Source organism: Lysobacter helvus (assembly GCF_018406645.1).
GTDB lineage: Bacteria > Pseudomonadota > Gammaproteobacteria > Xanthomonadales > Xanthomonadaceae > Noviluteimonas > Noviluteimonas caseinilytica.
Genome location: NZ_AP024546.1, coordinates 500,694 through 609,728, shown reverse-complemented (window position 1 = coordinate 609,728; position 109,035 = coordinate 500,694). Strand labels below are relative to the sequence as shown.

General features: G+C 68.1%; 115 protein-coding genes and 5 tRNA genes (2 of these 120 running past the window's edge). 78 read left to right on the top strand and 42 right to left on the bottom strand.

Annotated features, from left to right (window positions below):
• The 3 genes in view from LYSHEL_RS03135 to LYSHEL_RS03125 are tightly spaced (at most 48 nt apart) and all read right to left on the bottom strand, a layout consistent with a single transcriptional unit that may run on beyond the window.
• Window positions 1-207: the start of a hypothetical protein gene (locus tag LYSHEL_RS03135; protein ID WP_213435586.1), read on the bottom strand. 300 nt of this gene lie to the left of the window's left edge; 207 of the gene's 507 nt are visible here — the first part of the coding sequence; the start codon lies at window positions 205-207; the stop codon falls past the left edge of the window.
• A gap of 48 nt (window positions 208-255) precedes the next feature.
• Window positions 256-879 carry a DUF6498-containing protein gene (locus LYSHEL_RS03130; protein ID WP_213435584.1) on the bottom strand — a complete coding sequence of 208 codons (624 nt, stop codon included), beginning with the start codon at window positions 877-879 and terminating at the stop codon, window positions 256-258.
• Window positions 876-1,391: an O-acetyl-ADP-ribose deacetylase gene (locus tag LYSHEL_RS03125; protein ID WP_213435582.1), complete on the bottom strand. Its 516-nt coding sequence runs from the start codon at window positions 1,389-1,391 to the stop codon at window positions 876-878. Before LYSHEL_RS03125 ends, LYSHEL_RS03130 begins: the two co-directional genes overlap by 4 nt.
• 187 nt (window positions 1,392-1,578) lie before the next feature.
• Between LYSHEL_RS03125 and LYSHEL_RS03120 the strand changes: the two genes are divergently transcribed.
• A complete protein-coding gene (locus LYSHEL_RS03120) occupies window positions 1,579-2,118 on the top strand; it encodes a hypothetical protein (protein ID WP_213435580.1) in 540 nt (179 codons plus the stop codon).
• A gap of 29 nt (window positions 2,119-2,147) precedes the next feature.
• Here the strand turns inward: LYSHEL_RS03120 and cysK are convergent, their stop codons facing one another.
• The gene (gene cysK, locus LYSHEL_RS03115; protein WP_213435578.1) at window positions 2,148-3,101 is read right to left on the bottom strand and encodes a cysteine synthase A; all 954 of its coding nucleotides are present in this window, start codon (window positions 3,099-3,101) and stop codon (window positions 2,148-2,150) included.
• Window positions 3,102-3,299: 198 nt separating this feature from the next.
• Here cysK and LYSHEL_RS03110 point away from each other — a divergent pair, with 198 nt between their 5' ends.
• Genes LYSHEL_RS03110 through LYSHEL_RS03090 form a run of 5 tightly spaced genes read left to right on the top strand, consistent with a single transcriptional unit; the run spans window position 3,300 to window position 9,101 of the window.
• Window positions 3,300-4,394, top strand: a complete 1,095-nt coding sequence (locus tag LYSHEL_RS03110) for an efflux RND transporter periplasmic adaptor subunit (RefSeq protein WP_213435576.1) — start codon at window positions 3,300-3,302, stop codon at window positions 4,392-4,394.
• Window position 4,395: 1 nt separating this feature from the next.
• Window positions 4,396-7,533, top strand: coding sequence for an efflux RND transporter permease subunit (locus LYSHEL_RS03105; RefSeq protein WP_213435574.1), 3,138 nt, complete (start codon window positions 4,396-4,398; stop codon window positions 7,531-7,533).
• The gene (locus tag LYSHEL_RS03100) at window positions 7,530-8,441 is read left to right on the top strand and encodes a TrmH family RNA methyltransferase (protein ID WP_213435572.1); all 912 of its coding nucleotides are present in this window, start codon (window positions 7,530-7,532) and stop codon (window positions 8,439-8,441) included. Before LYSHEL_RS03105 ends, LYSHEL_RS03100 begins: the two co-directional genes overlap by 4 nt.
• 55 nt (window positions 8,442-8,496) lie before the next feature.
• Window positions 8,497-8,721, top strand: a complete 225-nt coding sequence (locus LYSHEL_RS03095) for an AbrB/MazE/SpoVT family DNA-binding domain-containing protein (protein WP_213435570.1) — start codon at window positions 8,497-8,499, stop codon at window positions 8,719-8,721.
• Entirely contained in the window at window positions 8,718-9,101 is a 384-nt protein-coding gene (locus LYSHEL_RS03090) for a type II toxin-antitoxin system death-on-curing family toxin (protein ID WP_213435568.1), read from the top strand. The genes LYSHEL_RS03095 and LYSHEL_RS03090 overlap by 4 nt, the downstream gene beginning before the upstream one ends.
• Window positions 9,102-9,104: 3 nt before the next feature.
• Here the strand turns inward: LYSHEL_RS03090 and LYSHEL_RS03085 are convergent, their stop codons facing one another.
• Window positions 9,105-9,449 (bottom strand): DMT family protein, encoded by a 345-nt coding sequence (locus LYSHEL_RS03085; RefSeq protein WP_343225465.1) that lies wholly within the window; start codon window positions 9,447-9,449, stop codon window positions 9,105-9,107.
• 139 nt (window positions 9,450-9,588) lie between these two features.
• Here LYSHEL_RS03085 and LYSHEL_RS03080 point away from each other — a divergent pair, with 139 nt between their 5' ends.
• The 6 genes from LYSHEL_RS03080 to LYSHEL_RS03055 all read left to right on the top strand — a co-directional run bounded on the left by LYSHEL_RS03080 (window position 9,589) and on the right by LYSHEL_RS03055 (window position 16,234).
• The gene (locus tag LYSHEL_RS03080; RefSeq protein WP_036170123.1) at window positions 9,589-10,302 is read left to right on the top strand and encodes a response regulator transcription factor; all 714 of its coding nucleotides are present in this window, start codon (window positions 9,589-9,591) and stop codon (window positions 10,300-10,302) included.
• Between the two features lie 12 nt (window positions 10,303-10,314).
• Window positions 10,315-11,589, top strand: a complete 1,275-nt coding sequence (locus LYSHEL_RS03075; RefSeq protein WP_213435564.1) for a sensor histidine kinase — start codon at window positions 10,315-10,317, stop codon at window positions 11,587-11,589.
• A 98-nt stretch (window positions 11,590-11,687) separates the two neighbouring features.
• Entirely contained in the window at window positions 11,688-13,229 is a 1,542-nt protein-coding gene (locus LYSHEL_RS03070) for an efflux RND transporter periplasmic adaptor subunit (protein ID WP_213435562.1), read from the top strand.
• The gene (locus LYSHEL_RS03065; RefSeq protein ID WP_213435560.1) at window positions 13,226-13,945 is read left to right on the top strand and encodes an ABC transporter ATP-binding protein; all 720 of its coding nucleotides are present in this window, start codon (window positions 13,226-13,228) and stop codon (window positions 13,943-13,945) included. Before LYSHEL_RS03070 ends, LYSHEL_RS03065 begins: the two co-directional genes overlap by 4 nt.
• A complete protein-coding gene (locus LYSHEL_RS03060; protein ID WP_213435559.1) occupies window positions 13,942-15,177 on the top strand; it encodes an ABC transporter permease in 1,236 nt (411 codons plus the stop codon). Before LYSHEL_RS03065 ends, LYSHEL_RS03060 begins: the two co-directional genes overlap by 4 nt.
• Before the next feature lie 43 nt (window positions 15,178-15,220).
• Window positions 15,221-16,234, top strand: a complete 1,014-nt coding sequence (locus LYSHEL_RS03055) for an isoaspartyl peptidase/L-asparaginase family protein (RefSeq protein ID WP_213435557.1) — start codon at window positions 15,221-15,223, stop codon at window positions 16,232-16,234.
• Between the two features lie 13 nt (window positions 16,235-16,247).
• Here LYSHEL_RS03055 and LYSHEL_RS03050 read toward each other — a convergent pair whose 3' ends face one another.
• Entirely contained in the window at window positions 16,248-16,745 is a 498-nt protein-coding gene (locus LYSHEL_RS03050; protein ID WP_213435556.1) for a VOC family protein, read from the bottom strand.
• Between the two features lie 198 nt (window positions 16,746-16,943).
• Here LYSHEL_RS03050 and LYSHEL_RS03045 point away from each other — a divergent pair, with 198 nt between their 5' ends.
• The 10 genes from LYSHEL_RS03045 (at window position 16,944) to LYSHEL_RS03000 (ending at window position 25,348) form a co-directional block, all read left to right on the top strand.
• Window positions 16,944-17,324, top strand: a complete 381-nt coding sequence (locus tag LYSHEL_RS03045; protein ID WP_213435555.1) for a diacylglycerol kinase — start codon at window positions 16,944-16,946, stop codon at window positions 17,322-17,324.
• Window positions 17,325-17,344: 20 nt separating this feature from the next.
• Window positions 17,345-18,079, top strand: a complete 735-nt coding sequence (locus tag LYSHEL_RS03040) for a TerC family protein (RefSeq protein ID WP_213435554.1) — start codon at window positions 17,345-17,347, stop codon at window positions 18,077-18,079.
• An 89-nt stretch (window positions 18,080-18,168) separates the two neighbouring features.
• Entirely contained in the window at window positions 18,169-18,804 is a 636-nt protein-coding gene (locus tag LYSHEL_RS03035) for a LemA family protein (RefSeq protein ID WP_213435553.1), read from the top strand.
• Window positions 18,805-18,823: 19 nt separating this feature from the next.
• The gene (locus LYSHEL_RS03030) at window positions 18,824-19,714 is read left to right on the top strand and encodes a TPM domain-containing protein (protein WP_407075171.1); all 891 of its coding nucleotides are present in this window, start codon (window positions 18,824-18,826) and stop codon (window positions 19,712-19,714) included.
• A gap of 11 nt (window positions 19,715-19,725) precedes the next feature.
• Window positions 19,726-20,211: a TPM domain-containing protein gene (locus LYSHEL_RS03025; protein ID WP_213435551.1), complete on the top strand. Its 486-nt coding sequence runs from the start codon at window positions 19,726-19,728 to the stop codon at window positions 20,209-20,211.
• Window positions 20,212-20,271: 60 nt separating this feature from the next.
• Window positions 20,272-21,141, top strand: coding sequence for a prolipoprotein diacylglyceryl transferase (gene lgt, locus LYSHEL_RS03020; protein ID WP_213437539.1), 870 nt, complete (start codon window positions 20,272-20,274; stop codon window positions 21,139-21,141).
• 16 nt (window positions 21,142-21,157) lie between these two features.
• On the top strand, window positions 21,158-21,991 hold the full coding sequence (gene thyA, locus LYSHEL_RS03015; RefSeq protein ID WP_213435550.1) for a thymidylate synthase: 834 nt from the start codon (window positions 21,158-21,160) through the stop codon (window positions 21,989-21,991).
• Window positions 21,992-22,094: 103 nt separating this feature from the next.
• Window positions 22,095-22,484 (top strand): glycine zipper family protein, encoded by a 390-nt coding sequence (locus LYSHEL_RS03010; RefSeq protein WP_213435549.1) that lies wholly within the window; start codon window positions 22,095-22,097, stop codon window positions 22,482-22,484.
• Window positions 22,485-22,580: 96 nt separating this feature from the next.
• Window positions 22,581-24,827, top strand: a complete 2,247-nt coding sequence (locus tag LYSHEL_RS03005; RefSeq protein ID WP_213435548.1) for a patatin-like phospholipase family protein — start codon at window positions 22,581-22,583, stop codon at window positions 24,825-24,827.
• 29 nt (window positions 24,828-24,856) lie between these two features.
• Window positions 24,857-25,348 carry a dihydrofolate reductase gene (locus tag LYSHEL_RS03000; RefSeq protein WP_213435547.1) on the top strand — a complete coding sequence of 164 codons (492 nt, stop codon included), beginning with the start codon at window positions 24,857-24,859 and terminating at the stop codon, window positions 25,346-25,348.
• Window positions 25,349-25,350: 2 nt separating this feature from the next.
• Here LYSHEL_RS03000 and LYSHEL_RS02995 read toward each other — a convergent pair whose 3' ends face one another.
• Genes LYSHEL_RS02995 through lptD form a run of 6 tightly spaced genes read right to left on the bottom strand, consistent with a single transcriptional unit; the run spans window position 25,351 to window position 32,250 of the window.
• Window positions 25,351-26,241, bottom strand: coding sequence for a symmetrical bis(5'-nucleosyl)-tetraphosphatase (locus LYSHEL_RS02995; protein WP_213435546.1), 891 nt, complete (start codon window positions 26,239-26,241; stop codon window positions 25,351-25,353).
• A 15-nt stretch (window positions 26,242-26,256) separates the two neighbouring features.
• Complete coding sequence (gene apaG / locus LYSHEL_RS02990) at window positions 26,257-26,640, bottom strand: Co2+/Mg2+ efflux protein ApaG (protein ID WP_213435545.1); 384 nt, start codon at window positions 26,638-26,640, stop codon at window positions 26,257-26,259.
• Window positions 26,641-26,698: 58 nt separating this feature from the next.
• On the bottom strand, window positions 26,699-27,511 hold the full coding sequence (gene rsmA, locus LYSHEL_RS02985) for a 16S rRNA (adenine(1518)-N(6)/adenine(1519)-N(6))-dimethyltransferase RsmA (RefSeq protein WP_213435544.1): 813 nt from the start codon (window positions 27,509-27,511) through the stop codon (window positions 26,699-26,701).
• Entirely contained in the window at window positions 27,508-28,488 is a 981-nt protein-coding gene (gene pdxA / locus LYSHEL_RS02980) for a 4-hydroxythreonine-4-phosphate dehydrogenase PdxA (protein WP_213435543.1), read from the bottom strand. The genes rsmA and pdxA overlap by 4 nt, the downstream gene beginning before the upstream one ends.
• 1 nt (window position 28,489) lies before the next feature.
• Window positions 28,490-29,875: a peptidylprolyl isomerase gene (locus tag LYSHEL_RS02975; protein WP_213435542.1), complete on the bottom strand. Its 1,386-nt coding sequence runs from the start codon at window positions 29,873-29,875 to the stop codon at window positions 28,490-28,492.
• Window positions 29,872-32,250 (bottom strand): LPS-assembly protein LptD, encoded by a 2,379-nt coding sequence (gene lptD / locus LYSHEL_RS02970; RefSeq protein WP_213435541.1) that lies wholly within the window; start codon window positions 32,248-32,250, stop codon window positions 29,872-29,874. The genes LYSHEL_RS02975 and lptD overlap by 4 nt, the downstream gene beginning before the upstream one ends.
• Window positions 32,251-32,414: 164 nt before the next feature.
• On the opposite strand from lptD, the gene msrB reads away from it, so the two are divergent.
• Window positions 32,415-32,846 (top strand): peptide-methionine (R)-S-oxide reductase MsrB, encoded by a 432-nt coding sequence (msrB, locus tag LYSHEL_RS02965; RefSeq protein WP_213435540.1) that lies wholly within the window; start codon window positions 32,415-32,417, stop codon window positions 32,844-32,846.
• Here the strand turns inward: msrB and LYSHEL_RS02960 are convergent.
• The 3 genes from LYSHEL_RS02960 to LYSHEL_RS02950 are packed head-to-tail and all read right to left on the bottom strand — an operon-like array spanning window position 32,843 to window position 34,959.
• Window positions 32,843-33,787 (bottom strand): histone deacetylase family protein, encoded by a 945-nt coding sequence (locus LYSHEL_RS02960; protein WP_213435539.1) that lies wholly within the window; start codon window positions 33,785-33,787, stop codon window positions 32,843-32,845. The genes msrB and LYSHEL_RS02960 overlap by 4 nt on opposite strands.
• Window positions 33,784-34,350: a cob(I)yrinic acid a,c-diamide adenosyltransferase gene (locus LYSHEL_RS02955; protein ID WP_213435538.1), complete on the bottom strand. Its 567-nt coding sequence runs from the start codon at window positions 34,348-34,350 to the stop codon at window positions 33,784-33,786. Before LYSHEL_RS02955 ends, LYSHEL_RS02960 begins: the two co-directional genes overlap by 4 nt.
• A gap of 24 nt (window positions 34,351-34,374) precedes the next feature.
• Window positions 34,375-34,959 carry a DUF6580 family putative transport protein gene (locus LYSHEL_RS02950; protein ID WP_213435537.1) on the bottom strand — a complete coding sequence of 195 codons (585 nt, stop codon included), beginning with the start codon at window positions 34,957-34,959 and terminating at the stop codon, window positions 34,375-34,377.
• 72 nt (window positions 34,960-35,031) lie between these two features.
• On the opposite strand from LYSHEL_RS02950, the gene ubiH reads away from it, so the two are divergent.
• A complete protein-coding gene (ubiH, locus tag LYSHEL_RS02945; protein WP_213435536.1) occupies window positions 35,032-36,258 on the top strand; it encodes a 2-octaprenyl-6-methoxyphenyl hydroxylase in 1,227 nt (408 codons plus the stop codon).
• Window positions 36,255-37,445, top strand: a complete 1,191-nt coding sequence (locus LYSHEL_RS02940; RefSeq protein WP_213435535.1) for an FAD-dependent oxidoreductase — start codon at window positions 36,255-36,257, stop codon at window positions 37,443-37,445. The genes ubiH and LYSHEL_RS02940 overlap by 4 nt, the downstream gene beginning before the upstream one ends.
• A 60-nt stretch (window positions 37,446-37,505) precedes the next feature.
• Here the strand turns inward: LYSHEL_RS02940 and LYSHEL_RS02935 are convergent, their stop codons facing one another.
• The 5 genes from LYSHEL_RS02935 to LYSHEL_RS02915 all read right to left on the bottom strand — a co-directional run bounded on the left by LYSHEL_RS02935 (window position 37,506) and on the right by LYSHEL_RS02915 (window position 41,906).
• Window positions 37,506-38,033: an EF-hand domain-containing protein gene (locus LYSHEL_RS02935; RefSeq protein WP_213435534.1), complete on the bottom strand. Its 528-nt coding sequence runs from the start codon at window positions 38,031-38,033 to the stop codon at window positions 37,506-37,508.
• Between the two features lie 186 nt (window positions 38,034-38,219).
• Window positions 38,220-39,284 carry a 23S rRNA (cytidine(2498)-2'-O)-methyltransferase RlmM gene (gene rlmM / locus LYSHEL_RS02930; RefSeq protein WP_213435533.1) on the bottom strand — a complete coding sequence of 355 codons (1,065 nt, stop codon included), beginning with the start codon at window positions 39,282-39,284 and terminating at the stop codon, window positions 38,220-38,222.
• 8 nt (window positions 39,285-39,292) lie between these two features.
• Window positions 39,293-39,868 (bottom strand): nucleoside deaminase, encoded by a 576-nt coding sequence (locus tag LYSHEL_RS02925; protein ID WP_213435532.1) that lies wholly within the window; start codon window positions 39,866-39,868, stop codon window positions 39,293-39,295.
• Window positions 39,868-40,155 carry a hypothetical protein gene (locus LYSHEL_RS02920; protein ID WP_213435531.1) on the bottom strand — a complete coding sequence of 96 codons (288 nt, stop codon included), beginning with the start codon at window positions 40,153-40,155 and terminating at the stop codon, window positions 39,868-39,870. Before LYSHEL_RS02920 ends, LYSHEL_RS02925 begins: the two co-directional genes overlap by 1 nt.
• Window positions 40,152-41,906 (bottom strand): glutamine--tRNA ligase/YqeY domain fusion protein, encoded by a 1,755-nt coding sequence (locus LYSHEL_RS02915; protein ID WP_213437537.1) that lies wholly within the window; start codon window positions 41,904-41,906, stop codon window positions 40,152-40,154. The genes LYSHEL_RS02920 and LYSHEL_RS02915 overlap by 4 nt, the downstream gene beginning before the upstream one ends.
• Before the next feature lie 133 nt (window positions 41,907-42,039).
• Here LYSHEL_RS02915 and LYSHEL_RS02910 point away from each other — a divergent pair, with 133 nt between their 5' ends.
• Genes LYSHEL_RS02910 through LYSHEL_RS02900 form a run of 3 tightly spaced genes read left to right on the top strand, consistent with a single transcriptional unit; the run spans window position 42,040 to window position 45,783 of the window.
• Window positions 42,040-44,172, top strand: coding sequence for a diguanylate cyclase (locus tag LYSHEL_RS02910; protein WP_213435530.1), 2,133 nt, complete (start codon window positions 42,040-42,042; stop codon window positions 44,170-44,172).
• A 59-nt stretch (window positions 44,173-44,231) separates the two neighbouring features.
• Window positions 44,232-44,888, top strand: a complete 657-nt coding sequence (locus LYSHEL_RS02905; RefSeq protein ID WP_213435529.1) for a glutathione S-transferase family protein — start codon at window positions 44,232-44,234, stop codon at window positions 44,886-44,888.
• The gene (locus LYSHEL_RS02900; RefSeq protein ID WP_213435528.1) at window positions 44,881-45,783 is read left to right on the top strand and encodes a DMT family transporter; all 903 of its coding nucleotides are present in this window, start codon (window positions 44,881-44,883) and stop codon (window positions 45,781-45,783) included. The genes LYSHEL_RS02905 and LYSHEL_RS02900 overlap by 8 nt, the downstream gene beginning before the upstream one ends.
• Before the next feature lie 15 nt (window positions 45,784-45,798).
• On the opposite strand, the gene LYSHEL_RS02895 is transcribed toward LYSHEL_RS02900, so the two are convergent.
• Window positions 45,799-46,431 (bottom strand): hypothetical protein, encoded by a 633-nt coding sequence (locus tag LYSHEL_RS02895; RefSeq protein WP_213435527.1) that lies wholly within the window; start codon window positions 46,429-46,431, stop codon window positions 45,799-45,801.
• Window positions 46,428-47,393 (bottom strand): LysR substrate-binding domain-containing protein, encoded by a 966-nt coding sequence (locus LYSHEL_RS02890; protein ID WP_213435526.1) that lies wholly within the window; start codon window positions 47,391-47,393, stop codon window positions 46,428-46,430. The genes LYSHEL_RS02895 and LYSHEL_RS02890 overlap by 4 nt, the downstream gene beginning before the upstream one ends.
• A 141-nt stretch (window positions 47,394-47,534) precedes the next feature.
• On the opposite strand from LYSHEL_RS02890, the gene LYSHEL_RS02885 reads away from it, so the two are divergent.
• The 8 genes from LYSHEL_RS02885 to pip all read left to right on the top strand — a co-directional run bounded on the left by LYSHEL_RS02885 (window position 47,535) and on the right by pip (window position 57,471).
• The gene (locus tag LYSHEL_RS02885; RefSeq protein ID WP_213435525.1) at window positions 47,535-48,071 is read left to right on the top strand and encodes a peroxiredoxin; all 537 of its coding nucleotides are present in this window, start codon (window positions 47,535-47,537) and stop codon (window positions 48,069-48,071) included.
• 147 nt (window positions 48,072-48,218) lie between these two features.
• Window positions 48,219-48,752 carry an alkylhydroperoxidase, AhpD family gene (gene ahpD, locus LYSHEL_RS02880; RefSeq protein WP_213435524.1) on the top strand — a complete coding sequence of 178 codons (534 nt, stop codon included), beginning with the start codon at window positions 48,219-48,221 and terminating at the stop codon, window positions 48,750-48,752.
• A 220-nt stretch (window positions 48,753-48,972) separates the two neighbouring features.
• On the top strand, window positions 48,973-51,912 hold the full coding sequence (locus tag LYSHEL_RS02875; RefSeq protein WP_213435523.1) for a TonB-dependent receptor plug domain-containing protein: 2,940 nt from the start codon (window positions 48,973-48,975) through the stop codon (window positions 51,910-51,912).
• A gap of 127 nt (window positions 51,913-52,039) precedes the next feature.
• Entirely contained in the window at window positions 52,040-52,315 is a 276-nt protein-coding gene (locus LYSHEL_RS02870) for a type II toxin-antitoxin system TacA family antitoxin (RefSeq protein WP_213435522.1), read from the top strand.
• A gap of 3 nt (window positions 52,316-52,318) precedes the next feature.
• Window positions 52,319-52,801: a GNAT family N-acetyltransferase gene (locus LYSHEL_RS02865; protein WP_213435521.1), complete on the top strand. Its 483-nt coding sequence runs from the start codon at window positions 52,319-52,321 to the stop codon at window positions 52,799-52,801.
• Window positions 52,802-52,900: 99 nt separating this feature from the next.
• Window positions 52,901-55,585 (top strand): M1 family metallopeptidase, encoded by a 2,685-nt coding sequence (locus LYSHEL_RS02860; RefSeq protein ID WP_213435520.1) that lies wholly within the window; start codon window positions 52,901-52,903, stop codon window positions 55,583-55,585.
• Between the two features lie 19 nt (window positions 55,586-55,604).
• On the top strand, window positions 55,605-56,471 hold the full coding sequence (gene prmC / locus LYSHEL_RS02855) for a peptide chain release factor N(5)-glutamine methyltransferase (protein WP_213435519.1): 867 nt from the start codon (window positions 55,605-55,607) through the stop codon (window positions 56,469-56,471).
• A gap of 31 nt (window positions 56,472-56,502) precedes the next feature.
• Window positions 56,503-57,471 carry a prolyl aminopeptidase gene (gene pip, locus LYSHEL_RS02850; RefSeq protein ID WP_213435518.1) on the top strand — a complete coding sequence of 323 codons (969 nt, stop codon included), beginning with the start codon at window positions 56,503-56,505 and terminating at the stop codon, window positions 57,469-57,471.
• Here pip and LYSHEL_RS02845 read toward each other — a convergent pair.
• From LYSHEL_RS02845 to LYSHEL_RS02835, 3 genes are read right to left on the bottom strand one after another with little or no spacing between them, the layout of a single operon-like run.
• Window positions 57,468-58,022, bottom strand: coding sequence for an NUDIX hydrolase (locus tag LYSHEL_RS02845; RefSeq protein ID WP_213435517.1), 555 nt, complete (start codon window positions 58,020-58,022; stop codon window positions 57,468-57,470). The two genes, pip and LYSHEL_RS02845, sit on opposite strands and share 4 nt — an antisense overlap.
• A 9-nt stretch (window positions 58,023-58,031) precedes the next feature.
• Window positions 58,032-58,958 carry a 5'-3' exonuclease gene (locus tag LYSHEL_RS02840; RefSeq protein ID WP_213435516.1) on the bottom strand — a complete coding sequence of 309 codons (927 nt, stop codon included), beginning with the start codon at window positions 58,956-58,958 and terminating at the stop codon, window positions 58,032-58,034.
• Window positions 58,955-59,548, bottom strand: a complete 594-nt coding sequence (locus LYSHEL_RS02835; protein WP_213435515.1) for a nitroreductase family protein — start codon at window positions 59,546-59,548, stop codon at window positions 58,955-58,957. Before LYSHEL_RS02835 ends, LYSHEL_RS02840 begins: the two co-directional genes overlap by 4 nt.
• A gap of 100 nt (window positions 59,549-59,648) precedes the next feature.
• Between LYSHEL_RS02835 and LYSHEL_RS02830 the strand changes: the two genes are divergently transcribed.
• Together LYSHEL_RS02830 and LYSHEL_RS02825 are read left to right on the top strand one after the other, a co-directional pair.
• Entirely contained in the window at window positions 59,649-61,814 is a 2,166-nt protein-coding gene (locus LYSHEL_RS02830) for a DUF1631 family protein (RefSeq protein ID WP_213435514.1), read from the top strand.
• Window positions 61,815-61,898: 84 nt separating this feature from the next.
• Window positions 61,899-62,996 (top strand): NAD(P) transhydrogenase subunit alpha, encoded by a 1,098-nt coding sequence (locus LYSHEL_RS02825; protein WP_213435513.1) that lies wholly within the window; start codon window positions 61,899-61,901, stop codon window positions 62,994-62,996.
• 3 nt (window positions 62,997-62,999) lie between these two features.
• On the opposite strand, the gene LYSHEL_RS02820 is transcribed toward LYSHEL_RS02825, so the two are convergent.
• The 4 genes from LYSHEL_RS02820 to LYSHEL_RS02805 form a co-directional block, all read right to left on the bottom strand.
• Window positions 63,000-63,473, bottom strand: coding sequence for a DUF3106 domain-containing protein (locus LYSHEL_RS02820; protein WP_407075153.1), 474 nt, complete (start codon window positions 63,471-63,473; stop codon window positions 63,000-63,002).
• The gene (locus tag LYSHEL_RS02815; RefSeq protein WP_244858640.1) at window positions 63,473-63,844 is read right to left on the bottom strand and encodes a hypothetical protein; all 372 of its coding nucleotides are present in this window, start codon (window positions 63,842-63,844) and stop codon (window positions 63,473-63,475) included. The genes LYSHEL_RS02820 and LYSHEL_RS02815 overlap by 1 nt, the downstream gene beginning before the upstream one ends.
• Window positions 63,841-64,389 carry an RNA polymerase sigma factor gene (locus LYSHEL_RS02810; protein WP_244858714.1) on the bottom strand — a complete coding sequence of 183 codons (549 nt, stop codon included), beginning with the start codon at window positions 64,387-64,389 and terminating at the stop codon, window positions 63,841-63,843. The genes LYSHEL_RS02815 and LYSHEL_RS02810 overlap by 4 nt, the downstream gene beginning before the upstream one ends.
• Before the next feature lie 72 nt (window positions 64,390-64,461).
• A complete protein-coding gene (locus LYSHEL_RS02805; protein ID WP_213435511.1) occupies window positions 64,462-64,806 on the bottom strand; it encodes a hypothetical protein in 345 nt (114 codons plus the stop codon).
• 130 nt (window positions 64,807-64,936) lie between these two features.
• Between LYSHEL_RS02805 and LYSHEL_RS02800 the strand changes: the two genes are divergently transcribed.
• Both LYSHEL_RS02800 and LYSHEL_RS02795 read left to right on the top strand, forming a co-directional pair.
• Window positions 64,937-65,236, top strand: a complete 300-nt coding sequence (locus LYSHEL_RS02800; protein WP_213435510.1) for an NAD(P) transhydrogenase subunit alpha part 2 — start codon at window positions 64,937-64,939, stop codon at window positions 65,234-65,236.
• Window positions 65,233-66,633, top strand: a complete 1,401-nt coding sequence (locus tag LYSHEL_RS02795) for an NAD(P)(+) transhydrogenase (Re/Si-specific) subunit beta (protein ID WP_213435509.1) — start codon at window positions 65,233-65,235, stop codon at window positions 66,631-66,633. The genes LYSHEL_RS02800 and LYSHEL_RS02795 overlap by 4 nt, the downstream gene beginning before the upstream one ends.
• Before the next feature lie 6 nt (window positions 66,634-66,639).
• Here LYSHEL_RS02795 and LYSHEL_RS02790 read toward each other — a convergent pair whose 3' ends face one another.
• The 3 genes from LYSHEL_RS02790 to LYSHEL_RS02780 form a co-directional block, all read right to left on the bottom strand.
• A complete protein-coding gene (locus LYSHEL_RS02790; RefSeq protein ID WP_213435508.1) occupies window positions 66,640-67,122 on the bottom strand; it encodes a hypothetical protein in 483 nt (160 codons plus the stop codon).
• A gap of 82 nt (window positions 67,123-67,204) precedes the next feature.
• Complete coding sequence (locus tag LYSHEL_RS02785) at window positions 67,205-67,675, bottom strand: hypothetical protein (protein WP_213435507.1); 471 nt, start codon at window positions 67,673-67,675, stop codon at window positions 67,205-67,207.
• A 104-nt stretch (window positions 67,676-67,779) separates the two neighbouring features.
• Window positions 67,780-68,286, bottom strand: a complete 507-nt coding sequence (locus LYSHEL_RS02780) for a hypothetical protein (RefSeq protein ID WP_213435506.1) — start codon at window positions 68,284-68,286, stop codon at window positions 67,780-67,782.
• Window positions 68,287-68,390: 104 nt separating this feature from the next.
• On the opposite strand from LYSHEL_RS02780, the gene pdxR reads away from it, so the two are divergent.
• Window positions 68,391-69,833, top strand: coding sequence for a MocR-like pyridoxine biosynthesis transcription factor PdxR (gene pdxR / locus LYSHEL_RS02775; RefSeq protein WP_213435505.1), 1,443 nt, complete (start codon window positions 68,391-68,393; stop codon window positions 69,831-69,833).
• 4 nt (window positions 69,834-69,837) lie between these two features.
• Here the strand turns inward: pdxR and LYSHEL_RS02770 are convergent, their stop codons facing one another.
• Window positions 69,838-70,260, bottom strand: a complete 423-nt coding sequence (locus LYSHEL_RS02770) for a hypothetical protein (RefSeq protein ID WP_213435504.1) — start codon at window positions 70,258-70,260, stop codon at window positions 69,838-69,840.
• A 111-nt stretch (window positions 70,261-70,371) separates the two neighbouring features.
• Between LYSHEL_RS02770 and sufT the strand changes: the two genes are divergently transcribed.
• Window positions 70,372-70,923: a putative Fe-S cluster assembly protein SufT gene (sufT, locus tag LYSHEL_RS02765; protein WP_213435503.1), complete on the top strand. Its 552-nt coding sequence runs from the start codon at window positions 70,372-70,374 to the stop codon at window positions 70,921-70,923.
• A gap of 33 nt (window positions 70,924-70,956) precedes the next feature.
• Here sufT and LYSHEL_RS02760 read toward each other — a convergent pair whose 3' ends face one another.
• From LYSHEL_RS02760 to wrbA, 3 genes are read right to left on the bottom strand one after another with little or no spacing between them, the layout of a single operon-like run.
• Window positions 70,957-71,442, bottom strand: a complete 486-nt coding sequence (locus LYSHEL_RS02760) for an asparaginase domain-containing protein (RefSeq protein WP_213435502.1) — start codon at window positions 71,440-71,442, stop codon at window positions 70,957-70,959.
• A gap of 36 nt (window positions 71,443-71,478) precedes the next feature.
• Complete coding sequence (locus LYSHEL_RS02755) at window positions 71,479-71,799, bottom strand: DUF2069 domain-containing protein (protein ID WP_213435501.1); 321 nt, start codon at window positions 71,797-71,799, stop codon at window positions 71,479-71,481.
• Entirely contained in the window at window positions 71,796-72,386 is a 591-nt protein-coding gene (gene wrbA / locus LYSHEL_RS02750; RefSeq protein WP_213435500.1) for an NAD(P)H:quinone oxidoreductase, read from the bottom strand. Before wrbA ends, LYSHEL_RS02755 begins: the two co-directional genes overlap by 4 nt.
• Before the next feature lie 56 nt (window positions 72,387-72,442).
• Between wrbA and LYSHEL_RS02745 the strand changes: the two genes are divergently transcribed.
• From LYSHEL_RS02745 to LYSHEL_RS02735, 3 genes are read left to right on the top strand one after another with little or no spacing between them, the layout of a single operon-like run.
• Complete coding sequence (locus LYSHEL_RS02745) at window positions 72,443-73,717, top strand: YihY family inner membrane protein (protein ID WP_213435499.1); 1,275 nt, start codon at window positions 72,443-72,445, stop codon at window positions 73,715-73,717.
• A complete protein-coding gene (locus LYSHEL_RS02740) occupies window positions 73,714-74,304 on the top strand; it encodes a TlpA family protein disulfide reductase (RefSeq protein WP_213435498.1) in 591 nt (196 codons plus the stop codon). Before LYSHEL_RS02745 ends, LYSHEL_RS02740 begins: the two co-directional genes overlap by 4 nt.
• 1 nt (window position 74,305) lies before the next feature.
• Window positions 74,306-74,575, top strand: a complete 270-nt coding sequence (locus tag LYSHEL_RS02735; RefSeq protein ID WP_213435497.1) for an acylphosphatase — start codon at window positions 74,306-74,308, stop codon at window positions 74,573-74,575.
• On the opposite strand, the gene ppk2 is transcribed toward LYSHEL_RS02735, so the two are convergent.
• The 6 genes from ppk2 to hemA are packed head-to-tail and all read right to left on the bottom strand — an operon-like array spanning window position 74,572 to window position 79,081.
• Window positions 74,572-75,348, bottom strand: a complete 777-nt coding sequence (ppk2, locus tag LYSHEL_RS02730) for a polyphosphate kinase 2 (protein ID WP_213435496.1) — start codon at window positions 75,346-75,348, stop codon at window positions 74,572-74,574. The genes LYSHEL_RS02735 and ppk2 overlap by 4 nt on opposite strands.
• Window positions 75,345-75,704 (bottom strand): helix-turn-helix domain-containing protein, encoded by a 360-nt coding sequence (locus LYSHEL_RS02725; RefSeq protein WP_244858639.1) that lies wholly within the window; start codon window positions 75,702-75,704, stop codon window positions 75,345-75,347. Before LYSHEL_RS02725 ends, ppk2 begins: the two co-directional genes overlap by 4 nt.
• Window positions 75,704-76,222 carry a molybdenum cofactor biosynthesis protein B gene (gene moaB, locus LYSHEL_RS02720; protein WP_213435495.1) on the bottom strand — a complete coding sequence of 173 codons (519 nt, stop codon included), beginning with the start codon at window positions 76,220-76,222 and terminating at the stop codon, window positions 75,704-75,706. Before moaB ends, LYSHEL_RS02725 begins: the two co-directional genes overlap by 1 nt.
• Before the next feature lie 15 nt (window positions 76,223-76,237).
• A complete protein-coding gene (locus tag LYSHEL_RS02715; protein WP_213435494.1) occupies window positions 76,238-76,687 on the bottom strand; it encodes a GNAT family N-acetyltransferase in 450 nt (149 codons plus the stop codon).
• A 13-nt stretch (window positions 76,688-76,700) separates the two neighbouring features.
• Window positions 76,701-77,786, bottom strand: a complete 1,086-nt coding sequence (prfA, locus tag LYSHEL_RS02710; RefSeq protein WP_213435493.1) for a peptide chain release factor 1 — start codon at window positions 77,784-77,786, stop codon at window positions 76,701-76,703.
• The gene (gene hemA, locus LYSHEL_RS02705; RefSeq protein ID WP_213435492.1) at window positions 77,783-79,081 is read right to left on the bottom strand and encodes a glutamyl-tRNA reductase; all 1,299 of its coding nucleotides are present in this window, start codon (window positions 79,079-79,081) and stop codon (window positions 77,783-77,785) included. Before hemA ends, prfA begins: the two co-directional genes overlap by 4 nt.
• A 108-nt stretch (window positions 79,082-79,189) precedes the next feature.
• Between hemA and LYSHEL_RS02700 the strand changes: the two genes are divergently transcribed.
• From LYSHEL_RS02700 to rpsC, 33 genes are all read left to right on the top strand, one after another.
• Window positions 79,190-80,866, top strand: coding sequence for a tetratricopeptide repeat protein (locus tag LYSHEL_RS02700; protein WP_213435491.1), 1,677 nt, complete (start codon window positions 79,190-79,192; stop codon window positions 80,864-80,866).
• The gene (lolB, locus tag LYSHEL_RS02695) at window positions 80,863-81,486 is read left to right on the top strand and encodes a lipoprotein insertase outer membrane protein LolB (RefSeq protein ID WP_244858638.1); all 624 of its coding nucleotides are present in this window, start codon (window positions 80,863-80,865) and stop codon (window positions 81,484-81,486) included. The genes LYSHEL_RS02700 and lolB overlap by 4 nt, the downstream gene beginning before the upstream one ends.
• A 2-nt stretch (window positions 81,487-81,488) precedes the next feature.
• Window positions 81,489-82,349: a 4-(cytidine 5'-diphospho)-2-C-methyl-D-erythritol kinase gene (ispE, locus tag LYSHEL_RS02690; protein WP_407075170.1), complete on the top strand. Its 861-nt coding sequence runs from the start codon at window positions 81,489-81,491 to the stop codon at window positions 82,347-82,349.
• Between the two features lie 4 nt (window positions 82,350-82,353).
• Window positions 82,354-82,430 (top strand) — tRNA-Gln (locus tag LYSHEL_RS02685).
• Window positions 82,431-82,463: 33 nt separating this feature from the next.
• The gene (locus LYSHEL_RS02680) at window positions 82,464-83,423 is read left to right on the top strand and encodes a ribose-phosphate diphosphokinase (protein ID WP_213435489.1); all 960 of its coding nucleotides are present in this window, start codon (window positions 82,464-82,466) and stop codon (window positions 83,421-83,423) included.
• 98 nt (window positions 83,424-83,521) lie between these two features.
• A complete protein-coding gene (locus tag LYSHEL_RS02675) occupies window positions 83,522-84,184 on the top strand; it encodes a 50S ribosomal protein L25/general stress protein Ctc (protein ID WP_213435488.1) in 663 nt (220 codons plus the stop codon).
• A 3-nt stretch (window positions 84,185-84,187) separates the two neighbouring features.
• On the top strand, window positions 84,188-84,769 hold the full coding sequence (gene pth, locus LYSHEL_RS02670; protein WP_213435487.1) for an aminoacyl-tRNA hydrolase: 582 nt from the start codon (window positions 84,188-84,190) through the stop codon (window positions 84,767-84,769).
• Between the two features lie 72 nt (window positions 84,770-84,841).
• On the top strand, window positions 84,842-85,933 hold the full coding sequence (ychF, locus tag LYSHEL_RS02665; protein ID WP_213435486.1) for a redox-regulated ATPase YchF: 1,092 nt from the start codon (window positions 84,842-84,844) through the stop codon (window positions 85,931-85,933).
• A gap of 71 nt (window positions 85,934-86,004) precedes the next feature.
• Window positions 86,005-86,090: transfer RNA gene (locus tag LYSHEL_RS02660), tRNA-Tyr, on the top strand.
• Window positions 86,091-86,166: 76 nt separating this feature from the next.
• A tRNA-Gly gene (locus tag LYSHEL_RS02655) sits at window positions 86,167-86,240 on the top strand.
• A gap of 37 nt (window positions 86,241-86,277) precedes the next feature.
• A tRNA-Thr gene (locus tag LYSHEL_RS02650) sits at window positions 86,278-86,353 on the top strand.
• Window positions 86,354-86,410: 57 nt separating this feature from the next.
• A complete protein-coding gene (gene tuf / locus LYSHEL_RS02645) occupies window positions 86,411-87,601 on the top strand; it encodes an elongation factor Tu (RefSeq protein ID WP_213435476.1) in 1,191 nt (396 codons plus the stop codon).
• Between the two features lie 105 nt (window positions 87,602-87,706).
• Window positions 87,707-87,782 (top strand) — tRNA-Trp (locus LYSHEL_RS02640).
• A 33-nt stretch (window positions 87,783-87,815) separates the two neighbouring features.
• A complete protein-coding gene (gene secE, locus LYSHEL_RS02635; RefSeq protein ID WP_213435485.1) occupies window positions 87,816-88,193 on the top strand; it encodes a preprotein translocase subunit SecE in 378 nt (125 codons plus the stop codon).
• 8 nt (window positions 88,194-88,201) lie between these two features.
• Window positions 88,202-88,780 (top strand): transcription termination/antitermination protein NusG, encoded by a 579-nt coding sequence (gene nusG, locus LYSHEL_RS02630; RefSeq protein WP_213435484.1) that lies wholly within the window; start codon window positions 88,202-88,204, stop codon window positions 88,778-88,780.
• 100 nt (window positions 88,781-88,880) lie between these two features.
• A complete protein-coding gene (gene rplK, locus LYSHEL_RS02625) occupies window positions 88,881-89,309 on the top strand; it encodes a 50S ribosomal protein L11 (RefSeq protein WP_036167791.1) in 429 nt (142 codons plus the stop codon).
• 3 nt (window positions 89,310-89,312) lie between these two features.
• Entirely contained in the window at window positions 89,313-90,011 is a 699-nt protein-coding gene (gene rplA, locus LYSHEL_RS02620) for a 50S ribosomal protein L1 (RefSeq protein WP_213435483.1), read from the top strand.
• A gap of 334 nt (window positions 90,012-90,345) precedes the next feature.
• Window positions 90,346-90,873, top strand: a complete 528-nt coding sequence (gene rplJ / locus LYSHEL_RS02615) for a 50S ribosomal protein L10 (protein ID WP_213435482.1) — start codon at window positions 90,346-90,348, stop codon at window positions 90,871-90,873.
• 54 nt (window positions 90,874-90,927) lie between these two features.
• Window positions 90,928-91,302, top strand: a complete 375-nt coding sequence (gene rplL, locus LYSHEL_RS02610) for a 50S ribosomal protein L7/L12 (protein WP_213435481.1) — start codon at window positions 90,928-90,930, stop codon at window positions 91,300-91,302.
• Window positions 91,303-91,571: 269 nt separating this feature from the next.
• Window positions 91,572-95,750 (top strand): DNA-directed RNA polymerase subunit beta, encoded by a 4,179-nt coding sequence (gene rpoB / locus LYSHEL_RS02605; protein WP_213437522.1) that lies wholly within the window; start codon window positions 91,572-91,574, stop codon window positions 95,748-95,750.
• Between the two features lie 27 nt (window positions 95,751-95,777).
• A complete protein-coding gene (gene rpoC, locus LYSHEL_RS02600) occupies window positions 95,778-100,001 on the top strand; it encodes a DNA-directed RNA polymerase subunit beta' (RefSeq protein WP_213435480.1) in 4,224 nt (1,407 codons plus the stop codon).
• 258 nt (window positions 100,002-100,259) lie between these two features.
• Window positions 100,260-100,634 (top strand): 30S ribosomal protein S12, encoded by a 375-nt coding sequence (gene rpsL / locus LYSHEL_RS02595; RefSeq protein ID WP_213435479.1) that lies wholly within the window; start codon window positions 100,260-100,262, stop codon window positions 100,632-100,634.
• 17 nt (window positions 100,635-100,651) lie between these two features.
• Window positions 100,652-101,119: a 30S ribosomal protein S7 gene (rpsG, locus tag LYSHEL_RS02590; RefSeq protein WP_213435478.1), complete on the top strand. Its 468-nt coding sequence runs from the start codon at window positions 100,652-100,654 to the stop codon at window positions 101,117-101,119.
• A 125-nt stretch (window positions 101,120-101,244) separates the two neighbouring features.
• Window positions 101,245-103,335: an elongation factor G gene (gene fusA / locus LYSHEL_RS02585; protein ID WP_213435477.1), complete on the top strand. Its 2,091-nt coding sequence runs from the start codon at window positions 101,245-101,247 to the stop codon at window positions 103,333-103,335.
• Window positions 103,336-103,371: 36 nt separating this feature from the next.
• Window positions 103,372-104,562 (top strand): elongation factor Tu, encoded by a 1,191-nt coding sequence (tuf, locus tag LYSHEL_RS02580; RefSeq protein WP_213435476.1) that lies wholly within the window; start codon window positions 103,372-103,374, stop codon window positions 104,560-104,562.
• A gap of 397 nt (window positions 104,563-104,959) precedes the next feature.
• A complete protein-coding gene (gene rpsJ, locus LYSHEL_RS02575) occupies window positions 104,960-105,271 on the top strand; it encodes a 30S ribosomal protein S10 (protein ID WP_156641283.1) in 312 nt (103 codons plus the stop codon).
• Window positions 105,272-105,281: 10 nt separating this feature from the next.
• Window positions 105,282-105,938 (top strand): 50S ribosomal protein L3, encoded by a 657-nt coding sequence (gene rplC, locus LYSHEL_RS02570; RefSeq protein ID WP_213435475.1) that lies wholly within the window; start codon window positions 105,282-105,284, stop codon window positions 105,936-105,938.
• 2 nt (window positions 105,939-105,940) lie between these two features.
• Window positions 105,941-106,546 carry a 50S ribosomal protein L4 gene (gene rplD, locus LYSHEL_RS02565; protein WP_213435474.1) on the top strand — a complete coding sequence of 202 codons (606 nt, stop codon included), beginning with the start codon at window positions 105,941-105,943 and terminating at the stop codon, window positions 106,544-106,546.
• A complete protein-coding gene (gene rplW / locus LYSHEL_RS02560; protein ID WP_213435473.1) occupies window positions 106,543-106,857 on the top strand; it encodes a 50S ribosomal protein L23 in 315 nt (104 codons plus the stop codon). Before rplD ends, rplW begins: the two co-directional genes overlap by 4 nt.
• An 11-nt stretch (window positions 106,858-106,868) precedes the next feature.
• Window positions 106,869-107,696 (top strand): 50S ribosomal protein L2, encoded by an 828-nt coding sequence (gene rplB, locus LYSHEL_RS02555; protein WP_213435472.1) that lies wholly within the window; start codon window positions 106,869-106,871, stop codon window positions 107,694-107,696.
• Window positions 107,697-107,702: 6 nt separating this feature from the next.
• Window positions 107,703-107,972, top strand: a complete 270-nt coding sequence (gene rpsS / locus LYSHEL_RS02550) for a 30S ribosomal protein S19 (protein ID WP_213435471.1) — start codon at window positions 107,703-107,705, stop codon at window positions 107,970-107,972.
• 11 nt (window positions 107,973-107,983) lie between these two features.
• Window positions 107,984-108,319, top strand: coding sequence for a 50S ribosomal protein L22 (gene rplV, locus LYSHEL_RS02545; RefSeq protein WP_213435470.1), 336 nt, complete (start codon window positions 107,984-107,986; stop codon window positions 108,317-108,319).
• A 15-nt stretch (window positions 108,320-108,334) separates the two neighbouring features.
• Window positions 108,335-109,035, top strand: the 5' portion of a protein-coding gene (rpsC, locus tag LYSHEL_RS02540) for a 30S ribosomal protein S3 (protein ID WP_213435469.1). 43 nt of this gene lie beyond the right edge of the window; only the first 701 of its 744 coding nucleotides appear in the window; its start codon is at window positions 108,335-108,337; its stop codon lies beyond the right edge, outside the window.

Below are 109,035 nucleotides of genomic sequence, written 5' to 3'. Positions count from 1 at the left end.
TGCGTGATAGATCGCGCAAGGTTCTGCGGATTCGTTCGCCGCAGCGCGCCGCGTAAAGCAGTGCAGGCCGAACTTGACGCCGACGGTGACATCGCGCGCACGCGGTCGCGTGGCGGTGGGCGGAAGTCGGTAGGTCTGGCGGCGGCCGTGGAAATGCTGCAGCGAGTATCGCTTTCCGTGGCAACTGACATAGGCAGCCCATTGCATGCGTCGATCCGGTTCGAGGCGACTTTCGTCACTGACCGGATCGTCAACTCAGTGTTCCGGTTGGCCCTCACTCGCAAACTTTTCCGCGTGCTTCAGCGCCATATTCCTGTCGATCGCATCCAGCCCCAGGTCACTCGCCGTCTTCAACACGGTGAACAACACCAGCAAGCCGGCGCCGCCATCCAGGCCCGCGCCGACCAGGATCGCCAGGTGCATCGGGATGATGCGGAGGTAAGGCGTGAACATCAGCGTGCCGAGATTGGGCTTGCCGCGCAGGTCGGCGGCGTGTTGCGCGGCGTAGGTCTGCTGTTGCGACAACACGAACGACACGCCGCACGCAGCCAGCACCAGCAGGTCCCAGCCTGCGGTCACGCGATGCTCGGCGCACAGGAACAGGAAATAACACAGGTGGAAGAAACCGTAATGCAGCGCGAAGAAATTCGCGGTGGAGCGCTTGCCCTGTTCGTTCTCCGGCACGGGCTGGTCGTTCGACGTGAAGCCCGTCGTGCTGAAGCGCCGCAGGTTCAACATCCGCTTGCGCGCATACCAGCCGATCACCACGCTCTGGATCCAGTACGTCCACAACAACCAGCCCGCGGGCCAGTGGAAGACGAGCGCGGCCGCCAGCGTCGCGGCGTTCGACAGCAGCAGGTTGCGGGCCGACGGTGTCATAGCGCGAGCATCACCCGGTAGCGATTCGCCATGGCCGCATCGAAGCAGGCGAACACGACGCGCGCCGGCCGTCCACCGCTTGAGGCACGCACCGTGCGCACCGCGATGGGCACCGCGAGTTCGACCGGATACCCGAACACGCCGCAGCTGATCGCCGGGAACGCGATCGATTCGACACCGTGCACCGCGGCCAGGGACATCGCGTTGCGATAGCACGCGGCCAGCAGGCCGGGTTCGCCCTGGTGGCCGCCATGCCAGACCGGCCCGACGGTGTGGATCACCCAGCGCGCGGGCAGGGCATGGCCGCCGGTGAGGCGGGCCTCGCCGGTCGGGCAGCGCACGCCGGGGGCGGTTTCCGGCAGGTCCCGGCATTCCTGCAGCAGGCCGGGGCCGGCGGCGCGGTGGATGGCGCCGTCGACGCCGCCGCCGCCCAGCAGCGTGGGATTGGCGGCGTTGACGATCGCGTCGACCTGCAACTGCGTGATGTCGCCTTCGATCACTTCGATTTCCATGCGTGCCAGCCTACTGCCGCTTGCGCGCGGGTGCGCGCGCATTCACCGCGGGCGCGTGAAAGCATGGTGAAATGCGCACCCTTCGTGGCCACCCTGTGACGCGCAGCCGCGTTCCGCGCGGCGCTCGCAGGCACCATGCGTCCCGCCAACGTGCAACCGCGCGCACCCCAGATACGTCAGTCTTTCCATGAAGCCCCGCATCACCCTCGGTAACGTCGACCGCCTGCAGTCGACCGTCGATCGCGCCACCTGGCTGCACCGCCTCGGCCTGATCCTGTTCGTGCTCGCCTGCACGTGCGTCGCGCTGCCGCGCTCCGGGCTGCCCGCCTGGGTGCCGATCGCGGGCCTGGGCGCCACGCTGCTCGCCTTCGCCATCAAGGCCGCCGGCACGCTGCACGAGATCCGCCTGGCCGATTCCCTCTCGAAGGTGATGGGCCTGCCGGTGCGCCATGGCTTCCATGCGCGCGGGCTCGACCAGAACGCCTGGTCGCAGATCCGGTCCTACATCTTCGTGTCGGTCGCGCTCACCGTGGCCGCCGCGCTGGCGCCGAGCATGCTGGCCGCCAGCGGCGAGACCACGCTGGGCAACCTCACGGTCACCATCAGCATGGCGGCGCTGGCCATCCAGTCCTTCGACAATCCGCGCCGCCTGCACAACCGCGTGATGCAGATCTGCCACGGCCGGCTGGATCCGCACGCCCACGAAGACGGCACCTTCGTCGCCTGACGGCGCCGGCTGCGTGCCGGCGCGTTGCCTCACAAGCCGGCGAGCCACTCGTCGTCCGAGCCTTCGTTGACGCCTTCGAACAGGATCGTGGAGAAGTAGCGTTCGCCCGTGTCGGGCAGCATCGCCAGGATCACGTCGCCTTCCTTCGCGGTCTTCGCCACTTCCAGCGCGCCGGCCACCGTTCCGCCCGCGGAGATGCCGACGAACAGGCCTTCTTCCTGCGCAAGGCGTCGCGCGGTGTCGCGCGCCACCATCTCGTCGATCTTGAGCAGCGTGCCCGCGACGTCGCGATTGAGCACTTCCGGCACGAAGTCCGGCGTCCAGCCCTGGATCTTGTGCGGCACGAATTCCGCGCCCGACAGCAACGCCGCGCCCGCTGGTTCGCACGTGGTGATCTTCGTTTCGGGGCGCGCGACGCGCAGCACTTCGGCCACGCCGGTGAGCGTGCCGCCGGTGCCCCAGCCGGTGACGAAATGATCGAGGCGATCGCCGGCGAAGTCGCGCAGGATTTCCGCTGCGGTCGTCTGCCGGTGGTACGCGGGATTGGCGGGATTGGTGAACTGGCGCGCGAGGAACCAGCCATGCTGCTTCGCGAGTTCTTCCGCGCGGCGCACCATGCCGCTGCCGCGTTCGGCGGCGGGCGTCAGGATCACTTTCGCGCCGTACGCGCGCATCAGCTTGCGGCGTTCGATCGAGAACGAATCGGCCATCGTCGCGACGAACTTGTAACCCCGCGCCGCGCACACCATCGCCAGCGCAACGCCAGTGTTGCCCGACGTGGCTTCGATCACCGTATCGCCCGGCTTGAGCAGGCCCTTCGCTTCCGCGTCGAGGATGATCGCGATCGCGAGGCGATCCTTGACCGAGCCGCCCGGATTGAAGGATTCGACCTTCGCGTACATCGTCACGTGCGATGGCGCGATGCGGTTGAGGCGGACGACCGGCGTGCGGCCGATGGTGTCGAGGATGCTGTCGTGGCGCATGGGGCGTTCTCCGGGGGGACGAGGGGAACAACGCAGTCCGCGGAGTGTGCAGGACGCGGGCAGGACGCGCGCGCCACTGTCGTTGGTCATGGGTCCGCCGGGTCAACGCGTGCGCGGATGGGGCGTTGATGCCCTTTCGTGGCCTTCCGGCCCCGCGCCGTGACCGTACTGCCACGCCAACCGGCCTAGAATTCACGAATGACGCCTTTCCCACGCTCCAAGTTCACCAAGTCCACCTTCCTCCTCGCCTGCGCGCTGTGCGCCACCTTGTCGGCCTGCGGCCGCGACCAGGCGGCGGCCGCCAACAATCGCGACGCGCGCGGCGGCGGCAATGCACCCGTTGCGGTGACGACCACCATCGTGCGCGCCAGCGATTTCTCCGACGCACTCACGGCCATCGGCACGGCGCGCGCGCGCGAATCGGTGACCGTCACCGCGAAGGTGAGCGAGATCGTGCAGCAGGTGCATTTCGACAGCGGCGATGAAGTCGGCAAGGGCGCGGTGCTCGTCACCTTGTCGGGCCAGCAGCAGCAGGCCGCGTTGCGCCAGGCCGAAGCGGCGGCGAAGGAAGCGCAGCAGTTGCTCGATCGCCAGGACGCACTGGCGAAGCAGCAGTTGATCGCGACCTCGCAGCTCGACACGCAGCGCGCCGCGCGCGACCAGGCCAATGCCCAGGCCGCGCAAGTGCGCGCGCAGATCAGCGACCGCACGATCCGCGCGCCGTTCGGTGGGGTGCTCGGCATCCGCCAGGTGAGCCCGGGCGCGCTGGTGACGCCGGGCACCGTGATCGCCACGCTCGATGATCTGTCGCGCGTGTACGTCGACTTCCCGATGCCCGAAGGCGAACTCGCGCAGCTCGCGCAGGGCCAGCGCGTGTACGGGCGCGCGGCGGCGTATCCGGGCACGGCGTTCGATGGCGTCGTCAGCACCATCGACACGCGCATCGATCCGACCACGCGTTCGGTGAACGTGCGCGCCGACTTCCCCAATCCGGACCACCGCCTGCGCCCCGGCATGCTGATCAACGTCGACCTGCGCCACGGCGAGCGCAATGCACTGCTGCTGCCGGAGATATCGGTAGTGCAGGTGGGTGAGCGCACGTTCGTGTATCGCGTCGGCAACGACGGCACGGTGCAGCAGGTGGACGTCAAGGTCGGCACGCGCCGCGATGGCCGCGCGGAAATCCTCGACGGCGTGAAAGCCGGCGACCGCGTGATCGTCGACGGCACGGGCAAGCTGCGCCCGGGCGCGAAGATCGCCGACGCCGCAAACGCGCGCACGGCGACGCGCTGACATGCGCCTGTCCGACCTTTCGATCGAACGTCCGGTCTTCGCGACCGTCCTGAGCCTGCTGCTGATCGTACTGGGCGTGATGGCGTATTCGCGTCTCACGCTGCGCGAGCTGCCCGCGATCGATCCCCCAGTGGTGTCGGTCGAAGTCGCGTATGCCGGCGCATCGGCGTCGGTGGTCGAAAGCCGCGTGACGCAGGTGCTCGAAGACGCGTTGTCGGGCATCGAAGGCGTGGAGACGATCGAGTCGAGCAGCGTCAACGGCCAGTCGCGCATCACCCTGGAATTCAGTCTGTCGCGCGACATCGAAGGCGCCGCCAACGACGTGCGCAGCGCCGTGAGCCGCGTGTCGAACCGCCTGCCGGACGAAGCCGATCCGCCGCAGGTCAGCAAGGTCGAGAGCGATTCGGATCCGATCATCTGGCTCAACATGAGCTCGACGAAGATGTCGACGCTCGAGCTGAGCGACTACGCCGAGCGTTACATCGTCGATCGCCTGTCGAGCATCGACGGCGTTGCGCAGGTGCGCATCGGCGGCCAGCAGCGTTACGCGATGCGCGTCTGGCTGGATCGCGATGCGCTCGCCGCGCGCGGCCTCACCGCGATCGATGTCGAGAACGCCCTGCGCGCCGAAAACGTCGAGCTCCCCGCTGGCCGCATCGAATCCGAATCGCGCGACTTCACCTTGCGCGTCGCGCGCGGTTACGAAAAGCCCGAGGATTTCGCGCAGATCCCGCTGGGCAAGGGCCCGGACGGGTATGTCGTGCGGCTGGGCGACGTCGCGAAGGTGGAGCTGGCCTCCGCCGAGCGTCGTTCGTACTACCGCAGCAACGGCGAACCGAACATCGGCCTGGGCGTCGCGCGCACCTCGACGGCGAACGCGCTGGACGTGGCCAACGCCGTGCGCGCCGAAGCCGACCGCATCCGCCCGACGCTGCCGGCCGGCACGAAGATCTTCGTCGCCTTCGACACCACCACCTTCATTGATGCCTCGGTCGAACGCGTGTACCACACGCTCATCGAGGCGATCGTGCTGGTGCTGATCGTGATCTGGCTGTTCCTGGGCAGCCTGCGCGCGGCGCTGATTCCCGCGGTGACGGTGCCCGTGTGCCTGATCGCGGCCTTCGTGCCGCTGTACGTGTTCGGCTATTCGATCAACCTGCTGACCTTGCTCGCGCTGGTGCTGTGCATCGGGCTGGTGGTGGACGATGCGATCGTCGTGCTGGAGAACATCCAGCGTCGCGCGGACCTCGGCGAACCCAAGCTCGTGGCGGCCGCGCGCGGCACGCGCCAGGTGGCGTTCGCGGTGATCGCGACCACCGCGGTGCTGGTCGCCGTGTTCCTGCCGATCGGCTTCATGGAGGGCAACACGGGGCGCTTGTTCCGCGAGTTGTCCGTCGCGTTGGCGGGCGCCGTGGCGTTGTCGGCGTTCGTCGCGCTGACGCTCACGCCGATGCTGTCGTCCAAGCTCGTGCGCCCGCATCGCGAAGAGAAATCCAATCCGGTCAACCGCTGGGTCAACGCGCGCCTGGATGGCGTGACCGCGCGCTATCGCCGCTTCCTGCAGGGCAACGTCGGGCGGCCGCTGTGGTTCGGTGCGCTCATGCTCGTCGCGCTCGGCGCGAGCGCCGTGCTGTTCAAGCTCGTGCCGTCGGAACTGGCGCCGCCGGAAGATCGCGGGTCGTTCCAGGTGAGCCTGACGGGCCCGGAAGGCGCCGGCTACGACTACACCGTGCAGCAGGTGCAGCAGGCCGAGAAGATGATCGCGCCGCAGATCCAGGGCAAGGGCCCGATCGAACGCGCCAACGCGCGCGTTCCGGGCGGCTTCGGCGCCAGCGAAGAAATGCACACCGCGCGCTTCAGCGTGTTCCTGAAGGATTGGGACAAGCGCTCCGAGAACACGCTGGACGTCGCCAAGCAGCTCAAGTCCGAACTGGATGCGTTGCCCGGCATGCGCGTCTCCACGCAGGTCGGCGGCGGCCTGGTGCGCACGCGCGGCCAGCCGGTGCAGATCGTCATCGAAGGCCCCGACTACACGGAACTTGCGGCCTGGCGCGATCGCCTGCTCGCGCGCATCGAGACCAACCCGGGCCTGACCGGCGCGGATTCGGACTACAAGGAAACGCGTCCGCAGATGCGCGTGCAGATCGACCGCAAGCGTGCGTCGGACCTGGGCGTGAGCGTGGAAGACATCGGCCATGCGCTCGAGACGATGATGGGTTCGCGCCGCGTGACCACGTTCGTGCGCGGCGGCGAGGAATACGATGTCGTCGTGCAATCCACGAAGGCCGGCCGCGCGACGCCCGCGGACCTGGAAGCCATCCAGGTGCGCGCACGCGATGGCGCGCTGATCCCGTTGTCCAACCTCGTCACGCTGCACGACGTGGCCGAGGCCGGCAGCCTCAACCGCTTCAACCGCCTGCGTTCGATCACCATCAGCGCGGGCCTCTCGCCGGGCTATCGCATGGGCGATGCGATCACGTGGCTGCAGGACGCGGTGAAGGCGGAATTGCCGGAACACGCGCAGATCGACTGGAAGGGCGAATCGCGCGAATACCAGCGCGCGGGCGGCGCGGTGCTGCTCACCTTCGCGCTCGCGTTGCTCGTCGTGTACCTCGTGCTCGCCGCGCAGTTCGAAAGCTTCATCCATCCCTTCGTGATCATGCTGACGGTGCCGCTGGGCGTGCTCGGTGCGCTGCTCGGCCTGTGGGTCACGGGCGGAACGCTGAACCTCTTCAGCCAGATCGGCATCGTCATGCTGGTGGGCCTGGCGGCGAAGAACGGCATCCTGATCGTCGAGTTCGCCAACCAGCTGCGCGACGAAGGGCGCAGCGTGCGCGAGGCGATCGTCGAATCGGCCGGCGTGCGCCTGCGCCCGATCCTGATGACCTCGATCGCCACGATGGTCGGCGCGGTGCCGCTGGTGCTCGCGGGCGGGCCGGGGTCGGCGAGTCGTTCGACGATCGGTGTGGTCGTGATCTTCGGTGTCGGTTTCTCGACGTTGCTGTCGTTGTTCGTCGTGCCTGCGTTCTATGCGTTGCTGGCGCCGTACACGCGTTCGCCCGAAGCGGTGGCGCATGAACTGAAGGAACTCGAAGCCACCGTGCGTCCGGCGGGCGACCGCCTGGGAGAACATGCGTGAGCGATTCGCCGTGGAAGTCGAAAGGACCGCCGAAAGGCCCGCCCTCGCGCGGTCCGCAGGCGAATGGACCGCGCCGCCCCGACGGCCCGAAGCGCGAACATCCTTCGCGTGCGCCGTCGCCGCGCGACATCGCCACGGCCGAGCACCAGCACGTCCGCGAACATCGTGAGCTCGAGTTGCGCCTGTACGGCGTCAACGCCGTGCGCGCCGCGTTCCATCGCCGTCCCGATGCGCTGCGCAAGTTGTACCTGGTCTCCGAACGCATCCCGCAACTGCAACCGATGCTGCGCTGGTGCGTCGCGCATCGCGTCGGTTATCGCGTGGTCGAGGATGAGGCCGACCTGCAGCGCCTCGCGTCGAGCACGCACCACGAAGGCGTGGTCGCCGATTTCCAGCGCGAAACGCCGCAGACGTTGACGACGTGGTTGCAGCACGTGCCGCAGGGTCCGGTGTGCGTGCTGTGGCTCGACGGCGTGGGCAATCCGCACAACCTCGGCGCCGTCCTGCGCTCGGCCGCGCATTTCGGCGTCGCGGCGATCCTGTTGCCGAAGCATTCGACGCTGAGCCTGTCCGGCGCCGCCGCGCGCGTGGCCGAAGGCGGCGCGGAAGCGGTGCCGTTCATCCGGCTGGGCCGCGAAGACAATTCGCTGGCCCAATTGCGCGGCGCGGGATTTGCGCTCGCGGCGACCGTCGTGCGCGACGGTGCAAGCGTGTTCGATGCGCAACTGCCGCAGCGGTTGGTTTACGTGCTCGGCGCGGAAGGCGAAGGCATGTCGCAGGAACTCGCCGCCGCGTGCGACCTGCGCGTCTCGATCCCCGGCAGCGGGAAAGTCGAAAGCCTCAACGTCGCGGCCGCCACGGCGGTGTTGCTCGCCGAGTGGACGCGCAAGGCCAAGGCGGTTGCGTAGGGCGCCTGGGCGGGTGCAATATAACGTTCGTTATATACCCGCTGAGGTCCCTGCCATGGTTTCGCTCAAGGTCACCACGATCGGCTCGTCCGCCGGCGTCATCCTCACGAAGGAGGCGCAGGCGCTCCTGCGCGTGAAAAAAGGCGACACGCTCTACCTGGTCGAAACGCCGACGGGTGCGCACATCAGCGCATACAACCCCGATTTCGTTCGCCAGATGTCGCTCGCCGAAGAGATCATGCACGAGGACAAGGAGATCCTCCGGGCGCTCGCGAAATGACGGAATGGAAATGGATTTCGGCAGAGCTCGCGCATGTGGTGCACGAGCGCCAACTCGCGGAACACGGCGGTCCTGAAGGCATTCGTGATCTCGGTGTCATCGAATCCGCACTCGCGCGCCCCGAACAACTCGCGCACTACGGCGAGCCTGATGTGTTCGACCTGGCGGCCGCGTACTGCTGGGGCATCGCGCGAAACCATGGCTACGTCGATGGCAACAAGCGCACCGGATGGTTGCTTGCGCGCATCTTCCTCGCCGATCACGGCGTCCGCGTTCGTGTCGACCCCATCAGCACGGTACGCGCCGTCGAAGCCGTGGCGGCTGGAACGATGACGCAAGATGCGTTGGCAGCATGGCTACGCTCCTGCGCCGTCGCCTGACGATCACGGCTCCAGGAAAATCAGCCACGCCGCCACCGCGATCAGCGCGAAGCCGGCCCAGTGGTTCCAGCGCAGCGGCTGGCCCAGGTACCAGATCGAAAAGCCCGCGAAGACCACCAGCGTGATCACTTCCTGCAGGCCCTTGAGCTGCGGCGCGGAATAGACCGCGCTGCCCCAGCGGTTGGCCGGCACCATCAGCGTGTACTCGAACAGGGCGATGCCCCAGCTGGCGAAGATCGCCAGCGCCAGCGGCGCGGATTTGTACTTCAGGTGCCCGTACCAGGCGAAGGTCATGAAGATGTTCGAACCCAGCAGCAGGAGGATGGGGAGCAGGCGTTCCATGGGCATCCGGGTTTGGTCCTTGGGGGGAGATGGGCGGAGAAGGGCGTGATTTGACGCCATTGTTGACGCTTTCGGCGTCTTCACGGAGCCTGCACCGGTCGGTCGGCACCTTCACGAACCTGAAGCCCAGACAGGAGCCCACTCCATGCGTAGCAGTGAAGAACCCGCCGGCCTCGTCCTCATCGTGGAGGACAACCGCAACATCTCCGAAATGGTCGGCGAATACCTCGAAGGCCGGGGGTTCGAAGTCGACTACGCCTCCGATGGCCTGGACGGTTACCGCCTGGCCGCCGAGAACAGCTACGACGTGATCGTGCTCGACCTCATGCTCCCACGCCTGGATGGCCTGGAAGTGTGCAAGCGGCTGCGCGAGGAAGCGCGCAAGTCCACGCCGGTCCTGATGCTGACCGCGCGCGACACGCTGGACGAGAAGCTCACCGGCCTGGGCGCCGGCGCCGACGACTACCTCACCAAGCCGTTCGCGATCCAGGAACTGGAAGCGCGCCTGCGCGCCCTGATCCGCCGCGAGCGCCGCCAGGTGGGCGCCGAGGTGCTGAAGGTGGCCGACCTGGTGCTCGATCCCGCCTCGCTCCGCGCCACGCGCGCCGGCAGCGAACTGCAGCTCTCGCCGATCGGCCTGAAGCTGCTCACCATCCTGATGCGCGAATCGCCGCGCGTGGTGAGCCGCCAGGAAATCGAGCGCGAGATCTGGGGCAACGGCCTGCCGGACTCCGACACGCTGCGCAGCCACCTGTACAACCTGCGCAAGACCATCGACAAGCCGTTCGAAAAGCCCCTGCTGCACACCGTGCAGAGCGCGGGCTACAGGATCGCCGACATCGAACAGCCCCCGGCCTGAGACCCGACCTTCGTGCCACAGGGGTTGCCACGCAAGATCCGGGTCGCCTTCCTGCTCCAGGTGGTGATGGTCAGCCTCGCGGTGATTGCCGCGGGCTGGCTCGTCTCACTCGTGATCCAGATGGGATTCGTCCGCAAGCTTTCGGAATCGGAGGCTTCGAACTTCTTTGCCCGTCGCGCGGTGGATTCCGACTACGACGTGCCGCACGGACGCAACTTCGACGGCTGGTTCGTGCCGGCCGGGCAAGCCGCCACGGGCGTGCCGGCGTACATCGCCACGCTGTCGCCGGGCTTCCACCCGATGGACGAACGCGCGCTGCAGGTGCGCGTGGAGAAGCGGCCGTCGGGCACCTTGTACCTGGCCTACGACCAGGACCGCATCGACCGGCTGATGTTCGCCTTCGCGGTGCTGCCGATCGTGATGGGGTTGCTCGCGGTGCTGGCCGTGTCCGCGTTGAGTTACCGCGTGTCGAAGCGGCTGGTGACGCCGGTGAACTGGCTGGCGCGGCAGGTCGCAGGATGGGACCCGCGCGCGCCCGACATCGATGCATTGGCGCCGCATCGCTTGCCGCCGGACATCGGCAGCGGCGAAGCGCGACAACTGGCGCAGGCCTTGCATCGCCTCGGCGAACGCGTGGAAGCCTTCGTCACGCGCGAGCGCAACTTCACGCGCGACGCCAGCCATGAACTGCGCACGCCGCTCACCGTGATCCGCGTCGCCGCCGACCTGCTGGAAACCGAACACGGCCTCAGCAGCCGCGGCGAGCGTTCGTTGCGGCGCATCCAGAGCGCGAGCCGCGACATGGAAGCGGTGATCGATGCGTTCCTGATCCTCGCGCGCGAAGGCGACATCGAACCGCCGCGCGAACATTTCTCCGTCGCCGACATCGTGGACGAGGAAGTGGACAAGGTGCAGCCGCTGCTCGACGGCAAGCCCGTGCACCTGCACGTGGTGAAGCACGCCGAGCCGGAACTGCATGCGCCCTCGCGCGTGCTGGCGGTGATGGTGGGCAACCTGCTCAGCAACGCCTGCCAGTACACCGACAGCGGCGACATCGAAGTGCGCATCGAGAACGACCGCGTCAGCGTCCGCGACACCGGCATCGGCATGTCGCGCGAAACGCTGCAGCGCGCCTTCGATCCGTTCTACCGCGCCGACCAGGACGCCGGCGGCATGGGCCTGGGCCTGTCGGTCGTGCGCCGCCTCGGCGAACGCTTCGGCTGGCCGGTGGTCCTCGAAAGCGTGCCCGGCAGCGGCACGCTCGCCACGATCCAGTTCGTGCGCTGACATTCAAGTGCTGAACGTTGGCCGCGCTGCGCGGTCAACGTGGCGACGGTGCGCGCGTTTGCGGCATCCTCGACCCATCTTTCCCGGCATTCCCCTTCATGGCCCAGACCCGATCCGCCCCCGCTCGTTCGTCCCGTCCGCGTGTTGTCGCCATCGGCGTTGCCGTCGTCGCCCTGGCGGGGCTGGCGTGGTGGTGGACGCACCATGAAGCGAAAGCGGCCGACAGCGGGTTCCGCACGGCCGCCGTCGAAAGCGGCGACATCCGCGTGTCGATCTCCGCCACGGGCACGCTCAGCGCGATCTCGACGGTGGACGTGGGCAGCCAGATTTCCGGCCAGGTCACCGACGTGCTGGTGGACTTCAACGATCGCGTCAGGAAGGACCAGGTGATCGCGCGCATCGATCCGAGCACGTACCAGGCGCAGATCGCGCAGGGCGCGGCGCAGATCGCCAGCGCGCGCGCGTCGCTCGCCACCGCGCAGGCCACGCTGCGCAACGCGGAGATCGATTACGACCGCAAGGCCTCGCTCTCCGGCCAGCAGCTGATCGCGAAGAGCGACGTGGACCTGGCCCGCGCCGCGCGCGACCAGGCGCGCGCGCAGGTCAACGCCGCGCAGGCGCAGATCACGCAGCAGCAGGCCTCCACGCAGACCACGCGCCTCAACCTCGACCGCACGGTGATCCGCTCGCCCGTCGACGGCGTGGTGCTCACGCGCACGATCGAACCGGGCCAGACGGTGGCGGCCAGCCTGCAGGCGCCGGTGCTGTTCCAGATCGCAGAAGACCTGTCGCAGATGAAGATCGTGCTCGCCATCGACGAGGCCGACATCGGCCAGGTCAAGGCGGGGCAGTCGGTCAACTTCACAGTCGATGCGTTCCCCGAGCGCAGCTTCCGCGGCAAGGTGCAGCAGGTGCGCCTGTCGGCGACGAACACCAACAACGTGATCACGTATCCGGTGGTGGTCACCGTCGACAACCGCGACCAGGTGCTGCTGCCCGGCATGACCGTCAACGCGGAAATCGAAGTGAGCCGTCGCGACAACGTGTTGAAGGTGCCGAACGCGGCATTGCGCTTCAAGCCGGCCGACGATGCGACGGGCGGCACCGCCAATGCGCAGCCGCAGCAGCGTGGCGGCGGGATGGCGTCGGAGTTGCCGAAGCTGGCGCAGTCGCTGCACTTGAACGCGTCGCAGCAGGACGCCTTCGACACCGCGCTTGCGCAGATGAAGGAACGCATGGCCGCGCGCGCGGCGCCGGCGGCGGCGCAGCAGGGACAGGGCGGCAGCGCGCTGTTCGGGCGCGGGCCGGGGGGTGGTCCGTCGTCGGGCGGCAACGCGAATACCGGCGCCGCCAGCGGTGCGATGCGCCAGCGATTGATGGAACGTTTCAACCAGCAGTTCGCCGCGTTCCGCGCATCGCTCGACGACACGCAGCGCACGCAATGGGATGCGGGTGTCACCGCGCTCGTCAGTGCGCGTCGCGCGCCGATCTACAAGCTGGTCGACGGCCAGCCGCAGCCGGCGGTCGTGCGCATCGGCGTGTCGGACGGCACCAGCACCGAAGTGTCCGGCGACGTGCATGCGGGCGACCTCGTGATCACGGGCGCCGAACGCGCAGCGACGGCCAAGGCCACGCAATGAGCGCCGTCGCACAGGCCCAGGTCGCCGCCCGCGAGGCGGTGATCGAAACGCAGGCGCTCGACAAGGTCTACGCGCAGGGCACGGAAGCGGAGGTCGTCGCGTTGCGCGGCGTGAACCTGCGCATCCTGCAGGGCGAGTTCGTCGCGATCATGGGGCCGTCGGGCTCGGGCAAGTCGACGCTGATGAATTTGCTCGGATGCCTGGATACGCCCAGCGCCGGCGTGTACCGCTGCGACGGCGTCGATGTCGCCACGCTGGACGCGGAAGAACGCGCGCGCCTGCGCCTGGACAAGATCGGCTTCGTGTTCCAGGGGTTCAACCTGTTGCCGCGCATGTCGGCGCTCGAGAACGTCTCGATGCCGATGGGCTACGCCAACGTGCACCGCGGCGAGCGCCTCAAGCGTGCGCACGAGGCGCTCGCGTCCGTCGGCCTCGGCAATCGCGAAGGCCACAAGCCCAGCGAAATGTCCGGCGGCCAGCAGCAGCGCGTGGCAATCGCGCGCGCACTCATCAACCGCCCGCCGATCCTGCTCGCCGACGAACCCACGGGCGCGCTGGATTCCAGGACGGGCGAGGAAATCCTGGCGCTGTTCAAGCAGTTGCAACGCGACGGCCACACCGTCGTGCTGATCACGCACGATCCCGACGTCGCCCACCACTGCGACCGCATCTTCGTCATGCGCGACGGCGAACTCACCGAGGAGGCGCGCGCATGAACCCGATGGAAGTCCTGCGCACGGCGATCTACGCATTGCGCGGCAACTGGATGCGCAGCGCGCTGACCTCGCTGGGCGTGATCATCGGCATCGCGGCGGTGATCGTGATGGTTTCGGTCGGGCAGGGCACGCAGGCGGAGATCGACAAGCTCGTCTCGGGCCTGGGCTCCAACCGCCTGGACATCAGCCCCGGTTCCGGCCGCGGTTTCGGCGGCATCCGCGTCGGCGGCGCGAACAACTTCACGCTGACCGAAGACGACGCCACGGCCATCCGCACCGAGTTGCCCGACGTGCAGTACGTCGCGGGCAGCCTGCGCGGCAGCAGCCAGTTCGTGTACGCGGAAAACAATTGGTCGAGCAACTGGCAGGGCGTGCAGGCCGACTGGTTCGACATCAACGGCTGGACGCTCGCCAGCGGCGCGGGATTCGACGCGCGCGATTACGGCGGTGCGTCGAAGTCCGTGATCCTCGGCGAAACGGTGCGGCGCGAATTGTTCGGCGACGACGATCCGCTCGGCCAGGTCGTGCGCATCGGGCGCGTGCCGTTCACGGTGGTGGGCACGTTGAAGCCGAAGGGCCAGGGCGGGTTCGGGCAGGACCAGGACGACATCGTGGTGGTGCCGCTGGAAACCGCGCGCCGCCGCCTGATGGGCGCGATGGGCCTGCCGCCGGGCGCGGTGATGCAGATCGCGTTGGGCGTGGCCAACGCCGACGACCTCGACTACGTGCAGGGCGAAGTGGAAGCGTTGCTGCGCCAGCGCCACAAGATCCAGCCCGGCGCGGAAGACGATTTCAACGTGCGCAACATCGCCGAGATCATCAGCACGCGCACGGCCACGACCAACCTGATGTCCAAGTTGCTCGGCGCGGTGGCGACGATCTGCCTGATCATCGGCGGCATCGGCATCATGAACATCATGCTGGTGTCGGTGACCGAGCGCATCCGCGAAATCGGCTTGCGCATGGCGGTGGGTGCGGGGCCGCGCGACGTGCGCCGTCAGTTCCTCGCCGAAGCGATGCTGATCTCGATGATCGGCGGCGTCATCGGGATCGCGATCGGGATCGTGGGCGCGTTGCTGGTCGGCAAGTTCAGCGAATTGCCGGTGCAGGTGAACGCCAACGTCGTCGGCCTGGCCGCGGCGTTCTCGATCGCCACGGGCCTGTTCTTCGGGTATTACCCGGCGCGCAAGGCGTCCTTGCTGGATCCGATCGAAGCGTTGCGCCAGCAATAGGCGGGCGGCGGTATCCTGCGCGGCATGTCCGCCGGAGACCGCCATGCGCCCGCATCGATTGCTTGCCGCCCTGTTGTGTTGCGCGATCGCCATGCCGGCCTTCGCGGCTGATCCGCCCAGGCCGAAGACCGCGCTCGTCATCCATGGCGGCGCGGGCGTGATCGAGCGCGGGTCGATGACGCCGGAGGAAGAAAAACTGGTGCGCGCCGACCTCGACCAGGCGCTCGACGCGGGCAACGCCATCCTCGCCAAGCACGGCACCGCACTGGATGCCGTCGTCGACGCGATCCGCGTGCTGGAGGAATCACCGCGCTTCAACGCCGGCAAGGGCGCGGTGTTCAACGCCGACGGCAAGCACGAACTCGATGCGTCGATCATGGAAGGCCACACGCATCGCGCGGGCGCGGTGACCGGCGTGATGACGGTGCGCAGCCCGATCCTGCTGGCGCGCGCGGTGATGGAGCGGTCCAAGCACGTGATGCTGGCGGGGCAGGGCGCGGAGAAATTCGCCGACTCGCTGCCGGACATCGAACGCGTGCCCAACAGCTGGTTCGACACCGATCGTCGGCGCAAGCAGCTTGAAGACGCGCAGGCGAAGGAGAAGGCGAATGCCGGCCTCGACCTGCCCGGCACGTATTTCGGCACCGTCGGCGCGGTGGCGCTCGACGCCGACGGCCACATCGCCGCGGCCACCAGCACCGGCGGCATGACCAACAAGCGCTACGGGCGCGTCGGCGATTCGCCGATCATCGGCGCCGGCACGTGGGCCGACGAACGCTGCGGCGTGTCGGGCACCGGCTGGGGCGAGTTCTACATCCGCAACGCGGTGGCGCACGACATCTGTGCGCGCGTGGCGTATCGCGGCGATGCGCTCGCGGTCGCCGCGGAAGAGGTGGTCGACAAGATCGTGCCCGGGATGGGCGGCGACGGCGGCGCGATCGCGCTGGACAAGGACGGCAACATCGCGATGCCGTTCAACACCTCGGGCATGTATCGCGCTTGGCTGAAGCCCGACGGTGCGCGCGGCACGGCGATCTATCGCGACGAAGCGAAGTAACCCGTCGCGGCGCTCAGGGCACCTCGGCCTGCGAGGCCTGGCCCTTCGCCCATTGCGCCATCCGTTCGGTGAGCGCTTCGGGCGCCACGTCCTCGATGTGCGTGCCCAGCGTCCACTTGTGGCCGAAGGGATCGGTCACCGTGCCCATGCGGTCGCCCCAGAACTGGTCGGCGACCGGCTTGGTGATGGTGGCGCCGGCCTGGACGGCGCGCGCCAGCGCCGCGTCGCAGTCGGGCCCGTAGATCACGAAGCTCACGGTGCCGCCGCCGCGCTTGAGCGGGCCCAGCGCGCCCATGTCGGGCCACTCGTCCGAGAGCATCAGCTGGGTGTCGCCGATGCGGACCTCGGCGTGGCCGACGCGCTCGCGTCCGTCGGGGCCGGGGACCGGCAGGCGGAACTGTTCCTTCGCGCCGAACGCCCGGGTGTAGAAATCGATGGCGCGGGCGGCGTCCTCGACGATGAGGTAGGCGGTGACGGTGTGGTAACCCTCGGGGACGGGGCTGACGGCCATGGCGGGACGCTCGCGGGGGCGGGGGGAGCCGGAAAGCGGGACGTTGCGCCGGGATTCGTTATGCGCCGGTGACCGCGCGGCGTGTCCTCATGCACATGGGTCGGGCGCCGCGGTGTGGCAGAATCGCCGCTCCTCGGGAGCCGGTCCTCGTCCAAGCCATGCCGTCCAAGCACCTGCGCACCGATCGCGGCGGCGCCCATGGCTGACCAGTTCGGACACCTGCCCCGCCACCCCGGCCGAATCCTCAAGGCGACCGTGTGGTCGATGCAGGGGCTGCGTGCGGCGTGGTTGCACGAGTCCTCGTTCCGGCTCGAGGTGTACCTGTTCCTCGTGTTCTGCCCGCTGGGGCTGTGGCTCGGGGCGACGGGGGTGGAGCGCGCGTTGCTGGTGGGCAGTTGCCTGCTGGTAATGGCGGTCGAGCTGCTCAATTCCGCGATCGAAGCGGTGATCGAGCGCTACGGCCCCGAATTCCACGAATTGGCCGGGCGCGCCAAGGACATGGGTTCAGCCGCGGTGTTCCTGACGATGCTCAACGTATTGCTGGTGTGGGGCTGCATCTTGGTCCCGCATTTCTTCTGACCCCTTAGGATTCCCGCGCGATGCTGGATTGGTTGGCCGATCCCCAGGCCTGGCTCACCCTGGTGACCCTCAGTGCGATCGAGATCGTGCTGGGCATCGACAACCTGGTGTTCATCGCGATCGCGGTCAGCAAGCTGCCGCAGGAGAAGCGGGAGCGCGCGCGCAAGTTCGGCATCGCGGTGGCGTGCATCACGCGCATCGGGTTGCTGCTCACGCTGGCGTGGCTCGCCGGCCTCACCCAGGACCTGTTCCGCCTGTTCGGCCAGGGCATCTCGGTGCGCGACCTGGTGCTGATCCTGGGCGGCGTGTTCCTGGTGGTGAAGGGGATCATGGAGATCCGCGACCTGCTGATGGGCGAGGACGAAGCCGAGGACATCCACACCAAGCCGCTGGTCTCCTTCGGCATGGTGATCGCGCAGATCGCGATCATCGACATCGTGTTCTCGCTGGATTCGGTGATCGCCGCGGTCGGCATGGCCAACCACGTGACGATCATGGTCGGCGCGATCCTGCTGGCGGTGGGCGTGATGCTGCTGGCCGCCACGCCCCTGGGCCATTTCATCGAGCGCAACCCGACCATCAAGATGCTGGCCCTGGCCTTCATCGTGCTGGTGGGCGTGTACCTGCTCCTGGATGGCTTCGAACTGCACATCCCGAAGGGCTACCTCTACGGCGCGATGGGCTTCTCCGCCGCGGTGGAGTGCCTGAACCTCTGGGCGCGGCGCAAGGCCAGCGCGCGACAGCTCGCGCAGTAGCGCCCCGCGGGGCCCGGGACGCGCCTTCATTGCGTCCTACCCCCTTCGATGCTGGAATGCCGCGCGTCCCCCACCGCGGAGCCAACCCCATGCGTCCGAACACCTTCCTGCGCGCGCTGCTCCTCGGGCTCGCCATCGCGCTGCTGTCCGGCTGCGGCTACAACCAGATCCAGGCGAAGGACCAGGCCGTCAAGGGCGCATGGTCGGAAGTGCTCAACCAGTACAAGCGCCGCGCCGACCTCATCCCCAACCTCGTCAACACCGTGAAGGGCTACGCCGCGCAGGAACGCGACGTGCTGATCCGCGTGACCGAGGCGCGCGCCAAGGTCGGGCAGATCCAGGTCAACGCGGAAGACGCGGCTTCGCTGGCGCAGTTCCAGAAAGCGCAGGGCGACCTCTCGCAGGCGTTGTCCCGCCTGATGGTGGTGACCGAGAACTATCCGAACCTCAAGTCCGACCAGTCCTTCCGCGACCTGCAGGCGCAACTGGAAGGCACGGAGAACCGGATCACCGTCGCGCGCGGCCGTTACATCACGACCGTGCAGGACTACAACACCTACATCCGCCAGTTCCCGCAGAACTTCACCGCGAAGATGTTCGGCCACAAGGAAAAGCCGAACTTCTCCGTGGAGAACGAAGCGCAGATCTCCAACGCGCCGACCGTGGAATTCAACCCGCCGACGACGGCGCCGGCGACCACCGCCGCGCGCGCCCCGGCGTACTGACGCGCTGATGCACAACGCGCTGCCGCGTTTCGCGCGCACGGTCTGCTTCGCCTTCGCGCTGGTGATCGCCAGCGCGTCGGCGTTCGCGCAGGCCAACGCGCCGATCCCGAAACTCGATCGCCCGGTGATCGACACCACCGGCACGCTCGATGCGGCAGCCATCGCGTCGCTGGAACAACAGGCGCGCGCGCTGCAGCAGCGCAAGGGCAGCCAGCTGCAGGTGCTGATGGTGCCCACCACGCAGCCGGAAACCATCGAGCAATACACCGTGCGCGCGTTCGAGCAGTACAAGCTCGGGCGCAAGGGCGTGGACGATGGCGTGCTGGTGGTCGTGGCCAAGAACGACCGGCGCGTGCGCATCGAACCGGGCTATGGCCTGGAAGGCGCGATCCCCGATGCGATCGCCAACCGCGTGATCCAGGAATACCTGGTGCCGAAGTTCCGCGCGGGCGATTACGCGGGCGGGCTGACCGACGGCACGGCGGCGCTGGCCAAGCTGATCGACGGCGAGGAACTGCCGCCGCCGATGGCCGACAACAAGGGCAGCAGCGGCGGGCGCGATGGCGGGCAGTGGGTCTTCGCGTTGTTCCTGTCTTTCATCATCGCCACGTTCGTGCGCGGGATGTTCCGCTGGCTGCCGGCCGCCCTGCGCGGCGTGGTGGGGGCGGGCGCAGCCGGATTCGTGGCGTGGTTGGTGTCGTCGCTCGTGCTGGTCGGCGGGCTCGGCGCACTGGTCGGCCTGTTCGTCGGGCTGTCGGCGGCGCCCACCGGGCGCGCCGCGCGCCATGGCGGCTGGGGCGGGTTCGGCGGTGGCGGATTCGGGGGCGGCGGCGGGTTCGGCGGCGGCGGTGGCGGCTGGTCGGGCGGCGGCGGCATGAGCGGGGGCGGTGGCGCCTCCGGCAGTTGGTGAGGATCGCGACCATGCGCCTGTTCCGACACCTGCTCGCACGTCCTGCCCGCGCCTGGTTCCCCGAGGACGCGATGGACCGCATCACGGCCGCGATCGACGCCAGCGAACTGCGCCACAGCGGCGAGATCTGTTTCGCGGTGGAGCCTGCGCTGCACTGGCTCGACGTGCTGCGCGGCGTCGACGCGCGCACCCGTGCCGAGGACGCGTTCGCGCGGCTGCGCGTGTGGGACACCGAAGGCAACACGGGCGTGCTGGTGTACCTGTTGCTCGCCGACCATCGCCTCGAAATCGTGGCCGACCGCGGCCTGCGCAACGTGGATCCCGCGCGCTGGCGCGCAGTGTCCGATGCGATGCAGGCGCGCCTGCGCGCCGGGGAGCCGGAAGCGGCGATCGTCGAAGGCGTGGCGGCGATTTCCGACCTGCTCGCCGAGCACGCGCCGCTGGTCGCGGGCACCCCGGACCGCGACGAATTGCCGAACCGCCCGCGCCTCCTCTGACGCGCGACGCTGGGGCACAATGCCGCCACGCGCCATCGCCTGGACAACGCCTTGCACGATTTGACGTACCTGCACCAGATCGACCCGATCGCACTCGCGCTCGGCCCGCTGAAGATCCACTGGTACGGCCTGATGTACCTGCTCGGGTTCGCCGTTGCATGGTGGCTCGGCAATCGCCGCATCCGCGCAGGGCGGCTGCCCGGCGTCGACGGCCACGGCTTCGGCGACCTGATGTTCTACGCGATGGTCGGCGTGGTGCTCGGCGGGCGGCTGGGCTACATCCTGTTCTACGACCTGCACACCTACATCGCCCATCCGCTGCAGATGCTGAAACTGTGGGAAGGCGGCATGAGCTTCCACGGCGGCCTGATCGGCGTGGTGGTGGCCACGTGGTGGTGGTCGCGCAAGCACGGCCTGCACGTGATGGACACGATGGAATTCATCGCGCCGCTGGTGCCGCCGGGGCTGGGCTTCGGGCGCCTGGGCAACTTCATCAACGGCGAGCTGTGGGGCAAGCCCACCGACGCGCACTGGGGCGTGGTGTTCCCGAACGCGCTGCCGCAGCCGTACGCCAGCATGGATCCGCAGGCGTTGCGCGCGCAGTTCGAAGCCGGCGCACTGGATGTGTTCGCGCGCCATCCTTCGCAGCTGTACCAGGCGTTCCTCGAAGGCCTGGTGCTATTCCTGGTGCTGTGGCTGTATTCGCGCAAGCCGCGGCCGCGCTATTCGGTGGCGGGCCTGTTCGTGCTGTTGTACGGCGTGTTCCGCTTCCTCGTGGAGTTCGTGCGCGTGCCCGACCAGCAACTCGATTACATCGCCTTCGGCTGGCTCACGATGGGCCAGTTGCTGAGCGTGCCGCTGATCCTGCTGGGCCTGTTCTGGTTGTGGTGTTCGCGCAGCGCGCCGACGCTGCAGCCGCGCGTCGCCTGACCGCACGGAGCGTCACATGCGCCAATACCTCGACCTGATGCGCGAGATCCTGGAACACGGCACCCCCAAGGGCGACCGCACCGGCACGGGCACGCTGAGCGTGTTCGGGCGGATGATGCGGTTCGACCTGCGCGAGGGGTTCCCGCTCGTCACGACGAAGAAGCTGCACCTGAAGTCGGTGATCCACGAGCTGCTGTGGTTCCTCGCCGGCGACACCAACGTGCGCTATCTGCAGGACAACGGCGTCAGCATCTGGGACGAATGGGCGACCGAAGACGGCAGTCTCGGCCCGTTGTACGGCGCGCAGTGGCGCAGCTGGCCCACGCGCGACGGCGGCACGATCGACCAGATGTCGGGGCTGATCGCTGCATTGAAGGCGAAGCCGAATTCGCGCCGCCACATCGTCAGCGCCTGGAACGTCGAATACCTGCCGGACGAATCGCGCAGCCCGCAAAACAACGTGCGCGACGGGCGCATGGCGCTGGCCGCGTGCCACACGCTGTTCCAGTTCTATGTCGCCGACGGAAGGCTCTCGTGCATGTTGATGGCGCGCAGCCAGGATTTCCTGCTCGGCACGCCGTTCAACATCGCCAGCTACGCCTTGCTCGTGCACATGGTGGCGCAGCAATGCGACCTCGACGTGGGCGAGTTCGTGTGGGTGGGCGGCGACGTGCACCTGTACAACAACCACCTCGAACAGGCGCGCACGCAGCTTGCGCGCGAGCCGAGGCCCTTGCCGCAGCTCACGATCAAGCGCCGGCCGCCGTCGTTGTTCGACTACCGCTTCGACGACTTCGAGATCACCGGTTACACGCCGCATGCGGCCATCAAGGCGCCCATCGCCGTCTGACGCAGGTCGGGCCGCATCCGGGGCGCGTGCACGAAAGGCCGCTAGGTGACTTCCGGTCACCGGGCGTATCCTCCGATCCCAACGCGGGCCGCCGGGATCTGCCATGCGAATCCTCATCGCCGACGACCAGTCAGCCGACCAGAAGGCCAAGGACGATGGCAGTTGCCAGGCCTGGGCGAAGACCGACACGGGCATCGACCCGGCGGCCGTCGCCGCGGCCCCGACCACCACCACCGGACCGCAGGGCCAGCGCGCCCGCGGCGCGGTGCGCGGCGCGGCGGCCGGCGCGGTGATCGGCGAGGTGGCGCACGGCGATTCCTCGCAGGGCGCGAAGACCGGCGCCGCGGCGGGCGTGATCGCCGGCGGCGCGCGCTCGCGCCGCAGCCAGGCCGCGCAGGTGCAACAGCAGCAGACCGCCAAGGCGCAATCCATCGACACCTACTGGCGGGCCTGGGGCGCGTGCATGTCGGGCAAGGGCTACACGGTGCAATGACGGACTGACACCGGCCCGCGAACCGGGCCAGAATGCGCTGGCGCGCAGGGGCGCCAGCGAGGTGATTGCATGGGATGCAGGCACGCAGCGTGGTCGATGCTCCTCCTGGGCGGCCTGTTCACATCGGCCGCCTTTGCGCAGTCGACTTCCACCACGACCACCCCCGCGCCTGCGACGGCGCCGGCCACCCCCGCCTGCGGCACGCGCGCCCCCGGCGACACGCGCCCGCGCATCGGCCTGGCCCTCGGCGGCGGCGGCGCGCGCGGCATCGCGCACGTCGCGATCCTGCGCGAGATCGAAGCGCGGCACATCCCGATCGACTGCATCGCCGGCACCAGCATGGGCGCGCTGGTCGGCGGCTTGTACGCGTCGGGCATGTCGGTCGACGACATGGAACACCTCGTCACCTCGACCGACTGGAAACGCCTGTTCGACGATTCCATCGAACGCCCCGAGCGCACCTACCGGCGCAAGCAGGACGACCGCGATGCCCTCGCCACCGTCGGCGTCGGCATCGGTGGACCGCGCGGGCTGAAGCTCTCGCCCGGCGTGCTGCAGGGCGAACGCATCCTGGCGATGTTCGAACAGGCCACGCTGGGCGTGAGCCGCGTCGAACACTTCGACCAATTGCCGATCCCGTTCCGCGCGGTGGCCACCGACCTCAACACCGGCGACCCCGTGGTGCTGGACCACGGCAGCCTGGCGATGGCGATGCGCGCGAGCATGTCGCTGCCCGGCATCTTCCAGCCGGTGGAAATCGGCGGGCACGTGCTGATCGATGGTGGTGTCGCCGACCAGGTGCCGATCGATGTGTTGCGCACGATGGGCGCGGACGTGCTGATCGCGGTGGACGTGGGCACGCCGCTCGAGAAACTCGATCGCGACGCCAGCCTGCTGCAGGTCGTTTCGCAGATGACCGGCATGCTCACCACCGGCAACACGCGCCGCATGCTCGCCACGATGGGCGAAGGCGACGTGCTCATCGTGCCGGACCTCGGCACGGACGTGGCCACCAGCGATTTCGACAAGGCGAAGGAAGCGCTCGCGATCGGCGCGCGCGCCGCGGAAGCAGCGCGACCGCGCCTGGCGCGCCTGGCCGCGAAGGACGACGCGGCGTATCGCACCGCGATCGCGCAACGGCCCGTGTTCGACAACCAGCCGCCGATCATCGAGTTCGTGCGCCTGGACAACCAGACCGACTACGCCGACGCGATGCTGCTCGCGCAACTGGACATCGACATCGGCAAGCCGCTGGACGCGGCGAAGGTGGAAGAACACGTGCTGCGCGTGTACGGCTTCGGCACGATGGCCAGCGTGACGTACGAAGTGGTGGAGGAAAACGGCCGCACGGGCATCGTGGTGAGCGCGCGCCCGAAACCGCAGGGCCCGAATTACCTCCAGTTGGGCCTCACGCTGAGCAACGATTTCCAGGGCGGCTACGACAGCAACCTGCGCATGGGCCTGCTGTTCGCGCCGCTGTCGCCGTTCGGCGCCGAGGCGCGCGTCGTGTTGCAGATCGGCAGCGAACCGGGCCTGTCGGCGGAGTACTACCACCCGTTCGACATCGCCAACCGCTACCTCCTCCACGCCGAGGCCGCTTACGCCAACCCGAACATCCGCGTGTACGACAGCAATGGCCACAACACGGCCACGTACGACGTCGCCACGCTCGGCGTCGAACTGCAGGTGGCGCGCGAATTCGGCAACTACGGCACCGCCGGCTTCGGCCTGGAGCGCGGCAGCGGACACGCGAGCGTGCAGACCGGCGACCCCGCGGTACCGTTCAACTTCGACACCGGGCGCCTGTCCGCCTTCGTGTCGATCGATCGCCTCGACAGCCTGTTCTTCCCGCGCAACGGCTATGGCACCAACCTGGCGTACACGATCGCGCGCGACTGGCTCGGCAGCGACAGCGAATACGCGCAGCTGGATTTCGACGTGCTCGCCGCGAAGTCCTTCGGCCGCAGCGCCATCCAGGGCGGCGTGGGCTACCACGCCACCACGCAGGGCACGCTGCCCGTGCAGGACCGCTATCGCCTCGGCGGGCGCGGGCAACTCGTGGGGTTCCGCCAGTTCGAACTGACCGGCCAGGACTACGCGGTGGTGTACGGCGGTTACACGTGGCAGCTGGCGGAGGTGTTCGGGCGTTCGGCGCTGGTGGGCGGCACGCTGGAATACGGCAACGCGTGGGAAAAACGCAGCGACATGGACTGGGCCGACGGCATCTGGAACGCGAGCCTCTACATCGGCTTCGATTCGTGGGTGGGGCCCATGCTGTTCGGGTACGGCTGGCGCGAAGGCGGCAACGGCGTGCTATTCCTGGAGATCGGCAAACCGTTCTGATCGTGGCGCACGTAAGCGATACTCGCCGCATGCCCAAGCCGATCCTCAGCCTCGTCGCCGCGCTCGATCGCCACCGCGCGATCGGACGCGGCAATGCCTTGCCGTGGCACCTGCCCGCGGACCTGAAACGCTTCAAGGCGCTCACGCTCGGCAAGCCCGTGCTGATGGGGCGCAAGACGGCCGAATCGATCGGCCGCGCGTTGCCGGGGCGTCGCAACCTCGTGCTGACGCGCAGCGGACGCGTGCCGTTCGACGGGATGGAAGCGGTGGACTCGATCGATGCGGCGCTGGCGCTCGCCGACGACGAACTCAGCGTGATCGGCGGCGGCGAAGTCTACGCGCTGTGCCTGCCGCGCGCGGATCGGTTGCACCTCACGCACGTCGACACGATCGTGGCAGGCGCCGATGCGTTCTTCCCGGCGTTCGATGCCGCGGCGTGGCGCGTGACCCATCGCGAAGCGCACGCGGCCGACGAACGGCATGCGTTCGCGTTCGAATTCATCGACTACGACCGCGCGTAACCTCACTCGTCGCGCGCGGGCACCGCCGGGAGCGGACGGTGGTACGGCGGACGCGGCTGCGGCGGATTGGCGGGCACGTCGCGGCCCGGCACCTGGATGACGCGCAGTTCGTCAGTGTCCAGCTGCAACGCGGTGAGCTTGCCGCCCCACACCGCGCCGGTATCGATCGCATGCACGCCGTGGCCGAGGAACAGGCCCAGCGTCGACCAGTGCCCGCATACGATCTTGAGATCGCGCTCCGCACGGCCCGGCACTTCGTACCAGGGATACAGGCCCGGTTGCTGCGTGCCCGGCGCGCCTTTCTCTTCGAACGCGATGCGCCCGCGGGGCGAGCAATAGCGCAGTCGCGTGAACACATTGATGATCGCGCGCTCGCGCTCGATGCCGCCGAGGCCCGGCGACCACGCCGGCTTGTCGCCGTACATGTTCTTCAGCAGCTTGCGGTAGCCCTCGCTGCGCAGCTTGCGCTCGACTTCGCTGGCGTGTTTTTCCGCGAGCGTGGTGGTCCACTTCGGCGCGAGGCCCGCGTGCACCATCATCCAGCCGAGCGCGCGGTCGGCGTGCAGCAGCGGTTGCAGGCGCAGCCAATCGAGGAGTTCGCGCGCGTCGTCGGCGAACAGCACGCGTTGCAGGTCGGGGTTGACCTTGCGTTGTTCGTCGGGACGGCGTTCGCCGATCGCGAGCAGCGACAGGTCATGGTTGCCGAGCACCACCACGCTCTGCGCGCGCAGCGAATGCACGAGGCGCAATGTTTCGAGCGACTGGCCGCCGCGGTTCACGAGGTCGCCGCAGAACCACAGGCGATCCTGCGCGGGGTCGAAGCGCAGGCGTTCGAGCAGGCGCTGCAACGGGTCGTAGCAGCCTTGCAGGTCGCCGATCGCGTAGGTGGCCATGCGCGCGCGTGCCCGTCAGTGCAGCGTGCGCGGGGTGGTCAGCGTGAACGGCGGGATGGGCGCGGCGAAGCGCGTGCCGTCGTCCGCCAGCATGTCGTAGCTGCCGCGCATGGTGCCGAGGCTGGTTTCGAGGATGGCGCCGGAGGTGTACTGGAAATCTTCGCCGGGCCGGAGCCACGGTTGCTCGCCCACCACGCCTTCGCCCACGACTTCCTCGACCTTGCCGTTGGCGTCGGTGATCACCCAGTGGCGGCCGAGCAGGCGCGCCGGCACGGTGCCGCGGTTGCGGATGCTGATGGTGTAGGCGAAGACGTAGCGGCCTTCATCGGGCGCGGATTCTTCGTCCAGGAAGCGGGTGTCGACATCGATGTCGAACGCATAGGCAGCGGTGTCCGTCATGCGTGCAGTTTAGCCGCAAGCCGTTGGATGTCGCGCGAAGGCCCGTGCGGGCGGGCGCTCAGGGCGTGGGCAGGTTCGCCAGGCGCACGAAGCCGGCGACGTCGATCTGTTCGGCGCGCGCGTCCGGGCGCAGGCCCGCGGCTTCGATCATCGCGGTGTCGGCCACGCCCTGCAGCGCATTGCGCAAGGTCTTGCGGCGCTGGCCGAACGCGGCGCGGACCACGTGCGTGAACCGCACCGGATCCTGCACGCCCATCTCGCCGGGCGCGCGCGGCACCATCCGCACGACCGCCGAATCGACCTTCGGCGGCGGACGGAACGCCCCCGGCGGCACCTTGAACAGCGGCACGACGCGGCAGTAGGCCTGCAGCATCACGCTCAGCCGCCCGTACACCTTGCTGCCGGGTTCGGCGGCCATGCGGTCCACCACTTCCTTCTGCAGCATGAAGTGCATGTCGCGGATCGCGCCCGCATGTTCGAGGGCGTGGAAGAGGATGGGCGAGGAGAGGTTGTAGGGCAGGTTGCCGACGAGGCGGATTTGTCCGTCCGTGCCTTCGACGTCCTTGGCCAGCGCGGTGAAATCCACCTGCAGCACGTCGCGATGCACGATCGTGAGCCGGCCGTGCGCCTGCGCCGCTTCGGTGAGCGGGGCGATGAGGTCGCGGTCGAACTCGATCACCGTCAGCGCGCCGTGGCGATCGAGCAGCGGGAAGGTGATCGCGCCCTGGCCGGGGCCGATTTCCACCAGGCGATCGCCGGGCTTGGGATCCACCGCCTGCACGATCTTGTTGATGACGCCCTTCTCGTGCAGGAAGTGCTGGCCGAGGTGTTTCTTCGCTTCGCGCTGGAAGCCGGGGCGCGCCTCGCTCATGCCGCGACTGCCTTGCGCGCCATGCGCGCGCAGGTGTCGACGGCGGCGAACAGGCTCGACGGATCGGCGATGCCGCGACCGGCGATCGACAACGCGGTGCCATGGTCGACGGCCACGCGCGGGTAGGGCAGGCCGAGCGTGAGGTTCACGGCGCTTTCGAATCCGCTGTACTTGAGCACCGGCAATCCCTGGTCGTGGTACATCGCCAGCACTGCGTCGACGTCGCGGAGTTTCGCGGGCAGGAACGCGGTGTCCGCGGGCAGCGGGCCTTCGAGGTGCAGGCCTTGCGCGCGCAACGCGGCGATGACCGGCGCGATGACGTCGAGTTCTTCGCGTCCCATGTGCCCGTCTTCGCCCGCATGCGGATTGAGTCCGAGGACGGCGATGCGCGGTGCCACGATGCCGAAGCGCGTGCGCAGCGCGGCGTCGACGATGCGCAGCGTGCGCGCGAGCGAATCGGCGTTGATCGCATCCGGCACGTCGCGCAATGGCAGGTGCGTGGTGGCGAGCGCGACGCGGACGATGGCGTTGGCCAGCATCATCACCACGTCGCAGCCTGCTTGCCGCGCGAGCAGTTCGGTGGTGCCGGTGTAGGCGATGCCGCCGTCGTTGATCGCGGCCTTGTGCACCGGGCCGGTGACGAGGCCATCGAACGCGCCGTCGAGGCACGCGCGTGCGGCGGTTTCGAGCGCGGCGATGACGGCGCGTGCGTTTCGCGGATCGGCGCGGCCGAATTCGACCGCGACTGCATTCGGGATGGCGTGCAACGGCAGGTCGCCGGGACGCGTGGCAACCGCGTCGGCAGGCAGCAACTGCAGCGGTAACGACAACGCGCGGGCCGCGGCCACCAGCGTGTCGCCGTCGCCGAAGGCGACGAGCGAACAATCACCACGCGGCTGCTGCGCCAGGCGCACGCAGAGTTCGGGACCGATGCCGGCCGGTTCGCCCGGCACCAGCGCCAGCCGCGGCGGCGACATCTCAGCCGCCGCTTGCAGGCGCCTGCGGCTGCGCGGCGGGCGCTGCAGGGGCTGCAGGCGCGGCGCCGGCCATGCGCATTTCGACGTAGGCCTCGCCGCGCATTTCGCGCAGGAAGCGGTTGTATTCGTCTTCCAGCTTGCGACGGCCGATCGCTTCGCGCATCTGCGCCTTGCGCGACTTGTCCGCCGTGCCCTGGCGCGTGCCGATGCGCTGCACGATGTGCCAGCCCGCATCGCTGCGGAACGGCTTGGACACCGCGCCGTCGGCGAGCGAAGCGACCTGCGCGCCGAACGTCGTGCCGAACTGGTCGGCCGGGAACCAGCCCAGGTCGCCGCCGGAGGCCTTGGTGCCTTCGTCTTCGGAATCGGACTTGGCCAGCGCCTGGAAATCGGCGCCGCCGGCCAGGCGCGCGGCGATCGTGTCGACCTTGGCGCGCGCTTCGGCTTCCGGATGCGTGGCATCCACGCGCACGAGGATGTGGCGCGCGTTGAATTCGGTGACCGGGGCGGCGGCGTCGCCGGCGGCGTCGCGCGTTTCCACCAGCTTCAGCAGCTGGAAGCCGCTCGGGCCGCGCACGGGGCCGATGACCTGGCCGACCTGCATGGTGCGGATGACGTTGGCGAACGTGCCGGGGATTTCATCGAGGGCGCGCCAGCCCAGGTCGCCGCCTTCCAGCGCGTTCTGGCTGTCGGAATAGCGCACGGCCGCGGCCGCGAAATCCATTTCGTTCTTGTCGAGCAGCGCCTTGACGCCTTCGATCTTCTTCTGCGCGACGCCGATCTGTTCCGGCGTGGCGCCGTCCGGCAGCGCCACGAGGATGTGCGCCAGGTGGTACTGCGTGGTGTTGGCCTGCGCGGCCATCGCGGCTTCCACTTCCGAATCGCTGACCTGGATGCGGCCCTGCGCGAAGCTCTGGCGCAACTGCTGGATCAGGATTTCGTCGTGGATCGAGCGGCGGAATTCTTCCCACGTCTGCCCGCCCTGCTCGACCTGCTGGCGGATCTGCGCCGGCGTGAGGCTGTTGCCCTGGGCGATGCGGCCGATGGCGGCGTCGATGTCTTCCTCGGTCGCCTTCAGGCCGTTGGACTCGGCGCGCGCGACCTGCAGCTTGTTGAGGATCAGGCGCTCGAGCACCTGGCGCTCCAGCACGTCGGCCGGCGGGAGTTGGTCTTCCTTGCCGGCGTACTGGTTGGTGATGTTGCGCACCGCGCGGTCGAGCTCGCTGTGCAGCACGACGTCTTCGTCGACGATCGCCACCGGGTGGTCGATCGGGACGAGCGCCTGGGCGCGGGCGGGCGCGGGCACGGCAAGCAGCACGCCGGCGGGCAGCGCGATGGCGAGGGCGCCGGCGAGCGCATGGCCGGCGAAACGGGAAGCAAAGGTCATGGCGTGGGGTCCGGATCCGAATCCGTTGAGGGCTGGGCCGTGGCTGTTTCGGGCGGCACCAAGTAGAGATCGCCGCGATTGTAGCCAAGGATGGCCCGGCGCAGCGTCTTGCGGGTGTCCTGCCCGGCCGAGCCGAGGCCTTTCAGTTCGATCTCGAGCATGATGCCGCGGCTCAGCTCGCCCTCGCGATTGTGCACGTAGCGCCGGCCGACAAGCCGAACCGCGATGCAACAGCTGTCCCACTGGACGCCGAGGACCTGTTCCAGCGGCTTGCGGTCGAGGATCGAGTAATAGTCGCGCCCGACCACGCTCCAGGTGTCGTTGACGGGGTACAGGAAGGAGAAGTCCACCTGGTCCGAGACGTCGCGGCGGAAGCGGTAGGCGAGGTTGACCACGCCGTCGTCGGGCAGCAGGTAGCGGCCGCGCACGCTGACCAGGTCCTTCTGGCGCAGCTTCGGGTTGTACTGGTACGAACCGCCGAAGGTCCAGCGGTCGGTCGGCGCCCAGCCCACGTCCGCCACCCACGCCGACTTGCCCGCGAGGATGGGCTGTTCGCCGGGGAGCACGACCCGGGAATCGTCGAAGTACTTGATCTGGCCGATGCTCGCGCTGAAGCGCTCGCGGCCGTCGGATTCGCGGATCAGGCGCGAGGTCAGCGCGATCGTCAGCTGGTTCGCATCGGCCTGGCGGTCCGCGCCGGAATACCGGTTGTCGCGGAACATCTGGCCCCAGCTGAAGGTGAGCGCGCCGGTGTCGAACGCCGGCAGCGTGTCCTGGTTACGGAACGGGCTGTACAGGTAGAACATGCGCGGTTCGAGCGTCTGCAGGAACGACTGCCCGTGCAGGCGCGTGCTGCGGTCGAAATACAGGCCGGCATCGACGCTGCCGATCGGCTGGCTGCGCGAGGGCGACTTGGCTTTCACGACGGCCGCGAGCTGGTCGTCCAGCTGGTAGGCGGTGTAGCGCCACGCCAGCGTCGGGCGCACGAACCAGCTCGCGCCCTCCAGCGGCAGCGAGACGTAGGGCTTGATGTCCAGGCGCGAACCGGCGGCGCCCACGAACCGGCCCTGCGTGCCGAACGGCGCGCCCGGCGGCGGCGCCTCGAACACGGCCTCGTCCTTCTGGAAGCGCACCGCTTCGGCGTCCACGCCCGCGGACAACCACGGCCGCAGGCGCTGGTCCCACGAAAAGAACGCGCGCGGCATGCGGTTGTAGGCGAGGCTGACTTCGCTGAGCGTGTAGTCGGCGAGCTGCCAGTGGTCGGCCATGAGGCCGGCGCTCCAGTGGCGGCCGCGTCCGTACAGGCCGGCGTCGCTGTACGCCGCGTACACCGAGATGCCGTTGATGCTGCTGTTGAAATCCTCGAAGTACCGCGGATCGCTGATGTGCAGCAGGTTCACGCGCGCCTGCCAGCTGCGCGAGAGGTTCTGGAACCCGTTGAAGGCGCCGAAGTAGCGCTTGTCGTAACCCTCGTCGTCGCGCAGGTCGTCGTGCGGCATGTACGCGCCCGACACCGACGCCTGCCCCTTGGTGCCCAGGTAGCGGAATTCGCCGCCGAGCTGGATGCCGCGCGCGGTCATGATCCGCGGATACAGCGTGGCGTCGTAGTTGGGCGCCAGGTTGAGGTAGATCGGCTGCTTGTAGTCGAAGCCGTTGCGGCTGGAGTTGGACGCCGACGGGAACAGCAGGCCGGTGTGGCGGCGCTCGTCGATCGGGAACTCGAACCACGGCACGTACAGCACCGGGATGCGGCCGATCCGCAGCACCGCGTTGTGCGCGACCGCGAAGCCTTCGGCCGAATCCACGTCGATGCGCTTGGCTTTCAGTTCCCAGTGGCGATCTTCGGGATCGCACGTGGAGTACGTCGAATCGTGCAGGCTGCCCTGCGCGCCGTGCAGGTTGATGCGCGAGGACTCGCCGTTGCCGCGGCGCGAGACCAGCTGGTATTTCAGGTCGTCGATCTGGTGTTCGTCGGCCGCCTGGTTGCCCTCGGCGTGTTCCGCGGTCAGGCGCATGCTGCTGTCCTGGTAGCGGATGTTGCCGTCGGCGACGTAGTGCTCCTGCTCGCTGTCGTAGGTCAGCCGGTCGGCGCCCAGGAACTGGTCGCCGCGGCGCAGCGCGACGTTGCCCTGGAACTGCGGCGCCACGTCCGTGCCGCTGAGGGTGTCGCCTTCGATGTCGGTGGGCGACTGGGCGCGGTCCAGCGGCGTCTTGCCCAGCGTGATTCCGGTGGCCGGCACGTCCTCGAACTCGGGCACCGCCTGGGTCAGCGGGCACAGGCTGAAATCGTCCTGCATCTTCTGTGCCCGCACGTGCGCGGACAAGGAGAGGCCGATGCACAGGGCGAGGGGGGTCAGTCTGAGGCTGGCACGCACGCGAACATCCGTGGTCGGTGAAGATCGGCGGGCAGCATAACGAAATTCGTACGTTCACTTCCCCTGAACATCCCGGCCGCGGGCTTTGTCCACACTCCGCACGGCCGTGGTTTTCCCGGCCACGCCCCCATCTGGAAGGCATCCCCCGCATCACGAGGTCAACGATGGACAAGACGCCCGCCACCGCGCCCGCCACCGCGAAGAGCGATGCCGAATGGCGCGACCAGCTCACGCCGGAGCAGTACGCGATCTGCCGATGCTCGGCCACCGAGCGCGCGTTCACCGGCAAGTACTGGGACCACAAGGCCGATGGCGTGTACACGTGCGTCGCCTGCGGCACGCCGCTGTTCCTGTCGGATGCGAAGTACGACTCCGGCAGCGGCTGGCCGAGCTTCTTCGAACCGGTCTCGCCGAGCGCGGTGACCGAACACGTCGACGAAACCCACGGCATGCGCCGCGTGGAAATCCGCTGCGCCAGCTGCGAATCGCACCTGGGGCACGTGTTCCCCGACGGTCCGCCGCCCACGGGCCTGCGCTACTGCATCAATTCGGCCTCGCTGGATTTCCATCCGGTCGCCGAAGTCGGCGGCGGTTAACCCGCGGGCGCAAGTCCCGACAGCGCCGCCACGTGCGCGACGCTGGCTTCGCGCAAGGCCTGCAGGTCGTACCCGCCTTCGAGCATCGACACGACGCGCCCGTCGGCATGGCGTTGCGCGATGTCGACCAGCGCCTGCGTGAGCCAGGCGTAGTCGCCCGCCTGCAGCTGCAGTTGCGCCAGGGGATCGCGCCAGTGCGCGTCGAAGCCCGCGGAAATGAAGACGATCTGCGGGCGGAAGGTGTCCAGCGCGGGGAGCAGGTCGCGCGACCACGTCGCGCGGAAGGCGTCGCCGCCCGCGCCCGGCGGCAGCGGTGCATTGAGGATGTTGCCCGCGCCGTGTTCGTCGCGCCGGCCCGTGTCGGGATACAGCGGCATCTGGTGCGAACTCAGGTACAGCACGCGCGGATCGGTTTCGAAGATCGCCTGCGTGCCGTTGCCGTGGTGCACGTCGAAGTCGACGATCGCGATGCGTTCCAGGCCGCCGTGGTCACGCGCGTGCGCCGCGGCGACCGCGATGTTGTTGAACAGGCAGAAGCCCATCGCGACGTCGATGGTCGCGTGGTGGCCCGGCGGACGCACGGCGCAGAACGCGCGGCGTGCGTGGCCGTGCAGCACCGCATCGGTGGCGGCGATGCCCGCGCCCGCGGCGCGCAGTGCGGCTTCGGCGGAGGCGGGCGAGAGGATCGTGTCGGGATCCAGCTGCACGCGGTCCGGCGATTTCGTTTCGAGCACGGTGGCCAGCAGGCTGGCGTCGTGCACACGCAGCAGCTGGCCGCGCGACGCGCGCGGCGCGTCATGCAACGACAGCGACGGGAATGCGCCCTGCAGCGCTTCGAGCACGGCGGACAGGCGTTCGGGGCGTTCGGCGTGGCCTGGGCCGGTGTCGTGCAGCAAGCAGGCGGGATGCGTCCACAACTGGGTCGCGACGCCGCGGCTCATGTGCGGCGCTCGTGTTTCCACAGCACTTCGCCATGGCCCGAGTCGCGCGCGAGCACGCGCGCCAGCACGAACAGCAAGTCGGAGAGACGGTTGAGGTAGCGGATCGCTTCGGGCCGCACGGCATCGTGGCGCGCGAGCGTCACGGTCTCGCGCTCCGCGCGACGGACCACGGTGCGCGCGACGTGGCAGCGTGCCGCGGCTTCACCACCGCCGGGCAGGATGAAATCCTTCAGCGGCGGCAGCGGGTCGTTGTAGGCATCGAGCTGGTCTTCGAGCGCCTTGACGTCGGCTTCGTGGATCGCCGCATGGCCGGGGATGCACAACTCGCCGCCCAGGTCGAACAACTGGTGCTGGATCGTGGTGAGCAGCGCGGCGATCGCCTCGCCCTGCGGACCGGGCAAGGGCGCGCTTGCGAGCAGCAGGCCGATCGTGGAATTGGCTTCGTCGACGGTGCCGTAGGCGGCGACGCGCGCCGAATCCTTCGCCACGCGCGTGCCATCGCCGAGACCGGTCGTGCCGTCGTCGCCGGTCTTCGTGTAGATCTTGCTGAGGCGGTTACCCACGCGGTGCGGCGTGCCGGCGGACGGTCAGACCGTCTGTTCGCGCAGCGCCGGCACGTGGCGGCGCAACAGCGCGAAGCCGCCGAACAGCAGCGCCGAGTACGCCAGCGTGCCGAGCAGCGTCCACTTGAAGAAGGGGATGCCCGCGACGTACGCGGCCACCAGGCCCTGCGCGTTCTGCGGATACATCGTGCCGCCGAACCACGTGCCGAAGTTGGTCACGAGGAAGAACAGCACCGAGCCCAGCAGCGAATAGCCGAGCACGCGGCCGCCGGTGACGCGGCCGCGCAGGCCGAAGCCCAGCACCGTCGACAGCGCGATGCACGCATACACCAGCCAGAAGCCGGCGCTGGCGAAGTATTCGAAGTACACGCCGCCGTTGACCAGGCCCAGCGCTAGGTCGGACACGAACATCGCGACGAGCGGGACGACCAGCGCCCACTGGCGCGCGGCGAAGTACGCACCACCGAACAATGCGATCGCTTCCACCGGCGAGAAATTCGGCGGATGCGGCAGCAGGCGCGTCAGGGCCGCGATGAAGATCAGGCCGGCAAGCGCGACCGGACCGGGCGCGAGGGTGGGGGCGGTGGGGTTCGACGGGGCGCGGTTCATCGGGCGTGCGTCATGGGTCGGCGGGAGCGGGGCGCTAGCATACTCCACCCGTCCCCCACGCCCGGTCACGCGATGCAGCCCCCGGATCACCCCGCAGACGCCCGACACGACGTCGCCATCATCGGCGGCGGCCTCGTCGGCGCGAGCCTCGCCATCGCGCTGGACCGCATCGGCCGCCACGTCGCGCTGGTCGAAGCCGCGCCGCCCGGCGCGCTGCCCGCGGTGTTCGACGAACGCAACCTCAGCTTCGCCGAAGCGACCGTGCACGGCCTGCGCGCGCTCGGCGTCTTGCAGAAGCTGCGTGCGCCGGCCGGTGCGATCCGCCGCATCCACGTGAGCCGGCAGGGCGATTTCGGCCGCGTGGTGCTGGACGCGAAGGAGCATGGGCGCGAGGCGTTCGGCCAGGTGGTCGTCGCGCGCGACTTCGGCCAGGCCCTGGAAGCACGCTTGTCGGAATGCACGCGCGTCACGCGATACCGGCCGATGCGGTTCGAAGGCAGCGACCCGGGCGACGGCGCGCGCACCTTGCGCCTGCGCGATGCCGACGGACAGGAGAAGACGATCGCGGCGCGCCTGCTGGTCGGCGCCGACGGCACGCGCAGCGGCGTGCGCGAATCGCTCGGCATCGGCGCGGACGAACGCGATTTCGGGCAGACCCTGTTCGTGGCGCGCGTGCGTGCGGAACGTGCCCCCGACGGCACGGCATACGAACGCTTCGGCCCCGACGGCCCGACGGCGTTGTTGCCGCGCGGCGACGGCCATTTCGGTGTCGTGCATGGCGTGGCGCGCGCGGACGCGGACGCCGTGGCCGCGCTCGACGATGCCGCGTGGCTCGCGCGCATCCAGGCGGCCTTCGGCTGGCGTGTCGGGCGCCTGCTCGCCACCGGCCCGCGCAGTGCGTATCCGATCGTGCAGGTCGTGGCGCGCGCGCTTGTCGCCGATCGCGCGGCGATCGTGGGCAATGCTGCGCAGACGCTGCATCCGATCGGCGCGCAGGGCTTCAACCTCGGCTTGCGCGATGCGCTCACGTTGGCCGAACTGATCGAAGGCCACGACGATCCCGGCAACGCGACGTTGCTCGGCGAACACGCGCGTCGCCGCGAAGACGATCGCAATGCGACGCTGCAATTCTCCGGTGGCCTCGCCACACTGACCGCAGGCGACGACGCCACGTTGCGTCCGCTGCGCAGCCTCGGGTTCGCCGCCGTTGCGCGCCTGCCGGCGTTGCGCGCGCACCTCGTCGGTGGCGCACTCGGATATCGCGGCGACGTGCCGCGGCTGTGCCGGGGCGACGCATGAGCCGGCGCGGTCGGCGGGATGCGCTGGTCGTCGGTGGCGGCGTGGTCGGCTGCGCCGCGGCGTTGTCGCTCGCGCAGGCGGGGCTGGACGTTGCGCTGATCGAAGCGCAGCCGCCCGCGCCGTGGTCACCGGAAAAACGCGACCTGCGCGTGTATGCCTTCGCGCCCGACAACGCGGCGTGGCTCGATGCGCTGGGCGTGTGGCCGGCGATCCGCGACGCACGCGTTCAACCGTATCGCCGCATGCGCGTGTGGGATGCCGCGGGCGGTGAAGCGCTTGCGTTCGACGCCGATCGCCTGGCGCGCGCCGAACTCGGCTGGATCATCGAGCATTCTTTGCTCGTCGATCGGTTGTGGTCGGCCTTGCCCCGCGCCGGCGTGCACGTGGTCGCGCCTGCGCGCGCGGCTGCGCTGGAGCCGCACGACGACGGCGTGCGCGTGCGCCTGGACGACGGCACGCAGATCGATGCGCGGCTCGTGCTCGCGGCGGACGGCGCCGACTCCGCGGTGCGCGCGCTCGCGGGCATCGAGGTGGAGCGCCGCGACTACGAACAGAAGGGCGTCGTCGCGTTCATCGCGAGCGAGCAGCCGCACGAGGACACGGCGTGGCAGCGCTTCCTGCCGACGGGGCCGCTCGCGTTGCTGCCGTTCGTGGGCGATGGCAACGCGCAGGTCAGTTCGATCGTGTGGACGTTGCCGAACGACGAAGCCGATCGCGTCCTCGCCTTGCCGGACAACGGCTTCGGCGACGAACTCACACGCGCCTTCGGTCGTCGCCTCGGCGCGTTGTCCTTGCATTCGAAGCGCGCCGCGTTCCCGCTGCGACGCCAGCTCGCGTCTGCGTACGCGCAAGGCCGCGTGCTGCTGCTCGGCGATGCCGCGCACGTGGTGCATCCGCTCGCCGGGCAGGGCGTGAACCTGGGCCTGCGCGATGCGCATGCGTTCGCGCAACTGGTGGACGAAGCGCAGCAGCGGCGCGGCGATTTCGCGTCCGCCTCGCGCATCGCACGCTGGGCGCGCACGCGTCGCAGCGAGAACGCCACCTCGGCGCACGCCTTCGGCGCGATCAACGCGCTCTTCAGCAACGACGACATGGCGCCGACGCTGCTGCGCGGCCCGCTGCTCGGGCTTGCAGGCAAGATGCCGGAAGTCGCCCGCGCGTTGTGGCGCCACGCGGCGGGCGTCTGACCGAAAAGGAAACGCCGGCCCTTCGGCCGGCGTTTCGATTCACGACGTGCGCGGGTGGGATCAGTCGATCCAGCCCTTCATCTCTTCCTTCGACAGGCGCCCGTTGTGGTTGGCGTCGACGACACGGAATTCGCGCATCAGGTCGGCGTTGCCGCTGGCCTTCACTTCCGCGCGGCTGATGTTGCCGTCGCCGTTCTTGTCGAGCGCCGACCAGTCGACGTGGTAGTTCGACGAGATCGAGTCCGGCGCGTGCGAAGTGACGCTCGTCGGATTAGCGGCCGGCGGCATCGCGGTGCCGGTGGGTTCACCCGTCGGCGGCGTCGGCGGCATGGGCGGCATCGGGGCACCCGGGGGCGGGGCTTCCGGCGGCATCGGCGGCGGCGACGGGGGATTGGGCGGCATCGGGGCGCCCGGCGGCGGGGGCGGCGGAGGCGGCATGTCGGTCGGCGGCACCGGCGGGACCGGCGGGACCGGCGGGACCGGCGGCGTCGGCGGCGTCGGCGGCGTGGGGGGCGTCGGTGGCATCTGCGTCTGCGGATCGGCCGGCGGCGTGGTCTGGCTGGCGTCCTGCGCGAATGCGGACGTCATCGCCAATGCGGCGCACGCGCCGAGCAGTGCGTGGAAAAGCCTGGAACGAACGAAGGTATTGCGAACCATGGTGCGGGCACTCCCTGCGGGGGAAGCCCGGACCGTAGAAGCGATGCGATCAAACAAGCGTCAATTCACGCGACCGCCGATCGCCACCATTCAGGCGGCAAGCTCAGCCATAAGTCGTCAATGCGCCGTCGACATCGCGAGCACCGTGATCTCTTCACGGTCGTGGTACAGCTGCCGGGCGCGCACGCGCAGCGGACGCTGCGCTTGTTCCTCGAACATCGCCAGGCACTCGCGCGTCTCGTCCCAGCGCTTCTTCATCGGCAGCTTGAGGTTGAAGATCGCGTGGCGGCACCAGCCTTCGCGGAACCACTGCGCCATGCGCGCGGTGACTTTCTTCGGCGACTCGACCATGTCGCACACCATCCAGTCGAGCGGCTTCGGCGGCGACCACTGGAAGCCATCGGCACGCAGGTGTTCCACCAGCCCCGTATCGAGCACGTGCTGCCGCAGCGGGCCGTTGTCGATCGCGGTGACGCGCACGCCGTTGCGCGCGAGCACCCAGGTCCAGCCGCCCGGCGCGGCGCCGAGGTCCGCGGCGCGCATGCCGGGCTGGACCAGGCGCGCGCGTTCTTCCGGATCGAGCATCACGACGAGCGCTTCCTCGAGCTTCAGCGCGCTGCGCGACGGCGCATCCGGCGGCGTGCGCAGGCGCGGGATGCCGCTCGGCCACGGCGACGCATCGCGCGGATGGCCGCTCGCCAGCAATGCGTGGTCGCCCGAAAGGAAACACACGTGCAGGCGCGGCAGGTGCGGATCCGCGCTCGCTGTCAGCAAACCCGCCTTGCGCAACGCAGGCCGCAACGCATTGCCGAAGCTGCGCGCCAGCCCCGCGAGCGGACGCGCTTCATCCGAATCGGGATGCTCGACGATCAGGTCGCCGAACGCCGGTTGTTCGAACAACGCCGCGAGGATCGGCGTGATGCGGTCCTTCGCGTCGAGGTCGCGCAGTTCGGCGAGCAGGCGCAGTTTCTGGCGCGCGAAGATCAACGCCTGCAGCGGCAGCAGTTGCGCGAGCGCATGGCCCTGCGTGCTGAAGAATTGCACGTAGCCGGTGTTGCGTTCGGCGCGCGCCCAGCCCGCATCGCCTGCTTGCGCAGCACGTTCGCCGAGTTCCGCCGCCAGTTCGGGTTCGAAGCCGGGCCGGCAGTAGCAGAGCAGGCCGTTGGCGCGGGCATCGCTCACGCCCGTGCTCAATAGAAGGTGCCGCCGCGCTCGCCGTACGTGCGCAGGACATCGCACGCGGCGTCGCGGTGCAGGTCGCGCGTCACCGCGATGCCGCGGCGTTCCAGTTCGCCCACCCAGTCGGCGGGCAGCGGGCCTTCGTCGAATTCGGTCAGGCGCATCACGTCTTCGGCGCGCGCGCCGATCAGCAAGGCATCCACGCCCGCCCAGAACGTCGCGCCGTAGCACTGGCAGCACGGTTGCGCGGAGGTGGCCAGCACCATCGGGCCGGCGCCCTGGCCCGGTGCGGATTCGTTGAGGCGCGCGCGCTGCAGGCGTTGCTGCGCGAGCATGTACGCCATCGTTTCGGCGTGCGCGAGCGAACAGCTGTGCGGCAGCACGCGATTGACGCCGACCGCGACCACGCGATCGTCCGGCCCGAACACCGCAGCGCCGAACGGACCGCCGCTGTTCGCTTCGATGTTGCGGCGCGACAGGTCGATCGCGAGCGCCACCTTGTCTTCGTCGCGCGCATACACGCGCGTGGTGTCGACCGCGTCGTGCACCCACGCGGGCAGGGTGAGGTGGACCTGCGCATACAGCATCAGCGCACCGTCGCCGTCGGCGCGGGCGCCGGATCGATCACCGGGTCCACCGCGGCGCGCGGCGCGATGCAATGCCCGTTGGCGCAGCGGCAGCCGCCGGGGAGGGCGGTGCAGTGCGTGTCCACCGCGCAATCGGCATCCACGCGGCACGTGGGACCGGGCTGGACGGGGACGGCGGGCTGCGGCCGGGACGGCGTCTGGCTGTCGACGGGCGCGCACGCGACCAGGATCGCCGCAGTGCAACACGCGACCAGGATTCCCCGCACCTGCATGCCCGGCAGCGTCATGCCCCTGCACTCCATGTGTCGCGCAGCGTCACGCTGCGGTTGAAAACCGGCTTGTCCGCGCGGTGGTCCTTGCGGTCCGCCACGAAATACCCGATGCGCTCGAACTGGAAGCTCTGCTCCGGCGCAGCGGTCGCGGCGGCCGGTTCCACCCAGCCCTGCACGGTGGTGCGGGAGGCCGGGTTGAGGTGGTCGCGGTAGGTCTTGCCGTCGGCGTCGTCGTCGGGATCGGCCACCGAGAACAGGCGGTCGTACAGGCGCACTTCCGCCGGCACCGCGTGCTGCGCGCTGACCCAGTGGATCGTGCCCTTCACCTTGCGGTCGGCGCCGGCCATGCCGGGGCGCGACTCGGGATCGAGCGTGCCGCGCAGTTCGACGATCTCGCCGTTCGCGTCCCTGATGACTTCATCGCAGCGCACGATGCCCGCGCCGCGCAGGCGCACGTCGCCGCCGGGGACCAGGCGCTTCCAGCCCTTCGGCGGGACTTCTGCGAAGTCGTCGCGCTCGATCCACAACTCGCGCGAGAACGGGATGTCGCGCTCGCCGAAGGACGCATCCTTCGGATGGTTGGAGAAGCGCAACGATTCTTCGTGACCCTCCGGCAAATTGGTGAGCACGAACTTCAGCGGCGAGAGCACCGCCATGCGGCGCGGCGCGGCGGCGTCGAGGTCTTCGCGCAGCGTGTTCTCGAGCACCGAGAAGTCGATCATCGAGTTCTGCTTCGACAAGCCGAGGCGCGAGACGAACAACTTCAGCGCACCCGGCGTGTAGCCGCGGCGGCGGATGCCCTGCAGGCTCGGCATGCGCGGATCGTCCCAGCCATCGACCAGGTTTTCCTGCACCAGCGCCATCAGCTTGCGCTTGCTCATCACCGTGTAGTTGATGTTGAGGCGCGAGAATTCGATCTGGCGCGGCTTGCTCGCTTCGAACGGCAAACCCTTGGCCTGCAGGGGTGCAACGAGTTCCGGGTGGTGCGCCAGGTCCACCTTGTCCACGCACCAGTCGTACAGCGGGCGATGGTCTTCGAACTCCAGCGTGCACAGCGAATGCGTGATGCCTTCGACCGCGTCGCTCAGCGAATGCGCGTAGTCGTACATCGGGTAGATCGGCCAGGCATCGCCGGTGTTCTGGTGCGTGACGTGCTTGATGCGGTACAGCGCGGGGTCGCGCAGGTTGATGTTGCCGCTGCCCATGTCGATCTTGGCGCGCAGGGTGCGCGCGCCGTCCGGGAACTCGCCCGCGCGCATGCGGCGGAACAGGTCCAGGTTTTCCTCCACGCTGCGATCGCGGTACGGCGAATTGCGGCCCGGCTCGGTCAGCGTGCCGCGGTACTCGCGCACCTGTTCGGCCGTGAGGTCGCAGACGAAGGCGTCGCCCTGCTTGATCAGTTTTTCGCCGGCCAGGTACAGCACGTCGAAGTAATCGGAGGCGTGGCGCAGGTCGTGCCAGTCGTAGCCGAGCCAGCGCACGTCGTCCTGGATGGCGGCGACGTATTCGGGGTCTTCCTTCGCCGGGTTGGTGTCGTCCAGGCGCAGGTTGCACACGCCGCCGAATTCCGCGGCGATGCCGAAGTCGGTCCAGATCGCCCGGGTGTGGCCGATATGGAGGTACCCGTTGGGCTCCGGCGGGAAGCGCGTCTTGATCGCCTGCTGGCGGCCGGCGGCCAGATCGTCGCGGACGATCTGGCGGATGAAGTCCTGCCGGACGGGGGTGGCGTCGTCGGCGACGGTGTCGCCCGGAACGGAGTGCTGGATGGACACGGTGGGGGTGCGCTGCGATGGCGATTTCGGGCCGCGAGTTTAGCCGAGCGGCCTGTTGCGGCGCGGGAATGCGTTCTCTGGCACGGAAGTTGCGTGATAGTCACCACAGTAATGCGGGGAGGGTCGGATGCGGGACGGCCAGGGGGACTGGGCGGGCGCATGGCAACGGGCGACGGGGTTCTGCCTCTTCGCCGCGCTGCTGCTCTCGCCGTTGCTGGCCGCTGCCGTGGCGCAGCGGCCGGCGCCGTCCCGCATTCCGGAGGGGGAAGCCCTCCACGTCCCCGCCTCGCGGATCCCGGTGCGCATCCGCCTGGCGGTGCCGACCGCGGCCGATTCCGGCGCCTCGTTGTGGGTGCAACGCGCCCCGGTCGACGAGGTGTGGATCGAACAGGGGGCCTGGCGCTCGGCCTCGCAAGGCTTCTTCAAGCCCGAGGCCGAGGGCCCGGCGTTTCCCTCCGGCTTCGTCTTCGACCTCCCGGCCGACGCCAACAAGACCGGCATCGACCTGCTGGTGCGCTCCCGCGCCCCGGTGACCCTGCGTCCGCAGGTGCGCACCGACACCGTGGTGGCGCAGGCGCGCGAGCGCTGGGCGGTGATGTCGGGGGCGACCTACGCCGGGCTGCTGATGCTGGCGATCGTGGCGCTGTCGTTGTTCGCGGCGGTGCGCGATCGCGTGTACCTGTCGTTGCTTGCCTTCGGGGCCAGCGCGCTGGCGTGGCTCGCCGCGCTCAGCGGGCATGCGTATGCGTGGCCATGGGCGTCGTGGATCGCGTTGTGGGGCGTGCAGGGGATCTGGGCCCTGGCGATGCTGCATTGCGCAGCGGCGGCCTGGCTCGCGCAGCATTACGCGGCCCTGGCCGATACCTCGCCGAAGCTGGCGCGGCTCGGCGATTCGTTGCGCTTCGCAACCCTTGGCCTGGCCGCGGTGGCGCTGGTGCGCCTCGACGCGCTGGTGCCGATCCTCGACTGGGCGGTGCTCATCGCCGGCGCGCTGACCCTGGCCTACGGCGTGGCGGCCACGTTCATCGCGGTGCGCCATCGCATCTGGAACAGCCCGTCGGTGTTCACCATCGTGCTGGTGCTCGCCGGCGCGTGCCTGCTGCGCGCGTGGGCGCCGATGGTGCTGTCGGGGTTCTGGGTGCGCTCGGGGATGCAGCTCGCGCTGCTGGCGTGCGTGCTGCTGGTGACGATCGGGATGATCGGGCGCATCGCGCACGTGCGCGACGAACGCGACCGCGAACGCCTCGCGCGCGGCGACAGCGAACGCCGCCTGGAACGCGAAGCGGCGCGCGTGGACCTGGTGCAGCAACTCCAGCGCCGCCTGCGCGAACTGCCGCCCGGCGACCTGGAATGGGCCGCGTTCCGCAGCGTGTTCGAACGCCTGCTGCCGCTGCTGCAACTGGAATCGGCGGCGCTGGTGGCGTACGGCTTCCACGGCTTCGACCTGCTGCTCGCCGAACCGATTTCGAGCAAGCCGCATTACACGGACCTGCTGTCCTCGCGCCTGGGCATGATGAAAGGCCTGGCGCGCACGCAGGCGCCGGTGCAACTGCAACTCGGCAACGGCGATGCGCTGCACCTGTCGCACGCGGTGGTGCCGCTGCCGATCCGCGCGCCGGGCTGGGGCGTGTTGTTGCTGCGGCGCGCGGACGGCTCCAGCTTCAGCGATGAAGAACTGGCGCTGGTCACCGACTTCGGGCGCCTGGCCGTGCAGCACGCGGACGAAGCCGCCGCCGCGCTGACCCTGCGCAAGTCGGCGGAACTGGATGCGCTGACCGGCACGTTCAACCGGCGCACGATCGACCTGTGGTTGTCGCGGTGCTTCAGCGAAGCGCATCGCGAGGATGGGTTGCTGTCGGTGCTGTTCGTGGACATCGACCACTTCAAGTCGATCAACGACACGCACGGGCACGCCGCGGGCGATGCGTGCCTGCGGCAGATCTCGGAGGTGCTGCGTCGGCAGTTGCAGCCCTCGGACCTGCTGGGCCGTTACGGCGGCGAGGAATTCGTGATCGTGCTGCCCGGGCGCAACGGCGACGACGCGCGCCAGCTGGGCGAGCGCATCCGCGCGGCGGTGGAACTGGTGCGCCTGGAATACGAAGACAAGCCGATCCGCCTGACGGTGAGCGTGGGCGTGGCGACGCGGCTGGCGCGCGAAAGCGATCCGGCGGCCGCGGTGTCGCGCGCCGACCAAGCCTTGTACGCGGCCAAGCGCAGCGGCCGGAACCGGGTGAACGTGGCGCCGGCGGTGTTCACGTAGGTCGCGCGGGCGGCGTCTTCGGCTAGGCTTTGCGTCCCACGTCGACGCTTGCCTCCACCATGCTCACCCTCGTCATCGGCAACAAGAATCTCTCCTCCTGGTCGCTGCGCCCCTGGCTGCTGCTGCGGCACTTCGGCATTCCGTTCCAGGAAGTGGGCGTGCTGCTGGATACGCCGGAGTTCCTGGCGCAGATCGCGCCGTGGACGCCGAATGGCCGCGTGCCGGCACTGCGCGACGGCGACCTGATGGTGTGGGACTCGCTCGCGATCTGCGAATACATCAACGAACGCTACCTCGACGGCCGCGGCTGGCCGGCGGACATCGCGGTGCGCGCGCACGCCCGCGCAGCGGTGGCGGAGATGCATTCGGGCTTCGCCGCGCTGCGCAAGCAGTGCCCGATGAACATGCGGCGCACGCCGGACGATTACTGCTGGGACGCGGCGGCCGACGCCGACATCGCCCGCGTCCAGCAACTCTGGCGCGACCTGCGCGCGTGGCACGGGCAGGGCGGCGATTTCCTGTGCGGCGAATTCGGTATCGTCGATGCGATGTTCGCGCCGGTGGTGTCGCGCTTCCTGTCCTACGGCGTGCCGATGGACGACACCGCGCAAGCCTTCGCGAATGCAATCCAGGCACTTCCGGCGTGGCAAGCCTGGCGCGCGGATGCGGACGCCGAAGTCGAAGCCCTGGAAAACCCGGACCACGCGCGTGCCTGAAGCCGCGCGCGTCCACCACGACGCACGGGGCGCGCTCGCCACGATGCTGCTCGGCGCGGTGCTGATCAGCACCTCGGCGGTGTTCGTGAAGTGGGTGCACGTCGGGCCGACGGTGTCGGCGTTCTGGCGCATGGCGCTGGCGGCGGGGATGTTGCTGCCGTTCGCGCTGCGCGCGCGCTGGACCGGGATGTCGTCGCGCGTGGCGCTGCTGGTCGGCGTGGCGGCGGTGTTCTTCGCGCTCGACCTGTGGATGTGGCACCGGAGCATCCTGTACGTCGGCGTGGGCATGGCCACGCTGCTTGGCAACTTCCAGGTATTCGTGCTCGCGGCCTACGGCGCGCTCGTGTTGCGCGAACGCGGCGGCTGGCGGTTGTGGGTCGGGTTGCTGCTCGCGATCGCGGGGCTGGCGCTGATGCTGGTGCCGGGGTGGGGCGGGTTCGATGCGCGCTTCCGCGTGGGCATCGGGTTCGGGCTGGGCACCGCGGCCGCGTATGCGGGGTTCCTGTTGTGTTTCCGGCGCGCGCAGGCCTTGCGCGGCGAAGCGGGGAACGAAGCGCTGCTGTGGTGGATGTGCGTGGGCACGTCGCTGCTCTTGTTGCCGATGGCGCTCGTGGGCGGCGAAGGCTTGTCGCCGCACGGCGCGACCGATTGGGCGTCGCTGCTGGCGTACGCGTTCATCGCGCAGGTGTGCGGCTGGCTGGTGATCGGGCGCGCGATGCCGCGCTTGTCCGCCGGGGCGCTCGGGTTGTGCCTGTTGCTGCAGCCGTTGCTGGCCTACGTGTGGGACGCGACGTTGTTCGGCACGCGGCTCGATGCGGCGGGCATGGTGGGATTGGCGTTGTCGCTGGCGGGCATCTTCCTGGGGCTGACGCGCGGGGCGCGCCGAGAAGCCTGAATCACGCTGCGCATATCACTCGCGCACGATCGAACACACGTACACCAGTTCGCACGCGCCGTTGCCGCTGTCTTCGCGCGACAACGAACTGCTCCAGTGCCAGCCGTCCGGCGCCTGCGCCTGCACGAGCCATCCGTCGATGCGCACGCGATCGCCTTCGCGCACGCGCTTGAGTTGCGCCGCGGCGGCCGCGTCGGCGGGGATCATGTGCATGTTGGCGCTGGAGCGGATGATCTCGGCCGGCGCGATGGGCGGGTTGTCGCGCCAGCGATAGTGGTACCAGCGGCCCGATTGCGAGATGTCGAGCTTGTCGAGCACGGCGTCGTCGCGCATGCGGCCCCAGCCCAACGCGAGGTCGGTGGGCGAGAGGTCGGCTTCGCGGCCCATCGAATAGTCCTCGCGCGACAACACGCGCGCATCGAGGCTGAAACCGGCCAGCGGATGCAGCGTGGCGGGCTGCAGGCGGATCTCGTCGAATCCGGCGGGCACCGGCGATTGCAGAGGCGCTTCGCCGGCGATCACGTGCGGCGGTTGCGGGCATTGCACGCTGGCGCCATCGATGGGCGCGGGCGCCTCGGAGGGTCGCGAGAACCACCACGCGCCGAACACCGCGAGCACGCCGATGAGCAGCAACGTGCGCAGGCTCATGCGCGCTTGCCCGTCTTCTTCGCCTTCGCGGCGGGCGCGGGGAGCTTGTTGAAGTCCGCCGTCGGCGTGAACAGTTCTTCCGGCAACGCGCGGAACACGCTCGCGAGTTTCTGCAGGAATTCCGCCATCGCCGAACTGCGCCGCCACACCATCGCGATCTGCCGGCTCGGATGCGAATCACGGAAGCCGAGCAGATGGATGTCGTTGGAGCGCGCGACCGGTGGCTTCACCGCGAGCGTCGGCAGCAGCGTGATGCCGACGTCGGCCGCCACCATCTGCCGCAGCGTTTCCAGGCTCGTTGCCTGGAAGTCGCGCATTTCGCCGGCGCCCGCGAGCTGGCACACGTCGAGCGCCTGGTCGCGCAGGCAGTGGCCGTCTTCCAGCAGCAGCAGGCGCTGGTCGGCCAGGTCCTTGATCGACAGCGAATCGCGCTTCGCGAAGGGATGCGATTCGGGTACGGCAAGCAGGAAGGGTTCTTCGAACAGGAATTCGGCGTGCAGCTGGTCGTCGTGGATCGGCAGCGCGAGCAGGCCGGCGTCGAGCCTGCCTTCGCGCAGGCGCGACAGGATGACGTCGCTCTTTTCCTCGACCAGCAGCAACTCGAGCTTCGGGAAACGCGCGCGGATGCCGGGCACGACATGCGGCAACAGGTACGGGCCGAGCGTGGGGAACAGGCCCAGGCGCACGGTGCCGGCTTCGGGATCCTGCGAACGCCGCGCGGCTTCGCGCATCTGTTCCACCTCGCCGACGATGCGGCGCGCGCGTTCGGCGATGTCGCGGCCGGCGGGGGTGAGCATCACCTTGCGCGGGGCCCGTTCGACCAGCGCGACGCCCAACTCTTCCTCGAGCTTGCGGATCTGCGTGGACAGGGTGGGCTGGCTGACGAAGCTGGCCGCGGCGGCGCGGCCGAAATGCTTGTGGTCGGCGAGGGCGACGAAGTAGCGGAGGTCGCGGAGGTTCATGGCCGGCGATAGCCTACTCCTATGGGCTGGATCAAAACAATCGACTTGCTGCATCCCCGCGCGAGGACCAGACTTCCTCCTCATCGCCGGGCAACGACCCCGGCGCGACCCTTCCCGATCCCCCCTGCAAGGAGCTCCTCGATGCTGACCGTCGGCGACAAGTTTCCCCAGTTCAACCTCAAGGCCACCGTCTCGAACGACCTGAACAACGCGTTCGTCGACATCACCAACGAGACCTACAAGGGCAAGTGGCTCGTGGTGTTCTTCTATCCGAAGGACTTCACCTTCGTCTGCCCGACCGAGATCACCGGCTTCGCCAAGCTCGACCAGGCCTTCAAGGACCGCGACGCGCAGCTGCTGACCGGCTCGACCGACAGCGAGTTCGTGCACCACGCCTGGCGCACGCACCACAAGGACCTCAACAGCCTGCCGTTCCCGATGCTGGCCGACATCAAGCGCGAGCTCACCTCGGCGCTGGGCATCCTCGGCAGCGACGGCGTGGCGCAGCGCGCGACGTTCATCGTCGATCCGAACGGCGAGATCCAGTTCGTGTACGTGACCGCCGGTTCCGTCGGCCGCAACCCGGAGGAAGTGCTGCGCGTCCTCGATGCGCTGCAGACCGACGAGCTGTGCCCGTGCAACTGGCACAAGGGCGAGCAGACGTTGAAGGTCGCCTAAGCCACCCACACGTTCCATTTCGTTCCGCGCCTGCGACTCGCCGTCCCCCTCCGCGAGATCCGCTCCCTCCCCTCAGCGCGGAGCCCTCGTGGCCGGGTCTTTCCCGGCCACGATTTTTTCAGGGGCCCGAATCCCAAGGAGTTTCGAATGAACCTGCAGGACTTGCGCAATGCGCTGCCCGACTACGCGAAGGACCTCAAGCTCAACCTCGACTCGGTGCTGAGCGAGACCGGCGCCGCGGGCCTGGATGCGAAGCAGATCCGCGTGATCGCGCTGGCCTGCGCGATCGCCGCGCGCCACGCCCCGCTGGTGGCCGGCATCGAAGGCTTCGCCGCCGAACAGCTGTCGCCGGAAGAAATGAACGGTGCGCGCGCCGCGGCCGCGATCATGGCGATGAACAACATCTATTACCGCGCCACGCACCTGATCCACAACGACGAATACGGCACGATGCGCGCCGGCCTGCGCATGAACGTGATGAGCAGCCCGGGCGTCGACAAGATGACGTTCGAACTGGCGTCGCTCGCGGTGTCGGCCATCAATGGCTGCGGCGCGTGCATGGATTCGCACGAGCGCACGCTGCGCCAGCACGACGTGAGCGCGCAGGGCGTGCAGAGCGCACTGAAGATCGCCGCCGTGGTGCATGCGGTGGCGGTGACGCTGGAGCAATCCGCGGCCTGAGCGCCTTCGAATCGTTGCGCGCTTGATGAAAGCCCGCCGCCGTCTTTCGGACGCGGCGGGTTTTTTATATCGGAGGTTTCCTTTCCACCCTGCGAATGCTCGGCGCAAATGTGCGCAATTCGCAGCTATTTGCACGTGAGGCGCGTCGTTAACGTCCCCGGTCACCGCTAACGCTTTTTTAAGCACGCGGATTTCATTTCCCAGACCGGAGTCAGCACGAATGAGCAGGACCTTGTTGCGCGACGCGATTCGTCGCGCGTTGTTTGCGGGCGCCATCGCGGCGGTGGCGTTGCCGTTGCAGGCCCAGGACGTCGCCGATGCGGCCGGCGATGCAGGCGCGGCGCCAGCGCCCACCACCCTTGATCGCATCACCGTGACCGGCTCGCGCATTTCGCGCGCGGTGGACGTGGAAACCGTGCAGCCCGTGACCGTGCTGACGCGCCAGGACATGGAACGCAGCGGCGTGCAGTCCGTCGCCGACGTGCTGCAGAACCTCGTGGTGATGGGTTCGCCGGCGATCAGCCGCGCGGATGCGTTGTCGTCGGGCGAAGCGGTCGGCGGCTCGTACGTCGACATCCGCAACCTCGGCGCCGCGCGCACGCTGGTCCTGGTCAACGGGCAGCGCCTGGGCGTGACCACCGGCGGCCTCGCGGACGTGAGCCAGATCCCGACGTCGGCGGTGGAGCGGATCGAGGTGCTGAAGGATGGCGGTTCGGCGAACTACGGCTCCGATGCGATCGCCGGCGTCGTCAACATCATCACGCGCCGCAACGTCGAGGGCGCGGAAGCCAACGTGTACTTCGGCCAGTTCGACGAAGGCGATGGCAAGAAACAGACGTACGACGCAACGTTCGGCCTCACGAGCGACCTCGGGTGGCTGACGGCGTCGATGCAGTACGCGAAGGAAGATCCGGTGTGGGCGAAGGACCGGGAGTACAGCGCCAGCGGCAACGGGCCGTTGCATCCGTTGGATGGGCGCAGCTCGATCACGGAGAAGGGCGTGCTGTTCGTTCCGCGAACCACCACAGACGGCAAGGTCGTCTATGACCGCTACACGTTGAAGGATGGCGGCAATCCTGCGGACTTCGCGGATTTCAGGCCGTACGTCGGCGCGACCGATAGTTCCAATCCCAATGCGCAGATGACACTGCAAACAGGTCAGGAACGTCGTGCGCTGTACCTGGATGCAGGACGTAAGTTGACCGATTCCCTCACGCTCCACGTTGATGCGCTGTACAACCAGCGTGACACGATGCAGCAGATCGCAGGCTATCCGTTCCGTTCCGGAGGCCCAGTCGCAGACCCGTCCCCGAACGATCCCCTGTGGCGCGACTGGGATCCGCGCCTTGCCCCAGACAGCGCGTTCAATCCCTTGCCCGGCCAGAAGACCGAGTACTTCCGCCGTACGTGGGAAGTGCCGCGCGTGACGATGAACAAGGCAACCACCTATCGCATCGGTGCGAAACTTTCGCAACCGTTCGATCTCGGCGGTCTGCCGTGGGACTGGGAGGCCGGTGCCTTCCAGAGCCAGTTCCGAACGGTGAAGGACGGGACGGGCAACCTGTTCTTGCCGGCCGCGCAGAAGGCCGCGGGAGCGTCGTGGTTCAACGTAGCTACCAACCGTTACGAGTGCGGTTCCGCGGCCAAGCCGATCGCCTATGGTTCCGACTTCGGCAACGGTCAGTGCATTCCATGGAATCCGCTCGCGCCGTACGGCAGCGATGCCGCCGGATCGCTGTCTGATCCTGAACTGCAGAAGTTCTTGTTTCCCATCGGTCACGACGTTGGCGAGACCGAAACGAATTCGATTTTCGCGAACGTTTCCGGCGTACTCGCTGAACTTGATGCGGGTGAACTTGGTTTCGCGGCTGGCTACGAGCATCGCCAGGAGAAGGGCTTCTTCTCGCCCGATGCGCTGCGCCAGTCGCGTTTGTCGACGGACCTGGGTTCGGGCAACAGCGGCGGTCAGTATCATCTCGACGAGCTCTACGCCGAAGTGAACATCCCGTTGCTCCGCGACAAGCCGTTCGCCAATGCGCTCGCGTTGAATCTTGCGTCGCGCTATTCGAACTACAGCACCTTTGGCTCGACCACGCGAAGTAAGGCGAGCGTTGAGTGGCGCCCGATCGCGGACCTGCTGGTGCGCGGTACTTGGGGCCAAGGCTTTCGCGCGCCAACGATCGATGACCTCTACGGGCCGCAGAATCAATCGTTCGAGGACTACACCGATCCTTGCGACACGTCGTTCGGTCCCGCAAGTACCTCGCCTGCCTGCACGGCCGTCGTCCCGCCGGGATTCCGTCAGGAAATGTCCGGTGGCGTTCCAGCGGACGGTCCGAACTCGCAGTCCAACGTGCCGTTCCTTTCCGGCTCCAACCCGAACCTTCAGCCGGAACTGTCGCGCAACATGACCGTGGGCTTCGTCTACAGCCCCCAGCAGGTCGATGGCCTGAGCATCGGCCTGGATTGGTGGAAGGTGCGCGTGGATGACGCGATTGTCACCGACGCGCCGAACGAAATCCTCGACGATTGCTACGTGCGTGGGATCGCAGAGCGCTGCAGCAAGTTCACGCGCAATCCGACGACCGGTGCGATATCCACGCTCGACTTCGCGCTCGTCAACCTGGGCTACGTGGAAACCGCCGGCTACGACCTGCTGGCCACGTATCACCTGCCGGAGCAGCGCTGGGGCCGTCTGGGTTTCACCTGGGATACGACGTACGTCGACTACTACGAGCAGAAGTCCACGAACAGCGCATCCGTGCCGGTGCAGTACGCGGGCACGGCGGGCACGTTCCGCATGCGTTCCAACCTCTCGGCGGACTGGAGCATGGGCAACTACGGCGTGCGCTGGGGCCTGCGCCACTACTCGTCGATCACCGAAGCGTGCACCTACACGGCCGAGTGCAGCGATCCACTGTTCCAGGCCCCGTACACCAACGGCAAGGTCACCCCGCGCAACAAAGTCGGCTCCAACACCTTCAATGACGTGCAGTTCCGTTACGCCACCCCGTGGTCGTCCACCGTCTCGCTGGGCGTGAACAACGTCTTCGAGAAGGTCGGCCCGATGCTGTACTCCAAGCCGAACAGCAGCTTCCCGTATTACGGCGGCTTCGACATCGGCCGCTTCGTCTACGTGCAGTACCAGCAGAAGTTCTGATCCGACGTGCGTGGTTTCGCCGAGGGCGCCCCAGTCGCGGGCGCCCTCGGTGTTTACGTTTGACACCCCACCCGCCAGGTCAGCAAAATGCGCTCCGTACGGAAGATCGCCGTACAGGAGACATCCCATGAAGCCGACCCCCAACGACGCCAAGGCAGGTCGATTCGACCTGCGGCTCAATCCCATGGAAAAGCAAAGAATCCAGTCCGCCGCAGCGCTCAAGGGACAGCAGGTTTCCGTGTTCATCCGGGAAATCATGCTTCGCGAGGCGGACGCCATCCTCGCCGCGCACGCCGCGTCGCAACTCGATGCCGAACAGACCAGGCGGTTCATGGCCGCGCTGGATGCGCCCTTCGCGCCGAACGAAAAGCTCGCGCGCGCACTGGCGCGCACGGGGCGATGAGGCGTGCCGACGCTCGGTCTGCTTGATCCGGAGCGTCACGACCTCGCCGCCTTTGCGAGCGGCGAACCATCGCTCGATCGTTACCTGCAGCACTACGCCTGGACGAACCACTGCAACGGCATCGCCACCACGCACGTGTTGGCGCAGCGTCGAGCGGTGCTTGGGTATTTTTCGCTGTCGGCCGCGCATCTCCAGTTGGCCGACCTCCAACCCGCGGATCGCGCACTGTTGCCCCGCTATCCCGTGCCAGCCGTCCGCATGGGTCGCCTGGCGATCGCACGCGAACACCAGCGCAAAGGCCTGGGCGAACTGCTCCTCGGTTTCGCGGTGCACCGTAGCCTGGAGATGCGAACGACCCTGGGCGTGCGCGTGATGCTCGTGGATGCGCTGGAACCGGCCGTCGATTTCTATCTGGCCTACGGGTTCCGTCGGACGAGCGCGGCGGCATCGACGCTTTACCTGCCGCTGGGGGCGGAGGACCCCTAGCGGAAATCGGCGACGGCGCGCAGCAACTAGGACTTTCGTCATGCGTCCTTCGGGCAAGCCCCCCGTAAGCTCGGCCGTTTCGCCCACGGAGCTTCCCCGATGACCTTGCTGCGCCGCAGTCTCCTCGCCACGGCCCTGGTGGCCGCCATCGGTCTGGCCCACGCCGCCGACAACACCGATGTCCCGAAGGGTCCGCTGCCGCGCACCGTCGTCCCGTCGCTGGTGCAGCTGGAACTCAAGCTCGATCCGAAGCAGGCCAACTTCACCGGCACCACCCGGATCCAGGCGAAGGTGTCCGAAGCCACCGACACGATCTGGATGCACGGGCAGGGCCTGAAGATCGCGAAGGCCGAGGCCGTGCTGAAGGGCGGCAAGCGCATCGCGCTGACGCCGAGCGAAGCCGATGTGTCGGGCGTGCTGAAGCTGGCCGCCGCCTCGAAGATCCCCGCGGGCGATGTCACGCTCGAGATCGCGTACGAAGCGCCGTTCGGCGAACTGCAGGGCGCGTACCGCGTGAAGCCCGATGGCAAGGACTACGTCATCACGCAGATGGAACCGCTGGGCGCGCGCCACACGTTCCCGTCGTTCGACGAACCCAGCTTCAAGCAGCCCTGGGACATCACGCTGATCGTTCCCGAAGGCGAAACCGCGGTCGCCAACACCGCCGAAGCAAAAACCGAAAAGCTCCCGGGCGGCTGGAAGAAGGTCACCTTCAACCGCACCGAGGCGTTGCCGAGCTACCTCGTCGCCTTCGCCGTGGGTCCGTGGGACCTGCAGCAGGGCCCGGACATCGGCCCGAACGGCGCGCGCACCACGCCCATCAAGCTGCGCGGCGTCGCGGCGCAGGGGCAGGGCCCGCGCATGAAGTACTCGCTGGAAAACACCCCGGTGATCGTCAAGGCGCTGGAGGATTATTTCGCCACGCCGTATCCGTTCGACAAGCTCGACAACGTCGCCGCGCCCGACTTCTGGGCCGGCGCGATGGAGAACGCGGGCCTCATCGTGTACCGCGATCGCCTGATGTTCCCCGATGAGAATTCGTCGGTGGGCGAGCGCCAGGGCTTCTGGGGCACGAGCTCGCACGAGCTGGCGCACCAGTGGTTCGGCGACCTGGTCACGATGCGCTGGTGGGACGACCTGTGGTTGAACGAAGCGTTCGCCACGTGGATGGGCAACAAGATCCACGGCCAGCTGCGTCCGGAAGCGCACACCGACCGCGGCCTGCTGGAAGGCGCGATCGGCGCGATGGGCGCCGACAGCCTGGCCAGCACGCGTCGCGTGCACGAGCCGATCAAGGACTTCACCGACATCCAGTCGGCGTTCGACGGCATCACCTACCAGAAGGGCGGCGCGGTGCTCGGCATGTTCGAGCGCTATGTCGGCGAAGACCAGTTCCGCACCGGCATCCGCAACTACATCAAGGCGCACGCGCGCGGCAACGCGACGAGTTCGGACCTGATCGCCTCGGTCGCGGCGCAGAGCAACGATGCCGCCGCCGTCGACGCGGCGTTCAAGAGCTTCATCGACCAGCCGGGCGTGCCGTTCGTGACGATCGACGTCGAATGCGGCGCGGGCAAGCCGACGCTGGTGGTCAACCAGCAGCGTTACCTGCCGCTGGGTTCCACCGCGAATGCGTCGCAGACGTGGGGCATCCCGCTGAGCGTGCGCTATTCCGACAACGGCACGATCCGCGAGCAGAAGGGCATCGTCACCGGCGCGTCGTCGCGCTTCGAACTCACGCAGGCGCAATCGTGCCCGGCGTGGGTGATGCCGAACGCGCACGGTGCGGGCTACTACCGCTTCGCGCTGGCGCCGAAGTTCCAGCAGTCGCTGTCGGGGGCGTTCGCGCAGTTGGATGATCGCGAGCAGCGCGTGTACGCCGATTCGGTCACGTCCGCGTACGGCGCGGGCAAGCTCAAGCCGTCCGAATTGCTGGCCACGCTGCCGCAGTTCGCCAACGCGCCGGTGCGCCAGACCGTCACCGCGGGCCTGGGCCAGGTCGGCTGGATGGACGAATTCCTGCTGAAGAACGACGCCGAGCGCGCCGCGTTCCGCAAGCAGGTCGCGTCGATCTACCGTCCGCGCCTGGAACAGCTCGGGCTCACGCCGAAGCAGGGCGAAGCCGACGACGATCGCCTGCTGCGCACCACGCTGGTGAACTTCTTCGCCGGCACGCTGCACGACACCGCGGTCCGCGCCGAACTCGCCAAGCAGGGCCGCATGGTCCTGGGCCTGGGCGGCGACGGTGCGCTGCACGCCGATGCCGTGTCGCGCGACCTGCGCGGCGTGGCGCTGGCCGTGGCCGTCGAAGACGGCGGCGCGGATGCCTTCAACGCCGCCGACAAGCACTTCCGTGCCAGCCAGGATGCGGTGATCCGCGCCCAGCTGCTCGGTGCGATGGGCAGCGCGCAGGACCCGAAGCTGGTGGAGAAGGCGCGCGCGATGGTGTTCGAGCAAGGCCTCCTGCGCCGCAACGAGATCTTCCCGGTGGTCGGCGGCCAGACCGAACACCCCGCCACGCGTCCTGCCCTGCGCCAGTGGGTGGACACGCACTTCACCGAGCTCGAGGCGCGCCTGGCGCCGGCGGGCGCGGCGCTGGTCAACCTGTACTCGGCCGGGATGTGCAGCGACCAGGACGCGGCCGACCTGGAGCAGCGTTTCGGCGCGCGCATGAAGACGATCGAAGGCGGCCCGCTGGAACTGAAGCAGACCGCCGAAGCCGTCCGCCTGTGCGCGGCGCAGAAGCAGGCCCGCACCGGCATGGCGCTGTTTGCGAAGAAGTGAATGGGCGTAGGATGACGGCATGACGCCTCCCCCCGACGCGCGCATCGAAGCAGTCCTTCGCGATGCGCGCGCTCGGGTGGAGCGCGCCCACGAGCAACCGGCGGATGCGGAGTGGTTGCTCGCGCACGTGCTGGGCAAGTCGCGCAGTTACCTCTACGCGCACATGGACGACGTGCTCGACGCCGACGTCGCCGCACGTTTCGAAGCCGCGCTCGCGCGGCGCATCGCGGGCGAACCGCTCGCGTACATCACGGGCCGCAAGGGATTCTGGCGGTTCGAATTGCACGTCACGCCCGACACGCTGGTGCCGCGGCCGGAAACCGAACTCCTCGTCGAACTCGCGCTCGCGCACTTGCCGCGCGATCGCGATGTCGCGATCGCCGACCTCGGCACGGGCAGCGGTGCGATCGCGCTGGCCCTCGCGTACGAACGCCCGCGTGCGCACATCGTCGCCGTGGACGCGAGCGTCGCCGCACTCGATGTCGCCCGCGCCAACGCACGCGAACTGCGCCTGCCGCAGGTGGAATTCCGCGTCGGCGACTGGTGCGAGGCGCTGGGCGGCGAACAGTTCGACCTGATCGCCAGCAACCCGCCCTACATCGCGCTGGGCGACCTGCACCTGGAAGCCCTGCGTTACGAACCCGAATCCGCGCTCGCCTCCGGCCGCGACGGCCTGGATGCGATCCGCGCCATCCTCGCCGGTGCGCGCGCCTGCCTGCGGCCGGGCGGGATCCTGTTGCTCGAACACGGCCAGGACCAGGGCGGCGCGGTGCGTGCGTTGTTCGCCACGGCCGGATTCCACGGGGTCGAAACCTCGCAGGACATCGAGCAGCGCGACCGCGTCACCTCGGGCCGCCTGCCCGGCGACGACGCGGCGCTGGGCTAGACTGCGCGTCCCCCCGACGCAGGCGACGGCCATGCGCGAATCCCCCCGCGATCCTGTCCTCCGCACGCTCTACCCGGAGCTGCCGGCCTACGACACCGGCATGCTGAAGGTCGATGGCCGCCACACCCTGTACTACGAACAGTGCGGCAACCCGCAGGGCAAGCCGGTGGTGATGTTGCACGGCGGGCCGGGCGGCGGGTGCAGCGACAAGATGCGGCGCTTCCACGATCCGGCGAAGTACCGGATCGTGCTGTTCGACCAGCGCGGCGCGGGCCGTTCGACGCCGCACGCGGACCTGGTGGACAACACCACGTGGCACCTGGTGTCCGACATCGAAGCACTGCGCACGAAATTGTCCATCGATCGCTGGCAGGTGTTCGGCGGATCGTGGGGTTCGACGCTCGCGTTGGCGTACGCGCAGAAGCATCCCGAACGCGTGACGGAACTCGTGCTGCGCGGCATCTTCATGCTGCGGCGCTGGGAACTGGAATGGTTCTACCAGGAAGGCGCCTCGCGCCTGTTCCCCGACGTGTGGGAGCACTACCTCGAGGCGATCCCGCCGGTGGAACGCCACGACCTGATCAGTGCATACCACCGCCGATTGACGAGCGACGACGAAGCCGTGCGCCTGGCCGCGGCGCGCGCGTGGAGCGTGTGGGAAGGCGCGACGAGTTTCCTGCGCATGGACCCGGACTTCATCAGCGGGCACGAGGATGCCGCGTTCGCGCTGGCATTCGCGCGCATCGAGAACCACTACTTCGTCAACGGCGGGTTCTTCGAAGTGGAAGACCAGTTGCTGCGCGACGCGCATCGCATCGGCGACATCCCGGGCGTGATCGTGCACGGGCGCTACGACGTGGTGTGCCCGATGCGCAATGCGTGGGACCTCAAGCGCGCGTGGCCGAAGGGCGAGCTGGTGATCACGCCCACGTCGGGACATTCGGCGTTCGAGCCGGAGAACGTGGACGCGCTGGTGCGCGCGACGGATTCGTTCGCTTAAAGCGACGTGCCGTCGGGGTTGCGTTCGAGCATCCACAAGCCGGCCCACAGCTTGAGGTCGAGCTCGTAGCCTTCGCGCTGCTTCTGCACCAGCCACGCCGGGGCGTCCTTGCGCGGCACCGCGTGCACCGTGATGTCTTCGCCTTCCACGCCGCCGCCCGGGCCGGTGCGCACCAGGCCTTCGGCGCGCACGAACGCGATGCGCTCGTTGCTCATGCCCGCCGACGTCGGGCCCGTCATCAGCACGTGCACGCGATCGGGACGCCAGCCGGTTTCTTCTTCCAGTTCGCGCGTGGCCGCGGCTTCGAGCGTGTCGTCTTCCGACTGGTCGCCGACGAGGCCCGCGGGCATCTCGATCGTCTTCGAGCCGAGCGGCACGCGGTATTGCTCGACGAACAGCACATCGTCGTCCGGCGTGCACGCGACGATGATCACCGCCATGCCCTTGCCGTGCGTGCGTTCGCACGATTCCCAATGGCCGCGGCGGACCAGGCGGAGCCAGTCGCCTTCGAAGAGGACTTCGTGATCGTCGTGCGCGTGGGGTTTGCTCATGCGCCGATGCTAGCCCGCGACCGTGGCCGTCGTCTGCACGCCGCTGGCCTCCTGCAGCCGGCGGCGCGTCAGCGGACCGAAGCGCAGGTTGTCGCACAGCGACACCAGCGCCGTCGCGTCGGCGGCACCGCGCGTGAAATCGCGCTGGTCCATCGGCGCATCGAGGGCGATCGTCGTGAGCTGGCGCCACAGCAGCGCCTGGTCCTTGTTGGCGCGCAATTTCGTGGCCACCGTGGCGGCGCCGCGGAAGCGCAGGAACTGCACTTCGTCCACGCGCGCGAGCAACGCATCGAGCGAACCGAAATGCGCGAGCAGGATCGCGGCGGTCTTGCTGCCGACGCCGGGCACGCCCGGGATGTTGTCGACCGCATCGCCGGTGAGCGCGAGGTAATCGGCGATCTGGTGCGCTTCGACGCCGTGGCGCGCTTTCACGCCGCCCATGGTCCAGCGCTGGCCGCGCGCGTAGTCCCATTGTTCGTCCAGGCCCGCGAGCAGCTGCGACAGGTCCTTGTCGGCGGACACGATCACGCCGCGATGGCCGGCGGCGCGCGCGTGGTGCAGCGCGGTGCCGATCAGGTCGTCCGCTTCGTAGTCCTGGTGCGCGAGCACGGCCAGGCCCAGCGCGCTGCACAAGGCCTTGCAGTGCGCGAACTGGCGGCGGAGTTCTTCCGGCGCGGCGTCGCGGTTGGCCTTGTACGCCGGATACAGCGTGTTGCGGAAGCACGAGTCGAGCGCTTCGTCGAAGGCGATGGCGATGTGCCTGGGGCGTTCGCGTTCGAGCAGTTCGAGCAGGAAGCGCGCGAAGCCGTGCACGGCGTTGGTCGGCCAGCCTTCGCCGTCGTGGAATTCATTCGGCATCGAATGCCACGCGCGGAAGACGTACAGGCTGGCGTCGACCAGGTAGAGCGGGGCGGCGACGGGCAGCGGTGCGTTCATGCGGGGGTCCAGTCGGTGAGCAATTCGCGCGGATCGGGGCGATCGCGTTCCGGTGCGTCGAGTTTCGGCGTGCCCACGTGCAGGAAGCCGGCGACGTGTTCGTGTTCGCCCAGGCCAAGCAGGGCGGTGATCTCCGGATCGTAGGCCGGCCAGCCCGTCAGCCACTGCGCGCCGAACCCCAGCGCCTGCGCGGCCTGCAGCAAGGCGAAACACACGCATGCGGCGCAACTGGCGCGTTCGCTTTCCGGGATCTTCTCGTCGGGCCCCAGCTTCGCCACGACCACGAACACCAGCGGCGCGTGGGAGAAGCGCTTGCGGTCCTTTTCGATCGCGCTTTCGCCGGCCTCGGGGTCGCGCACCTGGGTGCGTGCGACCAGCCGTTCGCCGAGCGCGTGGCGGGCGTCGCCCTGGAGGCGGATGAAGCGGAAGGGCACCCGCTTGCCGTGGTCGGGCACCCGCACGGCGGCCGCCAGCAGGCGCAGTTGCGTGGCCTCGTCCGGCGCAGGTTCGCCCAATTGCTTGGCCGGCACCGACCGTCGCGCGTTCAAGAAATGCAGTTCGTCGGACGGGGTGGGGTCAGAGCGGGACATGGTTCACAGATCGGAAGTTTGGAAGATTGACTGACATACAGCGGCACTATGCTGCCGTTCAGTGTCGTATTTGGTCACATGGCGTCGCGGGGAGTCACACATGTCAGGACATCCGGTGGGTCTGGGCCACGCTGATCGCGCGAATCCCGCGGGCGTGCTCGAAGAAATGAAGCGCCTGTCCGTCGAGCAGCTCGGCGGCGTGCCCGGGGCATTGTACGCACCCGTCGCCGACGCCCTCGAAGACTCCGCGCGCCGCTCCGGGATGGTGCAGCTGCGACGGGGCGACCAGATCGCGCTGCTCAACCTGCGCCAGCGCAACGCGGCCTTCGTCATGCGCTACCGGCAGCAGATCGCGCAGGGGTTCGACGACTTCCGCGCGCTGCCCGGTAACCTGCGCAGCCGCGGCACCAACCACCTGCCGCTGGGCCTGGTGGAAGAAGGCCAGCTTGATTACCACTACGCGGGCCAGAAGCTCGCCGAATCGATCGGCCAGCGCTACGCGCGCCAGATCGAAATGCTCGACGGCCGCCTGGAAGCCCTGTCCGCGGAACTCGGCACGGGCGCCGGTTCCAACCCGATCAGCGCCACGCGCCTGGCCGGTGCGTTCCTGGCCACCTTCCACGACGCGGAACTCCCCGAGACCCTGCGTCCGCTGCTGTTCCGCCAGTACGAACTCGAACTCTCGCGCGTGCTGGCCGATCTGTACGGCCGGATCAACACCCTGCTCGCCGCGGCCGGTTACGGCCTCAAGGCCGGCCCGGGCATGGCCGCGAAGGCGGTCGCCGACGACTCCACCCGGCCGCCGCCGCCGCCGGACGAGATCGCGGCGGATATCGATGCGATGGAACGTTTCGGAGAGTTGCGCACGATGTTGCATTCATGGAGAGAAGGCACCATTCCCGCCCGTCCCGTGCCGGCAGGCCGCGCGCCCGGTCCGCAGACCGCGCCGCGCCGCGACCTGCGCGCCGCGGAAGTCATCAGCGTCACCTCGCTCCTGCAGCGCGATGGCCCGGAACCCTATGCCCGCGCGCTGGCCGGCGCCGGCAGCCTGGCCGACGCCATCCGCGAACAACTGACCGAAGGCGCGCGCCGCCTGGGCCTTGATCCGGACCAGACGCAGCTCGCCGGCCCCGAGAACGATGCGATCGACCTCGTCGGCCTGCTGTTCGAATCGCTGTTCCAGACGCACGCCATGCTCGATCGCGCACGCCGCGTGTATGCGCGCCTGGTGTTGCCGTACGTCAAGGTCGCGCTGACCGACGAAGGCATGTTCCTGCGCCGCGACCATCCCGCGCGCCGCCTGTTCGACGTCATCACCGAAGCGTGCGAAGGCAACGACGGTTCCACGCCGCAGGATCGCGAACTGCTCGAACGCGCCGCCGGCATCGCGCAGCGCATCGTGGCCGACTACAACGAAGACCTCGAGATCTTCGCGCTGGCCAGCGACGAACTCGAAGCGTTGCTCGAACAACAGCGCAAGCGCGTCGACGTGCTGGAAAAGCGCGCCGCCGAAGCCGTGCACGGCAAGGAACGCCTGCTGCAGGCGCGCCTGCAGGCCGGCGCCGCGCTCAACCAGCGCCTGTCGAAGACGCCGCTCACGCAGGCCGTCGCCGATTTCCTCGTCGAGCACTGGCAGCACCACCTGCTGCAGACGTTGCTGCGCGACGGGCGCGAATCGCCGAAGCACGCCGACGTGCTCGCGCTCGCCGATGCCTTGATCCTCGTCGACGGCATGGCCGCGCAGGGGCGCGGTGCGGTGGTGGCCGATCGCCTGATCGCGCTGCAGCCTGCGATCACCGAATGCCTGGTCGCCTGCGGCCTGGACGAAAACAGCGCGCACGACTGGCTCGCCGGCCTGGTGCGCGCACTCGCGCAGCCCGACCTCCCCCGCGGCTTGCGCAAGCTCCCGCCGCAGGTCGTGGCGGACGAAGAAGACCAGGGTCCGCTGCGCGTCGTCGGCGGCCACGCCGGCCTCGACTTCGACCCGGCCATCGCCGATCGCATGAAGCACCTCTCCCCCGGCGAATGGCTGCGCCTGCTGGATGCGCAGGGCGAACACGTCGCCGCCAAGGTCGCGTGGATCAGCCCGCTCAGCGGTCGCTTCCTGCTGGTGAATCGCCGCGGCGTGCGCGTGCTGGTCGCATCGGCCGAGCAACTGGCCGCGCTGGTCGCCGAAGGCCGCCTCGTTGCCGGCACCGAACAGGCGCCGTTCGACGAAGCCATGCGTCAGATGCGCCTGCGCCTGGGTCGCGCCGTCGGCGCCTGATCGCCCGGGCCGGCGCCGCGCCGCGCTAGGATGCGCCACGGGCCCGCGGGCCCTGGCGCGATTCCCCCTGGCAAGGAGCAAGGCATGGCGGTTGCGATCGGCATCGCGCGGGAAACCGCACCAGGCGAGCGGCGCGTCGCGCTTACGCCCGAAACCTGCAAGAAATTCATCGCCGCCGGCGCCGACGTGCGCATCGAGCGCGATGCCGGCATGCGGGCCGGCTTCCCGGATTCCGCCTATGCCGATGCCGGCGCGCGCATCGTCGACGATGCGGACGCGGCCGTCGGCGACGCCGACATCGCCTTGTGCGTGCAACCCCCGTCGCCCGAACGCATCGCGCGGCTCAAATCCGGCGGCGTGCTCATCGGCATCCTGCAACCGCAGGCCGATGCGGCGCGTGGCGACGCGATCGTTGCGCGACAACTCGTTGCCTTCCCGCTCGAACGTTTGCCGCGCACCACGCGCGCGCAGGCGATGGACGTGTTGAGTTCGCAGGCCGGCATGGCGGGTTACAAGGCCGTGCTGATCGCCGCGCAACTCGCGCCGCGGTTCTTCCCGATGCTCACCACCGCCGCGGGCACGATCCGCCCGTCGCGCGTGTTGATCGTCGGTGCGGGCGTCGCGGGCCTGCAAGCCATCGCGACCGCCAAGCGCCTGGGCGCGCAGGTCGAGGGCTTCGACGTCCGCCCCGAAACGCGCGAACAGATCGAATCGCTCGGCGGCAAGTTCCTCGACCTCGGTGTCAGCGCGGCGGGCGAGGGCGGTTACGCGCGCCAGCTCACCGACGAGGAACGCGCGGAACAACAGCGCCGCCTCGCCGAACACCTCAAGCTCGTCGATGTCGTGGTGTGCACGGCTGCGGTGCCGGGCCGTCCCGCGCCGAAGATCGTCACCGCGGCGATGGTGGACGGCATGAAGCCGGGCAGCGTGATCGTGGACCTGGCCGCGGAAACCGGCGGCAACTGCGAACGCACGCAACCGGGCGAAACGATCGAAGCCGGCGGCGTCATTGTTGCCGGCCCCTTGAACCTCGCCAGCATGGGTGCGTTGCACGCGAGCGAGATGTACGCGCGCAACGTCTACAACTTCGCGTCGTTGCTGTTGAAGGACGGCGCGCTCGCGTTCGACTGGAACGACGAGCTGCTGGCGCGCTCGGTGTGGCCGGAGCGCGCGCCGGCCTGAGCGTCAGCGCGGGCGTTGCGGGGCGGGATTCGCGGGCGGGTGCTGTTCCAGCCAGGCGTCGCGCTGCTCGGGCGTCATCGTGCGCCATTGCTCGCGCAGGGCGCGGCGGGCGTCGGGATCCATCTCGCGCATGCGCTCGTACAAGGCGCGCGCGTGTTCGCGCTGTTCGGGATTGAGGTGCGACCAGCGGCGCATGCCGTCGTGCGCGGCCTTGCGTTGTTCCGGCGTCATCGTCTGCCAGCGCTTCGCGTGTTCGAGCATGCGCGTGCGCGCGGCGGGTTCGGCGTTCCAGCGTTCGCGGATCGGGGCGATCAGCAACTCGCGTTCGGCGGCGCTGAGTTGTTCCCACGCAGGCGGCGTGGGTCCGGTCGGCACCGGTTTCGCAGGCTTGTCCTGCGCGAACGCGGACGCGCAGCACACGAACAGCGCGATCGCCAGCGCATGCATCGAAAGGAATCGGGCGTGGCGCATCGTCATCACTCCATGGCCAGCGAGGCGGCGTCGTCGGACGCCAGCCACACGTAGAGGTCGGGGTTTTCGTCGAGGGTGTCGTACGTGGTGGCGGCATCCGTCGGCGCCGTGGCGGCGACCGTGGCGGGCGCGGGTGTCGGCGTGCGGACCGACAGCCCGATCGCGAGCGCGCCGATCGCGAAGGCCGCGGCGAGGGGCCAGGCAGCGCGGAGCGGATGCGCCGTCTTGCGCGCATTGCCGGCCAGCGCGGTGCGGCGGCGCTGCACCAGTTGTGCGCGCACCCGCGGCGACAGGTGATCGAGCGACGCGACATGCGCTTCGCGCATCGCCGCATCGAAGGCGGCGTCGCGGGCGTTTTCGTTTTCGTGCGTGCTCATCGGAATTCCTCCAGTTGCGCCTGCAACGCTTCGCGGGCGCGGAACAAATGTGTCTTGACCGATCCTTCGCTGCAGCCCATCACGCGCGCGGTCGTCGCGACGTCGAGCTGTTCGAGCACCCGCAGCGTGAAGGCTTCGCGCTGGCGTGCGGGCAAGGCCGCCAAGGCACCCGCGATCTGCGTGTAGGCCTCGCGGCTTTCGTGCTTGCGTGCCGGGTCGGTGTCCGGATCCGCCGACGCAGCGGCGTCCAGCCAATCGAACCCGGCGTCTTCCCGCGCCGGCTGCGGGAGCAGCCAGCGCAGGCGGAACGTGCGCCGCCGCTGCGCATCGATGATGCGGCTGCGCAGGATGCTCCAGAACAACGGCGTCCATTCCGACGCGGGCCGCTCGCGGTAGCCGAGCATCTTCACCATCGCGTCCTGCACCGCGTCGAGCGCGTCTTCACGATGCCGCAGGCCCAGTTCGGCGAAGCGGAACGCGCGCGCGGAGATGCCATCGAGGAAGGCATCGAGCGTGCGCGGCCCGTCCACCGTCTCCGGGGCCAGGAGGCTGGCGACCGCCTGGGCGGCCGCTTGCTCGTCGATATCGTCGGTCACGCGCTGGAGCATAGCCGCCGGTCAGTGGTGGCGATCCCAGCGCCGGTCGAAGCGTTCACCGCGACGGTCCCAGCGGGCGTCGGCGAGGTCGCCGCGACGGTCCAGGCGCTGTTCGATGCGATTGCCGCGGTGCTCCAGGCGATCGGCCATGCGTTCGTGGCCATGCGCGTCGGCCCAGCGGGCGCGCTGGTCGTAGCGCTGCTCGATGCGGGCGCCGCGGCGGTCCAGGCGGTGGTCGATGCGGTCGCCGCGGCGATCCATGCGGTGTTCGACGCGATCGCCGCGGTCGGCGGCGGCCGCGGTACCGGCCAGGGCGAGGCCGAGGAGCAACAGGGCAAGCGAGGAAAGCGCGGTCCGGTGTTTCATCACGACCCTCCGTTGGGCAGGCACGGCGCCTGCGGGGGAGGGGAACGCGGCCCGGCCGCGATGGTTGACCGGGCGCGCGCCGGATTCACCAATCGTTATGATGGCCGCGACTCGGACAGGGGCACGGCGCATGGCGGACGGATTCGCGGTTGCCTTCATCTTCGTGCTCGCGGCGATCGCCGGGCACGTGATCATTTCCCGCGTGCCGGTGATCCTGCACACGCCGCTGATGTCGGGCTCCAACTTCATCCACGGGATCGTGCTGATCGGCGCGATCGTGGTGCTGGGCGCCGCGGAGACCCCGCTGGAGAAGGTCATCGGCTTCCTGGCGGTATTGCTGGGGGCGGGCAATGCCGCCGGCGGCTACGTGGTGACCGAACGCATGCTCGACATGTTCAAGTCCAGCCGGAAGCCGGAGGCGAACAAGTGAGCCCCGTCGTCGCGACGACCCTCGCCGGGCTCAGCTATCTCGTCGCCGCCGCGCTGTTCCTGCTGGGCCTGCAACGCATGGCCTCGCCGGTCACCGCGCGCAGCGGCATCCAGTGGGCGGGCATCGGCATGGTGCTCGCCACCGTGGCCACGTTCCTGCTGCCGGGCCTGCACAACTTCGTCCTGATCATCGTGGCGCTCGTCATCGGCACCGCGGGCGCGTGGGTGTGGGGCAAGCGCGTGGCGATCACCGACATGCCGCAGATGGTCGCGCTGTTCAACGGCATGGGCGGTGGGTCGGCGGCGGCGATCGGCGCGGTGGAATTGCTGCGCGTCAGCGCGCATCGCGGCGAGCCGCCGTCGATGCTGCACCTGGTGCTCGCGATCGTCGGCGCGCTGATCGGCGCCGTGTCGCTCACCGGTTCGATCATCGCGTGGGCCAAGCTCGACGGGCGCATGGACAAGCGCTACACCTTCCCCGCGCAGCAGGTCTTCAACGCGCTCGTCGCGGTGGCGGCGGTGGTGCTGGGTGCGTATGCGGTGTACACGCTCGACACGACGATCATCGTCGCGTTCTTCGTCGTGGCGCTCGCGCTCGGCGTGCTGATGACGCTGCCCATCGGCGGCGCGGACATGCCGGTGGTGATCTCGCTGTACAACGCGTTCACCGGCATGGCGGTGGCGTTCGAGGGCTACGTGCTCGGCAACAACGCGCTGATCGTGGCCGGCACGATGGTGGGCGCGGCGGGCATGCTGCTCACGCGCCTGATGGCGAAGGCGATGAACCGGCCGATTTCCGGCGTGCTGTTCTCCAACTTCGGTGGCGGCGGCACCGCGCAGGAAATCAGCGGCGCGCAGAAGCCGATCGAAGCCGGCGACGTCGCCGCGATGATGGCCTACGCCGAACGCGTGGTGATCGTGCCCGGCTACGGCATGGCCGTGGCGCAGGCGCAGCACAAGATCTGGGAGCTCGCGCAGCGCCTGATCGCCCGCGGGGTCAAGGTGAAGTTCGCGATCCATCCCGTCGCGGGCCGCATGCCCGGCCACATGAACGTGCTGCTTGCCGAAGCCGGCGTGCCGTACGACCTGATCGCGGACATGGACGACATCAACCCCGAATTCCCGAACACCGACGTGTCATTGGTGATCGGCGCGAACGACGTGGTCAACCCGGTCGCGAAGACCGACCCGGCCTCGCCGATCTACGGCATGCCGATCCTGGACGTCGACCAGTCCAGGCACACCATCGTGATCAAGCGCGGCAAGGGCACGGGTTTCGCTGGCATCGAGAATGCGCTGTTCTACGCCGACAACACGCGCATGTTGTACGGCGACGGTGCGGAGATGGCGAGTGCGCTCGTCAGCGAACTGAAGGCACTCGACGGTGGCGGCCACTAACGGCCGCTAGCGCACCGCGCGTCGCGCAATGAATGCGCAGGCCACGCCGATGAGCACGTGCACCACGATGCTCGCCGTCACCCACGGCACGTTCACCGACTTCGACGGCGCCGCAGCCGACAGCGGCACGACCACGTAGGTCATCAGCCCGTACAGGAACAACCCGTAGGGCACGCCCCACGCGATCGGTCGGCGCAGCAGCGCGGGCACGCGCGTGGCCACCAGTGCGAACGCCAGCACCATGCACGTGGCGATGAAGTAATGCGCCACGCCGCCGATCGTTGCGCTGCGCACGCCGCCTTCGAAACTCGCTTCCCCCAGCAGGCCCGAGCCGATCGATTGCAGGATGCGGATCGGCGGCACGTCGTGCGCGATCTTCCACCACGTGGAGGCGAACACCAGGTCGAACGTGCCGACGAGCAATCCGCCGAGCAGCACGGGACCGAAATGCAGGCGGGGAGCGCGGAACGTCGCAGCATGGGTCGTCATGGGAGCCTCGTCGAAAGTGGGTGGCGGACCGGGAACGTGCGCCCGTTGGGGAGGTGTTCGAACGTCCCCGGTCCGCGCTTGCTCATGGCAGGCACAGCGTCCCGGTGATGTTCGTGGTGATGACGGTGCCTTCGCGCGTACCGCTGACGAAGAAGTCGCCGGTGGCGCCCGCGAACTCGCCGGTGCCTTCGACGATGCGATGGTGCGCGACCACCACGCCCGGCACGGTCACGCCCGTCTCGCGCATCAGCAGCGTGCCGGTGCCGAGGCGGTATTCGAACGGGCCGCTGTAGGGCGTCGAACCCGGCGACGTCGGGATCGAGCCGAGGAAACTGTCCGATCGGAAATGCGTGGTGCCGCGCAAGCCGTGGTTGCCGTCGACGACGCCGAGGAAGCACGACGGCTCGCCGGCATTGCAGCCTTCGGTCACGCGCATCTCGAGGAGGTCGGCATGGATGGCCTTGCACTGGCCCGCGTGCGCGGCGCCGTTGGCGAGGAGGGATACGGCGAATGCACAGGCAAGGCGCGAGCGGAACGACGCAGCGTGCGACATGGTGGACTCCCGGAACCGGCGGTGGGATCGCCGGCGTGGACGGGATGCTCTTGCCGGCGGCCGCGCATCGCGAGCACCACCTGCACGCAATCGCCCGGAACCAATCAGCGCGACGCGGTCACGCGCGCGATGCCGACGCAGCCGATGCCGATGCCCGCGAACGTCGCCGCGCAAGCGAGCAACCACGACAGCGGCGTCGCACCGGTCTCGCGCACCGCGGTGAACAGCGGCACGCACACATGGAACAGCAGCACGTACGCGGCCATGCCATACAGCGCACCGCCGATGAAGCCCGACGCGCGCACGCGCGCACTGCGCGCATGCAAGCGCACGAACCCGTCGACGATCACGCCCATCACCGCGCAATACAACGCAAAGCCCGCGATCGCCGTCGCCATGCCGCCGGCGTGCGCCGCGTTGCTGCCGAGCACCCAGGACGCGATCGCCTGCGGAATGCGGATGGCGGGGATGCCGTTGCGCAGTCCCCAGAACAGCGCCGCCACCGCCAGGTCCGCCGCCGCGAACACCACGCCGCCGAGCGCGATCCATCCCAGCCGGGGCAGCGCGCGGAGGCCGGAACGGGGCGAATCCAGGGCAGTGAATGCGTGCATGGCCGGGCTCCTCGCGGAATTGGCCTCATCTGGCCCCTGAAGATTGGCACTGGCAAGGGCCAAACTGGCACGGCCGAATGGTGCCATTCCGTCGGAGGTCGCCCATGCACCTGCAACTGGATGGTCGCGGTCCGCTCCATGCCCAGCTCACCCGGGCGCTCAAGTCCGCGCTGGCCAACGGCCGCGTGGGCGAAGGCAGCCGCTTGCCGCCGACGCGCGCGCTGGCCCGCGACCTCGGCCTGTCGCGCAACACCGTGCTGACCGCGTACGAACAATTGCGCGCCGAAGGCTTCATGGATGCGCGCGTGGGCTCCGGCAGTTATGTCTCCGCGCCGCTGCTGGCCGAAGCCGCCAACGATCCGCCGCCGCGGGTCGCCGAACCGCAGACCGCGTACGCGCGCCGCTCGCGCGAAATCCACAGCCTCGCCACGCTCGGCACGCGCCGGAAAGTGCAGGGCATCCGCTGGTCATTCCAGTACGGACTACCGCTGGTCAATCCCGCGCTCACCACCGCCTGGGCGCGCGAACTCGCCCGCGCCGCCGCCTACACCACGCCCAACTATCCCGACCCGCAAGGCCTGCCCGCGTTGCGCGAAGCGATCTGCGATTACCTCGCGCGCCGCCGCGGCGTGCAGGCCACGCCCGACGACGTGCTGATCGTGAGCGGGACGCAGCAGGCCGTGTCGTTGTCGGCGCGCGTGTTGCTGGAGGAAGGCGAACTCGCGGTGGTCGAGGAACCGCAGTACTTCGCGCTGCGCCAGATCCTGCAGATGCACGGCGCGCGCGTGCAGGGCACGGGCGTGGATACGGATGGGTTGTGCGTCGACCAGTTGCCCTCGGCGTCACCGCGATTGATCTGCGTGACCCCGTCGCACCAGTTCCCGAGCGGCGCGGTGATGTCGCTGCCGCGGCGCCTCGAGCTGCTGCAGTACGCGCGCCAGCACCACAGCTGGATCCTCGAGGACGACTACGACGGCGAGTTCCGCTACGACAGCAAGCCGCTCGCGGCGCTGCGTTCCCTCGATCGCGACGGGCGCGTGCTGTACGTCGGCACGTTCTCGAAAACGTTGTTCCCGTCGCTGCGCCTCGGTTACATCGTGATGCCCGCGACGCTGCAACAGGATCTGGTCACTGCGAAATGGGCGCAGGACTTCGGCAGTTCGGCGATCGAGCAGGCGGCGCTCGCGCACTTCATGACCGAGGGTGGCTTCGAACGCCACCTGCGTCGCAGCACGCGCACCTTGCAGGAACGGCGCGCGGCATTGCTGGATGGACTGCGCGAAATCGGCGCGGGCCGCATCGACATCGCCGATTCGCACGCAGGCATGCACCTGGTGGTGTGGCTGCGCGACAAGACGCACGCCGACCTCGACAGCCTGCTCGCGCATGCGCACCAGTTGGGCCTGGGGTTGTATTCGATCCGCCCGCACTACCTGCAGCCGCCGGATCGCGCGGGCCTGCTGATGGGTTACTGCGGCTTGTCGGTGAGCGAGATCAACGAAGCGCTGCCGTTGTTCGCGCGCGTGCTGGACCAGGCCTATCGCTGACGCATCAGCGCGAGGCGATCGCCGCAAGCACCACGCCTGCGGCGAGGAAGGCGAGGTCGGCGGTGTGGTTGGCGAGCATCGTCAGGGTCCAGGCCAGCGAAGGCCCGAGGCGCGTCGCCGTATCGATGAAGCCCATGCCCAGCATCCCGGCCAGGTGCGCCGAGACGATGCCCCAGTGCGCGAGGAGGATGGTCAGGAGCGTCGCGACGACCCCGGCCAGCATGCGCGGCACGCCCGGCCTCGCGCCGCCCAGGCGCAGCAGCCACGCCGCATCGAGCGCCGCGAGCAGCGCCATCCACGCGCATTGCGAACCCGTGAGCAGCGCCGCCACGATCCAGGCCGCGGCGAGGCCGCTGCAGCCGAGGGCAAGGAGGGCGAGGGCGGACCAGGGAAGCGGACGGGGATCGGGGTGTTGCGCCTGCGACATGCAGACCGGCTCCGGGGCAGGCGGGTTCAGCGGGGCGCACAGCATACCGGCCGGACAGCCACTAGAATGCACGGCCTTGCGCGCAACGCCGCGCACCCCCACGTGTCCGGCATGTATTCCCGCAGCAGCGAACCTGTCCGTTTCGAACGCGATTGCGCCGTGGTCCTCGTGCCACAGGGCGAGGAAGTCACGTTGCCCGCGGGCAGCATCGGCTACATCACCCAGGCGCTCGGCGGCAGCTACACCGTGTTCGTCGAAGGAAATCTTTTCCGCGTGGCGGGCAAGGATGCCGACGCGATCGGCAAGGAGCCGCCCGTGCCGCTGGAGCTCGCGGCCGGCGCGTCGGACGAAGACGTCGAGAAGCTGGTGTGGAAGCAGTTGCGCACGTGCTTCGACCCGGAGATCCCGATCAACGTCGTGGACCTGGGCCTGGTGTACGAGGCCACGGTGAAGGCGCGCGAGGACGGCACGCGCGAAGTCGAGGTCAAGATGACGCTCACCGCACCCGCATGCGGCATGGGCGACATCCTCGTGGACGACGTGCGCAACAAGCTCGAGATGATCCCGACGGTGACGGAAGCCGACGTCGAACTGGTGTTCGACCCGCCGTGGAATCGCATGATGATGTCCGAGGCCGCGCGCCTCGAGACCGGGATGCTCTGACTGTCATGCCCGCGCAGGCGGGGCATCCACGCATCAGGTCGCTTCGAAGCGATTCGCCGCCACGTTCTTCCGCACGTGCGCCGGATCCCAGATCTTCCCGTTCATCGCGATGTACACGCCCGGCGGCAGGCTCTGCACCGCGCCGACGGCCGTGCCGACGTTGAACTCCGCATCCGATCCGCGGAAGCGCGCGGGGCTCAGCGCGCCGGTCAGCACGATCGTGCGATCCGCCAGGCTGGCGAGCACGTGCGCCGTCTCCACCATCGTGTCGGTGCCATGCGTGACCAGCACGTGCTTCGCCGGTTGCGCGGCGATGGTGGCGCGGATCAGTTCGCGATCCTCCGCCGTGATGTGCAGCGAATCCTTGCGGATGATCGGGATCACGTTGAACTGGAACGCGACGCCGAGCTCGCGCAGGATGCCGCCGATCTGCGGCTCGCCGATCTGGTAGTCCGACTTGTCGTCGAAATAGATCTTGTCGATCGTGCCGCCGGTGGTGACGATGCAGAGCGTGTCCATGGGCGCGGATTATAGGTCCGGTCGGCCGGCTTTCGATCAGCGCTTCGAGAAGCGGGCGCGCAGGCCCGGCAGGCTCGCGGCCAGCACCACGACCAGCGACAACAGGATCTCGATGTTGGCCAGCTGCCGATCCTCCGGCCGCGACCACGACACCATCACCCCGTGCGAGAACCACCCCAGCGCGAGCAGCCCGGCCCAGAACGCGGGGCGGTTGCCGCCGTTCCAGCACAGCGCGGCCAGCAACAATGCCGGGCCCGCGAAGATCGCCATCGCGACGGGCTCCACGTAGAACCAGAACACGTACAGCGCGGCGAGCCCGAGCAGGCCACCGATCAACAAGCGCGTCGAAAGGCTCATGCGAGTTTTCCTGCAAGGAGGGCGATGCGCTTGCCGAGCGCGCGCGCGAGGAGGGCTTCTTCGTCGCTGGGACGCGGATCGTCCTGCAGCCCGGCGTAGTGGCTGGCGCCGTACGGCGTGCCGCCGGTGCGCGTGGTGTTGAGCGCAGGCTCGGTGTACGGCAGGCCCGCGACCACGCACCCGTGGTGCAGCAACGGCAACATCATCGAGAGCAGCGTGGCTTCCTGTCCGCCGTGCAGCGTGGACGTGGAGGTGAACACCGCGGCCGGCTTGCCGACCAGCGTGCCGCTGGCCCATTCGGCGCCGAGCTGGTCGATGAAGTACTTCAGGGGCGAGGCCATGATCCCGAAGCGCGTCGGGCTGCCGAGGATGAGCCCCGCGCACTCGGCGAGGTCCTTGCGGTCCACGTAGGGCGCGCCTTCGTCGGGCACCGGCGGCGCCGCGACTTCGGTGACGGGCGCGACCGGCGGCACGCTGCGCAGGCGCGCGGTCATGCCGTCGACTTCCTCGATCCCGCGCGCGACCTGCCGCGCGAGTCGCGCCACCGAACCACCACGGCTGTAGTAAAGGACCAGGACTTCGGGCATGCGGACCTCCGGCAAGCGCGCAGCATAGACGATGGGTGGGGTAGGCTTGGCCTCCGATGGAGCCCCTCGACACCATCAATCGCTACGCCTCATACCTGCGCGATCGCCATCGCACGGGCACGTTCTTCCGTTTTTTGTGGAAGCGCTTCCTCGACGACGGACTCTTCCAGGCCGCCGGCGCGCTGTCCTACACCACGGTGTTCGCGCTGGTGCCGCTGTTCGTCGTGGGCTTCGGCGTGCTGTCGGCGTTCCCGGTGTTCGACATCTGGCGCGACCGCCTGGTCGATTACATCTTCTCCAACTTCGTGCCCAGCTCCGCGCGCGCGGTGGAAACCTACCTGCGCCAGTTCTCCGCCAACGCGGGGCAACTCACCGCGGCCGGCATCGTGGCCCTGGTGATCTCGCTGCTCATCACGCTGACCAGCGTGGAGGCCACGTTCAACCGCATCTGGCGCGTGCAGACCGCGCGGCCGAAGTTCGCGCGGTTCCTGGTGTACTGGACGGTGTTCACGCTCGGCGCGCTGGTGGCGGCGACGAGCCTGGCGATTTCCTCGCGCTTCTTCGCGATGGCCGTGTTCGAAACGCAGGCGGGGCAGTGGCTCGAACAGATCCTGCTGCGCCTGGCGCCGTTCCTGATCGAGCTCGCGGCGTTTGCGGCGATCTTCAAGGTGGTCCCGCATCGCACCGTGTTGTGGCGGCATGCGGTGGGCGGCGCGTTCCTCGCGGCGCTGGTGTTCGAGATCGTGAAGTGGTGGCTGGGCGCCTTCATCGGCAACTTCAGCAGCTACGGCAAGGTGTACGGCACGCTCGCGTTCCTGCCGATCTTCATGGTGTGGATCTACCTGGGGTGGACGGCGATCCTGCTCGGCGCGTCGTTCGCGGCGTCGATGTCGGCGTTCCGCTACCAGCCGGTGGCGATGCGCTTGCCGCTGGGGTTCGAGTTCTATGCGCTGCTGCGCCTGCTGGGCCGCTTCAGCCAGGCGCGCGTGCAGGGGCGTGGCTTGCACAGCCACGACATCCAGCAGATGGAACCGATGTTCACCGACTCGCTGGTGCAGCAGATGTTGTCGCAGCTGTGCGAGATCGGGCTGGTACGACGCTCGGAGGACGGCGAGTGGCTGCTCGCGCGCGACCTGGATCACCTGACGCTCGGCGAACTGTACGAAGCCTGCCAGTTGCGCGTGCCCGTCGCCGAAGCGCACCTGCCGTGCCGCGACGACAAGCTGGGCATCGCCGCGGCCAATGCCCTGGACGAACTGCGACTGCCGCTGCGCGAATTGCTGAAGCGCCGCGTGTCGTCGATCTTTGCCGATATCGGAGTGGAAGAATGAAGTTGAAGTTGATGGCAGCCGCGTGCGCGTGCGTCGTGCTCGCCGCCTGCAATGCACCGGCGCCGCCCGCGGCACCGGCCGCGCCCGCGAGCGTCGCCGCCCCCGCCAGCGTCGCCGCGCCCGCCACCGTCGCGGCGGCACCGCCCGCGAAGACCGCCGAGATCCCGACGCTCTCGCTCGCCACCATCGACGGCAAGCACTTCGACCTGGCGTCGCATCGCGGCCGCTGGGTGGTCGTGAATTTCTGGGCCACGTGGTGCGGGCCGTGCCTGAAGGAAATGCCCGCGTTGTCGGCGCTCGACACGATGCGCGAATACATCGACGTCGTCGGCCTGGCCTACGAAGACACCACGCCCGAGGCGATGAAGGCATTCCTCGCCAAGCATCCGGTCTCGTATCCGGTCGCGCTGGTCGACGTGTATTCGCCGCCGAAGGATTTCGAATCGCCGGCCGGCTTGCCGACCACCTATCTCATCGCGCCCGACGGCAAGGTGGCCAAGCGCTTCCTCGGCCCGGTCGAAGCGCGCGACATCGAAACCGCGATCGCCGCCGCGGGCGGCCCGAAGCCGGGCGCGCAGGGCGGCTGACATGGCGGCCGCGCGCTTCTTCGTGTCGGGACACGTGCAGGGCGTGTTCTTCCGCGCGTCCGCGCGCAACGAAGCGCTGCACCTGGGCTTGCGCGGCTATGCGCGCAACCTGCACGACGGGCGCGTGGAAGTGCTCGCCGTCGGCGACGTGCAGGCGCTGGAACACATGGCCGAATGGCTGAAGCACGGCCCGCCGCACGCGCGGGTCGAAGGCATCGAACGCCTTGCCGCGGATGACGGCGAGGCCGGCCCGGATTTCGAAACCGCTTAAAGGTCGAACGCGGGAATCGGATCCAGCACGCCGAAGCGTTCCTTCTGCGGCTTGCCGGGCAGCGGAGGGAAATCGATGGTCGGGTCCGCGACGCGCGTGTCCGGCAGGCGATCCAGCAAATCACGGATCAGCGTGAGCCGCCCGCGTTTCTGGTCGTTGAAATCCACCAGCGTCCACGGGGCCTGTTCGGTGTGCGTGGCGCGCAGCATCGCTTCGCGCGCCTTCGTGTAATCGGCGTAGTGCGTGCGCGCGGCCAGGTCGATCGGCGAGAGCTTCCAGCGCTTCATCGGATCGCGCACGCGTTCGGCGAAGCGTGCTTCCTGCTTCGCCTGGTCGCAGCACAGCCAGTACTTGAACAACAGGATGCCGTCGTCGACGAGTTGCTGTTCGAACGCGGGCGCCTGCTTGAGGAAGGCCTTCACCTGCGCGGGCGTGGCGAAGCCCATCACGCGTTCGACGCCGGCGCGGTTGTACCAGCTGCGATCGAAGAGCACGAGTTCGCCGGCGGCGGGCAGGTGTTCGACGTAGCGCTGGAAATACCACTGCGCCTGTTCGGTTTCCGTCGGTTTGCCGAGCGCGACCACGCGGCACTGGCGCGGATTGACGGGCTGGCGGATCGCTTCGATCGCGCCGCCCTTGCCAGCCGTGTCGCGGCCTTCGACGACGACGACCACGCGCTTGCCGCTGTCCTTCAACCAGCGCGCCATGGCGACCAGTTCGCGCTGCATCGGTGCCAGCGCGGCTTCGTATTCCTTGCGCTTGATCGGTTTCATTTCTTCGCTCGCGTCGTGCGGCGCGGGGCGGGCCGGTCGGCCAGGCCGCGCGCGATTTCGAGCAGCGCGCCCTGCTGGCGCGTGGTCATCGCGCGATACGCGGCGAGCAACTCGTGCTCGCCGGCGGTGCGTGCGGGGTCCAGCGTCTGCGCGAGTTCCGCGAACAAGGCGCCGGCCGGCACGCCCAGCGTGCGTGCGAGCGCATCGAGCTGGTCGCGGCCCGGCATCTTTTCGCCGCGCAGCCAGGCCGACACGGTGGCGGCGCCGACGCGCGGGATCGCGGTGGCCAGGTCCGTCGGTGACAGCCCGCGCGCCTTGGCGAGCAGGCGCAACGTGGTGGCGAGCGGCATCGGCATCACTCCTTCAGCCTTGGGCGCAGCGTGGCGAGGTTGCAGGGCTTGGTGCGTGCGTCGAGTTGTTCGCGCAGGATCTTCTCCCACGCGGTGCGGCACGCCGACGTGGAGCCCGGCAGCGCGAACAGGAACGTCCCGTTGGCCAGTCCCGCAAACGCGCGCGATTGCAGCGACGACGTGCCGATCTCTTCGAAGCTGATCGCGCGGAACACTTCGCCGAAGCCGGGCATCTCCTTGTCGAGCAGCGGCAACAGGGCTTCGGGCGTGGAATCGCGACCCGTGAATCCCGTGCCGCCGGTGACGAGGATGCCGTCGACATTCTTGTCGGCGATCCACTGCGAGACGCGTGCGCGCAGTTGGTAGCGGTCGTCGGGCAGCAGCGCGCGATCGGCGAGCCGATGGCCTGCGTCCGTCAGCGCCTGCACGAGGTAGTCGCCGGAGCTGTCGGTGTCGGGCGTGCGCGAATCCGACACGGTCAGCACGCACAGGGACAGCGGGACGAGGTCGGGGGCGGCGCTCATGGGTCGCAGCCTAGCTCAGGCCAGTGAAAGCGAATACCACTGGGTGGCGTCTTCGTGCCAGCCGGCGGCGCGGTACAGCGCGCGGGCCGGGGCGTTGTCGACGGTGGTCTCGAGGACGAGGCCCGCGGCGCCGTCGGCCCGGCCGAATGCGGCCGCCGCGTCGAGCAGGGCGCGGGCCACGCCGCCGCGACGCGCGTGTTCGGCCACGAACAGATCGTTGAGCAGCCACGTGCGCGCGGTGCGCACCGAGGAGAAGATCGGATAGAGCTGCGTGAAGCCGGCGGGCGTGTCGCCCCGGAACGCGAGCAGCACGACCGATTCGTTGCGCGACAGGCGCTCGTGCAGGAAGGCGCGCGCACGATCGACGTCGCCGGCCTGTGCATAGAAACGCCGGTAGCCATCGAACAGCGGCGCCAGCACGTCCAGGTCGGCGAGCGTGGCGCGGCGGATCGTGGTGTCGGTCATGGCGTGGCTCGCGTCAGGTGTTGGCGGACAGGCGGGCGAGTTCGTCCGCCTGGTGTTCGCGCTGCAGGCGGTCGATGAGCGCATCGAGGTTGCCTTCGAGCACGTTGGGCAGGTCGTACAGCGTGAGGCCTTCGACGCGATGGTCGGTGATGCGGCCCTGCGGGAAGCTGTAGGTGCGGATGCGCTGGCTGCGGTCGCCGCTGCCCACCTGCAGCTTGCGGTCCTGCGCCTGCGCGGCTTCGCGGCGCGTGGTCTCCGCTTCCACCAGCATCGACTTGAGGCGCTTCATCGCCTTGTCGCGGTTGGCGTGCTGCGAGCGCTCGGTCTGCGATTCCACGACGATGCCCGAGGGCAGGTGCGTGATGCGGATCGCCGACTCGGTCTTGTTGACGTGCTGGCCGCCGGCGCCGGAGGAGCGGAACGTGTCGACGCGCAGGTCGGCGGGATTGATTTCGATCGCTGCGCCCGGCGCTTCTTCCGCGATGATCGCCACCGTGGCTGCGGACGTGTGGATGCGGCCCTGCGATTCGGTTTCCGGCACGCGCTGCACGCGGTGCGTGCCCGATTCGAACTTGAGCTTCGAATACGCGCCGCGGCCTTCGACGCGCGCGACGATCTCGCGGAAGCCGCCGTGTTCGCCGGGATTGGCCGATTCCACTTCGACGCGCCAGCCCTGGCGTTCGGCGAAGCGCGCGTACATGCGATAGAGGTCGCCGGCGAAGATCGCGGCTTCGTCGCCGCCGGTGCCGGCGCGCACTTCGAGGTAAAGATTTCCGTCGTCGCGCGGATCGCGCGGGACGAGGTGCGCCATCAGCGCAACGTCGAGGTCTTCCAGGCGTGCGTGCGCGGAGGCGATTTCTTCGTCGGCCAGTTCGCGCATTTCCGGATCGTTGCGCATCGCTTCGGCGGCGGCCAGGTCCGCGCGTGCCTGCGATTCGGCGGCGAGGGCGACGGCGACGGGTTCGAGCTGCGAGAACTCGCGTGACAGGTCGCGGAAGCGATCGCCGTCGGCGATCGTCGCCGGATCGGCGAGCAGGCGTTCGACTTCCTCGCGTCGCTCGAGCAGCGCCTCGAGCTTGCGGCGGAGGCTGGGGATCATGCGGCCCCGCTCGAAGGCGGAAGGTCGGCGTCGTCGTTGCCGTCCCCGCCCGGCAGCGGCGGGAACAGCTTGTCGGTGGCGCGCGCGAGGTCGTTGTCGCCCGTCAGCGCGGCTTCGCGCAACGCGGCCGTCGGTGCGTGCAGCAGGCGATTGACCAGCGTGTGCGCGAGCAGGTCGAGCACTTCGTGCGGATCGCGCCCGGCGGCGAGTTGCGCGCGCGCTTTCGCGATCGCTTCGGTGCGCGCGCGTTCGCCATGCGCACGCACGCGCTTGAGCGGTGCATGGCGCGTGCTGGCCTGCATCGTTTCGACGAAGCGCGCGGTCTGCAGGTCGACGATGGATTGCGCTTCGCGCGCGGCTTCGCGGCGGCTGCGGCGGTTGTCTTCGATCGCGCGTTCCAGGTCGTCGACGGTGTACAGGAAGACATCCTTGAGCGTGGCGACGTCCGCGGCGATGTCGCGCGGCACGGCCAGGTCGAGCAGCAGCATCGGGCGATGCTTGCGGCGGGCGAGGGCGGCGGCGACCTGCGCGCGCGTGACGACGGGATCGCGGCTGGCGGTGGCGGACAGCACGATGTCGGCTTCGGACAGGTGCTTGTCGATTTCCGACAAGGGCAGCGCGACGCCGCCGTGGCGCGTGGCCAGGTCCTGCGCGTGCGCGAGCGTGCGGTTGGCGATCAGCAGGCGCTTCGCCTTGCCTTCGACGAGATGCCGCGCGGCGAGCTCGATGGTTTCGCCGGCGCCGATCAGCAGCACGGTGGCGTCGTCCAGGCGCGCGAAGGAATCCTGCGCCAGGCGCACCGCGGCCGAAGCGACCGACACCGGGTTGGCGCCGATGCGCGTATCGGTGCGCGCGCGCTTGGCGGTGGTGAACGCGTGCTGGAACAGGCGATCCAGCTGCGGCCCCAGCGTGCCGGCGGTGCGCGCGAGCGCCCAGGCTTCCTTCACCTGGCCGAGGATCTGCGGTTCGCCGAGCACCAGCGAATCCAGGCCGGTCGCGACCCGGAACAGGTGGCGCACCGCTTCGGCATCCATGTGCCGATAGAGATAGGCGTGCAGGTCGCCCGATTCGCCCGGATGCGTGGCGAGCCATTCGGACAGCGCGGCGCCTTCGTCGTCGGCCAGCGCGTACAGCTCGGTGCGGTTGCAGGTGGAGAGCAGCGCGACTTCGCGCACCGACGGCATGCCCTGCAGCGTCGCCAGCGCGCGCGGCAACGCATCGGCGCCGAACGCAACGCGTTCGCGCAGGCCGACGGGGGCTGTCTGGTGGTTGATGCCGAGAACCAGGAGGCTCATGGACGCGGGCTCATTCGTTCGTTCCGAGGGCTGCGCTAAGCTGCCGCGGGACCTCGCCTTCAGGCGCGGTCGCACATTCTACCGGCCCGCGCCCCCACGGAAGTTCCGATGCCGACACCCGCCTCGCCCCGCCTGTCCTTCCTCACGCTCGGCGCGAGCCTCCTGCTCGCGATCGCCGCGCCCGCCGGCGCCGCGCGCAAGGCCGACGCCGCGCCCGCGCTCGAGGGGACCCTGGCCGGTGAATTCGCGCTGCAGGCCGGCCAACTGGACGAGGCCTCGAAGTGGTACCTCGACGCGGCCCGCGCCACCGACGACGCCGGCCTGGCCGAGCGCGCCACCCGCATCGCGCTGCTGGCCAACGACGACAAGCGCGCCGAGGCGGCGCTGAAGCTGTGGCGCCAGCGCGCGCCGGACTCGCTGGCCATGCATGCCGCGCAGGCCACCCTGGCGCTCCGTCGCAACGATGCCTCCCAGGCGCGCCGCGAACTGGGCGTGCTGCTGTCCGACAAGGGCGACATCGGCTGGCGCCATGCGCTGCTGGCGCTGAGCAGCGGCGGCAAGGATCCGAAGCTGGCCGGCCGCCTGCTGGGCGAGATCGTGGACGATCGCCAGATCCCCGATCGCCTGCAGTCCTGGCTGGCCTTCGGCGGCCTGGCGCAGCGGCTGGAACAGCCCGCGCTGGCGGACCGGATCATCGACGAGGTCGTGAAGCGCTTCCCGGCCGAGCCGCGCGTCGCGCTGCTGCGCGCCAGCCAGCTGCGCGAATCGGGCAAGCCGGACGAATCGCGCAAGGTGCTCGCCACCATCGCCGCGACGGCCTACCAGAACGAAGAACTGCGCATGTCGATCGCCGCCGAGTACGACGCGCTCGGCGACAGCGCCGCGGCCGCCGGCGTGCTCGCGCGCGGGCCGCAGGACGATCGCAGCTACGGCCTGCGCGCCGCGTTGCTGTCGCGCGCGGACGACCAGGTCGCGCTCGCCGCGCTGTACGAAGAACTGAAGAAGGAATCGGCGAAGCCCGATCCCGAGCGTCGCCTGCTGCTGGGCCAGGTCGCCGAGTTGCTGAAGCGCAATGCCGAAGCGCTCGAATGGTATCGCAGCGTGCCGGGCGGGGAAGCGCGCTGGATCGCGCGCCTGCGCGCCGCCAACGTGCTGCACGAGCTCAAGCGCAACAACGAGGCGTACGACGCGCTGCGCCAGTTGCAGGGCGATGCGACGGCGGAGGAAGACACGCGCCGCGACGCGTACCTGCTCGAAGCCGAATTGCGCGGCAAGGACGGACAGGCCGCGCAGGAACTCGACGTCTACGCGCGCGGCCTGGCCGCGTATCCCGATGATCCGGCGCTGCTGTATTCGCGTGCACTGACGTGGGAACGCCGCGACGACATCCCGCGCGCGGAGGCGGATTTCCGCCGCATCCTGGTCAGCGATCCGGAAGACGTGAACGCGCTCAACGCGCTCGGCTACACGCTGGCCGATCGCACGACGCGTTACGCCGAGGCGCTTGAACTGATCGACCGCGCGCGCGCCGCCGAACCGGGCAACGCCGCCATCATCGACAGCTACGGCTGGGTGCTCTATCGCCTCGGCCGCAACGCCGAAGCGCTGTCCGAATTGCGCCGCGCCTTCGCCCTGCAGAAGGATCCGGAAATCGCCTCGCACCTCGGCGAAGTGCTGTGGGTGATGGGGCAGAAAGACGAGAGCCGGAAGTATTTCGATGAAGCGAAGAAGCTCGATCCGGAAAACCGCGCGTTGAAGCGCGCGCTCGAGAAGACGGGCGCATGACCATGCGTGCGATCGGGATTGCGATGCTGGCCATCGCGCTGGCGGGCTGCGCCACGCGTCCGGCTGCGCCGGCCTTGCCCGCCGTCGAAGGGACGGCGCAGGCCCACCAGGCGATGCGCGAAGCCGCGCTCGCGGCGGTGCCGGACTGGTCGATGACGGGCCGCGTGGCGGTCTCCAACGGCAAGGATGGCGGCAACGGCCGCATCGAATGGACGCAGCAGGGGCCGCGCTTCGACGTGTCGCTGAGCGCGCCGATCACCCGCCAGAGCTGGCGCGTGACGGGCGGCGACGGCGATGCGGTGCTTGAAGGCCTCGCCGGCGGCACACGCACCGGGCCCGACGCCGGCGCGCTGGTCCGCGACGCGACGCGCTGGGACATCCCGGTCGATGCGCTCGTGCGCTGGGTGCGCGGCCTGGGCGGCGCCGACGCCACGCTGGCCTACGGCGCGGATCGCCGATTGACGCGGATTTCGGAAGCCGGCTGGACGATTGACTACGCCAATTGGCGCATCGTCGACCGCGCCGGCATCGAACTGCCGGGCCGGGTGGAGGCCACCAAGGGCGACGCCCGCGTCCGCCTGGTGGTGGATGCCTGGACCGCCGACGCCTGGACGCAATGACCATGGACGCCGGGTGGACCGCCTGGCCGGCGCCGGCCAAGCTCAACCTGTTCCTGCACATCACCGGCCGCCGGCCGGACGGGTACCACGCGCTGCAGACCGTCTTCCGCCTGCTCGACTGGGGCGACGAAGTGCGGATCCGGGTGCGGGACGACGGGGTGATCCGGCGGGTCGGGGCCTCGGTGCCCGGCGTGGCGGAGACCGACGATCTGGCCATCCGCGCCGCCAACGCCCTGCAACGCGCATCCAATACGTCACTAGGTGCGGACATCTCCGTCGAAAAGCGCATTCCCGCCGGCGGCGGCTTCGGCGGCGGGTCGTCGGATGCCGCCACCGTGCTGCTCGCCCTCGACCGGCTGTGGAACCTCCATCTAGGCGTCGATCGCCTCGCCGCCCTCGGCCTGGCCCTCGGCGCCGACGTCCCCGTGTTCGTCCGCGGCGACAACGCCTGGGCCGAGGGCGTCGGCGAAATCCTCACGCCGATCGCCCTGCCGCCGGCGTGGTATGTCCTCGTCGATCCCGGCATCCACGTGCCGACCGCCGCGTTATTCCAAATCCCTGAATTGACGCGGGATTCCCCGGCAACGACAATGCGCGACTTCGTTTCGGGAGCAGTGCTCGGCAACGCGTTCGAGCCGGTGCTGCGCCGCCGCGAACCGGCCCTTCAGGCCGTGTTCGCAGCATTGGCGCAGATCGGCACACCGCGATTGACCGGCACGGGCAGTGGTTGCTTCGTCGAATTCGCCGACCGCGGATCCGCCGGAAAAGCGCTGGACCGCTTGCGCGAGGGAATGCCGCACCTCTCGGCCTGGTTGGCCGCGGGAGCGCAGGCGTCCCCGATGCGCGATGCACTCGACCGATAACGGAAGGGACGTCGCCAAGTGGCCTAAGGCACCGGGTTTTGATCCCGGCATTCGAAGGTTCGAATCCTTCCGTCCCTGCCAATCCCGCAACGGTCAGAGCGCAGCGGAGCCAACATGCAAGAAGATCGCAATTTGCTGGTGTTCACCGGCAACGCAAACCGCCCCCTCGCCGAGGCGGTGTGCAAGGAACTCGGCATCCGGCTCGGCAAGGCGCTGGTCAGCACCTTCTCCGATGGCGAGGTGCAGGTCGAGATCGAAGAAAACGTGCGCCGGCAGGAAGTGTTCGTCATCCAGCCGACGGGCGCGCCCAGCGCGGAAAACCTGGTGGAACTGCTGGTGCTGATCGACGCGCTCAAGCGCGCATCGGTGTCCAACGTGACCGCCGTGGTGCCGTACTTCGGGTATGCGCGCCAGGATCGTCGCCCGCGTTCTGCGCGCGTGCCGATCACGGCCAAGGTGGCCGCGAAGATGTTCTCGGCGGTCGGTGCCGATCGCGTCCTCACGGTGGACCTGCACGCGGACCAGATCCAGGGCTTCTTCGACATCCCGGTCGACAACGTGTACGCCTCGCCGCTGCTGCTCGCCGACATCTGGCGCGCGCACGGCACGGACAACCTGATCGTGGTGTCGCCGGACGTCGGCGGCGTGGTGCGCGCACGGGCCATCGCCAAGCGCCTCGACGACGCGGACCTGGCGATCATCGACAAGCGGCGTCCGCGTGCGAACGTGTCCACCGTGATGAACATCATCGGCGACGTGGAAGGCAGGATCTGCGTCCTCGTCGACGACATCGTGGACACCGCGGGCACCTTGTGCGCGGCGGCCGCGGCGCTGAAGGCGCAGGGCGCGATCAAGGTGGTCGCGTACTGCACGCACCCCGTGCTTTCGGGCCCGGCGATCGACAACTTGAACAAGTCGCAACTCGACGAGCTGGTGGTGACAGACACCATCCCGCTCTCGGCCGCGGCGAAGGGATGCAGCCGCATCCGCCAGCTCAGCGTCGCCGAGCTGCTGGCGGAAACGATCCGCCGCATCGCCTTCGGAGAATCCGTCAGTTCGCTGTACGTCGATTGATCGACGCAGTGCACTGGCACCATCGCTCACCTGGTCGCGGGTGAGCGGCATCCACCGCCGCGAGGCGGTTTCATTGCAACAAGAGTGAGTAAGCAATCATGGCAACCGAACACAAGATCTCGGCATCGAGCCGCAAGGACGAAGGCAAGGGTGCGAGCCGCCGCCTCCGTCGCGCAGCGTCGATCCCGGCCATCGTCTACGGCGGCAAGTCCGCCCCGCAGAGCATCCAGCTCGAGCACGAGAAGACCTGGCTCGCCAGCCAGAACGAGTGGTTCTACTCGTCCATCCTCGACCTCGACCTCGACGGCAAGGTGCAGAAGGTGCTGCTGCGTGACATGCAGCGCCATCCGTACAAGCAGATCATCATGCACCTGGACTTCCAGCGCGTTGACGAGAACCAGGCCATCCGCGTCTCGGTCCCGCTGCACTTCCTCAACGAAGAGAAGTCGCCCGCCGGCAAGGCCGCCGACGTCATCGTGCTGCACGAGCTCAACGACGTCGAAGTGACCTGCCTGCCGAAGGACCTGCCGGAGTTCATCGAAATCGACCTGTCCGCGCTGACGGTCGGCGACATCGTCCACCTGTCGGACCTCAAGCTGCCGAAGGGCGTCGAGCTCCCCGAGCTGAAGCTCGGCAAGGAACACGACGTGGCCATCGTCATCGCCAAGCACGGCACGGAAGACGTCGAAGAAGCGGTCGAAGCGCCTGCGGCCGAAGTGCCGGCGGCCAAGGTCGCCAAGAAGGACGAAGAGAAGAAGTAAGCCTTGCCTGGCTTGCGTCTCATCGTCGGTCTGGGCAATCCCGGACCCGAACACGCCCGGACCCGGCACAACGCCGGGTTCTGGTTCGTGGATGCGCTCGCCGAGAAACTCGGCGGGCGTTTCGGGCTGGAATCCAAGCTCTTCGGCGAGACGACGAAGGTGGAGATCGCGGGCCAGCCGGTGTGGCTGCTCAAGCCGGCCACCTTCATGAACCTCAGCGGCAAGTCGGTCACCGCCGCGTTGCGTTACTGGAAGATCGAGCCGGAAGAAGCGCTGCTCGCGCACGACGAACTGGACCTTGCGCCGGGCATCGCGCGCCTCAAGTTCGATGGCGGGCACGGCGGACAGAATGGCCTGCGCGACACGATGCGGCTGCTCGGCCACGGCCGGTTCCACCGGTTGCGGGTCGGCATCGGCCATCCCGGCCACAAGGACAAGGTCACGCCGTGGGTGCTGGGCAAGCCCGGGCGCGACGACGAAGCCAGCATCCTGCGCGCGATCGACGATGCGATGGACGTCATGCCGCTCGCGGTGTCGGGCGACATCAACGAGGCGACCAAGCGCCTCAACACGGCCAAGGCGTGATTGGCGATTGGTGATTGGTGATTCGGGCGCCCGAGTCACCAATCACGAATCACGAATCACGGATCCACCCCCATGGGCATCAAATGCGGCATCGTCGGCCTGCCCAACGTCGGCAAGTCGACCCTCTTCAACGCGCTGACCAAGGCGGGCATCGCGGCGGCCAACTTCCCGTTCTGCACGATCGAGCCCAACGTCGGCATCGTGCCCGTGCCGGATCCGCGCCTGAACGCGCTGAGCGACATCGTCAAGCCGCAGAAGGTGATCCCGACCGCGGTGGAATTCGTCGACATCGCGGGCCTGGTGGCCGGCGCGGCGAGCGGCGAGGGCCTGGGGAACAAGTTCCTGGCGCACATCCGCGAGGTCGATGCGATCACGCACGTGGTGCGCTGCTTCGAGAACGGGGACATCGTCCACGTGACGGGCAAGGTCGATCCGATCTCCGACATCGACACCATCGACACCGAACTGGCGCTGGCCGACCTGGATTCGGTCGAGAAGGCGCTCAACCGCGCCGAGCGCTCGGCCAAGACCGGGGACAAGGACGCCAAGATCCGCGCCGAGGTCCTGGGCCGCGTGCGCGCGGGCCTGGACGCCGGCAAGCCGGCGCGCGCGCTGGGCCTGTCCGACGACGACAAGGCCCAGGTCCGCGACCTGTTCCTGCTGACCCTCAAGCCGGTGATGTACGTGGCCAACGTGCTCGAGGACGGGTTCGAGAGCAACCACCACCTGGATGCCGTCCGCGCCCGCGCGGCGGGCGAGGGCGCCGAAGTGGTGCCGGTCTCGGCCGCCATCGAGGAAGAGCTCAGCCAGCTGGACGACGCCGACCGCGACACCTTCCTCCACGACCTGGGCCTGGACGAGCCGGGCCTGAACCGCGTGATCCGGGCCGCCTACAAGCTCCTGGGCCTGCAGACCTACTTCACCGCGGGCGTGAAGGAAGTCCGGGCCTGGACCGTGCGGGCCGGTTCCACCGCCCCGCAGGCCGCCGCGGTCATCCACACCGACTTCGAGAAGGGCTTCATCCGGGCCGAGACCATCGCGTACGACGACTTCCTGAAGTACCGCGGCGAATCCGGGGCCCGCGACGCCGGCCGCTTGCGCCTGGAAGGCAAGGAATACCGCGTGCAGGAAGGCGACGTCCTCCATTTCCGCTTCAACGTCTGAAGCCCCGCAAGAAAGATGTCAACGAATCGTTGACTTCCCGGCGTCGCGGCGCCAGAATTTCGGGCTCTTTTGGAGGGATACCCAAGCGGCCAACGGGGGCAGACTGTAAATCTGCTGGCTTACGCCTTCGGTGGTTCGAATCCACCTCCCTCCACCAGGATCGATTCAAGCCGGCGGCGTTACCAACCGACGGTGCAGGACCCAAGCAGTTTCACCGGTGCAAACCGGACGGCGCGGGAGTAGTTCAATGGTAGAACTTCAGCCTTCCAAGCTGATTGTGCGGGTTCGATTCCCGTCTCCCGCTCCATTGAACGTCGCGACGCAGATTGCTTGAAAGAAGTTCCGCTCACGTAGCTCAGTCGGTAGAGCACCTCCTTGGTAAGGAGGAGGTCGAAGGTTCGATTCCTTTCGTGAGCACCACATCAGCTGTAACCGCACCACCGAAACGCCAACCACTGCAACCCATCGAGAAGAGCCATGGCAAAGGGTAAGTTCGAGCGCACCAAGCCCCACGTGAACGTGGGCACGATCGGCCACGTCGACCACGGCAAGACGACGCTGACGGCGGCGTTGACGAAGGTGGGCGCGGAGCGTTTCGGCGGCGAGTTCAAGGCCTATGACGCGATTGACGCTGCGCCGGAAGAGAAGGCGCGCGGCATCACGATCTCGACGGCGCACGTGGAATACGAATCGGCCAACCGCCATTACGCGCACGTGGATTGCCCGGGACACGCGGACTACGTCAAGAACATGATCACGGGTGCGGCGCAGATGGACGGCGCGATCCTGGTGTGTTCGGCGGCCGACGGCCCGATGCCGCAGACGCGCGAGCACATCCTGCTGTCGCGCCAGGTGGGCGTGCCGTACATCGTGGTCTTCCTGAACAAGGCGGACATGGTGGACGACGCCGAGCTGCTGGAGCTCGTCGAGATGGAAGTGCGCGAGCTGCTGACCAAGTACGAATTCCCGGGCGACGACACCCCGATCATCAAGGGTTCGGCGCGCCTGGCGCTGGAAGGCGACCAGTCGGAGATCGGCGTGCCGTCGATCCTGAAGCTGGTGGACGCGCTGGACTCGTTCATCCCGCAGCCGGAGCGCGCGATCGACAAGCCGTTCCTGATGCCGGTGGAAGACGTGTTCTCGATCTCGGGCCGCGGCACGGTGGTGACGGGCCGCATCGAGCGCGGCGTGATCAAGGTGGGCGACGAAATCGAAATCGTCGGCATCCGTCCGACGCAGAAGACGATCGTCACGGGCGTGGAAATGTTCCGCAAGCTGCTGGACCAGGGCCAGGCGGGCGACAACGCGGGCCTGCTGCTGCGCGGCACCAAGCGTGACGACGTGGAGCGTGGCCAGGTGCTGGCCAAGCCGGGTTCGATCACCCCGCACACCACGTTCGAAGCCGAGGTGTACGTGCTGTCGAAGGACGAAGGCGGCCGCCACACGCCGTTCTTCAAGGGCTACCGCCCGCAGTTCTACTTCCGCACGACCGACATCACGGGCGCCGTGACCCTGCCGGAAGGCGTGGAAATGGTCATGCCGGGCGACAACATCAAGATGGTGGTCGAGCTGATCCACCCCATCGCGATGGACGACGGCCTGCGCTTCGCGATCCGCGAAGGCGGCCGCACGGTCGGCGCCGGCGTGGTGGCGAAGATCCTGAAGTAAGCAAACGACGGACCGTCGGCGCGGGCTTCCGCGCCGCCGGAACGGAATGAAAACGGCGTGGCGGCGCGAGCCGCCGTTGCCTTTTTCGGAAGAGACACAACTTGTACGCCAGTAGCTCAATTGGCAGAGCAGCGGTCTCCAAAACCGCAGGTTGGGGGTTCGAGTCCCTCCTGGCGTGCCACTTCGAACGCGGCCTCCGCGTGATCGGGAACGGATGAACAGCAAGGTCGAACAACCCAAGTCCGCCTCCTCGGGCGACATGATGATGATCGCGCTGGCGATCCTGATCGCCGCTGCGGGCGTGTTCGCCTTCTACTGGTTCCAGGACTGGCCGTCGTGGGCGCGCACGTTGTCGGTGATCGGCGGCCTGCTCGTCGGCGCCGGTGTGTTCATGTTGTCGGCGAAGGGCGCGCAGACGCGCGAATACCTCGCCGAGTCGCGGTTCGAATTGCGCAAGGTCGTCTGGCCGTCCCGCCAGGAAGCAGGTCGCGCCACGGGCCTGATCATCATCGCGGTGACCCTCATCAGCCTGCTCATCGCCGGCTTCGACGTGGTCATCCAGTGGGGCGTGAAAGCGCTCCTCGGCACCTGAGGCGGAAGATGGAAGAGAGCACCAACATCGACAAGCGCTGGTACGTGGTGCACGCCTATTCCGGCTTCGAGAAGTCGGTGGCGCAGGCGCTGCGCGACCGCATCACGCGCATGGAAATGCAGGACCGTTTCGGCGACGTGCTCGTGCCGACGGAAGAAGTCGTGGAAATGCGCTCCGGCCAGAAGCGCCGTTCCGAGCGCAAGTTCTTCCCGGGCTACGTGCTCGTGCAGATCGCCACGCATGACGAAGGCGGCATCCCGCGCATGGACAGCGAAAGCTGGCACCTGGTGAAGGAGACGCCGAAGGTGATGGGCTTCATCGGCGGCACCGCCGATCGTCCGCTTCCCATCAAGGACGAAGAGGCCGCGGCCATCCTCGACCGCGTGCAGGAAGGCGTCGAGAAGCCGAAGCCGAAGGTGTTGTTCGAAGCGGGCGAGATGGTGCGCGTCACCGATGGCCCGTTCAACGACTTCAACGGCGTCGTGGAAGAAGTCAATTACGAGAAGAGCCGCCTGCGCGTCGCAGTGCTGATCTTCGGCCGGTCCACCCCGGTGGAACTGGAATTCGGCCAGGTCGAGAAGGCCTGATCAAAGAGATTCGCTAGGGCGAGTGGTTCGCCCCGGCAGTAACGCGAGGAGCCGAGGTGCCGCAAGGCACGCAGGCGTCTGAACTCGCAGGAGCAAGCAAATGGCTAAGAAAGTCGTCGGTTACATCAAGCTGCAGGTCAAGGCCGGCCAGGCCAACCCGTCGCCGCCCGTGGGCCCCGCCCTCGGCCAGCGCGGCCTGAACATCATGGAATTCTGCAAGGCGTTCAATGCCGCCACGCAGAAGCTGGAACCGGGTCTCCCGATTCCGGTGGTCATCACCGCGTACTCGGACCGCACCTTCACCTTCATCACGAAGACGCCGCCGGCGTCGATCCTGCTGAAGAAGGCTGCGGGCATCCAGTCCGGTTCGAAGCGCCCGAACACCGAGAAGGTGGGCAAGGTCACGCGCAAGCAGGTCGAGGAAATCGCGAAGGCGAAGGAACCCGACCTGACGGCTGCCGACCTGGAAGCCGCGGTGCGCACGATTGCGGGCTCCGCCCGTTCCATGGGTCTGGTGGTGGAGGGCTAAGTCATGGCGATGAACAAGCGACAGAAAGCAATCAAGGCGGCCGTCGAGCCGGGCAAGGCTTACGCGATCGACGAAGCCCTGAAGATCCTCCAGAACGGCACGAAGGCGAAGTTCGTCGAAGCGATCGACGTCGCCGTCCGCCTGGGCGTGGACGCGAAGAAGTCCGACCAGCAGGTGCGCGGTTCCACCGTGCTGCCGGCCGGTACCGGCAAGTCGGTCCGCGTGGCGGTGTTCGCCCCGGCCGGCGCCAAGGCTGACGAAGCGCGCGCCGCGGGCGCCGAAGCCGTCGGCATGGACGACCTCGCCGAGGCCATGCAGGCCGGCGACCTCAACTACGACGTCGTCATCGCGACGCCGGATGCGATGCGCGTGGTCGGCAAGCTCGGCCAGGTGCTCGGTCCGCGCGGCCTGATGCCGAACCCGAAGGTCGGCACCGTTTCGCCGAACCCGGCCGAAGCCGTCAAGAACGCCAAGGCGGGCCAGGTGCGTTACCGCACCGACAAGGCCGGCATCATCCACTGCACGATCGGCAAGGCCTCCTTCGAAGCCGCTGCGCTGAAGGGCAACCTCACCGCGCTGCTGCTCGACCTGATCAAGGCCAAGCCGTCGACCGCGAAGGGCCAGTACCTGCAGAAGATCTCGCTCAGCTCGACCATGGGCCCGGGCGTGACGATCGACCAGTCGAGCCTGACGCTGAAGTAATGCGATACGCATCCGGGCGACCGGATGCGGCAACAACGTTTGAGGGCATCGCGCGGGCTTTACGCCTTCGCGACGCCGTCAAAGACCGCAGGTGCGGTCCGCGCGCAACGACGACGGGCAGGAAGCTCGGTACGGCATGGAGTCGTCGTCGGCGAAGGCGGGATCGTTTAATCCAGCTCGCAAGAGCCGGGCCTGCGCAGATGGTGCCGCCCCCTCTGGAAGTTTCCGGGAAGGGCCACCACCGGGACGCGCGAGCGTCCCCGGCGCCAGGACGGCGCCGCCCAAGGACCGCAAACGGCAGGAGCCGGGCGCGGAGTTCATTAGGAGGAGTGCAATGGCTCTCAATCTGTCCCAGAAGCAGGAAGTCGTCGCCGAACTGGCCGACGTGGCCGCGAAGGCCCACTCCCTGGTTGCAGCCGAGTACGCAGGCATCACCGTGTCGCAGATGACCGCGATGCGGAAGAAGGCCCGCGAATCCGGCGTGTACTTGAAAGTCGTCAAGAACACGCTGGCGTCGCGCGCCGTCGAAGGCACCGAGTTCGAAGTCGTCAAGGATTCGCTGACCGGGCCGCTGCTGTACGCGTTCTCGACCGAGGAACCCGGCGCTGCCGGTCGCCTCATCAAGGAGTTCGCCAAGGGTAACGACAAGCTCAAGGCCCGCGTCGTCGCATGGGAAGGCAAGCTGCTTCCCGCCGCGCACGTCGAGGTCCTGGCGTCGCTGCCGACGCGTGACCAGGCGTTGGCCATGCTGGCCCGCGTCCTCGCCGAACCCGCCGCGATGTTCGCCCGTGCCGTCAAGGCCGTGGCCGACAAGCAGGGCGGTGGCGAAGCGGTCCCCGCGGAGGCCCAGGCCGAGGCCTGAGTCCAGACAACCGGTTTCGTATCCAACAACTTTCAATATCCAGAGGTAATCACCATGTCCCTTTCCAACGAGCAGATCGTTGACGCCATCGCCGCCAAGTCGCTGATGGAAGTGATGGAGCTGGTCAAGGCCATCGAAGAGAAGTTCGGCGTTTCCGCCGCCGCCCCGGTCATGGCCGCTGCCGGCCCGGCCGCTGCTGCTGCCCCGGTCGAAGAGCAGACCGAGTTCACGGTCGTCCTGAAGGCCACCGGCGAGAAGAAGGTCGAAGTCATCAAGGCCGTCCGCGCCATCACCGGCCTCGGCCTGAAGGAAGCGAAGGACCTCGTCGAAGGCGCCCCGCAGACCGTCAAGGAAGCCGTGTCGAAGGAAGACTCCGAGAAGTTCAAGAAGGAACTCGAGGCCGCTGGCGCGACCGTCGAAGTCAAGTAATCGAAATTGCGTCGCCAGTGACATCGGCGACCACGAAGGCTGGGGACGAAAGTCCCCGGCCTTTGGCCGTTCCAAGGTAATCGTGTGTTGAACGCTTCAGCTTGACCGAAGCGATGCGTCACCCAAGAGACCGAGTTGACAGTCGGAAGTAGCGGGAGAAGGCGTGCTGGTGCCGGCAATACCAGCGACTTCCCACTGGCAATTTGACGTTCCCCCCGGCCCCGCCACCGTGCGCGGCCGCAGCTACGAGAGGCGACAGCCCCATGTCCATGACCACAGCGTCCACGACGAATTACTCGTTCACCGAGAAGAAGCGCATCCGCAAGGATTTCGGCAAGCGCCGTTCGATCCTCGAGGTGCCGTTCCTGCTCGCGATCCAGGTCGACTCCTACCGCGAGTTCCTCCAGGAGAAGGGCGATCCCTCCAAGCGCGACGACAAGGGCCTGCACGCCGCCCTGAAGTCGGTCTTCCCGATCACCAGCTACAGCGGCAACGCCGCGCTTGAATACGTCAACTACCGGCTCGACACGCCGATGTTCGACGAGCGCGAATGCCGCAACCGTGGCCTGTCCTACGGCGCGCCGCTGCGCGTGACCGTGCGCCTGGTGATCTACGACCGCGAATCGTCGGTCAAGGCCATCAAGTACGTGAAGGAGCAGGAGGTCTACATGGGCGAGATCCCGCTCATGACCGAGAACGGCACCTTCATCGTCAACGGCACCGAGCGCGTCATCGTCTCGCAGCTGCATCGTTCGCCGGGCGTGTTCTTCGACCACGACCGTGGCAAGACGCACAGCTCGGGCAAGCTGCTGTACTCCGCGCGCATCATTCCCTACCGCGGCTCGTGGCTCGACTTCGAGTTCGACCCCAAGGACGCGCTGTTCACCCGCATCGACCGCCGCCGCAAGCTGCCGGTCTCCGTGCTGCTGCGCGCGCTCGGCTACAACAACGAAGAAATGCTCCGCGCGTTCTTCGAGATCAACACGTTCCACATCGAACCCGAAGGCGTGCAGCTGGAGTTGGTGCCCGAGCGCCTGCGCGGCGAAACGCTGGAGTTCGACCTCGCCGACGGCGACCGCGTCATCGTCGAAGCCGGCAAGCGCATCACCGCGCGCCACGTCAAGCAGCTCGAGCAGTCCGGCATCGCCGCGCTGGCCGTGCCGGACGCGTACGTGGTCGGCCGCATCCTGGCGCACGACGTCGTCGACGCGAAGACCGGCGAACTGCTGGCCATCGCCAACGACGAGATCAACGAAGAGCACCTGGCGAAGTTCCGCAAGGCGGGCATCGATTCGGTCGGCACCATCTGGGTCAACGACCTGGACCGCGGCCCGTACCTGTCGAACACCCTGCGCATCGACGGCACCAAGACCAAGCTCGAAGCGCTGGTCGAGATCTACCGCATGATGCGTCCGGGCGAGCCGCCCACCAAGGACGCCGCGGAAAACCTCTTCCACAACCTGTTCTTCACCTTCGAGCGCTACGACGTCTCCGCCGTCGGCCGCATGAAGTTCAACCGCCGCATCGGTCGCAAGGAAGTGACGGGTCCGTCCGTCCTCTACGATCGCAAGTACTTCGGCGACTACAAGAACGGCAAGGACGAAGAAGCGCAGCGCCTCGTCTCGACGATGGGCGATACGTCCGACATCCTCGACGTGATCCGCGTGCTCACCGAGATCCGCAACGGCCGTGGCGTAGTGGACGACATCGACCACCTGGGCAACCGTCGCGTGCGTTCGGTCGGCGAAATGGCCGAGAACGTGTTCCGCGTGGGCCTGGTCCGCGTCGAGCGCGCGGTCAAGGAACGCCTGTCGATGGCCGAGTCCGAAGGCCTGACGCCGCAGGAACTGATCAACGCCAAGCCGGTGGCCGCCGCGATCAAGGAGTTCTTCGGCTCCTCGCAGCTCTCGCAGTTCATGGACCAGAACAACCCGCTGTCGGAAGTGACGCACAAGCGTCGCGTCTCCGCGCTGGGCCCGGGTGGCCTGACGCGCGAACGCGCGGGCTTCGAAGTGCGCGACGTGCATCCCACGCACTACGGTCGCGTGTGCACGATCGAAACGCCGGAAGGCCCGAACATCGGCCTGATCAACTCGCTCGCCGTGTTCGCGCGCACCAACCGCTACGGCTTCCTCGAGACGCCGTACCGCAAGGTCGTCAACGGCAAGGTGACCGACGACGTCGAGTTCCTCTCGGCGATCGAAGAGAACGAGTACGTCATCGCGCAGGCCAACGCGCCGACCGACGACAAGGGCACGATCACCTCGCAGTTCGTCGCGTGCCGTTACCAGGGTGAGTCGCTGCTCAAGCCGCCGAGCGAGATCCACTTCATGGACGTCTCGCCGATGCAGACCGTGTCGGTCGCGGCGGCCCTCGTGCCGTTCCTCGAGCACGACGACGCCAACCGCGCGCTGATGGGCGCGAACATGCAGCGCCAGGCCGTGCCGACGCTGAAGTCGCAGAAGCCGCTCGTGGGCACCGGCATCGAGCGGGCGGTTGCGCGCGACTCGGGCGTGACGGTGAACGCGCGCCGCGGTGGCCTGATCGAGCAGATCGACGCCGGCCGCATCGTGGTGAAGGTCAACGAGAACGAGATCGTCGGCGAGACCGATGCCGGCGTCGACATCTACACGCTGATCAAGTACACGCGCTCCAACCAGAACACCTGCATCAACCAGACCCCGCTCGTGAACGTGGGCGACCGCGTGGCCCGCGGCGACGTGCTGGCCGACGGTCCCTCGACCGACATCGGCGAGCTCGCGCTCGGCCAGAACATGCTGGTCGCGTTCATGCCGTGGAACGGCTACAACTTCGAAGACTCCATCCTGCTCTCCGAGCGCGTGGTGGAAGAGGATCGCTACACGACGATCCACATCGAAGAGCTGACCTGCGTCGCGCGCGACACGAAGCTGGGCCCGGAAGAAATCTCCGCCGACATCCCGAATGTCTCCGAGCAGGCGCTCAACCGCCTCGACGAGTCGGGCGTGGTGTACATCGGTGCGGAAGTCCGCGCCGGCGACATCATGGTCGGCAAGGTCACGCCGAAGGGCGAATCGCAGCTGACGCCGGAAGAGAAGCTCCTCCGCGCGATCTTCGGCGAGAAGGCTTCGGACGTGAAGGACAGCTCGCTCCGCGTTCCGCCGGGCATGGACGGCACCGTCATCGACGTGCAGGTCTTCACCCGCGACGGCATCGAGAAGGACAAGCGCGCGCGCCAGATCGAGGAATCCGAGATCCGTCGCGTCAAGAAGGACTTCGACGACCAGTTCCGCATCCTCGAGGGCGCCATCTACGCGCGCCTGCGTTCGCAGCTCCTGGGCAAGGTCGCCAACGGCGGCCCCAACCTGAAGAAGGGCGACGTGATCAGCGCGGAATACATGGACAGCCTGAAGAAGGCCGAGTGGTTCCAGCTGCGCATGAAGGACGATGACGCCAACGACGCCATCGAACGCGCGTCGAAGCAGATCGATGCGCACGAGAAGGAATTCGAGCGTCGCTTCGCCGACAAGCGCGGCAAGATCACCCAGGGCGACGACCTCGCCCCGGGCGTGCTCAAGATGGTGAAGGTGTTCCTCGCGGTGAAGCGCCGCATCCAGCCGGGCGACAAGATGGCCGGCCGCCACGGCAACAAGGGTGTGGTGTCGACGATCGTCCCGGTCGAAGACATGCCGTACTCCGCCGATGGCCAGACCGTCGACATCGTGCTCAACCCGCTGGGCGTGCCGAGCCGAATGAACATCGGCCAGATCCTCGAGACGCACCTGGGCTGGGCCGCCAAGGGCCTGGGCCAGAAGATCGACCGCATGCTCAAGGCACAGGCGGCGATCGCGGACCTGCGCACGTTCCTGGACCAGATCTACAACCACGACAACGAAGTCAACGGCCAGCGCGTGGATCTCACGCAGTTCACCGACGCGGAACTCCTGCGCCTGGCGAACAACCTGACCGACGGCGTGCCGATGGCCACGCCGGTGTTCGACGGCGCGGCCGAGACCGAGATCAAGCGCATGCTCGAACTCGCCGACCTGCCGCTGAGCGGCCAGACGATGCTGCACGACGGCCGCACGGGCGAAGCGTTCGAGCGTCCGGTCACCATCGGCTACATGCACATGCTGAAGCTCAACCACCTGGTCGACGACAAGATGCACGCGCGTTCGACCGGTCCGTACTCGCTCGTCACCCAGCAGCCGCTGGGCGGCAAGGCGCAGTTCGGCGGCCAGCGCTTCGGCGAAATGGAAGTCTGGGCGCTGGAAGCCTACGGCGCGGCCTACACCCTGCAGGAAATGCTGACGGTGAAGTCCGACGACGTGCAGGGCCGCAACCAGATGTACAAGAACATCGTCGACGGCGAACACGAGATGGTCGCGGGGATGCCGGAGTCCTTCAATGTGTTGGTGAAGGAGATCCGCTCCCTCGCCATCAACATGGAACTCGAAGAAACCCGCTAAGCCGCCGCCGCCGATCAGGAGACACCCATGAAAGACTTGCTCAATCTGTTCAACCAGCAGCGGCCCATGCCCGACTTCGACGCGATCAAGATCGCGTTGGCGTCGCCGGACCTCATCCGCTCGTGGTCCTACGGCGAAGTGAAGAAGCCGGAGACCATCAACTACCGCACGTTCAAGCCGGAACGCGATGGCCTGTTCTGCGCCGCGATCTTCGGTCCGATCAAGGACTACGAGTGCCTGTGCGGCAAGTACAAGCGCATGAAGCACCGCGGCGTGGTCTGCGAGAAGTGCGGCACGGAAGTGACGCTGGCCAAGGTGCGCCGCGAGCGCATGGGCCACATCGACCTGGCCTCGCCCGTCGCGCACATCTGGTTCCTGAAGTCGCTCCCGTCGCGCATCGGTTTGATGCTCGACATGACGCTGCGCGACATCGAACGCATCCTGTACTTCGAAGCGTACGTCGTGACCGAGCCGGGCCTGACCCCGCTCGAGCGCGGCAACCTGCTGACCGAAGAACAGTTCATGCAGGCGCGCCAGGAACACGGCGATGACTTCGACGCCGCGATGGGCGCCGAGGCCGTGTACGAGCTGCTGCGCACGATCGACCTGCAGTCGGAGATGCTCCGCCTGAAGGAAGAGATCGCCGCGACCAACTCCGAGACCAAGCTCAAGCGCCTCACCAAGCGCATCAAGCTGATCGAGGCGTTCCTCGACTCCGGCAACCGCCCGGAGTGGATGGTCATGACCGTGCTGCCGGTGCTGCCGCCGGACCTGCGTCCGCTGGTGCCGCTGGATGGCGGCCGCTTCGCGACGTCGGACCTCAACGACCTGTACCGCCGCGTCATCAACCGCAACAATCGCCTCAAGCGCCTGCTCGAGCTCAATGCGCCGGACATCATCGTGCGCAACGAGAAGCGCATGCTGCAGGAGTCGGTCGACGCCCTGATGGACAACGGCCGTCGCGGCCGCGCCATCACCGGTACCAACAAGCGCCCGCTCAAGTCGCTCGCCGACATGATCAAGGGCAAGCAGGGTCGCTTCCGCCAGAACCTGCTCGGCAAGCGCGTCGACTACTCGGGCCGTTCGGTCATCGTGGTCGGCCCGACGCTGCGCCTGCACGAGTGCGGCCTGCCGAAGAAGATGGCGCTGGAGCTCTTCAAGCCCTTCATCTTTGCCAAGCTGCAGCGCCGTGGCCTCGCCACGACGATCAAGGCCGCCAAGAAGCTGGTCGAGCGCGAAGAAGCGGAAGTGTGGGACATCCTCGAGGAAGTGATCCGCGAGCACCCGGTCCTGCTCAACCGCGCGCCGACGCTGCACCGCTTGGGCATCCAGGCGTTCGAGCCGGTGCTGATCGAAGGCAAGGCGATCCAGCTGCATCCGCTGGTCTGCACCGCGTTCAACGCCGACTTCGACGGCGACCAGATGGCCGTGCACGTCCCGCTGTCGCTGGAAGCGCAGCTGGAAGCGCGCGCGCTGATGATGGCGTCGAACAACATCCTGTCGCCCGCCAACGGCGAGCCGATCATCGTGCCGTCGCAGGACGTCGTGCTCGGCCTGTACTACATGACCCGCGCCCTCGAGAACAAGAAGGGTGAAGGCATGGCGTTCGCGAACGTCGCCGAGGTCAAGCGCGCGTACGACAACCGCGTCGTCGAGATCCACGCCAAGGTCAAGGTGCGCATCACGGAAACCGTGGTCGCCGAAGACGGCTCGCGCTCGAAGAAGACCTCGATCGTCGACACGACGGTCGGTCGTTCGCTGCTGCAGGAAATCCTGCCGGAAGGCCTGCCGTACCAGCTGGCCAACACCGAGCTGACGAAGAAGAACATCTCGCGCCTGATCAACTCCTGCTACCGCATGCTCGGCCTGAAGGACACGGTCGTGTTCGCCGACAAGCTGATGTACACCGGCTTCGCGTACGCCACGCGCGCCGGCGTTTCGATCGGCATCGACGACATGATCATCCCGGGCGAGAAGAAGGGCATCCTGGACGAGGCGGAAGCCGAGGTCCTGGAAATCCAGCAGCAGTACCAGTCGGGCCTGGTCACCGCGGGCGAGCGCTACAACAAGGTCGTCGACATCTGGTCGCGCACGAACGAGCGCGTGGCCAAGGCGATGATGGACGCGATCGGCACCGACACCGTGCTCAACGCCAAGGGCGAGCGCGTTCCGCAGAAGTCCATGAACTCGATCTACATCATGGCCGACTCCGGTGCGCGTGGTTCGCAGGCGCAGATCCGCCAGCTGGCCGGCATGCGTGGCCTGATGGCCAAGCCGGACGGCTCGATCATCGAGACGCCGATCACCGCGAACTTCCGCGAAGGCCTCAACGTCCTCCAGTACTTCATCTCGACCCACGGCGCCCGAAAGGGTCTCGCGGATACCGCGCTGAAGACGGCGAACTCGGGTTACCTGACCCGTCGCCTCGTGGACGTCGCGCAGGACGTGGTCATCACCGAGACCGATTGCGGCACGTTCGACGGCCTCACCATGACGCCGATCGTCGAAGGCGGCGATGTCGTCGAGCCGCTGCGCGACCGCGTGCTGGGCCGCATCGTGGCCGAAGACGTGTTCCTGCCGGGCAACGACGAAGATCCCTTCGTCGAGCGCAACACGCTGCTCGACGAGGCGTGGGTGCAGAAGATCGAGGACGCCAGCGTCCAGTCGATCAAGGTGCGCTCCACGATCACCTGCCAGAGCCCGTTCGGCGTGTGCTCGCATTGCTACGGTCGCGACCTGGGCCGCGGCCACCTGGTCAACCACGGCGAAGCGGTCGGCGTCGTCGCCGCGCAGTCGATCGGCGAGCCGGGCACGCAGCTCACCATGCGTACGTTCCACATCGGTGGTGCGGCGTCGCGTGCGGCGGCGATCGACAACGTGACGGTCAAGACGACCGGTACGGTGAAGTTCAACAACCTCAAGCACGTCGACCACGCTGCCGGTCACCTCGTCGCGGTCTCGCGTTCGGGTGAACTGTCGGTGCTCGACCTGCACGGCCGCGAGCGCGAGCGCTACAAGCTCCCGTACGGCGCCACCGTGCTGGTCAAGGACGGCGCGAGCATCAAGGCCGGCCAGACCGTGGCCAGCTGGGATCCGCATAACCACCCGATCGTGTCGGAAGTGGCCGGTTTCATGCGCTTCATCGACTTCATCGACGGCGTCACCGTCATCGAGAAGACCGACGAGCTCACCGGCTTGGCGTCGCGCGAAATCACCGATCCGAAGCGTCGGGGCACGCAGGGCAAGGACCTCCGCCCGATCGTGCGCATCGTCGACAAGAACGGCAAGGACCTCTCCATCCCGGGCACCGACCTGCCGGCGCAGTACCTGCTGCCGCCGCGCTCGATCGTGAACCTGCAGGACGGCGCGCCGGTCGGCGTGGGCGACGTGGTCGCCAAGATCCCGCAGGAAGCGTCGAAGACCCGCGACATCACCGGTGGTCTGCCGCGCGTGGCCGACCTGTTCGAAGCGCGCAAGCCGAAGGATCCGGCGGTCCTCGCCGAGGTCTCGGGCATCGTCAGCTTCGGCAAGGACACCAAGGGCAAGCAGCGCCTGATCATCAAGCAGGCCGACGGCAGCGAGCACGAAGAGCTGATCCCGAAGTACCGCCAGATCATCGTGTTCGAAGGCGAGCACGTGGAGAAGGGCGAGACCGTGGTGGACGGCGAACCGAGCCCGCAGGACATCCTGCGCCTGCTCGGCGTGGAGCCGCTGGCGGTCTACCTGACCAAGGAAATCCAGGACGTCTACCGCCTGCAGGGCGTCAAGATCAACGACAAGCACATCGAAGTGATCGTCCGCCAGATGCTGCGCAAGGTCGAAGTGCTCGACGCCGGGGACACCAAGTTCCTGCACGGCGAGCAGGTCGAGCGCCAGCGCATGATCGAAGCGAACGCCGCGGCGGTTGCGAAGAACGAGATCCCGTCCAAGTACGACCCGGTGCTGCTGGGCATCACCAAGGCCTCGCTGGCCACCGAGTCGTTCATCTCGGCGGCTTCGTTCCAGGAGACCACCCGCGTGCTGACCGAGGCTGCCGTCCGCGGCACCCGCGACGGCCTGCGCGGCCTGAAGGAAAACGTGATCGTGGGTCGTTTGATCCCCGCGGGCACGGGCCTGGCCTACCACAGCGCACGCCGCCGCAACGCCTCGGGCCTCACCGAGTCGGAGATGGAGGCACTGTCGGGTTCGGTCGTCACCGAATCGGCGCCGGAAGCGGCGGTCGATGCGGGCGAGGAGTCCGGCAACAGCTAAACTGTTCGGCGCGACGGCCCACGGGCCGTCCCAGACCACGAAATGAGGCGCAGGGAGCGCCTCGTCTTCGGCCCAGGACGGGCGGGAACCATGAAGGGCAGGGCGGCCTCGCGAATTCGGCCGCCCCGCCGCTTCTCAATACCTGGCTCGCGTTGACGCATTTCGTCGGCGCGGGCTATACTTTTCCGTCTAAGCAGGCCGGATCCGGCCTGCTTCGTTTTCACGCTGGACCGCAGGTCCGCCCAAAAGAGTCCCTCGATGGCAACGATCAACCAGCTGGTGCGCAAGCCGCGCAGCCCGGAAACCTACAAGAGCACTTCGCCTGCCCTGGCGAACTGCCCGCAGCGCCGTGGCGTCTGCACCCGCGTCTACACGACCACCCCGAAGAAGCCGAACTCGGCCCTCCGCAAGGTCGCGAAGGTGCGCCTCACCAACGGTTACGAGGTCATCTCGTACATCGGCGGCGAAGGCCACAACCTGCAGGAACACTCGGTGGTCCTGATCCGCGGCGGTCGCGTCAAGGACCTCCCGGGCGTCCGCTACCACACCGTGCGTGGTTCGCTCGACGCCGCCGGCGTCACCAAGCGTCGCCAGAGCCGCTCCAAGTACGGCGCCAAGCGCCCGAAGTCCTGATCCAGGGGATATAGAACATGTCGCGTAAAGGTTCCACTCCGCAGCGCACCGTCCTGCCCGACCCGAAGCACGGGAGCGAGACGATCGCCCGCTTCATCAACATGGTCATGCAGAGCGGCAAGAAGTCGGTCGCCGAAAAGATCGTGTACGGCGCGATGGACGTCATCACCGAGAAGAACGCCAACGCCATCGAACTCGTCGAGAAGGCGCTGGGCAACGTGTCTCCGTCGGTCGAGGTGAAGTCCCGTCGCGTCGGCGGTGCCACGTACCAGGTTCCCGTCGAAGTCCGCTCGTCGCGCCGCATGGCGCTGGCGATGCGCTGGCTGATCGAATCCGCCCGCAAGCGCGGCGAGAACAGCATGCCGCGCAAGCTCGCCGGCGAGCTGCTCGACGCCTCCGAGAACCGCGGCGGCGCGATCAAGAAGCGCGAAGAAACGCACCGCATGGCGGAAGCGAACAAGGCGTTCGCGCACTACCGCTGGTAAGACCTGCGAACCCGCGCTGACGCCGGGTTCGCCGCGGCCCTGATGCCGCACTCGCCCGAGCCGCCGCAAGGCGGCTTCGGCCTTCCGGACATTGCGTCCGACCTAAGATCAAACGAGAGACAGCCGTGGCTCGCACCACTCCCATCGAGCGTTACCGCAATTTCGGCATCATGGCGCACATCGACGCCGGCAAGACCACGACGACCGAACGCATCCTGTTCTACACCGGCGTCAACCACAAGATCGGCGAAGTGCACGAAGGTGCCGCGACGATGGACTGGATGGAGCAGGAGCAGGAGCGCGGCATCACGATCACGTCGGCCGCGACGACCGCGTTCTGGAAGGGCATGGACATGTCCCTGCCGGAATACCGCTTCAACATCATCGACACCCCCGGGCACGTCGACTTCACGATCGAAGTCGAGCGTTCGCTGCGCGTGCTCGACGGCGCGGTGTTCGTGCTGTGCGCGGTCGGTGGCGTGCAGCCGCAGTCCGAGACCGTGTGGCGCCAGGCCAACAAGTACAACGTGCCGCGCCTTGCGTTCGTCAACAAGATGGACCGCACCGGCGCCAACTTCTCGAAGGTCGTCGAACAGCTGAAGTCGCGCCTGGGTGCCTACCCGGTGCCGCTGCAGGTGCCGATCGGCGCCGAGGAAGGCTTCGAAGGCGTGATCGACCTCATCAAGATGAAGTCGATCGTGTGGGACATGGAATCCAAGGGCACCAAGTTCGAGTACGCCGACATCCCGGCGCACCTGCTCGACGAGTGCACGACCGCGCGCGCGTTCATGGTCGAGGCCGCCGCCGAGGCGTCCGAAGAGCTGATGGACAAGTACCTCAACGACGGCGAGCTTTCGGAAGAAGAGATCATCTTCGGCATCCGCGAGCGCACGCTGAAGTGCGAGATCATCCCGGCGCTGTGCGGCACCGCGTTCAAGAACAAGGGCGTGCAGGCGATGCTCGACGCGGTCATCCGCTTCCTGCCGTCGCCGACCGATCGCCCGCCGGTCGCCGGCATCGACGAAAACGACAAGGAAGACAGCCGCAAGGCGCTGGATTCCGAGCCGTTCTCCGCGCTCGCCTTCAAGATCATGACCGACCCGTTCGTGGGTTCGCTCACGTTCTTCCGCGTCTATTCCGGCACGCTCAACTCCGGCGACCAGGTGTACAACCCGGTCAAGTCGAAGAAGGAACGCGTGGGCCGCATCCTGCAGATGCACGCCAACAACCGTGACGAGATCAAGGAAGTGCGCGCGGGCGACATCGCCGCGGCCGTCGGCCTGAAGGACGTCACCACCGGCGACACGCTGTGCGCGCAGGACCACGTGATCACGCTCGAGCGCATGATCTTCCCGGAGCCCGTCATTTCGATGGCGGTCGAGCCGAAGACCAAGTCCGATCAGGAAAAGATGGGCCTGGCGCTGGGTCGCCTCGCGCAGGAAGATCCGTCGTTCCGCGTGCGCACGGATGAAGAATCCGGCCAGACGATCATCTCGGGCATGGGCGAGCTCCACCTGGAAATCCTGGTGGACCGCATGAAGCGCGAGTTCAACGTCGAAGCCAACGTCGGCAAGCCGCAGGTCGCGTATCGCGAAACGATCCGCAAGGCGGTCAAGGCCGAAGGCAAGTTCGTGCGCCAGTCGGGCGGCAAGGGTCAGTTCGGCCACGTGTGGCTGGAGATCTCGCCGAACGAGCAGGGCAAGGGCTACGAGTTCGAGAACGGCATCGTCGGCGGCGTGATTCCGAAGGAATACATCCCGGCGGTCGACAAGGGCATCCAGGAAGCGGTGGCGAACGGCCTGATGGCCGGCTTCCCGATCGTGGACGTCAAGGTCAAGCTCGTCGACGGTTCGTACCACGAGGTCGACTCGTCCGAAATGGCGTTCAAGATCGCGGGTTCGATGGGCTTCAAGGAAGGCTTCCACAAGGCCTCCCCGGTGCTGCTCGAGCCGATGATGAAGGTCGAGATCGTCACGCCCGAGGATTACCTCGGCGACGTGATGGGCGACGTCAGCCGCCGCCGCGGCATCCTGCAGGGCCAGGACGACAGCCCGTCGGGCAAGATCATCAACGCGATGATCCCGCTGGGCGAAATGTTCGGCTACGCGACGACGCTGCGATCGATGTCGCAGGGCCGCGCGACCTTCACGATGGAATTCGACCACTACGCCGAGGCGCCGAACAACATCGCCGAAGCCGTGATCAAGAAGTCCTGACCTACAAACACTTAAAGCATTTCGAGGGAAGCAGCCATGGCAAAGGGTAAGTTCGAGCGCACCAAGCCCCACGTGAACGTGGGCACGATCGGCCACGTCGACCACGGCAAGACGACGCTGACGGCGGCGTTGACGAAGGTGGGCGCAGAGCGTTTCGGCGGCGAGTTCAAGGCCTATGACGCGATTGACGCGGCGCCGGAAGAGAAGGCGCGCGGCATCACGATCTCGACGGCGCACGTGGAATACGAATCGGCCAACCGCCATTACGCGCACGTGGATTGCCCGGGACACGCGGACTACGTCAAGAACATGATCACGGGTGCGGCGCAGATGGACGGCGCGATCCTGGTGTGTTCGGCGGCCGACGGCCCGATGCCGCAGACGCGCGAGCACATCCTGCTGTCGCGCCAGGTGGGCGTGCCGTACATCGTGGTCTTCCTGAACAAGGCGGACATGGTGGACGACGCCGAGCTGCTGGAGCTCGTCGAGATGGAAGTGCGCGAGCTGCTGACCAAGTACGAATTCCCGGGCGACGACACCCCGATCATCAAGGGTTCGGCGCGCCTGGCGCTGGAAGGCGACCAGTCGGAGATCGGCGTGCCGTCGATCCTGAAGCTGGTGGACGCGCTGGACTCGTTCATCCCGCAGCCGGAGCGCGCGATCGACAAGCCGTTCCTGATGCCGGTGGAAGACGTGTTCTCGATCTCGGGCCGCGGCACGGTGGTGACGGGCCGCATCGAGCGCGGCGTGATCAAGGTGGGCGACGAAATCGAAATCGTCGGCATCCGTCCGACGCAGAAGACGATCGTCACGGGCGTGGAAATGTTCCGCAAGCTGCTGGACCAGGGCCAGGCGGGCGACAACGCGGGCCTGCTGCTGCGCGGCACCAAGCGTGACGACGTGGAGCGTGGCCAGGTGCTGGCCAAGCCGGGTTCGATCACCCCGCACACCACGTTCGAAGCCGAGGTGTACGTGCTGTCGAAGGACGAAGGCGGCCGCCACACGCCGTTCTTCAAGGGCTACCGCCCGCAGTTCTACTTCCGCACGACCGACATCACGGGCGCCGTGACCCTGCCGGAAGGCGTGGAAATGGTCATGCCGGGCGACAACATCAAGATGGTGGTCGAGCTGATCCACCCCATCGCGATGGACGACGGCCTGCGCTTCGCGATCCGCGAAGGCGGCCGCACGGTCGGCGCCGGCGTGGTGGCGAAGATCCTGAAGTAATGCATCCGGGTCCCCGCGAAAGCGGGGGTCCAGGTGAAAAAGGTGTGTTTTTCCGGGGAAATGGGTTGCCATTCCCCCGGGAGCCCCCTAGAATGCACGGCTCTCGCGGCCTGACCCATGCGGACAGGCCCCCGGGACCAGCAACAAACCAGCGAAATGACGGACAGGACGTCCTTCGTATTCGCCAGACACGGATTTGTCGCGCGGCAGTCCTCCGCCCGTTCCGAAGTTCTTCGGAGCACTCATGGCGGAGTCGCTTGCGCGTTCACGAATTCTGTCGGGCGGCCGGGTAACCGGGCCGCCCTGATTTTTGCTCCACGTTCCACCGCTTCACCTGTTCCAGGGCCGGCACACCCAGAGGCCGACCCTTCGCTCTTTTCACTGAGGAATACCCGTCATGGCGGACCAGAAGATCCGGATTCGGCTGAAGGCTTTCGATCATCGCCTGATCGACCGCTCGGCCAGCGAGATCGTCGAGACGGCCAAGCGGACCGGCGCGCAAGTGCGCGGCCCGATCCCGCTGCCGACCAAGCTCGAGCGTTTCACGATTCTTACCTCGCCGCATGCCGACAAGGATGCGCGTGACCAATACGAAACCCGCACGCACAAGCGCGTGCTGGACATCGTCGACCCGAACGACAAGACCGTGGACGCGCTGATGAAGCTCGAGCTCGCGGCCGGCGTCGACGTCCAGATCAAGCTGACCTGAGGCCCCCACCATGACCGCGAAGAAATATTCGTTGGGCATCGTCGGCCGCAAGGCCGGCATGAGCCGCGTGTTCACCGAAGATGGCAAGTCCATCCCGGTGACCCTGATCGAAGCCACCCCGAACCGCATCACCCAGGTGAAGACGGTCGAGACCGACGGCTACAGCGCCGTGCAGGTCACCGTCGGCGTCAAGCGCGCCGCCCTGATCAACAAGCCGGAAGCCGGTCACCTCGCCAAGGCGAAGGTCGAAGCCGGTCGCGGCCTGTGGGAACTGCGCGTGCAGGACGACAAGATCGCCGACTTCCAGGTCGGCGGTGAAATCCGCGCCGACATCTTTGAAGTCGGCCAGGTCGTCGACGTCCAGGGCATCACCAAGGGCAAGGGCTTCCAGGGCACGATCAAGCGCTGGAACTTCACCATGGGCGACGCGACGCACGGTAACTCGCTGTCGCACCGCTCGCCGGGTTCGATCGGCCAGCGCCAGACGCCGGGCCGCGTGTTCCCGGGCAAGAAGATGTCGGGCCACATGGGTGCCGAAACGCAGACGACGCAGAACCTGCGCGTGGTCAAGGTCGACGCCGAGCGCGGCCTGATCGCCGTGCGCGGTGCCGTGCCGGGTGCGCCGGGCGGCGACGTCATCGTGCGTCCGACGAGCAAGGGAGTCTGACGATGGAACTGTCCATCACCAATAGTGCGAACAAGCTGTCCGTTTCGGACGCCGTGTTCGGTCGTGAATTCAGCGAAGACCTCGTCCACCAGGTCGTCGTTGCCTACCGCAACGCAGGTCGCGCCGGCACCAAGGCGCAGAAGACGCGTTCGGAAGTCAACGGCACGACCAAGAAGTCGAAGAAGCAGAAGGGCGGCGGTGCGCGTCATGGCGCGCTGACGGCTCCGATCTTCGTCGGCGGCGGCGTGACGTTCGCGGCCAAGCCGCGCAGCTTCGCGCAGAAGGTCAACCGCAAGATGTACCGCGCGGCGATCTCGGCGATCCTGTCCGAGCTCAACCGCCAGGGCCGCATCAAGGTCGTCGAGTCGTTCGATGTCGACGGTCCGAAGACGAAGGGCCTCATCGCGAAGCTCGCCGGCCTGGAAGTGGGCCGCCGTCCGCTGATCGTGACCGAGGAAGCGAACGAGTCGCTGTACTTGTCCGCGCGCAACCTGCCGTACGTCGAAGTGCGCGACGTGCAGGGCCTCGACCCGGTGGCCCTCGTGGGCGCCGACACGGTCATCGTCACCGCCGATGCGGTCAAGAAGATCGAGGAGTGGCTGGCATGAACAACATCAAGCCGACCTTCAGCAATTTGTATGACGTGATCCGTGCGCCGCGGGTGTCCGAAAAGACCGCCCGCCTGCAGGAAGTGTCGAACCAGTACGTCTTCGAGATCGCCAAGACCGCCACCAAGGCGGACGTCAAGGCGGCGATCGAGCAGATCTTTTCGGTGACGGTCGAAGCGGTGAACGTGGTGAACGTGAAGGGCAAGAACAAGGCCTTCAAGTTCCGCCAGGGCAAGCGCGGCGACTGGCGCAAGGCGTACGTGAAGCTGGCCGATGGCCAGTCGATCGACGTGATGATGGCCAAGGCCTGAGGACAGACCCAATGGCACTGATGACTTTCAAGCCCACCTCGCCCGGCCGCCGTTCCGCGGTCCGCGTCGTGACGCCGGATCTCCACAAGGGTGCGCCGTTCGCGGCCCTCGTCGAGAAGAAGGCGAAGACCGGTGGTCGTAACCACCACGGTCGCATCACCACCCGCCACATCGGCGGTGGTCACAAGCAGAACTACCGCATCATCGACTTCAAGCGCGACAAGGAAGGCATTCCGGCGCGCGTGGAGCGGATCGAATACGATCCCAACCGCACCGCGCACATCGCGCTGCTGTGCTACGTCGATGGCGAGCGCCGCTACATCATCGCCCCCAAGGGCCTGAAGAGCGGCGACCAGGTGATCGCGGGCCGTGACGCCCCGATCAAGGTCGGCAACACGCTGCCCCTGCGCAACATCCCCGTCGGCTCCACGGTGCATTGCATCGAGATGAAGCCGGGCAAGGGTGCGCAGCTGGCGCGTGCCGCCGGTGCCGGCGTGCAGCTGATCGCCCGCGAATCCGGTTACGCCACCCTGCGCCTTCGCTCCGGCGAAATGCGCAAGGTGCCGGCCGAGTGCCGCGCGACGGTCGGCGAAGTCGGCAACGTCGAGCACAACCTCGAAAAGCTGGGCAAGGCAGGTGCGAAGCGCTGGCGCGGCGTCAAGCCGACCGTCCGCGGCGCCGCCATGAACCCGGTCGACCACCCGCACGGTGGTGGCGAGGCGAAGGCAGGCCAGGGCAACCCGCATCCGGTCACGCCGTGGGGCGTGCCGACCAAGGGTTACAAGACGCGCAAGAACAAGCGCACCACGCAATTCATCGTGCGCGATCGCAGGGGTTAATCGGCCATGGCACGTTCACTGAAGAAAGGTCCGTTCGTCGACCACCACCTGATCAAGAAGGTGGAGGCTGCGGCCAACAACAAGAAGCCGATCAAGACCTGGTCGCGTCGCTCGATGGTCATGCCGGAAATGGTCGGCTTCACCATCGCCGTCCACAACGGCAAGAACCATATTCCCGTGCTCGTCAACGAGAACATGGTCGGCCACAAGCTCGGCGAATTCGCGCTCACCCGGACCTTCAAGGGTCACGGTGGCGACAAGAAGTCGGGCAAGTAAGGGAGATGACCATGGAAGCGAAAGCCATCCTGCGCAGCGCGCGCATCTCCGCCCAGAAGGCCCGGCTCGTGGCTGACCAGGTGCGCGGCCTCTCGGCCGAGCGCGCGGTCAACCTGCTGAAGTTCTCCGACAAGAAGGCCGCGGGCATGATCCGCAAGGTCGTCGAGTCGGCGATCGCCAACGCGGAAAACAACCAGGGCGCCGACGTCGACGAGTTGCGCGTCAAGTCCATCATGGTCGACGAAGGTCCGACGCTGAAGCGCTTCATGGCGCGCGCGAAGGGCCGCGGCACCCGGATCCTCAAGCGCACCAGCCACATCACCGTGGTTGTCGGTGCCGGCAAGTAACGGCGGAGATCAGACATGGGTCATAAAGTTCATCCGACCGGCATCCGCCTGGGCATCGCCAAGGACTGGAATTCCAAGTGGTTCGCCGGCAAGAAGCATTACGCGGATTACCTGATCGCCGACCTCAAGGTCCGCGACATGCTGCGCAAGAAGCTCGCGCAGGCCGGCATCTCGAAGATCCTCATCGAGCGTCCGGCCAACAACGCGCGCGTCACGATCCACACCGCCCGCCCGGGCGTGGTGATCGGCAAGCGTGGCGAGGACATCGAGAAGCTGCGCAAGGAAGTCAGTGACCTGATGGGCGTCCCGGCGCACATCAACGTCACCGAAGTCCGCAAGCCGGAACTCGATGCGCAGCTGGTCGCCGAATCGATCGCGCAGCAGCTCGAGCGCCGCATCATGTTCCGTCGCGCGATGAAGCGCGCCGTCGGCAACGCGATGCGCCTCGGTGCCCTGGGCATCAAGGTCAACGTCGCTGGCCGCCTCAACGGCGCGGAAATCGCCCGTTCGGAGTGGTACCGCGAAGGCCGCGTGCCGCTGCACACCCTGCGCGCCGACATCGACTACGGCTTTGCCGAAGCGAAGACGACGTACGGGATCATCGGCATCAAGGTGTGGGTCTACAAGGGCGAAGTCTTCGACTTCAGCCAGATCGGCCAGGAAAAGCAGGACGACTCTCCGCGCAGCGACCGCGGTGACCGCGGCGATCGCGCCGA

Excerpts from the sequence above, each read along its gene's own strand:
- LYSHEL_RS03130 (WP_213435584.1), bottom strand. The coding sequence starts at position 879 with ATGACACCGTCGGCCCGCAACCTGCTGCTGTCGAACGCCGCGACGCTG.
- LYSHEL_RS03125 (WP_213435582.1), bottom strand. The coding sequence starts at position 1,391 with ATGGAAATCGAAGTGATCGAAGGCGACATCACGCAGTTGCAGGTCGAC.
- LYSHEL_RS03120 (WP_213435580.1), top strand. The coding sequence starts at position 1,579 with ATGAAGCCCCGCATCACCCTCGGTAACGTCGACCGCCTGCAGTCGACC.
- cysK (WP_213435578.1), bottom strand. The coding sequence starts at position 3,101 with ATGCGCCACGACAGCATCCTCGACACCATCGGCCGCACGCCGGTCGTC.
- LYSHEL_RS03110 (WP_213435576.1), top strand. The coding sequence starts at position 3,300 with ATGACGCCTTTCCCACGCTCCAAGTTCACCAAGTCCACCTTCCTCCTC.
- LYSHEL_RS03105 (WP_213435574.1), top strand. The coding sequence starts at position 4,396 with ATGCGCCTGTCCGACCTTTCGATCGAACGTCCGGTCTTCGCGACCGTC.
- LYSHEL_RS03095 (WP_213435570.1), top strand. The coding sequence starts at position 8,497 with ATGGTTTCGCTCAAGGTCACCACGATCGGCTCGTCCGCCGGCGTCATC.
- LYSHEL_RS03090 (WP_213435568.1), top strand. The coding sequence starts at position 8,718 with ATGACGGAATGGAAATGGATTTCGGCAGAGCTCGCGCATGTGGTGCAC.
- LYSHEL_RS03085 (WP_343225465.1), bottom strand. The coding sequence starts at position 9,449 with ATGCCCATGGAACGCCTGCTCCCCATCCTCCTGCTGCTGGGTTCGAAC.
- LYSHEL_RS03080 (WP_036170123.1), top strand. The coding sequence starts at position 9,589 with ATGCGTAGCAGTGAAGAACCCGCCGGCCTCGTCCTCATCGTGGAGGAC.
- LYSHEL_RS03070 (WP_213435562.1), top strand. The coding sequence starts at position 11,688 with ATGGCCCAGACCCGATCCGCCCCCGCTCGTTCGTCCCGTCCGCGTGTT.
- LYSHEL_RS03065 (WP_213435560.1), top strand. The coding sequence starts at position 13,226 with ATGAGCGCCGTCGCACAGGCCCAGGTCGCCGCCCGCGAGGCGGTGATC.
- LYSHEL_RS03060 (WP_213435559.1), top strand. The coding sequence starts at position 13,942 with ATGAACCCGATGGAAGTCCTGCGCACGGCGATCTACGCATTGCGCGGC.
- LYSHEL_RS03055 (WP_213435557.1), top strand. The coding sequence starts at position 15,221 with ATGCGCCCGCATCGATTGCTTGCCGCCCTGTTGTGTTGCGCGATCGCC.
- LYSHEL_RS03050 (WP_213435556.1), bottom strand. The coding sequence starts at position 16,745 with ATGGCCGTCAGCCCCGTCCCCGAGGGTTACCACACCGTCACCGCCTAC.
- LYSHEL_RS03045 (WP_213435555.1), top strand. The coding sequence starts at position 16,944 with ATGGCTGACCAGTTCGGACACCTGCCCCGCCACCCCGGCCGAATCCTC.
- LYSHEL_RS03040 (WP_213435554.1), top strand. The coding sequence starts at position 17,345 with ATGCTGGATTGGTTGGCCGATCCCCAGGCCTGGCTCACCCTGGTGACC.
- LYSHEL_RS03035 (WP_213435553.1), top strand. The coding sequence starts at position 18,169 with ATGCGTCCGAACACCTTCCTGCGCGCGCTGCTCCTCGGGCTCGCCATC.
- LYSHEL_RS03025 (WP_213435551.1), top strand. The coding sequence starts at position 19,726 with ATGCGCCTGTTCCGACACCTGCTCGCACGTCCTGCCCGCGCCTGGTTC.
- thyA (WP_213435550.1), top strand. The coding sequence starts at position 21,158 with ATGCGCCAATACCTCGACCTGATGCGCGAGATCCTGGAACACGGCACC.
- LYSHEL_RS03010 (WP_213435549.1), top strand. The coding sequence starts at position 22,095 with ATGCGAATCCTCATCGCCGACGACCAGTCAGCCGACCAGAAGGCCAAG.
- LYSHEL_RS03005 (WP_213435548.1), top strand. The coding sequence starts at position 22,581 with ATGCTCCTCCTGGGCGGCCTGTTCACATCGGCCGCCTTTGCGCAGTCG.
- LYSHEL_RS03000 (WP_213435547.1), top strand. The coding sequence starts at position 24,857 with ATGCCCAAGCCGATCCTCAGCCTCGTCGCCGCGCTCGATCGCCACCGC.
- LYSHEL_RS02995 (WP_213435546.1), bottom strand. The coding sequence starts at position 26,241 with ATGGCCACCTACGCGATCGGCGACCTGCAAGGCTGCTACGACCCGTTG.
- apaG (WP_213435545.1), bottom strand. The coding sequence starts at position 26,640 with ATGACGGACACCGCTGCCTATGCGTTCGACATCGATGTCGACACCCGC.
- rsmA (WP_213435544.1), bottom strand. The coding sequence starts at position 27,511 with ATGAGCGAGGCGCGCCCCGGCTTCCAGCGCGAAGCGAAGAAACACCTC.
- pdxA (WP_213435543.1), bottom strand. The coding sequence starts at position 28,488 with ATGTCGCCGCCGCGGCTGGCGCTGGTGCCGGGCGAACCGGCCGGCATC.
- LYSHEL_RS02975 (WP_213435542.1), bottom strand. The coding sequence starts at position 29,875 with ATGACCTTTGCTTCCCGTTTCGCCGGCCATGCGCTCGCCGGCGCCCTC.
- msrB (WP_213435540.1), top strand. The coding sequence starts at position 32,415 with ATGGACAAGACGCCCGCCACCGCGCCCGCCACCGCGAAGAGCGATGCC.
- LYSHEL_RS02960 (WP_213435539.1), bottom strand. The coding sequence starts at position 33,787 with ATGAGCCGCGGCGTCGCGACCCAGTTGTGGACGCATCCCGCCTGCTTG.
- LYSHEL_RS02950 (WP_213435537.1), bottom strand. The coding sequence starts at position 34,959 with ATGAACCGCGCCCCGTCGAACCCCACCGCCCCCACCCTCGCGCCCGGT.
- ubiH (WP_213435536.1), top strand. The coding sequence starts at position 35,032 with ATGCAGCCCCCGGATCACCCCGCAGACGCCCGACACGACGTCGCCATC.
- LYSHEL_RS02940 (WP_213435535.1), top strand. The coding sequence starts at position 36,255 with ATGAGCCGGCGCGGTCGGCGGGATGCGCTGGTCGTCGGTGGCGGCGTG.
- LYSHEL_RS02935 (WP_213435534.1), bottom strand. The coding sequence starts at position 38,033 with ATGACGTCCGCATTCGCGCAGGACGCCAGCCAGACCACGCCGCCGGCC.
- LYSHEL_RS02925 (WP_213435532.1), bottom strand. The coding sequence starts at position 39,868 with ATGCTGTATGCGCAGGTCCACCTCACCCTGCCCGCGTGGGTGCACGAC.
- LYSHEL_RS02920 (WP_213435531.1), bottom strand. The coding sequence starts at position 40,155 with ATGACGCTGCCGGGCATGCAGGTGCGGGGAATCCTGGTCGCGTGTTGC.
- LYSHEL_RS02910 (WP_213435530.1), top strand. The coding sequence starts at position 42,040 with ATGCGGGACGGCCAGGGGGACTGGGCGGGCGCATGGCAACGGGCGACG.
- LYSHEL_RS02905 (WP_213435529.1), top strand. The coding sequence starts at position 44,232 with ATGCTCACCCTCGTCATCGGCAACAAGAATCTCTCCTCCTGGTCGCTG.
- LYSHEL_RS02895 (WP_213435527.1), bottom strand. The coding sequence starts at position 46,431 with ATGAGCCTGCGCACGTTGCTGCTCATCGGCGTGCTCGCGGTGTTCGGC.
- LYSHEL_RS02890 (WP_213435526.1), bottom strand. The coding sequence starts at position 47,393 with ATGAACCTCCGCGACCTCCGCTACTTCGTCGCCCTCGCCGACCACAAG.
- LYSHEL_RS02885 (WP_213435525.1), top strand. The coding sequence starts at position 47,535 with ATGCTGACCGTCGGCGACAAGTTTCCCCAGTTCAACCTCAAGGCCACC.
- ahpD (WP_213435524.1), top strand. The coding sequence starts at position 48,219 with ATGAACCTGCAGGACTTGCGCAATGCGCTGCCCGACTACGCGAAGGAC.
- LYSHEL_RS02875 (WP_213435523.1), top strand. The coding sequence starts at position 48,973 with ATGAGCAGGACCTTGTTGCGCGACGCGATTCGTCGCGCGTTGTTTGCG.
- LYSHEL_RS02870 (WP_213435522.1), top strand. The coding sequence starts at position 52,040 with ATGAAGCCGACCCCCAACGACGCCAAGGCAGGTCGATTCGACCTGCGG.
- LYSHEL_RS02860 (WP_213435520.1), top strand. The coding sequence starts at position 52,901 with ATGACCTTGCTGCGCCGCAGTCTCCTCGCCACGGCCCTGGTGGCCGCC.
- prmC (WP_213435519.1), top strand. The coding sequence starts at position 55,605 with ATGACGCCTCCCCCCGACGCGCGCATCGAAGCAGTCCTTCGCGATGCG.
- pip (WP_213435518.1), top strand. The coding sequence starts at position 56,503 with ATGCGCGAATCCCCCCGCGATCCTGTCCTCCGCACGCTCTACCCGGAG.
- LYSHEL_RS02845 (WP_213435517.1), bottom strand. The coding sequence starts at position 58,022 with ATGAGCAAACCCCACGCGCACGACGATCACGAAGTCCTCTTCGAAGGC.
- LYSHEL_RS02840 (WP_213435516.1), bottom strand. The coding sequence starts at position 58,958 with ATGAACGCACCGCTGCCCGTCGCCGCCCCGCTCTACCTGGTCGACGCC.
- LYSHEL_RS02835 (WP_213435515.1), bottom strand. The coding sequence starts at position 59,548 with ATGTCCCGCTCTGACCCCACCCCGTCCGACGAACTGCATTTCTTGAAC.
- LYSHEL_RS02830 (WP_213435514.1), top strand. The coding sequence starts at position 59,649 with ATGTCAGGACATCCGGTGGGTCTGGGCCACGCTGATCGCGCGAATCCC.
- LYSHEL_RS02825 (WP_213435513.1), top strand. The coding sequence starts at position 61,899 with ATGGCGGTTGCGATCGGCATCGCGCGGGAAACCGCACCAGGCGAGCGG.
- LYSHEL_RS02820 (WP_407075153.1), bottom strand. The coding sequence starts at position 63,473 with ATGACGATGCGCCACGCCCGATTCCTTTCGATGCATGCGCTGGCGATC.
- LYSHEL_RS02815 (WP_244858640.1), bottom strand. The coding sequence starts at position 63,844 with ATGAGCACGCACGAAAACGAAAACGCCCGCGACGCCGCCTTCGATGCG.
- LYSHEL_RS02805 (WP_213435511.1), bottom strand. The coding sequence starts at position 64,806 with ATGAAACACCGGACCGCGCTTTCCTCGCTTGCCCTGTTGCTCCTCGGC.
- LYSHEL_RS02800 (WP_213435510.1), top strand. The coding sequence starts at position 64,937 with ATGGCGGACGGATTCGCGGTTGCCTTCATCTTCGTGCTCGCGGCGATC.
- LYSHEL_RS02790 (WP_213435508.1), bottom strand. The coding sequence starts at position 67,122 with ATGACGACCCATGCTGCGACGTTCCGCGCTCCCCGCCTGCATTTCGGT.
- LYSHEL_RS02785 (WP_213435507.1), bottom strand. The coding sequence starts at position 67,675 with ATGTCGCACGCTGCGTCGTTCCGCTCGCGCCTTGCCTGTGCATTCGCC.
- LYSHEL_RS02780 (WP_213435506.1), bottom strand. The coding sequence starts at position 68,286 with ATGCACGCATTCACTGCCCTGGATTCGCCCCGTTCCGGCCTCCGCGCG.
- pdxR (WP_213435505.1), top strand. The coding sequence starts at position 68,391 with ATGCACCTGCAACTGGATGGTCGCGGTCCGCTCCATGCCCAGCTCACC.
- LYSHEL_RS02770 (WP_213435504.1), bottom strand. The coding sequence starts at position 70,260 with ATGTCGCAGGCGCAACACCCCGATCCCCGTCCGCTTCCCTGGTCCGCC.
- sufT (WP_213435503.1), top strand. The coding sequence starts at position 70,372 with ATGTATTCCCGCAGCAGCGAACCTGTCCGTTTCGAACGCGATTGCGCC.
- LYSHEL_RS02760 (WP_213435502.1), bottom strand. The coding sequence starts at position 71,442 with ATGGACACGCTCTGCATCGTCACCACCGGCGGCACGATCGACAAGATC.
- LYSHEL_RS02755 (WP_213435501.1), bottom strand. The coding sequence starts at position 71,799 with ATGAGCCTTTCGACGCGCTTGTTGATCGGTGGCCTGCTCGGGCTCGCC.
- wrbA (WP_213435500.1), bottom strand. The coding sequence starts at position 72,386 with ATGCCCGAAGTCCTGGTCCTTTACTACAGCCGTGGTGGTTCGGTGGCG.
- LYSHEL_RS02745 (WP_213435499.1), top strand. The coding sequence starts at position 72,443 with ATGGAGCCCCTCGACACCATCAATCGCTACGCCTCATACCTGCGCGAT.
- LYSHEL_RS02740 (WP_213435498.1), top strand. The coding sequence starts at position 73,714 with ATGAAGTTGAAGTTGATGGCAGCCGCGTGCGCGTGCGTCGTGCTCGCC.
- LYSHEL_RS02735 (WP_213435497.1), top strand. The coding sequence starts at position 74,306 with ATGGCGGCCGCGCGCTTCTTCGTGTCGGGACACGTGCAGGGCGTGTTC.
- ppk2 (WP_213435496.1), bottom strand. The coding sequence starts at position 75,348 with ATGAAACCGATCAAGCGCAAGGAATACGAAGCCGCGCTGGCACCGATG.
- LYSHEL_RS02725 (WP_244858639.1), bottom strand. The coding sequence starts at position 75,704 with ATGCCGATGCCGCTCGCCACCACGTTGCGCCTGCTCGCCAAGGCGCGC.
- moaB (WP_213435495.1), bottom strand. The coding sequence starts at position 76,222 with ATGAGCGCCGCCCCCGACCTCGTCCCGCTGTCCCTGTGCGTGCTGACC.
- LYSHEL_RS02715 (WP_213435494.1), bottom strand. The coding sequence starts at position 76,687 with ATGACCGACACCACGATCCGCCGCGCCACGCTCGCCGACCTGGACGTG.
- prfA (WP_213435493.1), bottom strand. The coding sequence starts at position 77,786 with ATGATCCCCAGCCTCCGCCGCAAGCTCGAGGCGCTGCTCGAGCGACGC.
- hemA (WP_213435492.1), bottom strand. The coding sequence starts at position 79,081 with ATGAGCCTCCTGGTTCTCGGCATCAACCACCAGACAGCCCCCGTCGGC.
- LYSHEL_RS02700 (WP_213435491.1), top strand. The coding sequence starts at position 79,190 with ATGCCGACACCCGCCTCGCCCCGCCTGTCCTTCCTCACGCTCGGCGCG.
- lolB (WP_244858638.1), top strand. The coding sequence starts at position 80,863 with ATGACCATGCGTGCGATCGGGATTGCGATGCTGGCCATCGCGCTGGCG.
- ispE (WP_407075170.1), top strand. The coding sequence starts at position 81,489 with ATGGACGCCGGGTGGACCGCCTGGCCGGCGCCGGCCAAGCTCAACCTG.
- LYSHEL_RS02680 (WP_213435489.1), top strand. The coding sequence starts at position 82,464 with ATGCAAGAAGATCGCAATTTGCTGGTGTTCACCGGCAACGCAAACCGC.
- LYSHEL_RS02675 (WP_213435488.1), top strand. The coding sequence starts at position 83,522 with ATGGCAACCGAACACAAGATCTCGGCATCGAGCCGCAAGGACGAAGGC.
- ychF (WP_213435486.1), top strand. The coding sequence starts at position 84,842 with ATGGGCATCAAATGCGGCATCGTCGGCCTGCCCAACGTCGGCAAGTCG.
- tuf (WP_213435476.1), top strand. The coding sequence starts at position 86,411 with ATGGCAAAGGGTAAGTTCGAGCGCACCAAGCCCCACGTGAACGTGGGC.
- secE (WP_213435485.1), top strand. The coding sequence starts at position 87,816 with ATGAACAGCAAGGTCGAACAACCCAAGTCCGCCTCCTCGGGCGACATG.
- nusG (WP_213435484.1), top strand. The coding sequence starts at position 88,202 with ATGGAAGAGAGCACCAACATCGACAAGCGCTGGTACGTGGTGCACGCC.
- rplK (WP_036167791.1), top strand. The coding sequence starts at position 88,881 with ATGGCTAAGAAAGTCGTCGGTTACATCAAGCTGCAGGTCAAGGCCGGC.
- rplA (WP_213435483.1), top strand. The coding sequence starts at position 89,313 with ATGGCGATGAACAAGCGACAGAAAGCAATCAAGGCGGCCGTCGAGCCG.
- rplJ (WP_213435482.1), top strand. The coding sequence starts at position 90,346 with ATGGCTCTCAATCTGTCCCAGAAGCAGGAAGTCGTCGCCGAACTGGCC.
- rplL (WP_213435481.1), top strand. The coding sequence starts at position 90,928 with ATGTCCCTTTCCAACGAGCAGATCGTTGACGCCATCGCCGCCAAGTCG.
- rpoB (WP_213437522.1), top strand. The coding sequence starts at position 91,572 with ATGACCACAGCGTCCACGACGAATTACTCGTTCACCGAGAAGAAGCGC.
- rpoC (WP_213435480.1), top strand. The coding sequence starts at position 95,778 with ATGAAAGACTTGCTCAATCTGTTCAACCAGCAGCGGCCCATGCCCGAC.
- rpsL (WP_213435479.1), top strand. The coding sequence starts at position 100,260 with ATGGCAACGATCAACCAGCTGGTGCGCAAGCCGCGCAGCCCGGAAACC.
- rpsG (WP_213435478.1), top strand. The coding sequence starts at position 100,652 with ATGTCGCGTAAAGGTTCCACTCCGCAGCGCACCGTCCTGCCCGACCCG.
- tuf (WP_213435476.1), top strand. The coding sequence starts at position 103,372 with ATGGCAAAGGGTAAGTTCGAGCGCACCAAGCCCCACGTGAACGTGGGC.
- rpsJ (WP_156641283.1), top strand. The coding sequence starts at position 104,960 with ATGGCGGACCAGAAGATCCGGATTCGGCTGAAGGCTTTCGATCATCGC.
- rplC (WP_213435475.1), top strand. The coding sequence starts at position 105,282 with ATGACCGCGAAGAAATATTCGTTGGGCATCGTCGGCCGCAAGGCCGGC.
- rplD (WP_213435474.1), top strand. The coding sequence starts at position 105,941 with ATGGAACTGTCCATCACCAATAGTGCGAACAAGCTGTCCGTTTCGGAC.
- rplW (WP_213435473.1), top strand. The coding sequence starts at position 106,543 with ATGAACAACATCAAGCCGACCTTCAGCAATTTGTATGACGTGATCCGT.
- rplB (WP_213435472.1), top strand. The coding sequence starts at position 106,869 with ATGGCACTGATGACTTTCAAGCCCACCTCGCCCGGCCGCCGTTCCGCG.
- rpsS (WP_213435471.1), top strand. The coding sequence starts at position 107,703 with ATGGCACGTTCACTGAAGAAAGGTCCGTTCGTCGACCACCACCTGATC.
- rplV (WP_213435470.1), top strand. The coding sequence starts at position 107,984 with ATGGAAGCGAAAGCCATCCTGCGCAGCGCGCGCATCTCCGCCCAGAAG.